At 34.5% G+C, this 87,523-nt stretch carries 83 protein-coding genes, 1 tRNA gene, 1 other RNA gene, 2 pseudogenes and 2 riboswitches (1 of these 89 cut by a window edge); of the genes and pseudogenes, 17 read left to right on the top strand and 70 right to left on the bottom strand.

Annotated features, from left to right (window positions below; all coding sequences use genetic code 11):
* Nucleotides 1–131 precede the first annotated feature (131 nt).
* The 19 genes from recN to spoIIIAA form a co-directional block, all read right to left on the bottom strand.
* On the bottom strand, nt 132–1,820 hold the full coding sequence (recN, locus tag ACTNDN_RS01550) for a DNA repair protein RecN (protein ID WP_031535234.1): 1,689 nt from the start codon (nt 1,818–1,820) through the stop codon (nt 132–134).
* A 16-nt stretch (nt 1,821–1,836) separates the two neighbouring features.
* On the bottom strand, nt 1,837–2,286 hold the full coding sequence (ahrC, locus tag ACTNDN_RS01545) for a transcriptional regulator AhrC/ArgR (protein WP_031535236.1): 450 nt from the start codon (nt 2,284–2,286) through the stop codon (nt 1,837–1,839).
* A 284-nt stretch (nt 2,287–2,570) separates the two neighbouring features.
* Nucleotides 2,571–3,401 (bottom strand): TlyA family RNA methyltransferase, encoded by an 831-nt coding sequence (locus tag ACTNDN_RS01540; RefSeq protein WP_031535238.1) that lies wholly within the window; start codon nt 3,399–3,401, stop codon nt 2,571–2,573.
* A 7-nt stretch (nt 3,402–3,408) separates the two neighbouring features.
* Nucleotides 3,409–5,301 (bottom strand): 1-deoxy-D-xylulose-5-phosphate synthase, encoded by a 1,893-nt coding sequence (gene dxs, locus ACTNDN_RS01535; protein ID WP_031535240.1) that lies wholly within the window; start codon nt 5,299–5,301, stop codon nt 3,409–3,411.
* A 422-nt stretch (nt 5,302–5,723) separates the two neighbouring features.
* The gene (locus ACTNDN_RS01530) at nt 5,724–6,617 is read right to left on the bottom strand and encodes a polyprenyl synthetase family protein (RefSeq protein WP_031535242.1); all 894 of its coding nucleotides are present in this window, start codon (nt 6,615–6,617) and stop codon (nt 5,724–5,726) included.
* Between the two features lie 3 nt (nt 6,618–6,620).
* Nucleotides 6,621–6,860 carry an exodeoxyribonuclease VII small subunit gene (gene xseB, locus ACTNDN_RS01525; protein WP_031535244.1) on the bottom strand — a complete coding sequence of 80 codons (240 nt, stop codon included), beginning with the start codon at nt 6,858–6,860 and terminating at the stop codon, nt 6,621–6,623.
* A gap of 3 nt (nt 6,861–6,863) precedes the next feature.
* On the bottom strand, nt 6,864–8,210 hold the full coding sequence (gene xseA / locus ACTNDN_RS01520) for an exodeoxyribonuclease VII large subunit (protein ID WP_251629780.1): 1,347 nt from the start codon (nt 8,208–8,210) through the stop codon (nt 6,864–6,866).
* Nucleotides 8,211–8,397: 187 nt separating this feature from the next.
* Entirely contained in the window at nt 8,398–8,793 is a 396-nt protein-coding gene (gene nusB / locus ACTNDN_RS01515) for a transcription antitermination factor NusB (protein WP_031535248.1), read from the bottom strand.
* 274 nt (nt 8,794–9,067) lie between these two features.
* Nucleotides 9,068–9,475, bottom strand: coding sequence for an Asp23/Gls24 family envelope stress response protein (locus ACTNDN_RS01510; protein WP_031535250.1), 408 nt, complete (start codon nt 9,473–9,475; stop codon nt 9,068–9,070).
* 15 nt (nt 9,476–9,490) lie between these two features.
* Nucleotides 9,491–10,849: an acetyl-CoA carboxylase biotin carboxylase subunit gene (accC, locus tag ACTNDN_RS01505; protein WP_031535252.1), complete on the bottom strand. Its 1,359-nt coding sequence runs from the start codon at nt 10,847–10,849 to the stop codon at nt 9,491–9,493.
* A gap of 18 nt (nt 10,850–10,867) precedes the next feature.
* Nucleotides 10,868–11,338, bottom strand: coding sequence for an acetyl-CoA carboxylase biotin carboxyl carrier protein (gene accB, locus ACTNDN_RS01500; protein WP_031535254.1), 471 nt, complete (start codon nt 11,336–11,338; stop codon nt 10,868–10,870).
* A gap of 484 nt (nt 11,339–11,822) precedes the next feature.
* Nucleotides 11,823–12,383, bottom strand: a complete 561-nt coding sequence (locus ACTNDN_RS01495) for a SpoIIIAH-like family protein (RefSeq protein ID WP_235248086.1) — start codon at nt 12,381–12,383, stop codon at nt 11,823–11,825.
* Nucleotides 12,384–12,396: 13 nt separating this feature from the next.
* Entirely contained in the window at nt 12,397–13,050 is a 654-nt protein-coding gene (gene spoIIIAG / locus ACTNDN_RS01490; protein WP_251629785.1) for a stage III sporulation protein AG, read from the bottom strand.
* Nucleotides 13,043–13,675 (bottom strand): stage III sporulation protein AF, encoded by a 633-nt coding sequence (gene spoIIIAF, locus ACTNDN_RS01485; RefSeq protein WP_031535260.1) that lies wholly within the window; start codon nt 13,673–13,675, stop codon nt 13,043–13,045. Before spoIIIAF ends, spoIIIAG begins: the two co-directional genes overlap by 8 nt.
* 15 nt (nt 13,676–13,690) lie before the next feature.
* Nucleotides 13,691–14,923 (bottom strand): stage III sporulation protein AE, encoded by a 1,233-nt coding sequence (gene spoIIIAE, locus ACTNDN_RS01480; protein WP_051640901.1) that lies wholly within the window; start codon nt 14,921–14,923, stop codon nt 13,691–13,693.
* Between the two features lie 31 nt (nt 14,924–14,954).
* Nucleotides 14,955–15,350, bottom strand: a complete 396-nt coding sequence (gene spoIIIAD / locus ACTNDN_RS01475; RefSeq protein WP_031535265.1) for a stage III sporulation protein AD — start codon at nt 15,348–15,350, stop codon at nt 14,955–14,957.
* 8 nt (nt 15,351–15,358) lie between these two features.
* Nucleotides 15,359–15,565 carry a stage III sporulation protein AC gene (spoIIIAC, locus tag ACTNDN_RS01470; protein WP_016204918.1) on the bottom strand — a complete coding sequence of 69 codons (207 nt, stop codon included), beginning with the start codon at nt 15,563–15,565 and terminating at the stop codon, nt 15,359–15,361.
* A gap of 19 nt (nt 15,566–15,584) precedes the next feature.
* On the bottom strand, nt 15,585–16,100 hold the full coding sequence (gene spoIIIAB / locus ACTNDN_RS01465) for a stage III sporulation protein SpoIIIAB (protein ID WP_031535267.1): 516 nt from the start codon (nt 16,098–16,100) through the stop codon (nt 15,585–15,587).
* Nucleotides 16,101–17,027 carry a stage III sporulation protein AA gene (spoIIIAA, locus tag ACTNDN_RS01460; RefSeq protein ID WP_031535269.1) on the bottom strand — a complete coding sequence of 309 codons (927 nt, stop codon included), beginning with the start codon at nt 17,025–17,027 and terminating at the stop codon, nt 16,101–16,103.
* Nucleotides 17,028–17,350: 323 nt separating this feature from the next.
* Between spoIIIAA and ACTNDN_RS01455 the strand changes: the two genes are divergently transcribed.
* On the top strand, nt 17,351–18,742 hold the full coding sequence (locus ACTNDN_RS01455) for an alkaline phosphatase (protein ID WP_349204660.1): 1,392 nt from the start codon (nt 17,351–17,353) through the stop codon (nt 18,740–18,742).
* Nucleotides 18,743–18,803: 61 nt separating this feature from the next.
* Nucleotides 18,804–19,520 carry a LysM peptidoglycan-binding domain-containing protein gene (locus tag ACTNDN_RS01450; RefSeq protein WP_349204662.1) on the top strand — a complete coding sequence of 239 codons (717 nt, stop codon included), beginning with the start codon at nt 18,804–18,806 and terminating at the stop codon, nt 19,518–19,520.
* 284 nt (nt 19,521–19,804) lie between these two features.
* Here ACTNDN_RS01450 and ssrS read toward each other — a convergent pair.
* From ssrS to ACTNDN_RS01430, 4 genes are all read right to left on the bottom strand, one after another.
* Nucleotides 19,805–19,996: non-coding RNA, 6S RNA (gene ssrS, locus ACTNDN_RS01445), on the bottom strand.
* Between the two features lie 66 nt (nt 19,997–20,062).
* On the bottom strand, nt 20,063–20,620 hold the full coding sequence (efp, locus tag ACTNDN_RS01440; protein ID WP_031535275.1) for an elongation factor P: 558 nt from the start codon (nt 20,618–20,620) through the stop codon (nt 20,063–20,065).
* Between the two features lie 12 nt (nt 20,621–20,632).
* Nucleotides 20,633–21,694, bottom strand: a complete 1,062-nt coding sequence (locus ACTNDN_RS01435) for a M24 family metallopeptidase (protein WP_031535276.1) — start codon at nt 21,692–21,694, stop codon at nt 20,633–20,635.
* A gap of 245 nt (nt 21,695–21,939) precedes the next feature.
* A complete protein-coding gene (locus ACTNDN_RS01430; protein WP_031535277.1) occupies nt 21,940–22,470 on the bottom strand; it encodes a YqhR family membrane protein in 531 nt (176 codons plus the stop codon).
* Between the two features lie 224 nt (nt 22,471–22,694).
* Between ACTNDN_RS01430 and ACTNDN_RS01425 the strand changes: the two genes are divergently transcribed.
* Nucleotides 22,695–23,639 (top strand): DUF1385 domain-containing protein, encoded by a 945-nt coding sequence (locus ACTNDN_RS01425; protein WP_031535278.1) that lies wholly within the window; start codon nt 22,695–22,697, stop codon nt 23,637–23,639.
* 165 nt (nt 23,640–23,804) lie between these two features.
* Complete coding sequence (locus ACTNDN_RS01420; RefSeq protein ID WP_031535279.1) at nt 23,805–24,188, top strand: SA1362 family protein; 384 nt, start codon at nt 23,805–23,807, stop codon at nt 24,186–24,188.
* A 59-nt stretch (nt 24,189–24,247) separates the two neighbouring features.
* Here ACTNDN_RS01420 and ACTNDN_RS01415 read toward each other — a convergent pair whose 3' ends face one another.
* Nucleotides 24,248–25,132 carry a patatin-like phospholipase family protein gene (locus tag ACTNDN_RS01415; protein WP_031535280.1) on the bottom strand — a complete coding sequence of 295 codons (885 nt, stop codon included), beginning with the start codon at nt 25,130–25,132 and terminating at the stop codon, nt 24,248–24,250.
* Between the two features lie 327 nt (nt 25,133–25,459).
* Between ACTNDN_RS01415 and ACTNDN_RS01410 the strand changes: the two genes are divergently transcribed.
* Entirely contained in the window at nt 25,460–25,687 is a 228-nt protein-coding gene (locus ACTNDN_RS01410; protein ID WP_441130556.1) for a spore coat protein, read from the top strand.
* A 184-nt stretch (nt 25,688–25,871) separates the two neighbouring features.
* Here the strand turns inward: ACTNDN_RS01410 and ACTNDN_RS01405 are convergent.
* From ACTNDN_RS01405 to ACTNDN_RS01390, 4 genes and pseudogenes are all read right to left on the bottom strand, one after another.
* A pseudogene (locus ACTNDN_RS01405) lies at nt 25,872–27,047 on the bottom strand (hypothetical protein); the annotation flags it as partial.
* 171 nt (nt 27,048–27,218) lie between these two features.
* A complete protein-coding gene (ltrA, locus tag ACTNDN_RS01400; protein WP_231512498.1) occupies nt 27,219–29,006 on the bottom strand; it encodes a group II intron reverse transcriptase/maturase in 1,788 nt (595 codons plus the stop codon).
* 759 nt (nt 29,007–29,765) lie between these two features.
* Nucleotides 29,766–31,139, bottom strand: a pseudogene (locus tag ACTNDN_RS01395) (vitamin B12-dependent ribonucleotide reductase); the annotation flags it as partial.
* Nucleotides 31,140–31,631: 492 nt separating this feature from the next.
* On the bottom strand, nt 31,632–32,468 hold the full coding sequence (locus ACTNDN_RS01390; protein ID WP_031535292.1) for a lipoate--protein ligase family protein: 837 nt from the start codon (nt 32,466–32,468) through the stop codon (nt 31,632–31,634).
* 207 nt (nt 32,469–32,675) lie between these two features.
* Here ACTNDN_RS01390 and ACTNDN_RS01385 point away from each other — a divergent pair, with 207 nt between their 5' ends.
* Complete coding sequence (locus tag ACTNDN_RS01385) at nt 32,676–33,053, top strand: rhodanese-like domain-containing protein (protein ID WP_031535294.1); 378 nt, start codon at nt 32,676–32,678, stop codon at nt 33,051–33,053.
* A 74-nt stretch (nt 33,054–33,127) separates the two neighbouring features.
* Here ACTNDN_RS01385 and gcvPB read toward each other — a convergent pair whose 3' ends face one another.
* The 3 genes from gcvPB to gcvT are packed head-to-tail and all read right to left on the bottom strand — an operon-like array spanning nt 33,128 to nt 37,096.
* On the bottom strand, nt 33,128–34,603 hold the full coding sequence (gcvPB, locus tag ACTNDN_RS01380; protein ID WP_251629797.1) for an aminomethyl-transferring glycine dehydrogenase subunit GcvPB: 1,476 nt from the start codon (nt 34,601–34,603) through the stop codon (nt 33,128–33,130).
* The gene (gcvPA, locus tag ACTNDN_RS01375; protein WP_251629799.1) at nt 34,596–35,942 is read right to left on the bottom strand and encodes an aminomethyl-transferring glycine dehydrogenase subunit GcvPA; all 1,347 of its coding nucleotides are present in this window, start codon (nt 35,940–35,942) and stop codon (nt 34,596–34,598) included. The genes gcvPB and gcvPA overlap by 8 nt, the downstream gene beginning before the upstream one ends.
* Nucleotides 35,943–35,995: 53 nt before the next feature.
* Nucleotides 35,996–37,096, bottom strand: a complete 1,101-nt coding sequence (gene gcvT / locus ACTNDN_RS01370) for a glycine cleavage system aminomethyltransferase GcvT (RefSeq protein ID WP_251629801.1) — start codon at nt 37,094–37,096, stop codon at nt 35,996–35,998.
* Nucleotides 37,097–37,199: 103 nt separating this feature from the next.
* Nucleotides 37,200–37,280: riboswitch (glycine riboswitch) on the bottom strand.
* A gap of 3 nt (nt 37,281–37,283) precedes the next feature.
* Nucleotides 37,284–37,375, bottom strand: a riboswitch (glycine riboswitch).
* Nucleotides 37,376–37,809: 434 nt separating this feature from the next.
* On the opposite strand from gcvT, the gene ACTNDN_RS01365 reads away from it, so the two are divergent.
* Nucleotides 37,810–39,522, top strand: coding sequence for a DEAD/DEAH box helicase (locus tag ACTNDN_RS01365; RefSeq protein WP_031535303.1), 1,713 nt, complete (start codon nt 37,810–37,812; stop codon nt 39,520–39,522).
* Nucleotides 39,491–40,297: a YqhG family protein gene (locus ACTNDN_RS01360; protein WP_031535306.1), complete on the top strand. Its 807-nt coding sequence runs from the start codon at nt 39,491–39,493 to the stop codon at nt 40,295–40,297. The genes ACTNDN_RS01365 and ACTNDN_RS01360 overlap by 32 nt, the downstream gene beginning before the upstream one ends.
* Before the next feature lie 65 nt (nt 40,298–40,362).
* On the opposite strand, the gene ACTNDN_RS01355 is transcribed toward ACTNDN_RS01360, so the two are convergent.
* From ACTNDN_RS01355 to comGA, 8 genes are read right to left on the bottom strand one after another with little or no spacing between them, the layout of a single operon-like run.
* Nucleotides 40,363–40,551: a YqzE family protein gene (locus ACTNDN_RS01355; RefSeq protein ID WP_031535307.1), complete on the bottom strand. Its 189-nt coding sequence runs from the start codon at nt 40,549–40,551 to the stop codon at nt 40,363–40,365.
* 54 nt (nt 40,552–40,605) lie between these two features.
* Nucleotides 40,606–40,980, bottom strand: a complete 375-nt coding sequence (comGG, locus tag ACTNDN_RS01350) for a competence type IV pilus minor pilin ComGG (RefSeq protein ID WP_031535309.1) — start codon at nt 40,978–40,980, stop codon at nt 40,606–40,608.
* On the bottom strand, nt 40,977–41,453 hold the full coding sequence (gene comGF, locus ACTNDN_RS01345) for a competence type IV pilus minor pilin ComGF (RefSeq protein ID WP_441130552.1): 477 nt from the start codon (nt 41,451–41,453) through the stop codon (nt 40,977–40,979). Before comGF ends, comGG begins: the two co-directional genes overlap by 4 nt.
* Nucleotides 41,432–41,755, bottom strand: coding sequence for a hypothetical protein (locus tag ACTNDN_RS01340; RefSeq protein WP_441130551.1), 324 nt, complete (start codon nt 41,753–41,755; stop codon nt 41,432–41,434). The genes comGF and ACTNDN_RS01340 overlap by 22 nt, the downstream gene beginning before the upstream one ends.
* Nucleotides 41,739–42,176: a competence type IV pilus minor pilin ComGD gene (gene comGD / locus ACTNDN_RS01335; protein WP_441130549.1), complete on the bottom strand. Its 438-nt coding sequence runs from the start codon at nt 42,174–42,176 to the stop codon at nt 41,739–41,741. The genes ACTNDN_RS01340 and comGD overlap by 17 nt, the downstream gene beginning before the upstream one ends.
* Nucleotides 42,173–42,487, bottom strand: coding sequence for a competence type IV pilus major pilin ComGC (gene comGC, locus ACTNDN_RS01330; protein ID WP_031535316.1), 315 nt, complete (start codon nt 42,485–42,487; stop codon nt 42,173–42,175). Before comGC ends, comGD begins: the two co-directional genes overlap by 4 nt.
* Nucleotides 42,488–42,499: 12 nt before the next feature.
* Nucleotides 42,500–43,552, bottom strand: coding sequence for a competence type IV pilus assembly protein ComGB (gene comGB, locus ACTNDN_RS01325; protein WP_441130547.1), 1,053 nt, complete (start codon nt 43,550–43,552; stop codon nt 42,500–42,502).
* Nucleotides 43,521–44,588: a competence type IV pilus ATPase ComGA gene (gene comGA, locus ACTNDN_RS01320; protein WP_031535321.1), complete on the bottom strand. Its 1,068-nt coding sequence runs from the start codon at nt 44,586–44,588 to the stop codon at nt 43,521–43,523. Before comGA ends, comGB begins: the two co-directional genes overlap by 32 nt.
* A 446-nt stretch (nt 44,589–45,034) precedes the next feature.
* Between comGA and ACTNDN_RS01315 the strand changes: the two genes are divergently transcribed.
* Nucleotides 45,035–45,106 (top strand) — tRNA-Gln (locus ACTNDN_RS01315).
* 260 nt (nt 45,107–45,366) lie between these two features.
* Here ACTNDN_RS01315 and ACTNDN_RS01310 read toward each other — a convergent pair.
* The gene (locus tag ACTNDN_RS01310; protein ID WP_441130545.1) at nt 45,367–46,308 is read right to left on the bottom strand and encodes a cation diffusion facilitator family transporter; all 942 of its coding nucleotides are present in this window, start codon (nt 46,306–46,308) and stop codon (nt 45,367–45,369) included.
* 603 nt (nt 46,309–46,911) lie between these two features.
* Between ACTNDN_RS01310 and ACTNDN_RS01305 the strand changes: the two genes are divergently transcribed.
* On the top strand, nt 46,912–47,610 hold the full coding sequence (locus ACTNDN_RS01305) for a helix-turn-helix transcriptional regulator (RefSeq protein ID WP_441130543.1): 699 nt from the start codon (nt 46,912–46,914) through the stop codon (nt 47,608–47,610).
* Nucleotides 47,611–47,874: 264 nt separating this feature from the next.
* Here ACTNDN_RS01305 and ACTNDN_RS01300 read toward each other — a convergent pair whose 3' ends face one another.
* From ACTNDN_RS01300 to ACTNDN_RS01285, 4 genes are read right to left on the bottom strand one after another with little or no spacing between them, the layout of a single operon-like run.
* Nucleotides 47,875–51,864 carry a leucine-rich repeat protein gene (locus ACTNDN_RS01300; protein ID WP_441130542.1) on the bottom strand — a complete coding sequence of 1,330 codons (3,990 nt, stop codon included), beginning with the start codon at nt 51,862–51,864 and terminating at the stop codon, nt 47,875–47,877.
* Nucleotides 51,812–52,552: a S8 family serine peptidase gene (locus ACTNDN_RS01295; protein WP_441130540.1), complete on the bottom strand. Its 741-nt coding sequence runs from the start codon at nt 52,550–52,552 to the stop codon at nt 51,812–51,814. The genes ACTNDN_RS01300 and ACTNDN_RS01295 overlap by 53 nt, the downstream gene beginning before the upstream one ends.
* Nucleotides 52,553–52,578: 26 nt before the next feature.
* Entirely contained in the window at nt 52,579–52,953 is a 375-nt protein-coding gene (locus ACTNDN_RS01290; protein ID WP_441130538.1) for a protease inhibitor I9 family protein, read from the bottom strand.
* Nucleotides 52,953–53,300 (bottom strand): hypothetical protein, encoded by a 348-nt coding sequence (locus tag ACTNDN_RS01285; RefSeq protein ID WP_441130536.1) that lies wholly within the window; start codon nt 53,298–53,300, stop codon nt 52,953–52,955. Before ACTNDN_RS01285 ends, ACTNDN_RS01290 begins: the two co-directional genes overlap by 1 nt.
* Before the next feature lie 205 nt (nt 53,301–53,505).
* Between ACTNDN_RS01285 and ACTNDN_RS01280 the strand changes: the two genes are divergently transcribed.
* Complete coding sequence (locus ACTNDN_RS01280; RefSeq protein WP_031535332.1) at nt 53,506–54,582, top strand: ArsR/SmtB family transcription factor; 1,077 nt, start codon at nt 53,506–53,508, stop codon at nt 54,580–54,582.
* A 331-nt stretch (nt 54,583–54,913) separates the two neighbouring features.
* On the opposite strand, the gene ACTNDN_RS01275 is transcribed toward ACTNDN_RS01280, so the two are convergent.
* The 7 genes from ACTNDN_RS01275 to ACTNDN_RS01245 form a co-directional block, all read right to left on the bottom strand.
* On the bottom strand, nt 54,914–55,549 hold the full coding sequence (locus ACTNDN_RS01275; protein ID WP_031535334.1) for an MBL fold metallo-hydrolase: 636 nt from the start codon (nt 55,547–55,549) through the stop codon (nt 54,914–54,916).
* A gap of 11 nt (nt 55,550–55,560) precedes the next feature.
* Nucleotides 55,561–55,878, bottom strand: coding sequence for an MTH1187 family thiamine-binding protein (locus ACTNDN_RS01270; RefSeq protein WP_031535336.1), 318 nt, complete (start codon nt 55,876–55,878; stop codon nt 55,561–55,563).
* Between the two features lie 102 nt (nt 55,879–55,980).
* Entirely contained in the window at nt 55,981–57,108 is a 1,128-nt protein-coding gene (locus ACTNDN_RS01265; RefSeq protein ID WP_031535339.1) for a hypothetical protein, read from the bottom strand.
* 236 nt (nt 57,109–57,344) lie between these two features.
* Nucleotides 57,345–58,532 (bottom strand): M14 family metallopeptidase, encoded by a 1,188-nt coding sequence (locus tag ACTNDN_RS01260; RefSeq protein WP_031535341.1) that lies wholly within the window; start codon nt 58,530–58,532, stop codon nt 57,345–57,347.
* Between the two features lie 222 nt (nt 58,533–58,754).
* Nucleotides 58,755–60,644 carry an LTA synthase family protein gene (locus ACTNDN_RS01255; RefSeq protein ID WP_048717685.1) on the bottom strand — a complete coding sequence of 630 codons (1,890 nt, stop codon included), beginning with the start codon at nt 60,642–60,644 and terminating at the stop codon, nt 58,755–58,757.
* 312 nt (nt 60,645–60,956) lie between these two features.
* The gene (locus tag ACTNDN_RS01250; RefSeq protein WP_031535344.1) at nt 60,957–61,919 is read right to left on the bottom strand and encodes an ROK family glucokinase; all 963 of its coding nucleotides are present in this window, start codon (nt 61,917–61,919) and stop codon (nt 60,957–60,959) included.
* Nucleotides 61,920–61,921: 2 nt separating this feature from the next.
* Complete coding sequence (locus ACTNDN_RS01245; protein ID WP_031535346.1) at nt 61,922–62,134, bottom strand: YqgQ family protein; 213 nt, start codon at nt 62,132–62,134, stop codon at nt 61,922–61,924.
* Between the two features lie 301 nt (nt 62,135–62,435).
* Here ACTNDN_RS01245 and ACTNDN_RS01240 point away from each other — a divergent pair, with 301 nt between their 5' ends.
* Nucleotides 62,436–63,308 (top strand): hypothetical protein, encoded by an 873-nt coding sequence (locus ACTNDN_RS01240; RefSeq protein ID WP_031535348.1) that lies wholly within the window; start codon nt 62,436–62,438, stop codon nt 63,306–63,308.
* On the opposite strand, the gene ACTNDN_RS01235 is transcribed toward ACTNDN_RS01240, so the two are convergent.
* The 8 genes from ACTNDN_RS01235 to ACTNDN_RS01200 all read right to left on the bottom strand — a co-directional run bounded on the left by ACTNDN_RS01235 (nt 63,298) and on the right by ACTNDN_RS01200 (nt 70,901).
* A complete protein-coding gene (locus ACTNDN_RS01235) occupies nt 63,298–64,815 on the bottom strand; it encodes a rhomboid family protein (protein ID WP_031535350.1) in 1,518 nt (505 codons plus the stop codon). The two genes, ACTNDN_RS01240 and ACTNDN_RS01235, sit on opposite strands and share 11 nt — an antisense overlap.
* Nucleotides 64,816–65,166: 351 nt before the next feature.
* Nucleotides 65,167–65,367 carry a hypothetical protein gene (locus ACTNDN_RS01230; RefSeq protein WP_031535352.1) on the bottom strand — a complete coding sequence of 67 codons (201 nt, stop codon included), beginning with the start codon at nt 65,365–65,367 and terminating at the stop codon, nt 65,167–65,169.
* Nucleotides 65,368–65,469: 102 nt separating this feature from the next.
* Nucleotides 65,470–66,252 carry a DUF92 domain-containing protein gene (locus ACTNDN_RS01225; protein WP_031535354.1) on the bottom strand — a complete coding sequence of 261 codons (783 nt, stop codon included), beginning with the start codon at nt 66,250–66,252 and terminating at the stop codon, nt 65,470–65,472.
* On the bottom strand, nt 66,245–66,814 hold the full coding sequence (locus tag ACTNDN_RS01220; protein ID WP_031535356.1) for a 5-formyltetrahydrofolate cyclo-ligase: 570 nt from the start codon (nt 66,812–66,814) through the stop codon (nt 66,245–66,247). Before ACTNDN_RS01220 ends, ACTNDN_RS01225 begins: the two co-directional genes overlap by 8 nt.
* Before the next feature lie 69 nt (nt 66,815–66,883).
* Nucleotides 66,884–67,033, bottom strand: a complete 150-nt coding sequence (gene rpmG, locus ACTNDN_RS01215; protein ID WP_016204868.1) for a 50S ribosomal protein L33 — start codon at nt 67,031–67,033, stop codon at nt 66,884–66,886.
* A 67-nt stretch (nt 67,034–67,100) separates the two neighbouring features.
* Nucleotides 67,101–67,727, bottom strand: coding sequence for a hypothetical protein (locus ACTNDN_RS01210; protein ID WP_048717683.1), 627 nt, complete (start codon nt 67,725–67,727; stop codon nt 67,101–67,103).
* Between the two features lie 25 nt (nt 67,728–67,752).
* Nucleotides 67,753–70,206, bottom strand: a complete 2,454-nt coding sequence (locus ACTNDN_RS01205; RefSeq protein ID WP_048717682.1) for a glycosyltransferase — start codon at nt 70,204–70,206, stop codon at nt 67,753–67,755.
* A complete protein-coding gene (locus ACTNDN_RS01200) occupies nt 70,203–70,901 on the bottom strand; it encodes a DUF4912 domain-containing protein (protein ID WP_031535362.1) in 699 nt (232 codons plus the stop codon). The genes ACTNDN_RS01205 and ACTNDN_RS01200 overlap by 4 nt, the downstream gene beginning before the upstream one ends.
* Before the next feature lie 147 nt (nt 70,902–71,048).
* On the opposite strand from ACTNDN_RS01200, the gene ACTNDN_RS01195 reads away from it, so the two are divergent.
* From ACTNDN_RS01195 to ACTNDN_RS01185, 3 genes are all read left to right on the top strand, one after another.
* Complete coding sequence (locus tag ACTNDN_RS01195; protein WP_155986733.1) at nt 71,049–71,198, top strand: hypothetical protein; 150 nt, start codon at nt 71,049–71,051, stop codon at nt 71,196–71,198.
* 271 nt (nt 71,199–71,469) lie between these two features.
* Nucleotides 71,470–71,859 (top strand): hypothetical protein, encoded by a 390-nt coding sequence (locus ACTNDN_RS01190; RefSeq protein WP_031535364.1) that lies wholly within the window; start codon nt 71,470–71,472, stop codon nt 71,857–71,859.
* 4 nt (nt 71,860–71,863) lie between these two features.
* Entirely contained in the window at nt 71,864–72,352 is a 489-nt protein-coding gene (locus ACTNDN_RS01185; protein ID WP_031535366.1) for an endolytic transglycosylase MltG, read from the top strand.
* A 157-nt stretch (nt 72,353–72,509) separates the two neighbouring features.
* On the opposite strand, the gene phoU is transcribed toward ACTNDN_RS01185, so the two are convergent.
* The 9 genes from phoU to ACTNDN_RS01140 all read right to left on the bottom strand — a co-directional run bounded on the left by phoU (nt 72,510) and on the right by ACTNDN_RS01140 (nt 83,764).
* Nucleotides 72,510–73,163 carry a phosphate signaling complex protein PhoU gene (gene phoU, locus ACTNDN_RS01180; RefSeq protein ID WP_031535368.1) on the bottom strand — a complete coding sequence of 218 codons (654 nt, stop codon included), beginning with the start codon at nt 73,161–73,163 and terminating at the stop codon, nt 72,510–72,512.
* Nucleotides 73,164–73,201: 38 nt separating this feature from the next.
* A complete protein-coding gene (pstB, locus tag ACTNDN_RS01175; protein ID WP_031535370.1) occupies nt 73,202–74,023 on the bottom strand; it encodes a phosphate ABC transporter ATP-binding protein PstB in 822 nt (273 codons plus the stop codon).
* A 20-nt stretch (nt 74,024–74,043) separates the two neighbouring features.
* The gene (gene pstA / locus ACTNDN_RS01170) at nt 74,044–74,922 is read right to left on the bottom strand and encodes a phosphate ABC transporter permease PstA (RefSeq protein WP_031535372.1); all 879 of its coding nucleotides are present in this window, start codon (nt 74,920–74,922) and stop codon (nt 74,044–74,046) included.
* Between the two features lies 1 nt (nt 74,923).
* On the bottom strand, nt 74,924–75,874 hold the full coding sequence (gene pstC / locus ACTNDN_RS01165; protein ID WP_031535374.1) for a phosphate ABC transporter permease subunit PstC: 951 nt from the start codon (nt 75,872–75,874) through the stop codon (nt 74,924–74,926).
* Between the two features lie 71 nt (nt 75,875–75,945).
* Nucleotides 75,946–76,899, bottom strand: coding sequence for a PstS family phosphate ABC transporter substrate-binding protein (locus ACTNDN_RS01160; protein WP_441130527.1), 954 nt, complete (start codon nt 76,897–76,899; stop codon nt 75,946–75,948).
* A 235-nt stretch (nt 76,900–77,134) separates the two neighbouring features.
* Nucleotides 77,135–79,240 carry a peptidoglycan D,D-transpeptidase FtsI family protein gene (locus ACTNDN_RS01155; protein ID WP_441130525.1) on the bottom strand — a complete coding sequence of 702 codons (2,106 nt, stop codon included), beginning with the start codon at nt 79,238–79,240 and terminating at the stop codon, nt 77,135–77,137.
* Between the two features lie 246 nt (nt 79,241–79,486).
* Complete coding sequence (locus tag ACTNDN_RS01150) at nt 79,487–81,592, bottom strand: peptidoglycan D,D-transpeptidase FtsI family protein (protein WP_441130523.1); 2,106 nt, start codon at nt 81,590–81,592, stop codon at nt 79,487–79,489.
* Nucleotides 81,593–81,763: 171 nt separating this feature from the next.
* Nucleotides 81,764–82,981 carry an MFS transporter gene (locus ACTNDN_RS01145; protein ID WP_441130521.1) on the bottom strand — a complete coding sequence of 406 codons (1,218 nt, stop codon included), beginning with the start codon at nt 82,979–82,981 and terminating at the stop codon, nt 81,764–81,766.
* Nucleotides 82,982–83,155: 174 nt separating this feature from the next.
* Entirely contained in the window at nt 83,156–83,764 is a 609-nt protein-coding gene (locus ACTNDN_RS01140) for a superoxide dismutase (protein WP_031535384.1), read from the bottom strand.
* 572 nt (nt 83,765–84,336) lie between these two features.
* On the opposite strand from ACTNDN_RS01140, the gene ACTNDN_RS01135 reads away from it, so the two are divergent.
* Entirely contained in the window at nt 84,337–85,032 is a 696-nt protein-coding gene (locus tag ACTNDN_RS01135; RefSeq protein WP_251627520.1) for a Crp/Fnr family transcriptional regulator, read from the top strand.
* Between the two features lie 48 nt (nt 85,033–85,080).
* On the opposite strand, the gene ACTNDN_RS01130 is transcribed toward ACTNDN_RS01135, so the two are convergent.
* A complete protein-coding gene (locus ACTNDN_RS01130; protein ID WP_251627518.1) occupies nt 85,081–85,560 on the bottom strand; it encodes a DUF456 domain-containing protein in 480 nt (159 codons plus the stop codon).
* A gap of 145 nt (nt 85,561–85,705) precedes the next feature.
* Here ACTNDN_RS01130 and ACTNDN_RS01125 point away from each other — a divergent pair, with 145 nt between their 5' ends.
* Nucleotides 85,706–86,485, top strand: a complete 780-nt coding sequence (locus tag ACTNDN_RS01125; RefSeq protein WP_251627516.1) for a DUF1189 domain-containing protein — start codon at nt 85,706–85,708, stop codon at nt 86,483–86,485.
* A gap of 59 nt (nt 86,486–86,544) precedes the next feature.
* Here ACTNDN_RS01125 and ACTNDN_RS01120 read toward each other — a convergent pair whose 3' ends face one another.
* Nucleotides 86,545–87,523: the 3' portion of a methyl-accepting chemotaxis protein gene (locus ACTNDN_RS01120; RefSeq protein WP_251627514.1), read on the bottom strand. 710 nt of this gene lie beyond the right edge of the window; only the last 979 of its 1,689 coding nucleotides appear in the window; its start codon lies beyond the right edge, outside the window; it ends in the stop codon at nt 86,545–86,547.

Below are 87,523 nucleotides of genomic sequence, written 5' to 3'. Positions count from 1 at the left end.
CTTTATCCTACCATGAAAGGAGGTTTTTTTGTTACCTCGCTATAAGCTCTCCGGAACCCCCGGCATAGCCAGGGGTTTTCGAAACCATCAATAAAATAAAACCTCTGCACATATACAGAGGTTTTACGTGTCTATACTTTATTCTTAGCTTTTTGCGCTAATTTTAACAGTTCTTTTGCATGTTTTTTTGTTAATTCGGTAATTTCTGCTCCAGAAATCATTCGTCCTATCTCTTTTATCTTATCTTGCTGAACCAATGGGGTAACAGATGTAGAGGTTCTACCGTCTTCTATTTTTTTCGCAATAAATAAATGAGTATCTGCCATTGCAGCTACTTGAGGCAAGTGGGAAATGCATAATACTTGCGAATCGACTGAAACATGATGAATTTTTTCGGCAATCGCTTGAGCTACTCTTCCACTTACACCAGTATCTACTTCATCAAATATTATAGAAGTGACGCCTTGATGCTTAGAGAAAATGCTCTTTAGTGCAAGCATCATTCTCGATAGCTCTCCACCAGAAACGATTTTCGATAATGGCTTAAGAGGTTCACCAGGATTTGTGGAAATATAAAATTCTACCTCATCTATTCCTTTTTTCGTGACATTATTTTCATTAGCATTTATTCTTACTTCAAAAACTGTTTTTTCCATGTATAGCTCTTTTAGTTCTTGATGAATACTATTTGTTAGACGCTCTGCCGCTTTTCTTCTTAAAACATGCAGTTCCTTTGCTTCTACTAATAAATCTTTTTTTAGGGAAGCTAATTCGCGCTCTAATAAATCAATATGTGTCTCTTTATTTTGTATGGTTTCTAGTTCTTCTTCAATTTTAGCAGCATATTCTAAAATCTCCGATACCGTTTTGCCATATTTCCGCTTTAATGTATTAATTTCATTTAACCTTGCTTCAATTTCATTTAATCTTTCTGGGTCATATTCTAAATAATCTAAAGCACCCCGCATCTGTCTTGCAATATCTTCTAAAATATAATAACTATTGGAAACAGATTCAGCCATATCTTTATATTCAGTATCTAAGCTTGCAGCTTCCTCCATATTTCCCATTACTTCCCCAAGCCAATCCAAGCCCTTTTGTTCCCCTCTAAGAGCTGTATAGCCTGTTTGAATGCTATCATATATTTTTTCAAAATTACTTAACTTCTTTTTTTCTTCCAACAATTCTTCATCTTCATTTAATTTCAAATGAGCACTTTCAATTTCATTAAACTGAAATTGCAGTAAATCAAGCCTTTGTGCCATTTGCTGCTCATTTTCTGTTAAGTTCATTAATTTTTTTTGCGTTTGTGTATAAGAACGATAAATTTCTTCATATTCTTCCAAAACAGGAGCCAATTCTCCCATTGCAAAAGTATCCAATAATTGTAAATGTTTCGTTTCGTCCATTAATTCCTGATGTTCATGCTGTCCATGTATATCAATCAGTGTGGACCCTATTTCTCGTAAAACAGAAATCGTAATTAGTTTTCCATTTATTCGACAAACACTTTTACCAGATAGCGCAATATCTCTTCTTAATACAATTGTACCTTCATCTATATCTATTCCAAATTCATTCATTTTTCGAAAACATGGATGACCATCTTCTATATAAAATAATCCTTCAATTTCTGCCTTCTCTTCTCCATGTCGAACAAATTCGGCAGAACCACGGCCACCAACTAACAAATTAATTGCATCAATGATAATGGATTTCCCTGCACCTGTCTCACCAGTTAGTACAGTAAGTCCTTTATTATAGGAAATGGATAGACTATCTATGATTGCAAAATTTTTAATCGATAATTCACTTAGCAATTAATGTCCCCCCAAATTAAAGCATATCAAGAAAACGATCGCTAATTCTCTTGCCTTCTTCAGCAGAGCGGCAAATGATTAGACATGTATCATCTCCACATATTGTACCTAGTATTTCATCCCAATCTAAATTATCAATTAATGCACCAATGGCCTGTGCATTCCCAGGCAAAGATTTTAGAACGAGCAAATTTTCTGCTGAATCGATTTTAACAAAGGAGTCCATCAGCATTCTTTTTAATTTCTGCAATGGATTAAATCGTTGGTCAGCAGGAAGGCTATATTTATATCTACCATCTTGAAGGGGCACTTTAACTAAATGTAATTCTTTAATATCCCTTGAAACAGTAGCTTGTGTTACATTATAGCCGGCACTTTTCAATTCATCTACTAATTCATCTTGCGTTTCTATATCATTATTTGTAATAATTTCTCTTATTTTTATATGCCTTTGACCCTTATTCATATTTTCCATCCTTTATAGTGGTTATCATTTCATTATGTATAATGTTTATTGCTCTTTATATAAAAGTATTTGTTTCCTTTTATTCGTTCATTCGATTTTTTTAGACATTTTCCTTCTATCTTATTTTACCGTGTTTGTTCGCCTTTTTACAAGAACAAAGAATAAAACAACATTACTTTTGTATCTTCTATTGTACAGCAAAAAGGGTTAGCCAACATAAGAGATCTTCTACTAGCATTATTGTACTAGTTCTCTTCATGTAGTCAAACCCTTCTACCATTTGCTTATTTATCGGTTTCTTTATTTGCCTTCAATTCAGCGTGTGCCGCTTCCACAGTCTCTTTTATTTGATAAAAATGCTCATGTTTCTCCTCGCGTTCATCCCAATGAAGATGAAGCAAAAATTCAATGTTGCCATCACCGCCAGTTATAGGAGAAAAGGACAGATTTTTTATGATATATCCTTCTTTTTTCGAAAAATCGATTATTTTTTCTAAAACAGACTCATGGACTTTTCGATCTCTGACAATTCCTTTTTTCCCAACTTGTTCTCTTCCCGCTTCAAATTGCGGCTTCACTAAAGCAATGACATCACTGCCTGAAACTAATAATGTTTTTAACACAGGCAATATTAGCTTTAAAGAAATAAATGAAACATCAATAGAAGCAATATTCGGCATTTCTCCTACTAAATCAGCAGGAGTTACGTAACGGAAATTCGTTCTTTCCATAACAATTACACGCTCATCCTGTCTTAGCTTCCACGCTAATTGGTTATAGCCTACATCTAAGGCATACGATTGCTTTGCTCCGTTTTGCAAAGCACAATCAGTAAATCCTCCTGTAGAAGAGCCGATATCAAGCAATACTTTATCTTTCATGTTGACATCAAATACTTTGAGTGCCTTTTCCAACTTTAAGCCGCCTCTTGAAACATACTGCAGCGTCTTTCCTTTTACTGTCAGCTTAGCATCGGCATTTATTTTTTCACCTGGTTTATCCAGTCTATTTTCCTCACAATAAACAATCCCTGCCATCACAGCACGTTTTGCCTTTTCCCTTGTTTCAAATAAACCTTGTTCCACTAATAATACATCTATTCTTTCTTTCTTCATGAATGCTCTAAGCCCTCTTTTGTTTATTTCTTGCAATCGCTAAAAGTCTATTTACTACTTCTTCTTTTGTTAAATTAATTTCTTCTAATAAAGAATGGACATCACCATGTTCAATAAATTGGTCAGGAATTCCCATACGATCGATTACATTTGCGCCATAGCCATGATCGTGTGCATATTCTAAACAATAACTTCCAAATCCACCTTGCAGAATTGCTTCTTCTAATGTCAATATTGGAATTTGTTTTTTTAATAAATCCGTTAACATTGCTTCATCTAATGGTTTGATAAATCGCGCATTGACGACTTTCACGTGTATGCCTTGGGCTTCCAGCTGATTTGCTGCCTCCATTGCCATTTCAATGGTTGTTCCAAAAGTAAGGATTGCTGCGTCAGATCCCTCTCTTAACACTTCCCATGTACCGATTGGAATCGTTTTTAATGCAGAATCTAGCTCTACCCCAATTCCATTTCCGCGAGGGAAACGCATTGCAATTGGTCCATCATTATACTTGATTGCCGTATTTACCATATGCTGCCCTTCATTTTCGTCTTTCGGCATCATTAAAACTAAGTTTGGCATATGACGTAAAAATGCAATATCATAAATCCCTTGATGCGTTTCTCCGTCTGCACCGACTAAGCCTGCACGGTCAATTCCGATAAACACATTTAAATTTTGACGGCACACATCATGAAGCATTTGATCGTATGCACGTTGTAAAAATGTAGAATAAATCGCTAAAAATGGCTTCATTTTTTGTGTTGCCAGTCCAGCTGCTAATGTAACAGCATGCTGTTCTGCTATTCCAACATCAAGCATTCGATTTGGGAATTCTTTTGCAAATGATTCTAATTTTGAACCAACTGGCATCGCAGGTGTAACAGCAACGATTCGTTCATCTGTTCGCGCCAATTTCAAAACAGTATCACTTACTAGTTTACTCCAGGCAGGTGCCGTAATAGTCGGCTTTACAAAATCTCCTGTCTCAATCTTATATGGACCTGTTCCGTGCCATGTGCCAATTTTATCTTTTTCAGCAGGAGAGAATCCTTTCCCTTTTTTCGTAATTACATGTAATAATACTGGTCCAGAAGTTTTCTTTGCATAATTTAATTGTTCAAATAAGTCTTCGAAATCATGTCCATCAACTGGCCCTAAATAAGTAAAGCCTAACTCTTCAAAAAACACACCAGACACTAATAAATACTTTAAACTATCTTTAATTCTTTCAGCAGTAGCTGCCATCTTACCACCGACTGCAGGAATTTTCTTTAAAAGCATTTCTAATTCATCTTTAACCCATTGATACTTGCCAGCAGTTCTTAATCTTCCCAATACTTGATGAAGGGCACCGACATTTGGGGCAATCGACATTTCGTTATCATTAAGAATCACAATCATATTTTTCTTTTCATCACCGATATGATTAAGTGCTTCAAGGGCCATTCCACCTGTTAAGGCTCCATCCCCAATAATCGGAATAATATAAGAGTCTTCCTTTTTCAAATCGCGAGCTACTGCCATTCCCATTGCTGCCGATAAAGATGTGGAGCTATGGCCTGTTTCCCATACATCATGCTCACTTTCATTCATTTTTGGAAAACCGCTCATCCCCTTGTATTGTCTAAGGGTATCAAAATCTTTTGCTCGACCAGTTAAAATTTTGTGTACATAGGATTGATGCCCTACATCCCATAGCATTTTATCCTTTGGACTATCAAAGCATTTATGAAGTGCTAGTGTTAATTCGACTACTCCTAAATTTGGACCAATATGGCCACCAGTTAGAGAAAGTTGATTAATTAAAAAGTGACGGATATCTTCGCTAAGGCTCTTGAGCTCCTCATTGGATAATCCTTTTAAAAATGCTGGATTTTCAATTGACATTAAATCCATTAGGTAACAACTCACTTTCGTTCAGTTATAACCAATAGTCAATATTTCTTAAATGACTATATTGGTATATCTTCCTTCCATTTAACCATTTTCATTTCTTTTTCGCCAAAGATTGTATTTTATATTAGAATACCTTATTTTATAAAAAAAACCTAATTTATTCTTATTATTAAATATGTATTATACCATTCATTCCCCCATAATAGTAGTAATTCTACATAGTTAAATGAATGAAATGAAGCGCTAAAAAGAAGGATGCCTCCAAATGGAACACTCCTCTTGCACAAATATAGAGGTTTATACTTCTATAAAATGCATAAGTGTTGTCAAATATGCTGGAGACACCCTGGTCATCTGATTCTCTATTCTTATTTTCCTATATAGTTCCGAAAAAGCCTTTAAATGTTTTAAGGAAGATATAATTAATTATTTCTATAGGCAATTAAATCTGTAATCTTTTCTAAGATTGCACTATCTATAGGCAAGCTTTCAAGAAGACCTTTTGCTTGTCTGATATGCAAATCTAATTCACTTTTCGCTCCATCCATTGTGAGTATTTTTGGATAGGTACTCTTGTGATTACCCATATCACTTCCAATTGGCTTTCCAATAAGCTCTTCATCACCCTCTAAATCTAATATATCGTCTCGAATTTGGAAGGCTAAACCTAAATGATAAGCAAATTGCTTTAGCTGCTTTATTTCAGTGTTATTAGCACCTGCTAATTTTGCACCAATTATTATGCTAACCTCTAGTAGCTTTCCTGTTTTATGTAGGTGGATTTGCTCAAGCTCTTGTTGATTTAAGGTTTTATTTTCCCCTTCAATATCCGCAACTTGTCCACCCACCATGCCTTCTGCACCAGCTGCTTCTGCTAAAAGACCGATTGTCGCGAGTATCGTTTCTGCAGGAATATTTTGTTGCTTCATATTCGCCATTATTTGAAAGCTGTAGGTAAGTAGGGCATCTCCTGCCAAAATTGCAATTGCCTCCCCGTATACTTTATGATTTGTTGGTAGACCTCTTCGTAAATCGTCATCATCCATACTTGGCAAATCATCGTGAATCAAGGAGTAGGTATGTATCATCTCAATTGCTATTGCTGGTAATAACCCGATAAGTGGATCTTTTCCATACGCCTGTATAGTTGCAAACAAAAGTAATGGTCGAATTCTTTTTCCACCCGCGTTTAAGGAATAGAGCATCGAATCTTTTAAGTTAGCTGGTGCTGCTAGCTTTTCTACATTTTTCTTTAATTCCTTTTCCAATATATCCTTATAGTTGCTTGTAAATGCTGACAAAGAGATATTATTCAAGCTTTATTCCTCCTCAGCAATCGAAAACGGTTGTTTTTTTCCATTCTCTAAAACGACTTCCGCTAATTGTTCTTCCACATTTTTCAATTTTTCATGACAATATTTAGAAAGCTCCATTCCTTTTTTATACGTGTTAATTGCCTCTTCTAACGGAACGTCTCCCTCTTCTAGTTTTTCAACGATTCTCTCTAATTCTTCCATCGCTTCTTCAAAAGATGGATTTTTTTCTGAATTGGTTGCCAAAATCTATCTCTCCTTTACCGCAATAATTTCTGCTTCTACCATTCCATCAGCCAGGTTTAACTCAATCTGATCCTTAGGCTTGACTTGTTTAATACTTGCTATTAACTTCCCGTGATGATCGTATGCTACATTATAGCCTCTTTCCATTATTTTCAGCGGACTTAATGCATCCATCTTCCCTATTTTCGAAAGAAAAGCTTGTCTTTTTGCTTGCAGAATAAGCTCCGTATTACGAACTAGATTTTTTTGTAAGCTAGCTAAATCTTGATTGGCCTTCTTGATATAATGATTAGGGTGATTTCTAACAAGCTGCTTTTGTTTTAATTCCTGTTGCATATGTTTCTGTTCAAGAACTCTTTGCACATTACGCGTTAATAATTCTGTCTGTTTATCTAGCTGCTCCATTTTTTGGTCATACAATACCTTTGGATAACGAAATGCATAGGAACGCTGAATTCTATTTAGACGAAGCTTCTGTAACTCAACTTTCTCTTTTATCCCTCTAATCAACCGACTTTGCCTTGTCAAAATACGCTCTACAAGTTCATCTATATGGGGTACAGCAAGCTCAGCTGCTCCAGTTGGAGTCGGCGCACGCATATCAGCAACAAAATCACAAATAGTAAAGTCTGTTTCATGACCGACAGCGGAAATTACTGGAATATTCGAAGTGTAAATGGCTCTGGCAACGATTTCTTCATTAAAAGCCCATAATTCCTCTATGGAACCGCCACCTCTACCTACTATGAGGACATCAATCAATGGAGAATCCTGTTCATTAGCTTGTTGAACAGCCTTTACAATAGAAGGAGCCGCTGTTTCTCCTTGCACTAGTGCTGGATAGATCATTATTTTTGCAATGGGATATCGTCTTTTAATTGTCGTAATAATATCTCTTATTGCAGCACCAGTTGGAGAGGTAATTACACCAATTGTTCTGGGATATTTAGGAATGGCTTTCTTATGATCTGGGCGAAACATGCCTTCTTGTTCCAATTTAGCTCTTAACTGTTCATAAGCCAAATAAAGTTGACCTATTCCGTCTGGCTGCATTTCTGAAACATACATTTGATATTGCCCGCTTGATTCATAAACTGTGATACTTGCTTTAATAAGTACTTTCATCCCATTTTCCGGCTTAAATTTCATTTGCTGATTATTTCGAGCAAACATAACTGCCAAAATCCTCGCCTTTTCATCTTTTAAGGTAAAATACATATGACCACTTGAATGCTGCTTAAAATTTGAGATTTCTCCTTTTACCATAATCTCATGCAAATGAGGATCTGCATCAAATTTCCTTTTTATGTATTTTGTCAATGCATGTACCGTTAAATAACGTGATTCCATTTATAAAAAACTCCTTTTACAGGATGGAAAAAGGGGTGTAGTATCCATACACCACATCCCTTTTCGTTCATGTTTATAGGTTATAGAAGGAAACAATTCAGGATGATATCAAATTTTTTGTTCTAGAAGGAAACAAAATTTGAATTGTCACATATTCATACTATTAATCAAACCATCGTTTCTCTTACTACTCTTGATTAGCTTTAATCTTAGATAATACACCGTTGACAAATCTACCAGATTGATCATCACCATAAAGTTTAGCAATCTCTACAGCCTCATCAATTGCTACATTTACAGGTACATCATCTGCTTGACTATACATAATTTCATACGTAGCAAGACGAAGAACATTACGGTCTACATTTGCGATTCTTTCTAGAGACCAATTTTCTAGGTATTGCTTTATCGTTTCATCAATAGATACTTGATGGCTTAATACACCATCCACTAATTTGGTAAGGTATAAATCTGATTTTTCTCCTTCTAAAACATGTTCTATTGCTGTTTCCTTATCTATATCACTAATATCAATTTGAAATAGTGCCTGTAAGGCCTTTTCTCTGGCAGTTCTTCTTTTCATTATTTATGGCTCCTTTAAAATCCTTCCATAGGTTTTTCAACCTATTTATCTATGCTACATGAATAATAGCATAAATAAAAACAAAACTCTATCTTACATGAAAAAAACCTAGAATTCTGTTCTTATTAACAGGTAATTTTCACAAAAACAAAGGCTGTCCAGGTTATCAGTAATAACTATTAATGAGGAAGTCCCTCAATTAATAGTTATTTTGCTCTTACCTGTTCAGCCTTTGCTATTTAAACGCTATGCTATCGTTCCTTTGCCTGTGTCTTTACATCTCTTGTTGTAATTCAGCTTCTTGTTTTGCTGTTTCAAACTGAACTCCAACAATGTGAATATTAACCTCTTCTGTAACAAGTCCAGTCATATTAATTAATGTCTGACGAATATTATCTTGAATTTGCTGAGCTACTTGTGGAATAGATATACCAAAATTCATCACGCAATATACTTCCACTTTTATTCCTTCTTCACTGAGGTCAACCTTTATACCTTTGTTGTGTAATTTTTTACCAAACTTTTCCACTACTCCAGTTGCAAAATTGCTTCTCATTTGTGCTACACCTTCCACTTCAGAAGCAGCAATACTTGCAATAACCTCAATTACTTCAGGAGCAATTTCTACTTTACCTAATCCATTATACTCTTGGTTCATTTCTAAACTTGTTGTTTCGCTCATTACCTTTTCCTCCTTTTAATCTTCTGATTTCATTAAATCATACATTTCTAAAAACTTTGTGTTGAAGTTGCCTTCCACAAACTTTTCATGATTAAGGAGATTCAAGTGAAAGGGAATCGTGGTATCTACACCTTCGATCACAAACTCACTCAGCGCCCGTTTCATGCGGGAAATAGCTTCCTTTCTAGTTGACCCATATGCAATTACCTTAGCAATCATACTATCATAGTATGGTGGGATCGTATAACCAGGATAAGCAGCTGAATCAACACGTACTCCTAATCCGCCTGGTGGTAAATACATGTTAATCTTCCCTGGTGAAGGCATGAAATTCTTCGCAGGATTTTCTGCATTAATCCGACATTCTATTGCCCAACCAGTAAATGTAACATCCTTTTGTTTGTATTCTAGTGGTTTGCCTGATGCAACTAGTATTTGTTCTTTGATTAAATCAATACCTGTTACCATCTCTGTTACTGGATGCTCTACTTGGATACGCGTATTCATTTCCATGAAATAGAATGCTTGATTTTGATAGTCAAAGATAAATTCTACTGTTCCTGCACCTGTGTAATTAACTGCTGCTGCAGCTTTAACTGCAGCATCTCCCATTTTCTCTCTCATTTCTTCTGTTAAAACTGGAGACGGTGTTTCTTCAAGGAGTTTTTGCAATCGACGCTGAATAGAACAATCTCTTTCTCCTAAATGAATAACATTTCCGTAATTATCTGCAAGTACTTGCAATTCTACATGGCGGAAATCCTCAATGTATTTTTCTAAATACACGCCTGCATTACCAAAGGCTGTTAAAGCTTCTTGTTGGGTAATATTTATTCCTTTAACTAGTTCTTCTTCTGTTTTAGCAACACGGATACCCTTACCACCGCCACCTGCCGTAGCTTTAATAATTACTGGATAACCTATTTCTTTCGCTAAAGTAATTCCTTCTTCTAAATCTTTAATAATACCTTGGGATCCAGGTACGATTGGAACACCAGCCTGACGCATCGTTTCTCTAGCAATATCTTTTGTCCCCATTTTATTAATAGCCTCTGGACTAGGGCCAACAAACGTGATTTTGCAATCTCTGCAAAGTTCAGCGAAATCAGCATTTTCTGCTAAAAATCCGTATCCTGGATGAATAGCATCACATCCAGTCAATGTTGCTACGCTGATTATATTTGTAAAATTCAAATAGCTATCCTTGGAAGCTTTTGGACCAACACAGTATGCTTCATCTGCGATTTGTACATGCAAAGCCTCACTATCTGCTTCTGAATAAATGGCTACAGTTTGAATATCTAATTCTCGACATGCTCTTATTATGCGGACAGCTATTTCGCCTCTATTTGCGATTAACAGTTTTTTTATCATTGACTAAACCCCTCTTTGTTACGCCTTTACTAGGAATAATGGTTCTCCGTACTCTACAAGTTCTCCATCTTTAACGAGGATTTCTACAATCTCCCCATCTACTTCTGCTGTAATCTCATTAAATAGCTTCATCGCTTCTACGATACATACAACAGAGTCTTTCGTCACTTTGTCTCCTACTTTTACAAACGCATCTGCGTCTGGAGAAGCTGATTGATAAAAAGTTCCTACCATTGGAGAAGTAATTTTATGTAAGTTTTCATCGATTGATTTTGCAGGTGTTTCTGCAACTACACTTTCAACTGCAACTTCTTTCGTTGTTGCTTCTTGTTGTTGAATTGATTTTGTAATAACTGGCGCTGAAACTACTGTTTCGCCAACACTCTTCTTGATTTCGACTTTCACACCATCTTGTTCATATAAAAAATTACTAATAGTAGAATCATCTATTAATTTAATTAATTCTTTTACTTCTGAAATATTTAACATATAATTGCACCCCTTAAATCATTCTTTTAGGACTAGATACTAATATCATACGATAAGACCTTATGATAATTCAACAACCATCTTTAAAATATGACTTTTTTGCTACTATTACTTTCATTTTTTTCCTTTTATTATGTGAGTCGAAAGGGGATCTCCTCTCTTTCTACATACTTATCATACCACTATCTTTTTAAAATAACTAATCCAAGGTGCACAATTAAAAGAAAACGCTTACTATTATTATAGAGGTAAAAAGAGCAAAAATTAATTACTGTTAGAAGCTCTATTTTCTTCCTAATTTATTCTATTTCATTCTCTTTTTGAACACCTCTACTTAATTTGCTGACCAGTTACACACCTTATATTCCATTGTCTATTTTCCTGATTGTTTGGACAATCGCCTTACAAAAAAACTGTAGACACTTCCCAAAAAGTATCTACAGTTACGCTAACTATTCATTATCTCTCATTTTCACAAATATTATTATTGTGGATCAATTTTTACTGCAACATTAGCGTTTGGTGCATCCATATTTTTGCGAACAAGCTGAACAATTTCATTCGCTGCTTCTGCGGATAATTCTTCTGCTTTTACGGTTACCTTCACTGTACCATCATCTGAGGTCTGTACAAGCACATCTTCATAATTTTCTGCTTTAATTAGGCTTTCCATAATCTTTTCATTATCTGTAATTTCCTGAAGCTCTTTAATCTTTTCTGTAGCTTCATTTTTTTCTTCTGCTGTTTTATCCTTTGAACCTTGAATGGTTACTAATTCTTCCTTCATCTTGTCACGCTGTTCCATTAAATCAAGTCTCATCTGTTCAAATACTGCTTCAGAGTCAGTTGTTGTAACAGTGCTTTCCCCGTTACTATCAGTAGCTGCTTCCTCTGCATCCTTCGTTGTTGCATTTTCTGTATTCTCATCTTCGCTAGTTGCAAGTTCATTTAATCGAGATTCTGGGGATGTGATATAGTAGACTGACAATACCACAACCAAACTTAACATCGTTAATAACCATACTGTTTGCTTTTTTAATAACATCTATTATTCCCCCTTAGTTTTGTTTAGGCTGTACAGAAACTCTATGGCTTGAAACATCTAACGCTCGAGTAACTGCCTCCACAATCATTGTTTTAACTTTTATATTTTCAGCTCCTTTTGCAACAACGAGTACACCAGCAATTTTAGGCTTCATCGTTTCCACTACAATTGGAACTTGTTTATCCCCATTGGGCACCAATACCACTGTTTCCTCATTCGATGTTTCTTCTACGCTTCTATTTCCTCCTTGTGTATCTTCTTCTTCTGTTTTTTGAATCGTTTGTGAATTATTTTTTTCATATATTTTTTTTTCAGATCCTTCTAAATTCACATAAACAATCGCATCTTTGACACCTGCTATTGCATTTATCGCTTCCTTAATTTGTTCCTTGTATTGTTCTTCATAATCAGAAATAGTTAAATTGCTGCTATCGGCTTTTTGTCCAAATGTTTCTTGAGCATTTTCAGAGGAAGCATCATTACTTAATGCGGAAACTTCTTGGGCGTTATTATTGTCCTTAAAAAACATGTTGCTTAAAAGCATAATGGCTACGCCAAACAATACAACGATGACAAGATAGGTGGCTTTTCCTTTTTTCTTTTCATCCCCGTCATTTGACAGTACATTTTTTAACCAGCTTAATGGCCCTTTGTCCTTGTTATCCATTTTTCTCCTCCTCCCCTCCTTCGTACATAATTACAATTGCATCATCTCGTACTTCCCATTTTTCGGAAAGAAAAGAAACAATACTTTCTGTATCCATTTGTTTCGATTCATTTTTGTCAAGAAGAGGTTGCTGTGTGTCAATTCGAACAGGGCTTACAGCTTCCACAACGTTTTGTGGATCCTTGCTTTCTTTCATATGAATAACCATTTCTGCTAAGTTTTCAGGAAACCCAACATCCTTCTCTTTGTCGATTGATAATTGAATCGAATTGATCTCCATTCCGTAATTTGCTATCAACTCCTCATTTGCATCCTCTTTTAATTGGACAGCCATTTTATTTAATGTATATTCATCAAGTGAGGCTTGTATTTCTCTTTTTTTCAATTCGATCGAATTATTCATATTTTTTTGTTCTGGCTCGCCGATCGCACTGGCAGTGAACACAGCTTCAAAGTCACTCGAAATCAGCTTAAATACAGGTGTCAATATAACAGTTATTAGTAATAATCCAGCGACCATCTTGGCATATTTCTGAAAGGTAGAGTTTGGCAATAGCATGTCCACAACAGTTGCTAGCAAAATAAACAGAATTATATTTGTAACCCACTCTGTAATAAAATTCATCCTTGCCCCTCCTTTCTACCTCACCATCATTGTTATATTACTTGCAACAATGATTACTGTTATACTTAGGAAAAACATAAGGGAAACGATTGCTAATGCTGCAAAGACATAGATAACACTCTTACTTATAACATCTAAGCATTTAATAACAGGTCCTCCGCCAATTGGCTGTAAAAGTGCTGCGGCAAATTTATAAATAAAAGAAATCATTAAAATCTTAATCGCAGGAAAGGCAACAAGTAGAAGGAGAATTACCACTCCTGCTATTCCAACCGTGTTTTTTAACAATAAGGAAGCATTTATAACTGTATCTGTTGCATCTGTAAACATTCGGCCTATAACCGGAATGAAATTTCCCGTTACAAATTTAGCTGTCTTAATCGTAATTCCATCCGTTATTGCTGACGATGCACCTTGGACGGAAATAACACCTAAAAATATAGTCAAGAAAGTTCCTAAGATCCCTATACTGATATTACGTAATAAATTAGCTAATTGTGTAACTTTGTATTGTTCTGATAGACTGCTTACGACGTGAAGTAAAGTTGATAAAAACAATAGAGGAAGCACAATATATTCAATTAACATCCCACTTGTATTCATTAAAAAAAGAATAACGGGATGAAAGAAAGCTGCAGATATGGCTCCGCCTGAAGCTGCCATAAGCCCTAGCAATAAAGGAACTAGTGCTAATATAAAATTTGTCATATTCGATATTGCGTCACTAGCATAAGTAATTGCTACATGAAAGCTATTCAATGCGAGAATAATGATAACCATAAACACGATCGCATAGGCGACAGTACTAATAGAGCTTTTCTCAAACGAATTTTGGAGCATTTGCAGTAAAACACTAAATATAGTAAGCAAGATTAACGATCCTAATAATTTTCCATTTACTATAATTTCATGAAATGCAAATTGTAGCATGCCGTGAAAAAAGCCTTGTAAGTCAAAAGTTTTATTTCCTATCATAAAATCATATAGGCTTCCCTTTTGGCTTTCTGGCAAAAATCCACCATATTCTGTTTTAACCGAATCCCAAAATTCCGTTAATTCATTTAGATCTAATGACTCCAATTGTGATTCAACAAGTTTTGTTGGATCAACTCCTTCTTCATTTGTTTCTTCTAATGCTTCTGACTGTGGTACTTCTTGTGACTCATGAGGTGAGGCTTGTACAATCGGTTGATAGAGAAAAAAGATAGCTGCCATTATTAGTAGTACGACTTTCAACTTTGTTTTCAATTTTTCCACCTCGAAATAAACGGTTTCCTACTTAACTTGGAATCATATTTAAAATTGTTTCTACTAATACAGTCAATATTGGTACCGCCATTGCTAAAATCAAGATTTTTCCTGCTAGTTCAATCTTTGATGCGATAGAACCTTGTCCTGCATCTTTAGTAATTTGCACTGCAAATTCTGCTATATAGGCGATGCCAATAATTTTCAGAATTGTTTCTACGTAAACAGTGTTTACCCTTGCATTTAAAGCAATTCTTTCTACCATTTGGATAATTGCCGCTATTTGGTCAACAAGAAAAAGGAAAATTGCACAGCCAACAAACACAACTAATAAAAAGGCAATATTGGGCTTTTGTTCTTTTACCACCAATGCTAAAAAAGTAGAAATTAATGCAATTCCAACTATTTGAAGAATTTCAATGATGATATCCTCCTTTACCCTTGGAATAAAAATACGGCTTTTATCTTTTGAAACAAATCATTTACAATATTCGCTACCATAAATAGAATGTAAATAAATCCAAATAAGGTAACCCATTGTGCATACTCCTTCTTGCCAACTTGGTCGAGGATTGTGTGTAAAAAAGCTACGACGATTCCTACTCCTGCGATTTTGAATATAATATCGACCTCTAAGCCCATAAAAGTCTCCTCCTAAAAACTACATCAATAAAATGACAATCAGCAGACCGGACAGAAATCCTAAGCTTCTTACCATTTTTTCATATTTCCCTTGTATTTCTCTTGCCTCTTCTTCTTCTCTTTCTAAATGAGTCAGCGTAAGCATTATTTGCTTTTGTTGTGAAAAACGGTCGTGCCTGCCTAATGTTTCACCGAATTGCTTCATGATTTCTAATTCAGTATCTTTCATCGCCGTTTTTTTCCAAATATCATGTAAAGATAAACTCCACGCTTCTTTGACAGTTGTATCTTCTTTGATTAAGCGCTCCGCAAAACTTCCAAAAAAAGAACTTAGTGGATCACTTAATTGTTCTGCTAATCTTCTGGAAGCTTCATGTAAGGGGGTATGTCCATACATAATCTCCGCCTCTAATGATTGAAGTGCTGATTTTAGTGCCCTTATTTGCTTTGGTCTTTGGCTTAATAGTTTTGAAAATTCCATTCCACCCCAACTTGTTGAAGCAAGAATCAAGATAGCGCCAATTATTTTCACCATTTATTTCACCTTCATTTCATCCATTAATAAATGGCCTTGTCCATTTCTTATTGCTGTTACTGTGCCAGGACCCTTCTTTCTATTTAATTCAATATAGCGTTCAAATATGCCCATTTTTATCATCCTAGAAAGCATCGGTCGTTTTTTTACTTCTTCCAAGCTTGATCCATGTGTTGTCATTACTAATTGAATACCAGCATTAACAGCTTCTAGGATTGCTTCTTCATCTTCTTTTCGACCTACCTCATCTACAATCAGAACATCTGGGCTCATGGAACGAATCATCATCATCATTCCTTCCGCTTTTGGACAAGCATCCAGAACATCTATGCGTTGGCCAAACGTCATTTGAGGTATTCCATCCATACACCCTGCAATTTCGGATCGTTCATCCACAATCCCTACTTTCGCTGGCTTACGTAATGAATGCTCCTCTTCAGATGAAATTAATCTAGCTATATCTCTTAATAAGGTCGTTTTCCCGGTCTGCGGGGGTCCAATAATCATCGTATGCCGCCATTTTCCTTTATCATATAAATAGGGAATGTATGGATTAGCTATTCCGATCTTCTCCTTTGCAATACGAATATTGAAAGAAGCTACATCCCGTATTGCCTTTACTTTGCTATCTTGCAAAATAACTCTGCCCGCAAGTCCAACACGATGCCCACCTTGAACAGTGATATAACCTCTTTTCAATTCTTCTTCCATTGTATAAACCGAGTATCGACTTATTTTATTTAGTAATTGGTTCCCATCCTCTTTCGAAACAATAAATGGAAAAAAGATAGAATGTCCATTTATAAATACTTCTAAAGGTCTGCCTATCCGAACTCGAATCTCTTCCATACCTAATCTTTCAGATGGAGGGATTGTGAGTATTTGATTTTCAATAGATTTAGGCAAAAAAGAATAGATAGTATTCACAAAAAATTCCTCCTTTGCTATAAGATTTCTGCTTTTTTTCAGCTTTTCATTGATTTTATTGGTTGTAAATTTGCAAAGTTAATTCTGGCTGCTATTCATTATTCATATACAGAAGAAAACTTCCCTCCACATAACATACATAGGATGACTTATTAAAATGTATGCTCGTCTACCTTTTTTATGTCATTTCCTGTTTGATTCCTTTATTTTTATACATGTAATTTATTTAAGAACCTCGCAAAGATAGGTAAATAGGGATTAAAAAATGCTTTTTTTCAAAAGCTATACAAGATTAAACGTCGAACGCCTAGGAGGATAAAGATTTGAAAAAGCTACTTTTCGTTTTCCTTTCCATTAGTTTAGGGTTCTTCCTTTCTGTTCAACCAGTTGTAGATAAGCCCGCTTTAAGCAAAGAACAAAAGGATAAACCTAAAAATGTTATATTGCTCATAGGAGATGGTATGGGTATCGGGCAAATGGAAATTGCTCGCTTATTGGAGCATGGAGTAAAAGGAAAACTTTTTATGGAAACACTCCCCTACACAGCGATTGTCCATACATCCTCCAGCAATAATCGGGTTACCGACTCTGCAGCCGGGGGAACTGCTCTTGCGATTGGACAGAAAACGAATAATGGGATGATTGGCATTACACCAAATGGAAAAAACGAAGACAGCATTTTAGATATATTTAAAAAGGAGGGAAAAAGAACAGCAATCATTACTACTAATTCGGTAACAGATGCAACACCAGCAAGCTTTACTGCAAGTGTCAATAATAGATGGGCAGACCAAGAGGAAATTGCCAAGCAACAATTAAGCAATAAAGTAGATATCATTATGGGAGGAGGCAAAAAATACTTTACTCGAAAAGATAAAAGAGGGATTGACCTGATTGATGCATACAAAAACTCAGGGTATCGTTATATTTCAACTGCAGATCAATTAGAAAAAACAAATTCGAATAAAATTCTTGGGCTTTTTGGAGATGCTCACTTAAATTTTCAATTAGATCGTGAACTACTCAAAACAACAGAACCAACCTTACAGGAAATGACTAAAAAAACACTCGATATTCTATCAAAAGACGAGAAAGGTTTTTTTGCCATGATTGAAGGAGGTCGTATTGACCACGCCTCCCATGCATCCGATATTACAGGAATATGGAAAGAAACAATTGCCTTCGATGAAGTGGTTAAATACTGTGTGGAGTGGGCTAATAAACAACAAGATACATTAGTTGTTGTTGCCGCTGACCACGAAACGATGGGGGTTTCTGCCACTGAAGCAATGGATATAAATGCACTTAAAAACATTACTGCATCTCCTCATTACATGGCTCAGCAACTAACGAAGAAAAAAACAAGTAATCACTATACGGAAAAAAGTATACGAAAGGTCTTTAAAGACTATGCAGCAATGGATATAACTAATGAAGAGCTTGCCAAATTTCAAACAAACAAATTACCGAAGAAAGAACAAGTCTATCGCGATCAACAAATCGACTGGCAAATTGGAAGTATTATTGCGAACCATTACCACGGCGGTATCCTCCAACCAGAAGTACAACAGCTTAGCACTACAGGGGGGCATACAAGTAATATGATTGTTGTCTTCGCATTTGGAATGGGGGCAGAAGAATTTCATGGGGTGTTAGATAATACCGATATTCCCAAGAAAATTGCCTCCATTATGGGCTATCCTTTTGCTAATTAATATGGTAAACATCCAAACGTAAATAATCACTTCAACATATTCTATCATGAGGTGATTATTTATGTTTTTAAAACCAACTTCTGTGACATATATATCAAATGGATTCCGTTCTACAGGTAAGGACAAGCATTTTGGAATTGACTTTGCACAAAATGGAATTAATGCGATTAGAGCATGTGCTGACGGCAAGGTGACCAAATCCTATTTTTCAACAAGTTACGGAGAATGTATCATGATTCTTCATAACATTTCTGGCCAAGAATATGAAACGGTTTATGCCCACTTAAAAAGTGGTTCTCGGAAAGTAAAGGTCGGAGAATATGTAAAAAAAGGACAAGTTATTGGCATTATGGGTAATACAGGAGATTCAACCGGTCAGCATTTACATTTTGAATTACACATTGGCCGTTGGAATAATAATAAAACGAATGCAGTTAACCCACTTCCTTATTTTGAATCAGATACTGAAGCCATTCCTTCTAGTAACAATGAATATATTGTTAAAAAAGGAGATACATTATATGAAATTAGTAGAAAATATAAAACAACGATTAAAGTTCTTGCAGCTTACAATCAAATAGCAAACCCGAACCTAATTAAAGTAGGACAGAAAATCAAAATACCTTCCACACAAGCTGTTTATTATGTAGTAAAAAAAGGAGATACCGTCAGCCAAATTGCGAAGACTTTTCATACAAGTGTTAGTAAAATAGAGAAATGGAATCAATTGAAGGATGTTAATAAAATATACCCAGGACAGAAACTAAGAGTAGGATAAGCTTTTAGCTATCTTACTCTACTTTCTCCTGTAATAAAAAGAGTAGTGTGTACACAAAGGCAAGGTAAATCTTTATACATATCTTTTCTTTCGAATGGAAATAAAGTTATCTATATGATCAGCTTTCCTCGTCGGCACATAGACATATATTCGAAAACTCAATTAATAAAAAAAAGAGTCGTAACACTTAAAAGCTAAATTAGAGAATGTTTGTCTTTATTGATTAGCTATTTCATTTTGTCAAAATCCCAGAGAAAAAGGAGGTAATCAATTGATTACCTCCTTTTTCAGCCGCATTTGCCGCTTAGATGTATGGAGTTTCAAAACCTGCTCCACCAGGTGGGTGTTCGCAAAAGCTCTCATCATATGTCCTAATGACAAATGGCATTAGGCCTGCTGATCCTTCTTTAATATAGAACTCCCTAATTATCGATAAAGGTTGAAACTTCATACGATAACGTACAACGCAGCTTCTATGGTTTTATCATACATGAATTTCCTTTGGAAAGCAAATGGTAAAATTAGGATGTCACTTTTAAGTATTAAGCACGAGAAACGTAGCTTGCTTCAGCTGTGTTAATAATCAAACGATCCCCTTGATTAACAAAGAAAGGAACTTGAACAGTTAATCCTGTTTCCATCACTGCAGGTTTTGTACCACCAGATGCCGTATCTCCCTTAATTCCAGGTTCTGTTTCAGTAACTTCTAATACAACCGTATTTGGAAGCTCTACACCTAGAGTTTCGGATTGATACATCATAATATGGACTTCCATATTTTCTTTTAAGAATTTTAGTTCGTATTCGATTACAGAAGCAGAAAGCTCAATTTGGTCATAAGATTCTACATCCATAAATACGTGCTGGTCACCATTAGCATATAGATATTGCATTTTGCGATTGTCAATTTGCGCTTTTGCAACTTTTTCGCCAGCTCTAAATGTTTTTTCTTGAACAGCTCCAGTACGTAAATTCTTTAATTTAGAGCGAACAAACGCTGCTCCCTTACCAGGCTTAACGTGTTGGAAATCAAGTACGCGCCAAATTCCACCGTCTACCTCAATTGTTAAACCTGTTTTAAAATCGTTTACTGAAATCATGCAGTAATCCTCCTATAAAATAATCAGTTCCTTAGTTGAATGGGTTAAAGCTTCATTATGATTATTTGTTATTATTGTATCATCTTCAATACGCACTCCACCAAGTCCTGCGATATAAATACCTGGTTCCACTGTTACGACCATACCTGGTTCTAGAGGAGCATTATTTCGGAAGGATAAATTAGGTCCTTCATGAACTTCTAGCCCAATTCCGTGACCTGTAGTATGTCCAAAATATTCCCCATAGCCTTTTTCAGTTATGTAATCACGAGTCAGTGCATCTGCTTGGATACCTGTTATTCCTGGTTTAATGCCTTCCATTCCCTTTAGTTGAGCTTTTAATACGATATCATAAATCTCTTTTAATTTCTCATCTGGGTTACCGATAGCAATGGTTCTCGTAATATCTGATACATAGCCATTATAATAAGCACCGTAATCTAATGTAATAAAATCACCAGCTTCAATTACTTTGTCGGTTGCAACACCATGTGGCAATGCAGATCTTGTCCCTGATGCAACAATTGTATCAAAGGAGGATGAAGTGGCGCCTAATTTTCTCATAAAAAACTCTAATTCATTCGAAACTTCCAATTCTGTTTTCCCTACCTTAATAAAATCAAGGATATGGGTGAAAGCAGCATCAGCAATCTTAGCAGCTTCCTTTAATATCTTAATCTCTTCATTAGTCTTAATCAAGCGTAACTTTTCAATTATACCTGAAACTGGCACTAATTCTCCTTTTACAACAGATTCTAGCTCCTTATATTGAGTAAAGGTTGTATAATCTTGTTCAAAAGCTAGTTTCTTTATTCCCAATTTCTCTGCTTGACTTGCAACCTCTTGAAGAATTGCCCCTTTATGCTGAACAACTTCGAATCCACTGCATTGATTTCCTGCCTGTTCCACATAACGGAAGTCTGTGATAAATAAAGCTTTCTCTCCGCCTATTAATACAGCTCCTGAAGATCCTGTAAAATTACTAACATAACGTCTGTTATATGTACTTGTTATTAAAATACCATCTGCCCCAACTTCTGCTAGTGCTTCTCTTACTCTTTTAAGTTTCTCCATTATAACCCTCTCCCTTATTTGATACACTTGCCTAGAGGTACATGCTTTCTATAGCCTTAACAACTTCTAGATAAGGTAAAAATCTGAATGATGAAAAAAGTACACTCATGAAATTATTTTAACATAAATACTTTTATAATACAGGCAAAATAGCTAGCAAATAAAGATTTTAGACACCCTAACTAGCCAAATAAAAGCCTTGAGTAAGAGGGCATAACCACTTTTCAAGAAATTAAAAAATGATTTTATTGCCCTTCATTACCTGTTAAATTAGTTGACGGCTTTTTTTCCTTCCATTTTTTTAGTTGAATTTCACTTTCTTCATAAGAGATTGTATAACCCACAAATACACCATAAAGGGCATATAAACATGCGGAAAAAATGATTGTATCCCTTTTCAGCTCTAGAAATGGGGCCATGCTTGGAAATATAGGGTTTAAAATGACAAAAACACAAATAAACAATGCAATCCCATATCCAATTCCTATATAGATGGTTTTAAATTTCCTTAGCATCAAATAGTAAGCAAATGCTGCTCCAGTTGAAAAAAAACCTATGAAGACGATACTGATTACCGTTCCAAGCCAGCCATATTTCCAACTGCCAATCGCCCAAGGCTCTAAGAGGATATTAGGGCGTATTTCTGTAAAATGAAAAACATATCCTATGTACCCAATAAGCGACCAGAATATCCCTCCAAACATGCCTGTCCAAATTACTAAGGCGATAAAAGACATCGGTCTTCCTTTTTCATGTGATTGTTGTTGATTATCCATAATGTCCACCTCCAACCCTAGTATGTCCCAATCCTTTTCTTTCCTTGCATGTTTATCTTAGCGTTTGATTAAAAGGTTTATTCACAAAGGATGGGATGTCTTGCTAGTGGTTTTTTGAATTTTTTAGTAATATAGTATTAGGGGATATACAACCATAAAAATCTTACAGATGAAAAAATTACGTTGTTTTCACCTAAATTATCCTGAGGTTGGTGCTGTTATACATGTCAAGTGAACAAAAACCATTATACGGAGGTCAGGCAGTTGTAGAAGGTGTGATGTTTGGTGGAAAACATCATTATGTCACAGCCATAAGACGCAAAGATCAGACTGTTGATTATTTTCATCTTCCTAGAACGTATAATACCAAGCTAGCAAAATTAAAAAAAATACCATTTTTACGAGGTATTATTGCCATTATTGAATCAAGCGGAAATGGAACAAAGCATTTAAATTTTTCAACGGATCGCTATGATGTTGATCCTTCTGAAGATTATAAATTGGAAGAACAAGAGCCTTCTAAAGTATCCATGATTTTAGGAGTAGCAGTTCTTGGTGTACTTTCCTTTTTATTTGGAAAATTCATTTTTACGCTTATTCCGACTTTCCTAGCAGCTATGTTTATGCCGATTATTTCTGGACATGTTGCGCAAATACTATTAGAAAGCTTTTTTAAGCTAATTCTTTTACTTGGATATATTTATTTTGTCTCACTGACTCCTATTATTAAAAGAGTCTTTCAGTATCATGGTGCTGAACATAAAGTTATTAATGCATATGAAAGTGGGAAAGAATTAACAATAGAAAATGTACAGTCGGCTTCAAGGTTACATTATCGCTGTGGATCAAGTTTTATTCTGTTCACGGTAATTGTTGGGTTATTTCTCTATTTATTTTTCTATCCAGACAACCTTTTAGACAGAGTACTTATTCGTATTGCTTTGATTCCAGTCGTGCTTGGAATTTCCTTTGAGGTATTACAGTTTACCAATAAATTAAGAAATGTCCCAGTTTTAAAATATCTTGGATTGCCTGGTCTATGGCTACAATTATTAACAACAAAAGAACCAAGTGATGATCAAGTGGAAGTGGCTATACTTTCCTTCTCCGAATTAAAGAAACGCGAGGAAGAAACGGAAGCACAGGTTTCAAAGACAGTTGTTAAATAATTTATAAAAGAATCTTCCCTATTTATATAGTTTTATTACCGTTTAAAAATCTTTTTTCTGAAAACTTTTTCTTGTGAACAATTTGGCTTTTTTTGAATAAACTTTTCTTAATAATAGTTTAAAAGTTAGAAAAAATGCTCATCATGCTTTTAGGGAGGTGGCTTTTTGAAGAACCGATTTTCAATTATCTTATTTGGGAGTATTTTTCTCCTTGCTTTCATTGGCTTAACTACTAGTTTAATAAAAAATCCTGCTGGATTTTTTCTAAACATTGCTGTCATTGTTGCTGTAGGTGCTATTATTTGGTTCATTTTCCGCCATTTCAATACAACTAGTCCGCAAAAAAGAGAGCAAAGAGCTTTTCTAAAAGCTGCAAAGAAATCAAAAAAACGGCTACAAACAAGAGAAAAGGTACCAGCAGGACAGCAGCAACATTCAACTAAATCCTCTTCCTTAAAAGCCAACAAGCATAAACGTAGTAAAAGCACTGCACATTTAACTGTTATTGAAGGGAAGAAGAGCAAAAAAAAGAATCGGGCTTCTTTATAAAGGGCTCGATTCTTTTTTGCTATATAGATAGAGCCTTTAGGATATAGCCCCATCATGTTTTAATAAGCCCATTTTTCAAAAAATTTCGTAGCACAATCTCTTCCTAACTGTATTAGTTTTACTTGATCTTCTTTTGTAAGTGCAAATTCTGTTGCGAGTACCCCCTCTGTTGGAACAAAGATAATATTTTTCTCATGCTTCCTGGAAATATAGCGGGAATCATGTGCATCTTTCATCGTTTCAAACATTGCTGCAAATAAATCAATAGCATTTTTGATTTTATGCTTTGGATGCTCCCTTATACTATGACTTAATTTAACTCCTAAAACAGGTCTTGTTTTCAGTACATTCTCTTGATCAAATAACCACATTGGGAAATTACTGAGCACTCCCCCATCAACAATCACATTTTTATTTGACTTATTTCCAAGAGTTACTGGCTCAAAAAAATAAGGCAGACTACAACTCATCCTAATCGCTTTTGCAATCGAAAAAGTTTGGGGATTGATTCTGTATTTCGGCAAGTCGTCTGGTAGAATCATTAATACACCATTTGTAATATCTGAAGCAATAAAGCGTAAAGTTTGTGGGGGTATATCTGCAAATGTTTTTAAACCTTTTACGGCCAATTTACTTTCTATCCATTTTTCCAGTTCTTCTCCTTTATATAACCCTAACTTCCAATATAGAAAAAACCATTTTGCAAGTGGAAAAGGAATGAGCAATTGTCGTTCATCTAAAAAGGTACTTAAATCCAAATCCTCCAATAATTCCGCTATTTCTCGACTCGTATACCCTGCAGCAATTAAGGCAGCAACGATTGAACCTGCACTAGTTCCTGCCAACCGAGCAAATTGAAATCCTCGTTGTTCTACAACTTCATATGCTCCCACTAAAGCTAGCCCTTTAATTCCTCCTCCAGAAAAGACCCCGTCTATATACATAAAATTCACTCCTTTTAACAAGCAAATGGGACTTCGAAAGGTTTTTCATTTTTATGGACTCTAGACCTTTATACTCCAATTTAGTATTCGTAATTAGAAAATAGTACAGAAGACAAGTTAAATGTCATTCTTTTATTTATGGTCATCGTATTCACTTTAAAAAGGATGCAGTAAATGCATATTGGGTTTAGGCATTTGTATCAATCAATATAGTGTATAGACACATAAACTAATTCGAAGTAGATAAGTGCAGTATCTTGTTTTGAAGATAAAAAGTAGCGAAGGATGTGCACATTAGCTAAATAATGAAAAAAGAGGAGGATATTTATGCAAAATCAATTCATTTATCCACAAGATATTAGAAGAATACGACCTGGGTTTGGTGGATTTGGCAGACCAGGTTTTGGTAGACCTGGATTCGGTAGACCTGGGTTCGGCTTTGGAGGAGCTGGCTTAGGACTTGGCTTAGGCTTGTTAGGAGGATTTGCAACAGGGGCATTACTTGGTCCAGCATTATATGGAGGATATGGCGTCCCACCGTTTGGGTTTTATTAAAATAATGTAATAGTTAATGGGAGCGATAAGCGAACCACCTATATCACTCTCCTTAATATAGATTAATCCTGCTTTTATATATATTTAAAGAGGCTGACAATTGCTCAGCCTCTTTCTGTAGCTTTATTCATAAAAGTAATAATTTCAAACTGAAGCTCTATTCATTATGACCAATATCTGCGTATTAAAGGCCACATTTTAATTGTGTGTTGCAATTCGTACAAGTATTACATCCACCGATTTCTTCTACTACACCTTTTCGGCATACAGGACAAGTATCGCCGATTTCTGAACCAATTGTTACATTTGTTGATTTTAACTCATTTATCGTATCGACAAGAACTACATGTGGTTCTTGATGCTTTTGTGGTTGTGTTTCTTCAAATGTGTTTTCTTCCGCTTTTAATGTTAGTACTTGACTATCGCGAGAGCCATCCACATAAACGGTTCCGCCTTTTGCACCACCACGATATAATCTTTCATACACTTTTTGAACTTGCTCTACACTATATCCTTTTGGTGCATTTACCGTTTTACTAATAGAGCTATCAATCCATCTTTGAATGATACATTGAACATCAGCATGTGCCTCTGGAGCCAAATCCATTGCAGCAACGAACCAATTTGGAAGATTATTTGGATCTGCTTCTGGATGCGCATCTAAATATTCTTGAACAATATCTGCTTTCACTTCAATAAATTTTCCAAGTCTTCCGCTTCGGAAATAAGAGAAGGAGAAGTAAGGCTCAAGACCAGTTGATACCCCAACCATTGTACCTGTACTGCCTGTAGGTGCTACTGTTAATAAATGAGAGTTACGAATACCATATTGAAGAATGTCTTCTCTAATATCCTCAGGCATTTTTTTCATGAAGCCAGTATGAATAAAGGCATCGCGTAGTTTCGCAACCTCTTCCTCTGATTCCGCTTGTAAGAATGGGAAGCTGCCTTTTTCTTTCGCTAACTCAATAGATGCTCTGTACGCAGTTGTTGCGATGGTTTCAAATACTTTATCTACTAAGACATTTCCCTCTGCACTGCCATATTCTGTTTCACAGTAAATCAGTAGATCATGAAGACCCATAACACCAAGACCGACACGACGTTCTCCAAGCGCTTGCTTTTTATTTTCTTCCAAGAAGTAAGGAGTTGCATCGATTACGTTATCCTGCATTCTAACGCCTATTTCCACTGTTTTCTTAAGCTTTTCAAAATTAACTGTTTTGTTTTCCTTATCTGCCATTTCTGCAAGGTTAACAGCAGCTAGATTACATACACTAAATGGAGCTAATGGCTGCTCTCCACAAGGGTTTGTCGCCACAACTTTTTGACCATAGCTAGTAGCGTTTGTCATTTCATTTGATAGTGATAGGTAAGGCTTTGAAGCAATTCTCCACCTTTTCCCCCACTCCACACCGTACGTGAGATTTTCACCTCATACGGCGTTCTATCTAATCCTACTAAACCAAATTTCAACAAGTTACAAGCTTAATAATTATTTATCGAGTATTGTGCAAGTTTTTGAATGCCTCTAAATCAAGATTGATTCATTCTTACATTTCTTACGTAATGCATTTATCTTCTCAATCAGTTTCGAATTCTGATTGAGTTTCCATTTAACAAGGTATTTATCAATCGTTTCTTTTTCAGTAGCATGAAGTAGTCTATGCATGTCTTCATGGATAATTTTGAGGTTATCATACTTATCCGTTCCACCTAAACTTCTAGGCTTTACATGATGACAGTGAACTTCATGTGCTTCAAGAAAGATACCAAGTATTTCACAACATCCATTCCTCATTGAGTAACGGGAAAGTCTATTGTCTTGATATTCGATTGATTGGTCTTGTATCTTGGATTGCATTAGTATTCTTATGTTATATTCGACAACTGGTTGAAGTTTATTGTGAATTAATTTTCTACCTTCATCAGTGTAGACCGAAAGCTTAGGATTAAATTGTCTAGATTCAGTAAAACTTGTAATCCCATGTATAGGAAAGAGATGAACTCCTAGTACCTTCCATGTTTTGAGGTTACTTGAGTAGTACTGATTATAGACTTTACTTGCATCCGTTGGGTGTGCATATTTCCCTCCAACTTGATGTAGTTTACTCCTAGCATAAGGATGAACCTTGTGTGCTATGTCTTTGAAATCTGATGGAACCATACTCCCGTATTTAAAGTAATTTTGTATCCCCATTACATAAGCATTAAAGAGCCTTATGTTATTAACGGTCGTTTCCTTCCTAATTCTAAGAATTAGTTCCTTCATTTTCCTAATGACATCAGCTTTCTTCTTATCAATCATATTTACCCTAACAAGATGTTTTTGTTTCTTCCTAACAGCCTTAATTTTAAATCCCAAGAAATCCGAGGACTTCTTTTTGAGATTTGTAATTTTAGATTTCTCAGGTGAGATATCTAATTTCAATCTACCCTTCAAGTATCCTGCCACTGCATGAAACCATTTGACTGCATTCTCATGATTATTGGTCATAATTTTGAAGTCATCTGCGTATCGAACTATAAAGCCAATCTTCATATTCGAATTTCGTTTCAACATTAAGTACTTCTTTACATTCTGAGAATACTCATGCTTCGTTTCAAAAGTTTCCCATTGATTACTTACCCACATATCTAAATCATGAAGAACAATGTTAGAGAGTAAAGGTGAGAGTATTCCTCCTTGTGGAGTACCTTTGTTTGGAATTCCAATACCTTTTATCGGTGCTTTGAGCATTTTGCTTATGATTGCTAAAACCCTTCTATCATGAATGCCCAAATTCCACATTTGCTTCATGAGAACCCTATGATTTACATTGTCGAAGAATCCCTTTATGTCGATATCTACTACATAATGTAATTGTGAGATATTAACTAAGAAATTCACCCTAGATAAAGCATGTTTTGTGCTTCGTAATGGTCTGAAACCATAACTGTGATTATAAAACTTAGCTTCACAGATAGGTTCAAGAATTTGTTTAAACATCTGTTGAATTAGCCTATCCAACATTGTTGGTATTCCTAAAGGTCTAAACTTGGTATTATCCATTCCCTTTGGAATCATTACTCTGCGTACTGCTTTAGGTTTGTAATCTTTGAGCGAAGTTCGAATGAGATTTATGAATTCTTGCTTATTCATCACTTTATAGTTGTCAATCACATACTTATCTGTTCCAGCAGTTTTAGAACCTTTATTGGCTTTTATGTTTCTGTAAGCTAGTAGGATGTTTCTTTCATCTATGATTAGGTTAAATAGATTTTTGAAAAGATGTCCTTCCTTACTCTTGGCAAATAATTCATCAAAAAACTCTTGCATACCATAATACTCGTTGTGTCTTAGGCTCATATTCGTTGCAGATCACCTGACTTTCTCAGTGATTCCCTGCATTCTTACCCGATCAACGAATTTCACTTGCTTTGTTTGGTTTAATATATTGAATTAGACTTGGGTCTATCCCTCCACTTATTTTCATAAGCTTCTTCGGTACTGTGACCCTACTTTCACAAGGATAAATGAATTTCAGATTAGAAATCCTTATATCAACCACTCGGATGATAGTCCTTGAATGAGTGTTCCTTGCTTACCACGTTCCAATAATTCCTAGCCATATGATTGAACTTAGGTGCTTGCTCTGAGCCTGAGATTATATAGTGTCCTTGTTCACTATATCGTGTTTCATGACAACGGACTTACTCCACGACAATCTCGGTTAAACTGGTTAACCTTCCACCTTTTCAAGCGGATTTCATTCTAGACCCTTTCATTCGCAAGTTCGTCAGTCAGGTTGCTAATCTGACATTCTCACCATATTCACCTTTTTCGGCTGACCGCCTTATCTTCGACCATGACTCTAAGTGAGTTTTAGGTCAAATTCAGACGACTTTACCTAGCTTCATACACTTCATCACTATCATGATTCCATGCATGTAGGAGTCTCATCATAGTGGTTTCAGCTCAACGTGACGGCTTTCATTCCCACTATCGGAATTATCAGTTGTATTTAACATAACTTTTGTTTGTTAAACCCTCTATTTCATACGTTTAAGCCGCACTTATAAGAGAACGTGTCGCACCATTATCAATGAAGAAGATACCTGGCTCTGCAGAATAAGTTGCACAGATATTAATTAAGTTCCATAATTCCTTCGCTTTTATTTTACGATAAACACGAACTTTATTTCCTTCTGCTTCCCATTCTCTTACATCGCCAACTTTATGCCATTCTTCATTATAATATTGCATTTGCTCCTTATCGTAGCTTTCAACATCAGGGAAACGAAGTGCATATTCTTCATCCTTCTCCACTGCATCCATAAATTCATTTGTTAAGCAGACAGAAATGTTTGCACCTGTTAAAAATTCTGATTGATGAACAGCATAAGTACCGCCGCTTGATAGCTTTTCTTCTGCATCACGGAAAATACCCTCGTTAAAACCACCTTGCCCAGGGATATTTTTATAATTTAGAATCCCTTGATACATAGAACGTTCTTGTTCTGTTAAAGGAGTAAATTTCAATTTATCTTGTGCATATTTTTTAATTGTTTCATCTTGCGTATTTTCAATCAAGAAACGTAAAATACGTGGATTTTGCATTTTCGATATAATGAATTCAATAATATCTGGATGCCAATCAGCTAGCATAATCATTTGAGCACCACGACGAGAACCGCCCTGTTCAACTAAATGTGTTAATTTCGCAATATCATCTAACCAAGAAACAGAACCAGATGATTTACCATTAACTCCTTTTGCTAGTGTATTACGAGGTCTTAGCGTAGATCCATTTGTTCCAACACCGCCTCCACGACTCATGATTTCCATAACCTGCTTACGATGCTCGGAAATACCTTCTCTTGAATCCTGAACAAAAGGCATTACATAACAGTTGAAATACGTAACATCTGTTCCTGCTCCAGCTCCATATAATACACGACCTGCAGGGATAAAGTTCAAATGAACAAGCTCACTGTAAAACTTTTCGAACCATTCTTTTCTTTTCTCTTCTGTCTTTTCTACAGATGCAAGACCAGTAGCGTTTCGTTTTGCAATTTGCTCATAATAAATTTCCAACGGTTTTTCAATTACATCTAAGGAACGAACAATGACACCCGTTTCTCCTTCTTCTCCTTCAAGAACGCCACGGTAATCTTCTTCCACTAATACCTTCGCTGTATTAAGAATATGGTCAATTTCTTGAATGAACCCTAATCCTCTTGCTGGAAACTTCGGATCTTCTTTAATCGTTAATACAACAAAATCGCCAGCTGATAACGTAATTTTCTCTGTATCTTTATACGTATAACGGTCAAGCATGACAAGTCGAGAAACGCCTTTATGAGTTAGTTTCATATCTGGGGTAATTGGATGAACCTCCGGAAATAAAGCAATATCCTTATTCAGCTTTTCTATATCTACCTTCACACCTTGACTTAACATTACTGACATACACACAACCCCTTCATTCATATAAAAAGTAGAGCAGATACTAATAGTTGTTGAAAAATAATCTTTGTATATAAATCTATAATTAGATATCTAGCATTTTTTTATTAATACCCTTAAACTATCACATCAAACACATAAAATCAACATATAGTATTCACCATAAAAATCAATACCCATATATTGTGTATATTTAAAAAATTACCGATTTGTCAAACACCGAAAAAAAGTAGATTTTAAAGAAAAAGAAAGAGATACATAGATAATTAGACATAAAAAAAGAAATTTCGTCCTTTTTCGCACTTGCTTATTGGAATATAGGATAATCCATTGATATTAGCCTGTTTATCTTAATCTTTTCTCTCCAAAAAAATTTTTCGACATGTAAAAATGATACGAAAGCATTGTATTTTTTCGTTTAAGCAACCATTTTTAAAAGCAATTAAAACACGAAATTCTAATAAAAGAATTTCGTGCTCAAAAATTTAGATCTATTTATCGTCTAAAATTCCATTCATCGCTTTCATATTTTTCTTTCGCGATTTTTTCTACATATTCTAATTCTTCATCAGTTAACTGATAATTATCTAACTGAATATCCAACCCTTCTTCAAAGCCTTTTCTAAAAGCTTCTTTCGCCATCTCAATGGAAATGTTTCTCGATGTTAAATCGTTAATAGCTACCGCTTTACTCTTAAAAGCCTTTTGCATTCTTTCCTTGACGCGGTCATTAGGATACTTAAATAGACGGAATAATTTATCCTCGTCTAAGTCTAATAAAATAGAACCATGCTGCAAAATAACACCCTGTTGTCTCGTTTGTGCACTCCCAGCGACCTTTCTTCCCTCAACTACTAATTCATACCAACTAGGCGCATCAAAGCATACTGCGGATCTTGGACTTTTCAAATTATTTTTTTGTTCTTCTGTTTTCGGCACAGAAAAATAGGCATCTAATTCTAAAAAGTGAAACCCTTTTAATATACCTTCCGAAATGACCCGATAAGCTTCTGTTACTGTTTTCGGCATATTAGGATGTTCTTCTGTAACAATCACACTGTATGTCAATTCATGCTCATGCAGAACGCCTCTTCCACCAGTTGGTCTTCTTACAAATCCAAGACCTAATTCTTTAACCGCTTGTAAGTCAATTTCTTTCTCTACCTTCTGAAAATATCCAATAGATAAAGTAGCAGGATTCCAGCCATAAAAACGAATCACCGGCGGAAAAACTCCTTTAGAATGCCATTCTAATAACGCTTCGTCTAATGCCATATTAAAAGAAGGAGAATGATTGCCTGAATCAATAAATCTCCATGTTTCTTTTACCATAACGAACCCTCTTTTTCTATGTATAATTACATTAAATCCCTACTAAGGATATCAAAAAGAAAGCCTATTTAAAAGTAACTTGCATGGAAATAAATTTAATTAAAGAAATGTTATGGATATATTATAAGTATTTACTTTACTACTAGAAGGGTTGATAGATATAATAGAGATAGTGTAAGTAATTGAAAGGAGAAATGAGAATTGACAATGATTTATACTCTTCTCATCGTTTTAGTCGCATTCCTTGTATATTCAGTGGTTATGTGGCTTTATCAACGTCGCATTGTAAAAACTGTAAGCCAGGATGAATTCCGCCAAGGATACAGAAAGGCACAGTTGATTGATGTACGTGAACCAAATGAATATGAGGCTGGTCATGTACTCGGTGCAAGAAATATTCCACTATCACAGCTAAAGATGAGAAAAAGTGAAATTCGTCCTGATAAGCCAGTATATTTATACTGCCAAAATGGGATGAGAAGCGGAAGAGCTGCTCAGTTTCTTTATCGTAAAGGATATAAGGACTTAACCCAATTAGAAGGCGGATTCAAAAAGTGGACAGGAAGAATTAAAGCAAAAAAATAATAATATTCTAACTAGGAATTATTATATAAAAAAAGCTGATGCATACTTAGACATCAGCTTTTTTCATTTACTTCTTATTTCAAATCTGCTATCTTCTTCGTATAACGAAGGACTGGTTTTCTTGCAGCTAAAGTCTCATCTAAACGACCGATTACTGTCGTATGAGGTGCTTCCTGAACAACTTCTGGTGTTTCTTCTGCTTCTTTTGCAATTTGAATCATTGCATCAATAAAACTATCCAATGTCTCCTTTGATTCCGTTTCAGTTGGCTCAATCATTATGCATTCTTCGACATTTAAAGGGAAATAGATTGTTGGTGGATGATAGCCAAAATCAAGCAATCTTTTGGCTATATCTAATGTTCGCACCCCTAATTTCTTTTGTCTTCTACCACTTAAAACAAACTCATGTTTACAATGACGATCAAATGGCAAATCATAAAATTCAGCAAGACGTCTCATCATATAATTTGCATTTAAGACGGCATTTTCTGTTACAGCCTTTAATCCATCTGGTCCCATTGAACGAATATACGTATAGGCACGTACGTTAATACCAAAGTTTCCATAGTATGGTTTCACTCTACCAATTGCTTGTGGTCGATTATAATCTAAGACAAATTCATCTCCTACCTTTGTCAAAACTGGCTTTGGTAGAAAAGGAATTAAATCAGCTTTCACTCCCACAGGTCCAGAACCTGGCCCACCACCACCATGCGGTCCTGTAAATGTTTTATGCAGATTCAAATGGACAACATCAAAGCCCATGTCTCCAGGTCTTGCCTTTGAAAGTACCGCATTTAGATTGGCACCATCATAATATAATTTCCCGCCAGCACTATGAACAATTTCAGCCATTTCTAAAATATTTTCTTCAAAAAGGCCTAGTGTATTGGGGTTTGTCAACATTAATGCCGCTGTATCTGTACCAACTACTCTTTTTAAATCTTCTAAATCTACTAATCCATTTTCATTTGATTTTACTGTCACCGTTTCTAACCCTGCAACTGTTGCAGATGCAGGATTTGTTCCGTGTGCAGAATCAGGAACAATGACTTTTGTTCGCTCTGTATCCCCATTTGCTTCATGAAAAGCTCTAATCAGCATTAACCCAGTCCACTCACCATGTGCCCCTGCAGCCGGCTGTAAAGTAACTTCATCCATGCCGGTGATTTCAACAAGATGCTGTTGCAAGTCATACATAAGCTCTAATGCACCCTGGATAGATGATTCCTCTTGTAATGGATGGATATGAGCAAAGCCATTGAATCTGGCAACATTTTCATTTATTTTCGGATTATATTTCATCGTACATGACCCTAATGGATAAAAGCCGGAATCTAAGCCATGATTTCGTTTTGATAAAGCAGTATAATGACGCATTATATCTAATTCGGATACTTCCGGAAGTTCTGGAGTTTCTTCTCTTATATAATCATTCGGCAAAAGCTCCGACAGATTAACTGTTGGGATATCCATTTCTGGTAAACTATACCCTATTCTTCCTGGTGTACTGCTTTCAAAGATAAGAGGTTGATTTTGATTAGACATGATACTCCTCCATTTCTGCAACAAATTCATCAATTTCAGCTTTGGTACGCAATTCCGTTACGGCAATTAGCATATGGTTTTCTAGTTGTTCAAACTCTCTTCCTAAATCATAGCCACCAATCATTCCTTTTTCTAATAACGCACGGTTAATAGAAGATATGGAAGTATTACATTTAATAAGAAATTCATTAAAGGATGGCCCTTCATAAACAATATCAAAGCCTGCTTCCTTTAGTTTTATTTTAGCGTAATGTGCTTTTTGCATATTGGCAATGGCCATTTCTTTCACACCATGCTTTCCAAGTGCTGTCATCGCAACAGATGCAGCTAATGCATTTAGGGCTTGGTTTGAGCAAATATTAGAAGTGGCTTTATCACGGCGAATATGCTGCTCCCTTGCCTGCAGGGTTAATACAAATCCTCTTTGGCCATTATCATCTATAGTCTGGCCGACTAAGCGCCCAGGAACCTTTCTCATTAACTTAGAAGTTACAGCAAAATAGCCACAGTGCGGTCCTCCAAAGCCCATCGGAATACCAAATGGTTGTGCATCTCCTACTACTATATCAGCTTGGAATTTCCCTGGTGGTGTTAATGCTCCTAAAGCGAGTGGGTTGCTTGATACGACGAATAATGATTTATGCTCATGAATAATTGCTTCTAAATCTTTTAATGGCTCCACTCTTCCAAAAAAGTTTGGGTATTGAATCATCACTGCTGCAACTGTATTATCGATCATCGTCTCTAAAGCATCTAAATCTGTTATGCCTTCCTTATGTGGAACCTCTACAACTTCGATATACTGACCCTTTGCATAGGTTTTAACAACTTCTTTTGCTTCTGGATGAATGGCGCTTGATAAAAGAATCTTTTTTCGTTTCGTCGTCCCTGCACTTAACATCCCTGCCTCTGCTAATGCAGTTGCTCCGTCGTACATAGAAGAGTTAGCTACGTCCATTCCTGTTAGTTCACAAATCATGGTCTGAAACTCAAAAATAGCTTGTAATTCCCCTTGTGAAATTTCCGGTTGATACGGGGTGTAGGCTGTATAAAATTCGGAGCGTGATAGAACATGGTCTACTATAACAGGCGAATAGTGATCATAAACTCCAGCTCCAAGAAAAGATACATTCGCTTTCGCGTCAGCATTTTTTTGGGATAGCTTTGTTAATTCTTTCAATAATGCAGATTCACTTTTTGCAGGCTTGATTTGATAGCTTCCTATAAAACGTACTTTTTCTGGTATATCTGAAAATAATTCATCTACTGAATTTACACCAATTTTTTCAAGCATTTCCTTTTGATCTTGTTCTGTCATCGGTAAATAGCGATGCTTCATTCGTTTTTCCCCCAGTCATTAGCCCATCTTGATTTTAAACATAGCCATAAAAGTTATTTTCTTTTATAAAAAGGCGTCTTGATAACTTTTGCCTTCAAATGCTTTCCTCTTATTTCTACTTCCACCTCTGTACCCAATAAAGCATAATCAACTTGAATTAACGCAAGCCCAATGTTTTTCTTTAAGGTCGGCGACTGAGTACCAGTAGTAACTTCCCCAATACACTTGTCATTTGCAAATACTTTATAGCCATGTCTTGGAATACCTCTGTCTAACATTTCAATTCCAATTAACTTTCTTGATAATCCTCCTTCCTTTTGTTTCTTTAAAGCTTCCTTTCCGAAAAAGTAAGCTTCTTTATTTAATTTAACGGCAAATCCAATTCCAGCTTCTAATGGTGAAATATTTGCCGTTAATTCTTGCCCATATAATGCAAGTGTTGCTTCAAATCGCAAAGTATCCCTTGCACCTAAGCCGCAAGGAAGTACCCCTAATTCCTCACCTAACGATAATATTTCACGCCATAAGTCTTTAGCATCTTCCCTTTGACAATAAATTTCAAAACCATCCTCGCCAGTATATCCAGTGCGGGATAACAGAACCTCTTTGCCTGCTAAATTCACCTTGTTCTGAAAGTGAAAATACTTAATTCCAGCATAATCAACAGAGGGATTTATTTTTTTTAATATCTCTTCTGCTAACGGACCTTGAAGTGCTAATTGAGCAAAATCTTCTGATAAATTAGTTAAGATAACATCTCCAGTAGTATGTTTTTGGAGCCATTCGAAATCTTTCTCGATATTGGATGCATTCACCACTAACAAATAGTGATTGTCTGCAAGTTTATATGTTAATAAATCATCTACCGTTCCACCATTTTCGTAGCACATTGCCGAATATTGTGCAGCACCTATTGTGATTTTTCCGATGTCATTTGTTAGCATTTTTTGAAGAAAAGCTAAGCTACCGCTTCCCTTCACTTCGATTTCGCCCATATGGGAAACATCAAATAACCCTGCTTTTGTACGAACAGCCTCATGCTCCAGCTTTATACCGGAAAATTGTACAGGTAAAGCCCATCCTCCAAAATCGATTGTCTTTCCTCCATACTCTTTGTACACCTCATATAATGGTGTTTGCTTTAATAAAGCCAACGAACAGCACTCCTATCCCCTATGTATTAGACTTTCTCATTTATCCCATTAAAAAACGGCAACAAAAAAAGACAGATAACCCCCTTTTATAAAAAAGTAAGGTCTCTGTCCTTGCACCTGAAAGTTTACCGATCAATCGGCTGTCCCCTTTGGTGGCTTACCTATATGTAAGCACTCTCCAGAGCTGCGTCCAAATAGAGTTCTTTTGCCTGAGAGATTCACAAAATACTTTGCTTGCTCCTTCGGCGCTACGAATGTAGTCTCTCCCCTATTTCTCATCCGCGATTCATAAAATTTTCTTAATTGGTCATACTAAATACTACCTGAAAAAATGTTTTCCCACCTGACAGTTGCCTTCCACTTAAAGCCTTATGAAAATTCGTGAAAGATAGGTGGGAGGTACTTTCCGTATAGTGCGATTGGTTCAACTAACCATCAGGAGTGTTGAAGGAAAACGCCACTGATGAAAGTTTCTCTAATTTTAAAAAGTAAAAACCGATTATTTATTGGTCATTTTGAATTTAATGTTCATGTTCTGTCCAAATATAAATAAATTGTGACAAAATTAAAAACTTTTTTACCCTTTTATCCTAACATCCGAACGAAAAGGTGGCAATATATTTTTTGTTTTACTAGCATTCTTTTTTCAATCCTTTTTATACATACATAACTTTTTAGCTTTACTAAATAAAGTAAGAAAGGACGAATAATATATGACCGTTCAAATCCATTTTGATGATTCATGGAATGATCAGCTACTAAAGCGAATTTCAGATGATGGTCCATGGGCCAATTGGGAATTATATAAACTAGCAGTAGAAGTAGAACAACATAATATCATACCAGACTTCGAGGGTCTAAAAGCCCCTAAGTACTTATCAGAGCTTTCTCCTTTGCCCCACCAACTTGAAGTTGCAAAAAAGGTAATCGAAGATATGAATGGAAAAGCTATTTTGGCAGATGAAGTTGGTCTTGGAAAAACGATTGAAGCAGGATTGATACTAAAAGAATATATGATTCGCGGATTAGTAAAAAAAGTGCTGATTTTAGTTCCTGCCTCTCTTGTCACACAGTGGGCTTATGAATTAAATAGTAAATTCTACATTCCCGCTATGGTTCAGCGCAAAAGCTATGTTTGGGAGCAATGTGACATTGTCGTATCTTCTATTGATACAGCAAAAAGACAGCCACATCGTGATATCATAAACAATCTGGACTATGATTTGGTGATAATTGACGAGGCCCATAAGCTGAAAAATAATAAAACAAAAAACTATGAGTTTGTTCAAAATTTAAAAAAGAAATTTTGTTTACTATTAACAGCTACTCCTATTCAAAATAGAATTAGTGAAATCTTTAATTTAGTATCTTTATTAAAGCCCGGACATCTTGGTAGCGAATCATCCTTCTATGAAAAATATAAAAAAGATGCCCGCTCCATTGATGATGATGAGAATCTAAAAGCTTTGGTCAATAAAGTAATGATCAGAAACAGACGCCATGATACAGGGATTGAATGGACAAAAAGAATTGTTGAAGCTGTCCCAATTGAATTTACAAGAGAAGAAAGAGCATTGTATGAAGGACTAGTAGATTTAAAAACAGAACCCAATCTTTCTAGCAATAGTGAAAATTCCCGCAGTCCTTTTTCGATGATTACATTACAAAGAGAGGCGTGTTCCAGCAGGGAAGCAGTGTATTATACTCTGCAAAACATGGCGAAGAAAGTGGAAAATCCAACACCACAATTCCAACAAAGAATACAAGAACTGGTAAAAAAAGTAGAAGCGATTCAGCAAAATTCAAAGGCAAACAAAGCACTTGAGCTTATTAAGAAGATTAATGATAAAGTAATCATTTTTACTGAATATAGAGCTACGCAACTTTATTTACAATGGTTTTTGAAACAGCACGGTATTACATCCGTTCCATTTCGCGGTGGATTTAAACGAGGCAAAAAGGATTGGATGCGAGATCTCTTCCAAAATCATGCGCAAGTATTAATAGCAACAGAGGCTGGCGGAGAAGGGATTAACCTTCAATTTTGCCACCATATTATTAACTTTGATTTACCATGGAATCCAATGAGACTAGAGCAAAGAATAGGACGAATTCATCGACTTGGTCAAAAAGAAGATGTAAAGATTTATAACTTTGCCGTTAAAGATACTGTGGAAGATCATATTTTAAAATTATTATATGAAAAAATCCATCTTTTCGAAAAAGTAATTGGGGAGCTAGATGATATTTTGACGAAATTGGACTTTGGCAATATGGATGATTATATGGTTGATATTTTCTCCCACTCAAAATCAGAAGGAGAAATGAAAATCAAAATGGATAATTTAACAAGCATGATTGAATTCGCACAAAGTATGAAGGAAGGTGAGCCATATGAAGCAGCAGGAAATTCATCAATTTCTTGAACGATTTTTTGTCGCAAATGATTGTGAGATAGTAGAGAATAAACCTGGTTACCTAACTGTCCAATTAACAATTGAAATGGACAAAGAGTTAATGAATCGACCTTTTTATTGGCATTATCTTGAAAAGACTGGTGGCGTCCCAAACCCCGCCAGTCTAACCCTCATTACTGATCCAAAGCTTGCACCAGAGGATTTGAAGGGCGAACAGATACACTTTGGGTCTCCACGTCTTCATCAACTTTTTGCTTCTGCAAAAAATTTATCAAAGTATATTCGTTTATATGAATATAAAATAGCACAAGGCCAGCAACAAACAGCATTAAAGCCATGGCTTGCTCTTAATGTAAAAATCTCCTATCAATGTGACAGAAAACGGGATGTGTTTCAATCGATTGGTCTGCAGCTAATCAATGGCCAAATAGCAACAGATTTCCAGGCAAAAGTAGAGAAAATGAACCTTTCTGCCAAAATTCCTGATTATGCGTTTACTCTTTCTCCCTTAATCATGCCGAAAAGCGGGATAACAAGAATTGAAAACATGATAAAACAATCTTTATTATTAGAAGATCATACATGGGCAGAAGAAGCGAAGGAAAGGTGGAAAAAGGATTTAGAATTGCTAGAGCATTTTTATGAAGATATGGAAGACATGGAGGAAGAACAAGAAACCTTGGAAACGGAAAAATTAGCTCTACAGGAACAGTACGAACCAAAGATTAATATTTCGATTATTAATGGCGGGCTATTCTATTTAGCTTCAGAAGCTGTCTCCTAAACCATAATCATGAAAAAAGGAGTAGATTTATGCTTTAATAAGCTAAGTCCACTCCTTTTCATAACCTATCTTCTTACATTTCTACGCTTAAAGCTAAACATAATTAAATAAGGTAAAACTCCAAACCACCTCAGCATAAATGGTTCTTTCAGCCCTTTTCTTTCCGCTCTTAACTTTTGCCTTTCTTCTTTAGGCTGATCCATGTACTGGACAAATGTTTGGGTTAAATACTTCACATAATCATTGGTATTCATTTAATCACCTACTCTAGCATTTGTACTAGGATAGCCCTATCGTTTGGTTTTTATTCATTCTATCCATTTCGTCATTTTATTTTGCTCCATATCAAAGTAGCTTACGGCATAAATCGGCTTTATCCCCGCTTGCATATTTAATTGATAATCGATTTTAAAAGTAGTACTCGAATTTTTTTCGATTGTATAAAAAACATTACCATGTAAAAAAGTTTTTGTACCAGCAAGTTCAGGATGTTCTTCTGTAGAAAGTTCATATTCAATTTCTTTTAGGGAAGACAGGAAATAATATTCTTGCATATTGCTATTTCTCACACTTATTTCTATCCCTTTTTTCTTTTCATAAAGACCATATAAAATAAATAAGAAGGAAATAAAAAGAATATACACACAGAGCGATAATGGATAAATAAACCCTTTGTTATTCATTTTCCATTCACATCACTTTCCATGCGGAGATAAGATATTATACTTGCATCTTTTTTCTTATCAAATCGGTTAATTACCTCTATTCTAAAACCATTCTTATCCCTTTTAAACTCTACATTTTTAACACCTTGTAATGCGACTTCATGCCCTGTCGAATCTACCCGCCTTCTTATACTGCTTTCATATTTTTCATAAATAACCACTCTGCTATCCACATAAAGCAGTAATTTGTTGTTGGAAACATCCATATTCTGTGCAATCTTCGCTTCTTTTTTTAATTCTAGGATGAACACTTCCCATTCCATATCCTGTAACTCTATCTCGGAAATTTGACTGTTAACGATATGTTTCAAAGGAATGCTTAGTAAAGAAAGAATAATAGAAAAAATAAAAAAGCAAAGAAGCATTTCCAATAAAATATAACCTTTATTATTCAATATCAACCCTTTTTTCATTCGATGAACACATCGCATATTTCTTTCTTCTTCTGAAATACATTATTATATTGGATACAGACTGTATTATCTATTTTCCAAAGGATTGTGTAGACATTCCCCTCTTTTTCAATAGATGTAATTCCTTTTTCTGCTTCTCCTAATTTAACTTCCATTAAATAGTGATAAAATAGGTCATTTACCATCTTCCCTTCTTCCGAATCTTCCAATTGCTTTAACACATGCACATAAATCGGCATCCAAGTCAAAGCAATAAGAAGCCATATTGTATAGGCCAATAAATATTCCGGTAACATAAAACCTTTACAATTCAGTTGCATAAAATCGCCCTTTGCCAATTAAAATCGTTAATTTATATGGCTGCTCTCCAATTCGGAATTCATACGTCCCAAATTTAGAAACGTTCCCTCTCGTATTGATGGTAAAAGAGATCGTGTTTTCATTTACAAAAACAATATCTTCATTGTAATAACGATCCACAATACTACCCACATATTCATCTCCACGGATGCTGTAACGATTTAAATTCGGATATATTTTTACTTGAAGAAGCGATTGATTTGCGATAGCAAATGCCTGGGCATAATAAAGATCTGCCTCTAATTGAGTAATAAACTGGTTCTCATTAAGTGTAGTTTGCTGGGAGGTGACTACGAACACAGATAAGGAGGAGAGAATCACCAATAATGACATTGCAAAAACCATTTCTATTAGTGTAAATCCTCTTTGATTTTCTATCATGGATTTTCCGTACTAGCAGTAGTAACTACGCCATCTGTAATAATTAATTCCTTGCCATTCGTACATTGCTCTTGCTCTTCTGTAATATAATTATCCTCTTTCAGTGCAGAGATACTCGCAGGATATTCTTTATGCTCCATATAATAGGACTGAACCTCTGCTTGTACCATCTTTGTTAATGCTTCACAACCTGTGTCATTTATCTTTGAATTATGCTTTGTAATATTGGGAATTGTCACAATTAATAATATGGAAATAACCACCAAAACTATCATCATTTCTATTAGTGTAAAACCCTTTTCATTATTCATTTTGTCCTCCTTTCAAAATCCATCTAAAAGCTGAAACATTGGCATTAATACAGATAAGTAAATGGAAACAATTAAAATTCCCACAACGGAATACAGTGTAGGTTGAAGGAGCTTCATTGTTTTTTGTATATTCTCTTCTATTTGCATAAGGCAATGATTGCCATAGTAATAGAATTCTTGATCCAGCTTTCCATTTTCTTGACCATGCTGAATAATTTGAAACAGTTCCTTATCTAAAAAAGTAAATAACATAAAGGCTTGATCAAGACGATCGCCTTTTTTCAACTGCGAAATAGCAAGTATACCTATTCGAGAATACAGCTTTTGTTCTTTGTTTTCTTCAAAAAATTGCAAACATTCATAAATCGAAAAGCCACTAGATAATAGATAACTTAATTGCAAAGATAAAAGGTAGGAAAAATAATGCCTGACAATTTTTCCTATGAATGGGATTCGCGCTAGTAAATTCATTTGAACTATAATATCCAGTTTGCGGAAATATACATAATAAGAGACGTAACAAGCAATAAGAAGAAGTAATAGAAAAGCGAAGAGAGAGGGAATAACCTTACCGATTATTTGGACAAAGAGTAGAAAGAAATTCTTATTTATATTCATCGTTAGAAAAATGGAATTAAACTTAGGAATGAGGATACTTTGAACAAAGAAAAACAGAATAAAAGTAAATAATAGAAGAAAAAGAGGATAAGATAGAATCTTCCTTAATTTTTTGATTGTATCTTGTTTATTCTGAATCATTTTACTTGCATCCTGAAACGCAGTTGCAAATCCTCCATGCTTTTCAGCAAAATACACAAAACTAATAACTTGGCGATCAAAATTTAACCTTACAAGGTTTTCAAAAAACGTATCTCCTCCTTTTAACGAACCATAACAAGCATTTATATCTTCCAATCGATATTCCGGCATGTAATAACGCGAAGATTGAACCGCTTCTGCCATGGAATAGCCCCTATCAAGCAACTCCCCAATACATTTTAAAAATCTAGCTTGCTCTAAATTAGTCCACGCCTTATTTTTTTTCATCATAAATCCATCGTTCATATTCCCCCTCCTTTATATACCCTAATGCTATCCCTTTACAAATGATGTCCCCTAATGTTTTATACTTATAACTCCAATCATCTGTCCTGTTATTAAGAATGTTAGCAATCATCCTTCCAGTTATCATTTCAAATACAGTAGATCTTTTTAATCGATCATCTAAACGGTAACAGAAAGGTGAACAGCCATCATCACAAAATGGACATACCATTTCTACTAGTCTTTGTGCGGTAACAGCAATTAAGGTTTGTTCAATTTCTGTCTCCTTTATGCCAAATTCGAGCAATCGATGAATCGCACCTTTCGCATCCCTAGTATGCATGGTAGTTAATACCAAATGCCCTGTTAAACTCGCTCTTATTGCAATATGAGCAGTTTCCCTGTCTCGGATTTCTCCAACCATGATAATATCGGGATCATGGCGAAGAATCGCTTTTAGTCCTGTTGAATACGTAATACCAGCCTTCTCATTAACCTGAATCTGCAGTACATTTTCTTGGGGCTTTTCAATCGGATCTTCTAAGCTAATAACATTTCTTTGGTAGAGGTGAGCATTTTCATTTAAGAGGGAATAGAGTGTTGTCGTTTTGCCAGATCCAGTCGGACCTGTGAGGATAATTAACCCATGAGCGTGCTTTAATAAAGAGATTAATTTTCGAGAAACATTTGGAAATAAGGAGATATGGTAGATTGGAAGCATATTTTTGTCGTAAAGAAGGCGAATAACTAAACTTTCGTGAGGGGAAGAAGGCAAGGTTGATAAACGTAAGCCAATATGTTGACCATTGATGTTTGTAGAAATAGAGCCATTTTGCGGTTTTCTTCGTTCTCCAATATCCATGGATGCCGTAAACTTAAAATGAGAGATTAACTTGTCACATTCCTCCGCAGTTATTACTAATCTAGTAAGCAAATGATTAGCAATCCGCAATTGAAGGACCGATTCCTTTTGTCTCGGGGTTATGTGAATATCAGTAGCATTTTGCTCCACTGCATCACGAATAATACGATTGGCTAAAGCTTCAATAGATAACACTTTTCATAAAACACCACCTTTTTATTTATTCGTCTTTATATTTCGACATAAAAAAAGAAATTCCTTCATTTTTTATTATTTTTTTTGCATTTATTCAATTAGTTATTTATTAAAAATGCAGATTATTCCTAGACTAATATTTCCGATTAATTTCCATTGTTCTTTTAGGATGTTTTCTAAAGAATTGTTGTTTTTTCAATAGGAAAAAAGAATTAATAGGAAACAATTAGCAGCCGGAATACACGAAGACTCCTGTGGGATTAGCGAGACAGTCTGAGACCCCGGAGGCGAAGCTGAGGAGGCTTAAGCTTAGCCCCACGGAAAGCGAAGTGTATTTCGGCTGCGGGTAATCGCAACAAACTTTACGAAAACAGCCTTCTTTTAAAAAAACTTCTGATTTTGAATAAAAAACACCGAACAAGCCATACTATATATATCAATTATATTGGGCTATAGCCAAGTGGTAAGGCAACGGACTTTGACTCCGTCACTCGTTGGTTCGAATCCAGCTAGCCCAGTAAAGACCCAATTTACATGGGTCTTTTTTTATACATATGAATTCGCTATTATTCTTTGTTAATTTTTTTCCGAAAATGAGAGAAATCATAGAAAAAAATTCCCTTCTAAGCTTAAATAGCAGATATAAGTTGAGATATTAACACCTTTTTAAAAAATTGTTCATTTATATGAAATCTTGCCGTTTATTTTAAACACAGACGTATATACATTTAGTTAAACAAGAGTCAATAAAAAATACCCCAGTCTGTCTTGATTTCTTTTACACATTCATATCATCATGTTGAATCTGTGACTTTTCGATTTGAATAGTTGCATGGTCTATTTTAAACTTATCTTTTATTCGAACAATCGCTTGCTGAAGAATAGCTTGACTGTCTTTTTTATCATCAATTAACATATGGCAGCTTAATGTATCAAGCCCAGAAGTAATGGTCCATATATGCAGATCATGAACATCGATTACTCCTTCTATTTCTTCTAACACCATTTTCACATCTTCTTGGTTTATTGTTTCCGGAGTTCCTTCCATTAATATATGAGTAGAATTTTTTATTACTGCCCAACCGCTTTTTAAAATTAATAAAGCAACTACTACAGATATTATAGGATCTGAAACATACCAATCAAAGAATAACATGAGTATTCCAGCAATAATTGCACCAACGGAACCTAATGCATCACCCAGTATATGTAAGTAAGCACTTCGTAAATTTACATTGTTATGCACATCCCCTTTCTGCATTAATCCCACCGCGCTAACGATATTTGCTAACAATCCAATCGCTGCAATGATCATCATTGTTCCACTAGCAACCGTCGGAGGCTCGGTGAACCGTTTAATAGCTTCCCAAATGATAAAAAAAGCGATAACAAACAATGTGGCGCCATTAAATAGGGCCGCTAAAATTTCAAAACGATAGTATCCATACGTTTTACTAGGCGATGGTTTACGGGACGCAAACCGGATTGCAAGAAAACTTAAGAAAAGAGAACCAGCATCACTTAACATATGACCTGCATCCGATAATAAAGCAAGACTATTTGTAAGAAGTCCTCCAAAAAACTCTAATAGCATAATTCCACAGGTAATTAGTAAAGCCAAAATTAACCCTTTTTTATTACCCTCTCTTGTTGATTCGAAGCCATGGTGATGATGGTGATGTCCATGCTGACTATGATTATGCTCATGAAAATTCCCCATATTTTTTCCTCCTTCTATTTTTTAAAGAAAATTACTTACCTTGCGGATTTATCAAACCAACAGAAAATACTCTTTTCCCTATATTTTGTGGTAAAAAACTAATTTTATGACCAACTGATAAAGGAACCTCTCGTCTATTAAAACGCCAGCTGAAGTTATATCCAAAAGTTCCAGCCTCCACTACTAAAACAGCTCTTGAATATTCTAGATGAAGAGAAGGCTGCATTACAAAAGAAGATAAAGCAGTGCAAAATGAAGAATAGATGATGTTGATTAGCTTCTGTTTTAATTAGAGCAGCTTGCCCTCCATCAATAATGGAAACAGCTATTATCTTCTTATATATGAATATATGCTCATATATTAATTTTATATCTCCTATTAATAAATGTCAATTTTACATTTGAATAATACAATATGTGAACGGAAAAAACATAAAAAAAACATTATAAAGATGGCCAAGCTTCAAATGGTGAATATGTACAATTTATGAACAAAATCTTGTGAAGTTGTGAACATTTTATAAACTTATCGTTTTAACCATGTTTATGGTAGATTGCTATATTATAATAAAGAAAATTAGTTCCCAGGAGGAAACAATTGTTATGGAAAATACACTAAAAGTTACAAATGTATTGTCTGACCCAACTCGTTTCTATATTTATCAATACATTACTAAACGTCATCAAGATGTAACCGTTCAAGAAATAGCAGACGAATTTTCTATCCATCCAAACGTAGCCCGCTTACATTTATCTAAATTAGAAGATGTAAGAATGCTCTATTCTGAAACAAAAAAAACAGGAAAGGGTGGCCGTCCAAGTAGACTATATCGTTTATCAGATGAGGTCATACAATTTAGCTTTCCATTTAGAAATTATCAATTATTAAGCAGTATTTTATTAAGATCCCTTGAAAGCCTCGGTGCAGAAGGAAGTAAAGCACTATATGAAACAGGAAAAACATTTGGCAAAGAGATGATGGAACAAGAAATTGCCCGTTATACAAATAATACCGCAGCATTATCCAATGGGGATAAACTACGGCTTTTACAAAATGCCAGCTTAATGACAGGGCAACTGCCAGCATTAGAATGGAATGATGATGAAACTTCCTTATATTTTGAAATATACAATTGTCCATTTAAAGAAGTTGCAATGGAGCATAAAGATAAAGTATGTACAATGCATCAATCTTTCTTTACTGGTATGTTTGAAGCATTATATAAGGATGTTCAGTTAATCGAAAAACAGAATATTATTTCAGGCTGCGATCAATGTGCCTATAAAACACAAGTTCAATAGGAAAGAAAAGAGAGTTTCCTGTAATTATCTGCAGAAATACAACTTTTATTCAGGTTATCCATTTCTATATAATTGTTACTTATCCTTTTAACGAGTCTACTTATTTAAAAATGAACTATTTATTTTATCTTGCATTAGGATTCCATATTTAATATATGACAGCATGTGGAATACACAAATGTCAATCTATTTGCCACGTAAAGTGTAGCTAAAAAAACTCCTTATTGTTCAAATTGCGAGCAATTAAGGAGTTTTTATATGTTTCTATTTAGCTTGGTTTACTTGTTTTTTTCTTCTAGCAATATAAAGGAATAATATGCTAACAAAAATCAATATAAATCCGATTAACAGATAATTATAAGAATGTGTACCTGTTTCAGGGAGTTGGTGGGTTCCGTTACTTTCTTTTCCACTTCCATTTCCTATTTTAGATACATTCTGACTATTTTTGTTATTTTCTTGATTTACCGTGTTGGTATTATCATTATCTATTCCTTTTCCAGGATTTTCTGAGTCTTGCTCATCCTCTGTTCCATCATCTGGATTTTCCGGGTCTTTTTCATCCTCTGTTCCGTCATCTGGATTTTCTGGGTCTTTTTCATCCTCTGTTCCGTCATCTGGATTTTCTGGGTCTTGTTCATCATCAATTACTTCACTTTGTCCGGAGATAGTAACATTCAGATCGACATATGTTCCAAATTGATCTGCAGCCGAAACTCTTACAACTATTTGACCGTTTCCTTTTGCAGTTATGACTCCCTTTTCGTTTACAGATGCAAATTCGTCACCACTTATTAAGTCATAATTTAAATTCTTGTTGGTTGCAAAGGTAGGATATACTTCTGCCTCAATTTGTGCTGTTCCTTTATCTTCTGTAATTGCGATAGATTTTGTTATTTTAATGCTCGTTACCGGAATAAATACCTCTGGGTCAATATCTCCAATTTGGGCTTCTTCACTAATAATCAAAGTACCTTTACCAGTTATTTTGCCGTTTATTTTCAATGTACCATTAATAGTTAAGGAAGCATCTTTAGCAATCTCTAAAGTTCCATTAATGGTTAAATTACCGTCAATTGTACGATCACCAATTACTGATACTTTTTTACCTTCTGGGATAACAGAAGCATCTGTTGTTGGAATATCCACTTCTCCGTCCCAAATAAGTTCTGGTGTTTGCTTCAGATTATTAAACTTCACTATATCCTCTCTTTGAGAATTTAACGAAACAGTTACGTTCGCTTCTTCATTAAAGGAATTCCAACCATAAGCATTTACACCATTACCTAGACTAACATCCTTTATGCTTGATCCAACCATTGAATTAAACGCATAATCCCCAATATATTCTACACTATTTGGGATAGCCACTTTATCCATGCTATTTAAACCAGAAAATGCATTGCCCCCAATATATTTTAAATTATCTGGGAGATTTAGTTCTTTTAATGATTCTAAATCTGCAAATGCACTAGATTCTATCATTTCTACGGAATTAGGTATTTCTAGCTTCTCCGCTTTCTTATTTCCATAAAATGTGTATGCAGGTATTTTCTTTGTTCCGTTTGCTATATTAATTGATTCATATTTATTTCCAGAAAAAGAAACTGCCTTTAAATGAGTTAACCCATCTGGTATAGTAAGCTCTTTTTCTGTCCATTCACTTGCTAACAATGGATCCCATCCTAAATAGTTTAATCCATATTCTTCAACTAATTGTAGGTTTTCAGGAATATTCATTGTGTCTAATCCGTTAATTTGATCAAACGCTCTTTCACCAATTTTTGTAATTGTATCAGGCAACGTAATTTTCTTAAGATCCTGATTTCCTTGGAAAACATAATCATAAACACTTGTCACTGTATAAGTAATATTATCCCCTTCATTTGTAACTGTTTCAGGAATAACAAGTTCTTGTAGTTTCTTATTATTTTCAAATTGAGTTACTTCAACTGTTGTTGCACTAGTTGGTCTATAAATCAATGAACCTACCATAAATTGTCCACTGACATAGTCAGTAAAGCTTACCCCACCAGACTTTAATGGATTGGTGAATCCACTTCGTCTTAATTCGAAAGCAACTTGATCATTCGCAACATTTACTGCAGCTTCTCTTGAAATTCCTGTAAAGGCATCCTTACCAATTGTCTTGACGTTTTTACCAATTTTCACTTCATTCGCTTTCGTACTTTGAGCAAAAGCGTATGTTCCAATTTCTTTCACAGAGTTTGGAATGACAATTTTTTCAAGACTAGATATGTCAGCAAATGCAAATTTCTCCACTTTAGTTACAGTTTCAGGGATATCTATAGTAGTCAATCCACTTGATTGAAAAGATCCGTACCCAATTGATGTAACAGATGTAGGAAATTCAATTTCTTTAATTGAAGACGCATTAAAAAACATAAATTTAGGAACTGCTGTCATCTTCCCTGGTAGTTTAACTATTTCTAAACTTGCACTATCCGTAAATGCAGCTTCTCCGATATATTTAAGTGTGTCAGGTAAGATAAGTTTTTTCATTGAACTAACAAAACCAAAACTTTGTTCTCCAATACTTTCTAACCCTTCTGGTAAAGTCAATTCTTCAAATGCATCTATAAAGAGAAATGCAAAAGAACCTATTGATTTGATGTTCTTAGGTATATTAATTTTTGTAATACTTGCTCCATTAAAGGCATTGTCATCAATTCTCTCCACACTGTCTGGCATTTTTACATTAGATAGTGCAGATGCATAGAAAAATGCACTTTCCCCAATAACTTTTAATCCCTCGGAAAATTCTATCGAAGTTATGGAATTATTAAAATAAAATGCTTTAGCTCCAATAGAGGTTACTTTATATTTTTTTCCGTTATTTTCTACTTCAGATGGTATATAGACATTTCCTTTGATAGTATCATAGCTAGAGAATAGTTTATCTGGCTCACCTATTAATTGTACTTCGTCATTACTAGTCACTTTATAATAAAAGTTTTCATATTGGAAAGTGTCATTTAAATCTTTACTGATAATAGAATGGTCTGCATCTATTGACATATCGCTATATCCTATTGCATCATCTTCGTCTGGTTGTTCAGGATTTTCTTCATCAGGATCCTCTGTTTCACCTTCCCCTGGCACGTCCGTATCAACGTAAACCTTGATAGAGGAAGTTAGTCCTGTAACGGCAGTTGCAGTAATGGTTACTTCACCTTTAGCTATTCCAGTTACAACACCATCAGCATCAACAGTTGCTATTTTGTCATCAGAGCTTGTCCAAGTTAACGATTTATCAGCTAAATTTTCTGGTTTAACTGTTGCATTCACTTTTTTCGATTCGCCTATTGTCAAATCTAAGTACTTGTCTAATACAATTGCTTGTGGGCCGATATCCACATAATTTGTACTAATGTTATAAGCATAATCGAACCCAAAGATACTTAATCTACCTGGATTTAATGACTGGTTCGCAAGTTCTTCTCCAAGATTTGTTATATCTGCACGAACTGTGCTCGTTTCTCCTTTTTTCTCCACATCGTCTATTCCAAGTTCAAATAAAAGTACATGTCCAGCGACGTCACCAACAAGTATCTGTTGAATATAGTTATCGTCTTGTACATCAAATGTTAGGTATACTTTGCTATCCTCTTTAACAATGTCGACATTTTCTACTGTTGGTGCTTCTGTATCTACAGTAAAAGGAAGCTCGAGCGTTTTTTCTGTATCAGTTCCTGCAATTTTACCACTTACTTCATAAATCAACTCCGTACCACTTGATACTTGCTGTCCTTTTTCATCCTTTCCATTCCAACCTTGCATATTAAGAATCGGTATATATGCACCTTGAGTGGAACTATAGAAGGTTTTACGGGCATCACCATATACATAGGACCAAACATCCTTATCATTTGCATCTTTGATTTTAAAGGATAAATTTTCTGCATTTCTTAATAAGCTTGTTATAGAAGTAAATATTCTTGAATTGTCCCCATTTAATGAAGGAGAAAAAGCAATTTTTTCTTTATCATATTTACCTGTGATAACATTTCTTCCTAAATAATATCCGCTTCCTGCAGCGTTCGAATTAATCATTATCGTTGATGTTTGTGTAGTAGGCTGGATTTTATCATATACTGTATTATCAAAAATGGAAGGATCTGTCCAATTACCATAGTATCCTAAGAATGGAAGAGAAAGTGTTACATGATCGCCTTTTTCATCATATAAGCCTGTGTAACCTTCGCGCTTTTTCTGTAAAAGTGATCGTCCCACGTTGAACTACCGCAATCTTATCTTTAACATCTAACTCACTATAATCCTTTTCTTCCCCAATTCCTGGTACCATTACATAAGCATATTCCTTGTTATCAAGTGTATCCAATACATCATAGGTGTCTCCATCTGTGTTAGAAGCATTTTTATAAGGAATATTTTCGTCTCCTACTTTAAAATACGGAGAATTATAAACAGTATTTTCCACACTTGCTACAGATAAACCTGCTGCAAAAGTTGATGGTGAAGACACAACCGCATTATCTGGATTTGACGCTAATGGCACGTTAGTTCCATATGTATTATTAACTACAGCATTATCATCATTACCAGCAGCCATCAATAAATTAACGCCTGATTCCGATACCCTTGTATACGCTTCTTTTACTGCTTCTTCCCCTATTTTTGTGAAGCCAGCACCTGATCCTAAGCTCATATTAATGGAATCTGCACCTAATGAAACAGAGTCATCTAATGCAGCCAAAATATCATCATCATAGGCTGATCCAGTCCCATCTGAAAACACCTTCATAATCATTAATTGAGCTTCTGGAGCAATACCTTTAATTTTATCACTATTTGCTGCAATAGTTCCTGCTACATGCGTTCCATGGTCTATATCACCAATGACATTCGGGTCTTTATCTGCATAATCATATCCAAAAGGAACCTTTTGACTTGCAAACACATCATCTGACGATAAATCTCCAGCATTTAAACTAACGGAAGATATAAGTGACGAAATATCATTTTTGAATATTTTGAATTTTGTGGGTCTTTTTGAAATGCTTCATGATTTGTATCTAGTCCCGTATCAAGAATAGCTACAATCGTTTTCTCTCCTTCATATCCAAGCGCTTGCGCTTGATCTGCCCCAATCATTACACTACTATTTTTCATCTGTATATCATTATTTGCTTCAGCTGGAAGTTCATATTTCACAGCCTCAAAAATTCTTTTTACACCAGATATTTTCTCTATTTTTTCAATGTTTTCCCGTTTTGTCTCTAACGAAAAACCGTTCATAACTACTGTGTATCGATAGTTATCTTTAAAACTAGCATCTACCTTTTCAGAGATCTTTTTCATTACGGAGTCTTGTTCCCCCATAATATTATTTGAAATTTCTTTCCCTTATTAGAATTAATAAATTCAGATGGTTCTTGTTTACTTTTTGTACTGTAATAGTCTAATACTGGTCCTTCCTCTAATTCTACTATTACACGAACCTTTTCTTGTGGATCATAACCATATTCCTCACTAATATTTTCTTTTTGAGAAATATTTAATTCACCCTCGGCTTTTTCCATAGTTATATAACTAGTATTCTCTTTTGCACTTACATAGTTATTACTAAATGGTGTGATTGTACTAAATAATACAACCAATAGAGTTAGTAGAGTAGTAACTTTTTTGCCACTCTTTAATATACTCATTTCCCCTTCCCCCTAAACTATTTATTTAGAAAATTCAATTACTTTAATATAATATCATGTAGTTAGATATGTTTCAAACTATATTTTAGATAACAATCTAATTTAGTTTGTCTTTTATTATATCGCTGTGATACTATTACATTAAAGTAAGCGTAGTTGTAAGTACCCTTATAAAAAATTGCATAAATAGTAAAGGAGCTACCTAATGGATATATCAATAACATCTAAATATGATGTTTTTACAGAATGTATTTTCTTATTGGAGAGGAGAAATTTACCAGAAGGGGATGAGTTTCCTAAAACAATCTATGATGTTATACAAAAGATATGTGAAAAGTACAATATCCCTTTTGAAGAATTTTCGGATGAAATTTATATTTTAGCAGAAGTAGAAAATTTTATTATGGACAATCTAGAAATCGAAGAAAAAAAACTACTTTTCTATTTTGGCATTGAATCACAATCGGACTATTCACTTGCATGGGCATTATATTATACAATACGTAAACAAATTATTTTTAATGATAATGATTATGAGAATCCCCATGAATTTGATTTAAGAATACAACTTATTGGACTAGTTCTTAATTATAATCTTGAAGGAAAAGAAATTAAAACAGAAAAAGATTTAAATGATTTCTTAAGAGATTATCAGTGTACAATAGAGGATAAATGGTTATGTACTCAAGTATTCTATAATGCTGGTAAATTTCAGAAGGAATTGCTTGAAATATTGGAAGAAGTTTCTGATTTATTTAATCAAAAAGCGAACATTCTGCAATCTTATATTGACGCCTCTGCTATCTTTCTGAAGGAATATTTCTTGAAGAATCCTGAATCTAACATAATGAAACAATATAATTTACAGTTAAACTCAAGAGAATTAATTATCATTCCGAGTGCAATGGGGTTTAATACATTAAAATGGGACCATATGGATACAGATGGTCCGGAATATTTATATGCTGGAATTATGTACCATAAAATTGGCTCACTTATTCAAAAATACAATCACAATGAAGAAACCCTATTAAATCGCCTTAAGCTTTTAAGTGATAAAAGAAGACTAGAAATCTTGAAAGCACTAAAAAACGGTCCCTTGTGCGGACAAGATATTTCTCAATTACTCTCACTTACGCCTGCAACTGTTTCTCATCATATGAATTTCTTAGTAAATGAGGGATTTGTTCGGGTGCAAAAAACCGGTGTGCGAATTGACTATTACTATGTACCAAATGAAATGAATCTCTTCATGAAAAGCCTAAATAATGTTCTGCTATAAGTTTAATTTGGTTCTAATCAAAATTATTAGGCTTTTTTATTAAGATTGATACTATTAAATACTTTAAATTCATAGGAGGTTTTCCCTCCTAATTGTAACACTTTTAAGTTCTTCTATATTTGTAAGGTGAATCCAATAACAAAAAGCCCATCCTACCAATACTTGCTGTTTCAGAATTATTTTTCGCAAAAAAAAGCCACCAAATGGCAGCTGGAATTACTTTAAGAAAGCACCAATAGATTAATGAGAGGATTATTTGCTCTAAATCCCTATATTAACCCATTAAGACTTCTTTCCTCTCTCTTTTCTTCGGTATCACTTACATACTAACTTAAAAGCCGTTAATATACGGATTATGATCCATTTCATGTTCGATTGTTGTTTTTCTCCCATGACCAGACAGTACAATCGTCTCTTCAGGTAAATTTAAAAGCTTCTCGTGAATGCTATTTATTAATGTACGTTGGTTACCACCAATTAAATCAGTTCGTCCAATACTTTCATAGAAAAGAGCATCGCCAACAAATGCCCAATTCTCTTTTTTAAAATAAAATGTGACACTTCCTGGAGAATGCCCTGGTGTCTCCATCACTTGAAAGGTAAAATCTCCAATTGTCATCTTAGGATTCTCATCCAAGAAGTGCTCTGCTGGTCTGGTAACTACAGGATTGGGAAGTCTAAATGCCTCACTCCCATTTAATTTCGGATCAATCAACCACTCTTCTTCTTTGCTATGTACATAAACGGGAATGCTATAATCTGTTCTAACTTCCTCCACTGCACCAATATGATCAAAATGTGCATGGGTTAAAAGAATTGCAATAGGGGATAATTCTAACTCCTGAATCATCTTATTCAATTTTACTCCATTTGCACCTGGATCTATTACTAAACAATCCTTCTTTTCATTCCATACTAAATAACAATTGGTCTGGATTGGCCCTAAAGGAATTTGCTTATACTCCACAAAATCCCCTCCTATTTATTCTCTAATTGACTTACTACCCGTTCCACTTTCTCTTCCATTTTTCTAGTGATGTCTCTTCTGTCATCAATTCTGATGTTTGTGCAAACACGCACAAGACCTTTTTCAAATGGAACTTCATGCATTGCCTGAATCACTTCAAATAATGTTGGAAGTTCTCCTTCAATAATCGTGTTCATTGGTGTTAATTGGAAGCGAATTTGGCCTTTTTCCTCATAGTTCATTAAAACTTTTTGAATGTCTGCTACATACGCACTTACACTTGGAGTTTGTGTGCCAACTGGTATAACTGTTACATCAACGATTGCCATAATTTATTATTCTCCTTTCTCTTCTATCAGCCAATGGATTTCATCTATTATTATTCGATTTGAGTTCATTCCTATGATGGCATATTTTTATACCAACTTCAACTATTGAGCAATATTGGACGTAAACAATGGTGTAATATCTCCAGTCTCCATATTCAGCATATTTTCAAGATAATAGCCATAAAGACAGTACTTTCCATCGCTTGAAATTTGAATTGGCTGATCTTCTAAATCTTTATCGGCAAATAACTTTTTACTCAGACCTGTTTCCATATCTACTTCAATAAGTTCAAAACCCTCCTGATACGTTTCTGCATTGCCATTTCTTTCGGGAGTAAAGGTAAGAAAGCTATTTTTATAAATGGTATAGTTCGGAACTAACCAATTTGCAAATTTTGATAATCGAGGAACAGAAATACTCCCTTGCTTCTTAATATTTGCATCATAAAAAGTATAAACTGCCTCTTCTTCTTCTTCCCCCTTACTTGATATAGTAAGTAGAAATTCATTTTTCTGGTCAACAAAGTAAATATTAGCCAAATCTATTTCGTTTTCTTCTTCCGTTTCCAAATTAAATATTTTCAGCGGGGCATATAATGACGGATTGCTTTGATCCCAGTCAAGATACATTACCTTTTCCTTCGTTAACCATTGTGGAAAAGGAGTAGAGACAGGAAAATCACTTAATACATTTTCCTGAATATCCAATGTGAATACTTTACTTTCCCATTCCTTGGTTAAAGTTGTAATGAGCAATTCATTTTCATTATGAGAATTCCATGAAAAGTCTGTTTCATAGCTTTGTAGCTTTCTAGAAAGTATTTCATTTCCTTTATAATCAATTATATGAATTTCTCCTTCTTCCTCAGAAAGAGCCGTATAAATTAACAGTTGATTTTCATTTAAAAGAACATTAGATAATTCTTCTTCCGACTTATATAGAGGGATATGCTTTCCTGTATAAATATTATAAGCATAAATTTCATATACCCCTTCATAGATAGAAGAATAACAAATCGTATCTTTCTTTATCCAGCCATATACTTGCTCAAATTCTCCTTCAATTGGACTTATAGGAGGAAGCATCGCGTTGTTATCAACATCATTGTCCTTCGCTTCATTTTCACTGGCTGAATCATCATGTCTAGGAGCACAGCTAGACAGAATTAGTGTGAAAAAAGTGAAGAGAAGAACTATTCCTAGCGTGTTTCTCTTACCTAATGAAAACATTTTTCACACCCCTATAATACTATTCAAGTTTTGTTCACTCTATAGAATAGTAACACAAAAAAGCCGACTTTTTTCGGCTTTTTTCAAATCCACTTGTAGATTTTTTATTAAAAGTAATATTTCCAATCAAATATAGGTCATTTGTTACAACTATATAGTTATTTAATATCTCTTAAAAATGGAATACTTCTCTTTTTTCAATTTGCCTAAACTTTTCTATAGAATGATGTGTAGCCCTACATATATAAGGAAGCCAAGAAAAGTCCAGTTGTTTCATGATAAATTTCATTAAATTGAGAGAGAGGGAGTGGATTTATCCCTTTTCCTAACTCAATTGTGAATCCCGGCTTTCTTAATTCTTGAATAAACCAATCTTTATATCCTGCATGACTATCTACATTTTGGATCGCTTTATATCCACTCACTCTCGAAAATTCTTCTGCAATTGCTCTCGATTCTTCTGGTTCCATTCCTTCATATCCCCAATACAATTCTTTTCCCTGTGTATGTAAAGCTACTAATCGATCAAATTTTTCTTTTTCAACTAAATTTGCCATCACCTGAGACTCTGGTTCTGACAAAGGGCTATCTCCAGGATAGTCTCTTGGAGCAGGCGCTTTCGGTTCTTTTCGTTCCTTTTCTATTTCCCAATTAGATGGAAATTGATTATTTAAATCTACACCACGGATATTTGCTTTCCAGCCAGTAAAATCGCTGCTACCTGCATTTATGGAAATGATTTTTTCTTTTTCTTTCTCTAAAGGACCGTTTAAAACCAAATCAACTCCGTCAGGATTAACCATTGGTACAAGTGATAAATCAGTACCCTGATACAGTGGCATTGTTCGAACATTGCGCATAGTAGTTCCGTTTGTTAATGATAATAAAAAGTCATTTAAAAACGTCATTAAAATTCCTGTCGTAATCCATTCATTTGCATGGAAGGAAGCATTTATATGAACCTTTTTCTTTCCCTTTCCTATTCTGATTTCATCGAGATTTTTTCCTAATACACTTTTTCCTATTGTTTCCTTTTTAATGAATGGGAAGGCCTTTATTAAACGATTCATATCTGACTGTAGGGATGTATAGTCATACTTTTTCTTTCCCTGCACAAATCGTCCCACAATACGGTTTGGGATTAAAATCTCCTCTCCGACTTTAAGTTTATTAGGATTTAATTGTTGATTTAATAATAATATGCTATCAACCGAAATATTTCTTGCTCCTGCAATTTTCCACAGAGTATCCCCTTGCTTTATTTGATGGACTTGTGATTCAAATCCAGGAATTTGGATAGTTTCAGAAACTGCTAATTTATTTGGATTTACGCTAGGATTACTATCTAAAATAAGATTTAGGGGAACCATAAATAGTTGACTATAGTACCAAAGTGTATCTCCTGGTCTCAATTTAATCTCCATATGATCACTCCTCTCTCTATTTATATATATGAATCCCTGATAAAAAACATGCTTAGCAGCGATATAGCAATTGCATATTATAATTTTTTTATGAAGGTGCTGTTTTCTTACATAATTTGACCTATAAGCAGCACTAACGGATTTAATCATTTAAAATATATAAAAAAGCTTCATGACTAATATAGTCACAAAGCAGTTTATTGCTAATCTATTAACTAAACATCAATTAGTATCTTCCCTTACATCAAGCATTCCGTTTTCTTTATCATAAAAACGTAGTAGGTCTCCATAAATAATGCTATCAGAATACTGTAATTCTAAATTAGCCTGTTCTATATAGGGTTCACATGCATTACCGTCAGCTACTTCTCCTGTCGCGCGCTCATAACAAACCTCTTTAGTATATACATACTCTTCTGTAATAAAGCTACCATCTCTTAAAACAACAAATTGATTGTTTTTTTCTGAGAATAGATCTGAACCAAATTGGATATCATTTTTCGTTTCAATACCAAGCAAATGTAGAAGAGTAGGCTTGATATCCATTTGCCCCGAAACAGTTGAGAGTGTTTTCCCCTTCATCCCTGGAATATGGATAACAAAAGGAACTCTTTGTAATTGCGTACTGACAAAAGGAGTAACTTCTTCCCCTAATAATTCAGCCATTGCTTTATTATGATTTTCAGAAATTCCATTATGATCTCCATACAAGATGATAATACTATTTTCATAGAGACCTTCCTCTTTTAATCTCTCGATAAAAATTTTCAACGCTTCATCCTGATATCGAACAGTCGGTATAAAGTTATTTAACGTTCTACTTCCAGTTGTTAAAGGTTCAATTAATTTATCCTCTTCTTCCAGTTCAAAAGGAAAATGATTTGTCAACGTGATAAATTTACTGTAGAACGGCTCTGGCATTTCTTTTAAATGAGCAATCGATTGTTCAAAAAAGTCAATATCCTTCAATCCCCAACCAACAGAATTGTCCTCGTTTACCTCGTAATCATTAATTTCATAAAATCGGTCATATCCCAAGCTTTGGTACATAATATCCCGATTCCAGAAACTTTTATTATTTGCATGAAGGGAAGCTGTAAAATAACCATTTTCTTTCAAAATTTCTGGTGATGCTTGAAATTCATTTCCAGAATGGGTAAAGAAAACGGCCCCTCTGCTTAATGGATACAAGGAATTTTCGACAATAAACTCAGAATCTGATGTTTTACCTTGTCCAGTTTGGTGATAAAAATTATCAAAATAAAAGCTTTCTTTAATAAAATCATTTAAAAATGGGGTGATTTCTTCCCCATCCACTTCCCGGTTTACAGTAAAAGCCTGTGTGGATTCTAAGCTTACCATTATTACATTTTTCCCCTTAGCTATTCCAAACATATCCTTATTTGGTTCTGTATAATTCGCCTGATTGTAATTAACCATATCTGTTAACTCACTACCATCCGCAAAAGCTCTTTGCGCAGTAGTCTTTGTTTGAAGAAAAACATCATAAAGTTGGTAATTATACGTCCCAATATTTTTCACTAATAGCTCTCTGTCAAATGTCCTAGTTAGTAATTGCGTTCTCTGAGTTTCAGCTAAGCTTAAATTGAAAAAAGCTAAGCTTATCGTAAATAAATAGAAAATACTTTGCTGCATCCTAGTATATTTAGGAATTTTTAAGAATGCTGGCTTCTTTTTCATAATAAGCGCAAGTAGAATAATATCTACAAAGAAAAGAATATCTGTGAGATGAACCAGCTCTCTAACACTACTTCCTAAATCACTCATATTACTCGTCTGAAATAAGAGTGGCAGGGTTAAAAAATCGGTATATACACGGTAAAAGACAACATTTGCATATAATACAATCGAAAGTGTCAAACTGGAGATGAGCACATATCTTTTTTGATTTTTCTCCGAAAGAAACATGGAAATACCCAAAATAAATAACAGGGAGCTTAATGGATTAATAATTAATATAAATTGTTGAATCGAATTTTCAATTTTGATATCAAAGCTAGTCATATATGCAATATTCGTTTTAATCCACAATAAAACTGTTGCAACCGCTATAAGTGATAGCTTTGACCATTCAAATTTATTCTTAAACAATGATGTATCCTCCTTACTATTGATCAAACAAAATCTCGACATAATCACTTTACACATTTTACAATAATTTTATTATATAAAGACAATCTTTATGAAATTTTAATCTAATTTTCATCTTTGCGTATTAATATAGTATATTACACTTTTTTAGACGTGCAACTAAAAGAAAAGTTTCAAAAACTTTTGCTTTTTTTAAAGTGTCCTTTTTATGAATATTCCATCTATTAATCTAGTAAAAAATCTTCTCCCGATTCAGAAGAAGATTTTGTGAAATATTTGATTTAAAATATGTCTGATACTCTCATCATTTGATTAATTTTTTGCAAGCCACGCAGCACCAATTACTCCCGCTGTATTCCCCAATGTCGCAACATCAATTACAGTTGATTCTGCTACACTTTTAAAAGAGAACTTCAAGAAGTTTTCTTTTACTGGATTTAATAGCACATCACCAGCTTTTGAAACGCCACCACCGATGACAATTTTCTCTGGATTTAAAGTATTAGCAATATTAGCTAGTACCAATCCTAAATGGAAAGCTACGAATTGGACAATTTCATTAGCTAATTCGTCCCCTTTTTTCGCTGCATCAAATACATCCTTTGCCGTAATAGCGCCGTCTTGATCTAACACAGAATGAAGTACACTCAACGTATGTCTTTCAGCCAATCTTTCTTTTGTCAATCGAACTATTCCAGTTGCAGAAGCAATCGTTTCTAAACAGCCTGTTTTTCCACAATTACAAGGAGCTCCGTTTTCTACAATAGCCGTCAAATGACCTATTTCACCAGCAGCCCCCTTCACTCCTTGCACAATATCACCGTTTATAATAACTCCGCCACCAACACCTGTGCCAAGAGTAACACAAACTAAATCTTTGGATCCTTCTCCAGCACCTTTCCACATCTCACCTAGTGCTGCACAATTGGCATCATTGTCAATTGTTACCGGCAAACCTAAATCTGCTTCAAGGCGCGCTTTTAATGGGAAGTTATCTGGCCAACCTAAGTTCACTGTATTGAAAATAACACCTGTTTTATAATCAAATGGTCCAGGTGCGCCCATCCCAGCACCTAAAACATCTTCCTTCGAGTGTCCTAATTCTTGCAATTTAGCATCGATAGATTTAGCAATGTCGGATGTAATATTTTTTCCATCTTCCGAATTATCTGTTGGGATTTCCCAATGATCGATTAAATCTCCCTTTAATGATAAAAAAGCGATTTTTACCGTTGTTCCACCTAAGTCAATTCCTGCTACCCATTTTTCCTGCATCATTAATTCCCCCTATTTTTCTGTTCCGATAATAGCTGTATTTCTTGATTAAGTAATCGCATAGCAGAGTCAAAATCTTGCTCTTTAATTAATTGAGATTGATACAATTCTTTTATTTCAGATTTCATTAATTGTAAATCGCCTACACGATCGCCAACATAAATAATCGTTCCATATTTTTTTAAAAACTGTTGCACATCATAAATGGTTTCCATGGTACCCCTCGATTTCATACATATTCGACTCACTGCAAAGGTTTGCATAAAGTGATAAATTAATCGTTTTCAAATTAAGTATATCGGAAATGAATCGTTTCCTCAACAGCAGATTCATTTCTCCCATTAGAATAGTAATAAGCAAGATAATGACTTTTACGCGAAATATTTTTATACCAAATTAAAGCCTAAACTACTCCATTTATCATATTTCTCTTCTTTTCTCATATATTAAAAAAAGTACCTCTAAGACAGGCTTTTAAAGTAAAATGATTTCCCATTAGATGGAGCGGTGAAAAAAATGAAAAAAGATTTTATTCGATTAAGTCTCTCTCTTATTATCCTTGTTGCTATTTTTTATATTTTTCAGCAAAAGCAAATTGCAAAGGAAAGTATAACTTATTTTCCAATTGATCCTACTGTTACTTTCCCAAAAGCAAATACTACCCTTACATTTCATAAAAAAAGATTCGATGAGTATAGCATTCTCTGGAAAAGCAATTCTTCTATTAACAAGCGAGCGTATTTACGTCAAGATATGAGCTTACTTTATGGAAATGGGAAGCTGATAAGCACGATGGGAGAATGGCGACAAAATACATTAGAACTTTCAGAAGAAAAGACCGTTGTGGAAAGAGAAAGCAACTATTTACAAGCAATTACTTTTCATTATGCTGAAATACATGATGCCAATGAAAGAATTTTCAGTTCTCAAAAAATTTCAGCAGACAATTTATATATCATTAATTCGAAGTTTGAGAGTGCACCACTATCTTTTCATTCTCCAAATAACTTAGTCGAAAAAGATTGGGCAAGAACATTAGATAAACAAGCATTAGATTATATTGAATACTCTTATCGCCAAGTATTAAAGAAATTTCATATTTCAGCTGAACAATATGATACAAAACTTTTACTCACAGAATTAAGTAAATTTAACGATACACCACTCCCAGATTTTTCAAAGGAACAAAGTGCAAAAATTCTTGGACAATTGACTGAAGGTCTTTATAAAAACTATTTCCTGGGAATTATGAAAGAAGACGGAACCATTGCTGATCCCATCGGCAGTTCTATCCCGGTGATATTAATTAATGACAATCATCTTCTTATCTTATTTACAACAAAGGACGGTGAAGCGATTGTTTTAAGACAGCAAATTTCTACTCTTTAATTTTATCCCATAATAAAAGATATTTTGGATTGTTTTCATCCAATTCTAAAGCTTTTTGTAAATATTCTCTTGCTTCTTCTAGATTCTTATCATAAAGACTGACAACTGCTAAATTATAATACGCTTCATGAAACTGTGGATTTAAATGGATTGTTTTTTGCAGATTTTTTTCAGCTGCTGCAAATTCCTTTTTCTTAAGCTGGATATAAGAAAGTAAAAAATAATAGTTCTCATTATTTTTAGTTTCAATTGTTACTAAAACATCTTCTGCATCATCATATTTTTCATCATTTACATAATTGTTGACCATAATAAATGCAGATTTGTCCCGATTTTGTGAAACCCCTGAACTCGATGAATAGGCAATGCCAATACCTATTAGCAATAGAGTAATAAGTAGCGCCCCAAGCTGGACTTTCCAGCTTTTTTTCTTTGGAAAATGGACGATAGCTGTTGCTAGAAAACCACCTACTAATCCACCAATATGTCCCGCATTATCGATTCCTTGTATAGTAAAGCCAAATATAAGATTAATAATGATAATAATAATGACATTCCAACCCATCACTCGAAAAAACAGCTTTGGAAATTGCCAGGCAAAATAAAGAAGTGCACCGAAGCATCCAAAAATCGCGCCACTTGCGCCAGCTGATAAAGATGGACTTATTAAATAACTTGCAAACACCCCACTAAATCCAGCAAAAAGATAAATGATGAAAAATCTACCATTCCCAAAAATTCTTTCTATTAATGGACCAACATAATAGAGAGCAAATGAATTCATGGCTAAGTGCAAAAAACCAATATGTAAAAAAATAGGTGTTATTAAACGCCACCATTCCCCCATAGCGATTAAATAATTTACTTTCGCTCCCCATTGAACCAATGTTTCGCTATTGTTACTTCCTCCGCCCCCTTCCATTAGAAGAAATATTATTACTTGAACGACAATAAATAAATAGGAAATAAACGGTTTGCCAAAGTTAAGTAACTGCCTTTCTTCTTTTTCATTTTGTTTTATTAGCTCAAGGATATTTTCTTTATAGCGCTCCATTTGATCGTCGCGTTCTTCTGATGTACCTGGTATGTCATTTAAGTTTGTTATTTTTCCGCCTGCTATTTCCCACTCGTCTACTGACCGATCAAGAAGAATAGTATTAATTTGCACTTTTTTATCAGGACTATTAAACAAGTGATTTACTAAATGGTCATAAGCATCTACAGGAGGAAAGGCAGTTATATACACGCTCTCTACCTTAAGTGAGCGTTTACGCAATGTGCGTCTTATCCTCTCTGCATTTAATGCTGTTCTTTCCATATCCCTACTTAACCAATTACTCCAATCAAGATCCATTTGGAACAACCGAATAATCGGTGTGTTTCCTCTGTTCTTTTTGCTCTCCAGCCAAATTTCTTGTTGATTTTCTGCTAGATAGATTACTTTATAACGGCATTCCACTATTAAAAAATAGACTATTCTCCAATACTTGTACGGTTCAATCACCATCTGTTTTCTCCCTACTCTCCAAACGCTGAAAGCTATATCTTCTCTATTTCATTTGTCCATTCATTAAATAAGACATTTTCTCTTTTTAGGAAATCACCTTTCCCTTTACAATACTATAAATGGTTGTTTTTTTCCTTTTTTTATCGCTTGAACGTCACAAAAATATTAATTCTTTCATTATGTAGAAATATGTAAATAACTTTAATAGAAGCAAATGCTTCACCATATCTTTTTCATATAAGATTGGTTGCTAAGGGGAGCCATTCTAAAAATTATACCCAATCAAGAATAAAAGGAAACAGATGAACTAAATACCCTGTGAATTATGTTTTCACAAGGTATTTAGAGAGATTATTGATAGATTGTATCTTTAGAACGACCAAAAACGGAATTCATCATCGTTCTTTTTACACTAGGAATATTCATCAATATCCTTACTGCATACTTCCGAATAAATGGATTTCTCAAAATAGTATTTATGACACGATACCGTTTCTGAAATAAATAATATCCACCTAAAGCAATTAGTAAAATGGAGAATACTCGTGACATTTTTCCATCCCTCCTAATGATTAGTTTGGTGAATATATTATTTTTTATCCGCATAGAGTAGTGAAAATATTCTCGTTTTTTATCGCTTGTAAAATAAAATGATCAATGATTATAAATGAAAAAAAGATAGCTCAATGCCGCAAGAAAACCTGATAGAACATTCACCATATCATTGTTAAAAAGGGGGAAGCCTTTCTTCTTTACTACAGTCTGATGACATACCATTCTTGTTTCCACCATTTGACCACAAATTGGACATTGATACTCAACCTGTATAAATGCCCCTAAAAGGGTATCCAATACATTCCCTAGAAAACCAAAAAGAAAAACGAGAAAAAATCCCCACAGCTGAAGAGGAAATAATAATGTAGCTATAATAGCAATTAAAAATGAACCTGCTAATCCTGCCAATGTCCCTAATATGCTAACAGCTCCTGATGTTCCTGTTTCCGTCTCCTTAAAGGTTCGAATAGATAATGGTCTTCTTTTACTTAATGATCCAATTTCGGAAGCCCAAGTGTCTGAATTAGCAGCTGCAAGCAAAATAGCGAAAACCGTAATCCAAACAGACTCTTCTGTAATAAAATAAATAATACCTACAATAGCAGCAAATCCTCCATTTGCCATTACTTGTAGCCAATCTCTCCTAGAACCTTTTTGTGTTTTTTTCTCCATTGATTTTTTTGTTTTACTTTTGTACGTAGAAAGCATGCTAGAAGACACAAAAAAAGCTCCTAAAATAATTAGTCCCTTATAGCCAAAACCTAAAGCAATTCCACTGCCGACAAAAAAAGCTGCAATTGCACCGCTTTTTGTTAAAGACCTCCGTTTGTATGCGTAATAGGAGACAAATAAAATTACTAAAGAATACATTATACTACTCATTTGTACATAATATCCCTTCATTCGTGATTATTTTCTGTACAGCTAAATCATGTTTCTGAAGTGGTATTCTTTCTTTTACCTGCATAGAAAATGCTAAGGAAATGGTTTCACCTTTATAGCTTTCTAAAAATCGGTCGTAATATCCTCCTCCAAAACCTATTCTGTATCCATTCCTCGAAAAGGCTAATCCTGGAACAAGGAGTAAATCGATTTCTTCTGGATTTGTTCGTTCTGTTTTTTCCATTATAGGTTCAAATAAATTGCTGTAAACCGATTCAAGCTGATTGAAACTCTCTAATTTACGAAAAAGCATTTGTCTAGTTTCAGGAATACACTTCGGCACACTTACCTCCTTTCCTAATTGCCAACACATACGAATGATTTGATATGTATCAACCTCTGGAAATTTGGAAATGGTAATTCCTATATGAGAAGCAGAAGAAAAGGAAGTATTGTTATATAGTTGAAGAGCTATCTGATAAGACATATGCTCATAATGGGGTTTACTGATTGCTTGTAGTTGTTTGATCATATTTGTTCGGAACTGTTTCTTTTCCAGCATATTATGTATACACCATCCTTACCATTTGTTTTTTAATATGAAAAAACAGAAGGGAGATATCCCTTCTGCTTATTTTGTTTCACGGTGAACGGTAGTACGTTTTTCTCTTGAGCAATATTTTTTTAGCTCAAGACGATCTGGATTATTTCGTTTATTTTTTTTAGAAATGTAGTTACGATCACCACATTCAGTGCAAGCTAACGTAATGTTTACACGCATGTTTATTTCCCTCCAAACTATAGGTTGCTAGTTCGTGCATACGACTTTTATATGATAACATCTTTTGTTAGGAAATGCTAGTACTTGTTTTCATTAGAATGTGATTCAGCTCTAAAACCTCTTTTTTTTCAGTACCAGTAATAGACCAAGCTCGGCTGATTCCAGTTGATTGAGGCATAATCTCCATGCTTAAGGAAAAAATGCTTACACTTGATCCTTTTGCCAATGGCTGATATTTAAGTATCCCCTTTTGATTATTCGTCCAAATATGCTCAGTGTGTACATTCCAAATAGGTTGTACCGTTCTCTGTTCAATACGGTTTGTATTATATTCTCCGTTTACCAAATAGAGCTGGTCATCAATAGAATGATAGATGACATTTTCCGTCGGAGAAACGAAAGAAAGATGCTCTTGGTATGCTTTTGGAAAATAATTTAACACTAAAATCTTTAATGTCTTCGCTTGTTGAGAATGATTTCTCACATAAATCTCGTTATATTGAATTTTAGAATGCTTGTGTATTTGCTTTACATGTACAGATATCGAATGTTCTGGTATCAATTTCTCATAGCCATTTTGAATCCAGTAAGTTTTTCCTTCAATCCAAATTCCAGGGGTAGTAGTTATTTTTTTCATAAGTAGCTTTCTTTGAGCACTTTGATAATCTTTTTGTAAATTAGCCTCAATCTTCACTCTACTTTCACCTACTCTACTATTTTTAATTAGATATGGATTCGTTTACCTTTGTATTTACTAGTAGTTCATCGAAAACTCTTTTTGTTTCTTCCCCAATTCGATTCCAGCTGAATAGTTGGCTTACTAATTTTTGACCATTTTTGCCAATCGTTTTGCCTTCTGTTGGATTTTCCAATAAATACTCGATATTTTCAACTAAGTTATCTGCATTATTTGGTTCCATAAATAAACCTGTTTCTCCATTCTTTATAATACCTTTTAAGCCACCAGTATGGGAAACAATCGTGGGAACTGCAAATATAAGGGACTCTAATGCTACAATTCCAAATGGTTCATACGAACTCGGAATCACAACGATATTAGCGTGAGCATAAAATGCATTTTTTTGTTCTCCGTGCAAATATCCTATTAATTGAACACATTCCGATAATCCATTTCTCTCGATAAATCTTTGATATTCTTCGTACATTGGCCCTACTCCAGCAATAACAAAATATAAATCTGATCGCTTTTTATGCAATTTTCTCGCTGCTTCCAATAAAGTACCAAAGCCCTTTTCTTTTACCATTCTGCCCATCGCAAAAATAATTTTTTTATTTTTGTCTAAATGAAGGGATTCGACAGATGGAAAGGAAGCATTTTCAATTTGCATAGATTCTATTCCATTTGGAATAATGTTAATTTTTGATTGCTCTACTTCAAAAATGGACATTACCTCATCCTGCATATATTCACTGCAAACAATTAAAGAATCCGCTGCATGAATTAGTTGTCTTTCTTTCCCATGAATAAATTTTTGCATTTCCGTATAAATGCCACCATTTCTTCCATGTTCTGTCGCATGAATGGTTGCTATTAATGGAATATTTAATTGGTCCTTTAACGAAATTGCAGCAGCCCCTACAAGCCAATCATGTGCCTGAATTAGATCAAATGTCGTTTTCTTTCCTAACTCTATCGCTTTATCCCACATGGCAAGATTTAGTCCGCCGATCCAATGGATAAAATTTTGCTCTATACTATAAATTGGTTTAACACGATAAACGAATAAACCATTTTTTTCTTCTACATCTTCTGCCTTTTTCTGCATATCTTGGGCTGTAATAAGATGTACTTCATATCCATTTTTTATTAAACTGTTCGTTAAACCAACCACATGAGTACCAAGACCGCCGACTATATTCGGGGGATATTCCCATGATAAAATAAGTGCCTTCTTCTTATTTGATGGAATTATTTCATTTATTTTCGGGTTATTCATTTGTATGGTAGTATTTAATATTGGATGCACCTTTTCTCTCAAAGACATCCATTCCTTATCAATCGGTCCTTTCATAAATATACTTAATTGATTTGCTGCTTCCAGATAGGATGAAGCTTCTTCAGCCGTCCAATTATCTTGGTAGAGCAAAGCGCTTAACAATAGCCATTCTTTTTCCAACTGTTTCTGAACACTTTTCGCTTCATTTGATAACAGAACTTGTCTCCATTGATGTAGTTCTTTTTCTACAAAAGCCAAAGAAGCATATATATCACTTTGATTCTTGATTTGGCTTTCTCTATGTTGATCCAAAAAAGAAGAACAAAGATGTACATGATCCATCCCTTGACTAAATTGATTCAAATATGTTTCAGGAGTAATATGAACCATATAGCCTTCATCACATAAATAACGAATACTTTTATTTAATTCCTCTCCTATTTTTACATAGCTCTCTAAATCAATAGGTAGTGATAATATTGACTCATTCGTGTAATGATTATACGATTCAAGTACCTCCATAATCGCTTTATCCCACATTTGCTTTTGGGGATTTTTTTCTTGAAAAATCTGATATAAACTTTCTTCAACAGGAAAAAAAACAACATGATGGGGAGATTCAACAGCTAATCCTACATCGCTTGGCAATGGATCACTATGATTTATAGTTGCACTGTTTAGATAACTATATGTCAATTTCTCTTTTTGCAAATATAAATCTAATCCAGGCGAGAAATATCCTTCAGGAAACCAAAAGCCTTTTGGACGGTACTCTATATAGTCATCAATAATCGATAAACCCATTTCCATTTGCAATTGAACACCTGTACTAGTTGAAGCATTCGAAACTTGTGAAAAGGAAGCAGGGCTTGCAAGGAGTTCTATTCTATTATCTTGAATGAGTGATTTCATTATCTTTAATAAATTTTTATCTTTTTGTTGCCAATATGTTAGTAATTCAACGTTGCAGTTCTCTTTTTCTAAAAATTCTGTCATTTCTTCCCGAAATGACTGCAAATCTAATATTTCCATATATATTGGTGGTACAACAAGCTGAATGATATATGGAGAATTATTTTTTTCAGTAAGGAAAAGAAAGTTAATATATTGAATTGTGTGTTCATAAAATTCCCTTTTTTTATTCTTATCTTCCGAAAAATAATTCATAAAAGGAATGTTATTTATAACAATCAATTGAAAATACGAACCATTCATTTCTTTTTCACATCCTCTTGCTCTTCTAATTCATAATAGCTATAGGTACTTACATGCTCAATCCAATTCGGTATAGGATTGTCCCCTTTTTCCCAATTTTGTATCTCTTTTTCCATAGTACCAACTTGATCTTGTGAGATTCTCGGAGTATGTAATGGATTAGACTGTAATATCGGTAAAAAGGATTGGTAAACATCCAAGACTCCTATTTCAAAACAAAGGCTTCTGTTTGGAGACAAGTCTTGTAATATTATCGATTCCTGTCCATTCTCGACCGGAAGAAGGCGATAGCTATGTGCATTTCTTCCATTATAAATAATACTTGTTATATCATTAATCTTCACTGCCAAAGAGCAGGTTTCTGGGTCAATATCATAATAAGTAGAGATTAGCTGCCATTTCCCTTCAGGTATTCGCCAAAATACTAATGCAGTATTTTCACTTGTTAACCAAGCTTCCATGCCATTTTTCTTGGTTAATAAATCAACGCTTGTCCAAAAATGTTCTGAGACAAAGGGAATCTTTGGCTCTGTTTTTGTGGTTATTTGTTTCTCTTCTTCTTGTTCATTCTTCTCTTTTTCTTTCACGTACTTTTTCCATTGGTATTGAACTTTACCTACAGTTGAATTTAGTTCCATGGCAATTTTACGGAAAGAAAGCCCTTTACGTCTTAAACTTACAATTTGTTCAATCAATAGAAATAGCACCTCTTTCTAGATTTTTGATTTCCCTCTTTCTGACAATCTTGGGTGTATGTATCGCAAATTACTAGTATATGTCTACAAGATACTTTTTAGTTCCTATTTATACTATTATGTTACCACTGAATGGGGGATGCCACAATGAACAGATTTTGTCGGATTGCGCTTAAACTTATGTACGTTCATCTTGAAGGTGCAAAAAAATTTTTCTACCTTGTATCTGCTTCCTCTAGTAACCGAAATTCGACATATGCCTGCTTAAATGCAAGTAGTATTACGACATATTCCTAAATGTTTCGCAAAAAAATCGAGTATTGTCTCCCGGTTGAGAAAAATGGCTGATGAATATTTTTTGTTATCTTATAGCAATTTTCATTCATTCCTTCCATAAGTTACTTTGATTAAATAGGAATTATTGATTGATAATGATAAAATATCTTAGACTGGACTGTTTTACTGCAAAGATAAAGATGATTTCTTTTTTCCTATTGAACAACAATCTTTTAGAAAACAGCTTTTTTTAAATAGTCTAATACTATTAATTTGTGACATGAGGTGAATTATGTTAATTGTAACGCTAGTATTATTAGGGATTTCTTTATTGCTTCTTCTACTATCTTTTTTTCTTCGTGATCCTATAAAAGACTTACGCGAGGAAATAGATCAGCTATCGATTCAGCAAGTACAGGAACTATATAAAATGAAAAAGAAATTAAAAGTGTTAGAAGAGGAATTAATGATTGGTGAGGAAGATTTTTCTTTTAAATCTCCTTCTTCTGTAAAAGAAATAAAGCCAATCCAAAATGAAAATACTCCATCTATTCATGCCATCATTAAAAACCAAGTTTGGACACTTGCAGCAAGTGGAGTTCCAATTGATCAGATTGCCAATCAATCATCCCTATCCATTTCTCAAGTTCAACATATTATTAACGAACGGGAAGGACAATAATGAAATGAAGAAACAAAGTTTACGTTCATTCGCTATAGGAATGCTCCTTTCAGCTAGTGTGATCGGTAGTTATTATTTCTATATGGAAAAAAACACTCACCAAGATGAAAACTTCCTAAACACAAATGATGCGACTACATACCTTAAAAAACAGGGTTTTATCGTTTTAAGTAATGTAGAATATGAGGAACTGAACAAAAGCATAGAGGAAAATAAACAAGAACAAGCAAAGTCTGATACAGAGGCAAATAATAAACAAGAGGAAGCTGAAAAAGAAGCACAAGAGACATATTCCTATACGCTAAAAGTTAAAAGCGGTATGAGTATTTCCACAATTGCTGAATTATTATATAAAAATAAGATCGTTAAAGATCAAGAAGAATTCGAAACATACTTAATCGATAACGATTACCACACAAAAATTCAAGTTGGCAGCTTTCGTTTAACGAGTGAGATGAGTCATAAGAAAATCGCTGTGACTCTTACTAAGTAAATAGCGCTTCTTTAGGATGGTATAAAAGCATTCTTGTCAGGACGAAAAAAACCAAACAATCAGACAATAGTTTCTAAGATTGTTTGGTTTTTTATATTAGTTTTTTAAATGACGTTTATAGTAAAAATTTGTTGTTTATGCCTGTTGCCTTATTTTTTTACCAATCGTATTGTCTGCCTTTAACTAAATAAAAAATATTTTCAGCTATATTAGTAGTGTGGTCGGCTGCTCTTTCTAAATAGCGACAAACAAATGTTAGTTGAGAAATTTGATGTAAATATTCAGGTTTATTTTTACTGATTTCAAACAGCTCCATAAACGCTTGTTTGTTTAAACTATCTACCTCATCATCCATCTCAGCAATTTTCCGAGCTAACCTTGTGTCCTCTTCATTATATGCATTTAAAGATAACCGTAACATTTCATTCGTGATTTCCAGCATTTTTTTGACATGTACCATCGGTTTTACTAAATCCTGATTACCTATTCTAATAGTAGCCTTTGCTATATTCACTGCAAAATCTGCAATTCTTTCGATATCTGTCGCAATCTTTATTCCAACAATAATTCTTCTTAAATCAATAGCAACAGGTGCCTGTTTTGCAATAAGAAGAATTGCAAAATCATTTATTTCTTCATACAACCTATCTGCCTTTGCATCATCATCAATTATTTCTAGAGCCATCTCGATGTTTTGTGTCTCAAGTGCAGCTAGTGATCTTTGGAGAGCTTGAATAGAAAATTCTCCAAGCTCTGTCAATTTTCCTTGTAGTTCCTTAAGCCCTGCTTCAAACTTCTCTCTAACTGGCATGATAAGAGTCTCCTTTTTCGGGTGTTGAACTGAATTTATTATCCAAATCTTCCTGTAATATAATCTTCGGTTCTTTTATCCTTTGGATTTGAGAATATTTTATCTGTTACATCAAACTCAACAACTTCTCCATTTAAGAAGAAAGCTGTTTTATCAGAGATACGAGCAGCTTGCTGCATATTATGTGTAACAATAATGATGCTATAATTTACCTTTAGTTCTTGAACTAGCTCTTCTACTTTTAATGTCGAAATTGGATCAAGTGCAGAGGTTGGCTCATCCATAAGAATAACATCTGGTTCTATAGCTAGACATCTAGCAATACATAGACGCTGCTGCTGTCCGCCAGATAGTCCATATGCATTCTGATTTAATCTATCTTTTACTTCATCCCAAATTGCTGCACCTCTTAGACTTTTTTCCACAATTTCATTTAATATTTTCTTATCACGAATGCCATGAATTTTAGGACCGTATGCCACATTTTCATAAATTGACTTTGGAAATGGATTCGGTTTTTGAAAGACCATTCCTACTTTTGTTCTTAATTCTTCCACTCCATAGTCTTTGTCAAAAATATTTCTACCACGGTAATTAATTTCACCAGATGTTTTTACACCTGGCACTAATTCAATCATACGATTTAATGTTTTTATATATGTCGATTTCCCACATCCAGATGGCCCAATAATAGAAGTTACTTCATTTTCAATAATATCTAAATCTATATTTTTCAGCGCATGGTTATCCCCGTACCATAAATTAAGCTGATTTGTTTTATAAACAGAATTTTTTACCTTACCATCTAAATCATTACTTTCTACTGCTTTCTTCACTTTATCTACAAAGACTGTACTCATTTGAAGTTCCCCCTATACGTTTAATAACGCTTTTGAAATTTATTTCTAATCAATACTGCAATAGAGTTCATTAAGATTAATAGCACTAAAAGAACAATTATTCCTGCTGCTGCAAGACTCTGAAATTCTTCTTGTGGTCTTCCCGTCCAGTTATAAATTTGCATTGGTAATACTGTAAACATATCAAAAACTGTTCTCGGCAAGAATGCAAGGAATAAAGGAAGACCCAATACAACTAATGGTGCTGTTTCTCCTATTGCACGTGAAAGTGCCAATATCCCACCTGTTAAAATGCCAGGGATAGCTGCCGGCATTACCACTCTAACGATTGTCTGCCATTTTGTTGCACCCATACCGAGAGATGCTTCTCTTAATTCACTAGGTACAGATCGGATTGCCTCTTGAGCAGCTACAATAATAATTGGCAGAACCAATAAGCTCATTGTTAAACCTGCAGCAAGCACACTTGTTCCAAGTGACATGGCACGAACAAATAAGGTTAGTCCTAATAAACCAAAGACAATTGATGGTACACCAGCAAGGTTTGATATATTGATTTGGATAAAATTCGTAAACTTATTTTTATTCGCATATTCTTCTAAATATATTGCAGTCCCCACTCCAATCAAAAGGGAGACAGGTGCAACTACTGCCATAAGCCACACAGTTCCTATTAAAGCAGTATAAACCCCTGCATTTTCAGGTTTACGGGATGGCAAGCTTGTTAAAAATTGAAAATCCAAATAGCCAATTCCTTGAGTCAATACTCGATAAAAAAGGATAGCGAGAATAACTAAACCAAATAAAGTCGCGCTAAAAAATAATCCTCTCATTATGACATTTTTCATTAATCTCGGTTTCATTTTTTTTATAACATTTGAATGATTTATCAACTTCATCTTAATATTCCTCCCTAAAACGACGAGAAATGTATTGGGCAAGCAGGTTCATTAAGAAGGTAAACAGAAATAGTGTAAATCCAACTGCATAAATACTGTAATAGATTGTTGTCCCATATCCTGCATCTCCTTGGCTAACTTGAACAATATAGGCTGTCATAGTTTGAATTGATTCTGTTACATTGAAGCTAAGATTAGGTGTACTTCCACCAGCAACTGCTACAATCATTGTTTCTCCAATTGCTCTTGATAACGCTAAAACAATAGAAGAAACGATACCAGAAACGGCAGCTGGCAAGACAACCTTAATTGCTACTTCAAATTTTGTAGAACCCATCGCTAAAGCCCCTTCACGCATTGATCGTGGAACTGCACTCATGGCATCTTCTGATAAAGAAGCAATCATAGGTGTAATCATAATGCCGATCACAATTCCTGGACTTAATGCATTGAACATTTCTAAAGAAGGAATAATTGATCTAAGCAATGGTGTTATAAAGGTTAAAGCGAAAAACCCATAAACAATCGTAGGAATACCTGCTAGCACTTCTAAGATTGGCTTAATTATTCTTCTTGTTCTATCACTCGCGTACTCACTTAAAAAAATGGCCGATGCCAGCCCTATAGGCACAGCAACAATACCTGCAATAATGGTTACTTTTAATGTCCCAGAGACAAGTGGCATAATTCCAAATGTTCCTGGTTCGGAAAATGGATACCATGATTTACTTGTTAAAAATTCTTTCATATTCACTCTTTCAAAAAAAGTGAATGTTTCAATGAGTAATGTAAATAAAATACCAAGCGTTGTTAAAATCGATAATATAGCAGTAATTAATAATACTTTAGGCATTATTTTCTCTAGCATTTTACTTAAATTATTTTTTTGTTTTTTTTCTGCAATTAATTCCTGAATAGATGGTGTATTTCTGTTTACTTCTTGTTTCATCATGTTTTTCAAGCCCCCCTTAAATCCAAACACCAAGATGGAAAGCCAAGTACAAAGCTTTCCATCAAAACTTATTACTTCAGTCCTTTAATTAACTCTAAATCTTTTTCATATTCTTCATCTGGTAATTTTACATAGCCTACATCTTCTGAAAGCACTGCTGCATTTTCAATCATAAATTCAACGAAATCAGCTACTTCTTCTTTTTCTACAGATTCATTTTTCACATAAGTGAATAATGGTCTTGATAATGGAGAGTATTCTCCGCTTTCAACTGTTTCATTTGTTGGTTCAACTGGACCGTTACCACCGTCAATCGGTACTACTTTTAAGTTATCTTTGTTTTCTGCATAATAAGCATATCCAAAGTATCCAATTGCGTTTTTATCCCCTGTTACACCTTGTACTAAAATATTATCGTCTTCTGATAATGTCGCTGCTTTAACTATTGGTTGTTCTTCTAGAATTACTTCATCAAAGTAATCGAATGTTCCAGAATCTGTTCCTGGTGAATAGAATTTGATTTCTTCCTCTGGCCATCCTTCACGTATATCAGACCATTTTTTCGTTGTGCCATCTTCTAGCCAAATTTTCTTTAATTCATCTACTGTTAAATGGTCTACCCACGTATTGTCTTTATTCACTACAACGGAGAGTCCATCATATGCTAATCGTAATTCAGTATAATCAATTCCTTTTGCTTCTAATTCTGTTTTCTCTTCCTCTTTAATTGGGCGAGATGCATTACTAAAATCAGTCTCACCTGCGATAAACGCTTTAAAGCCTCCACCTGTACCAGATGATGCAACAGAAACTTTTACATTTGGTTGCTCTGCTTGATATTCTTCAACGATTGCTTCCATAATTGGATAAACAGTTGATGAACCGTCTAATTTAATTTGTCCTGATAATTGTTCACCAGCATCATTATCATTTGATGAATTAGCATCATTATTTCCGCCACATGCTGCTAATGCTAACATTGTTCCAATCATTGCTGTTAATCCTACTGTTTTAAGGCTCTTCATTTTTCTCTTTACCCCCTAAGGATGGTTGTTTTGTCTTACAAGTTAACTATAAGTCTTTAGTATTAATTTGGTTTTAACTGTTTGTAAATCAATGTAAACGCTATGTAAATTTAGGGGGTTCCTTATATTTTTTAGAAATTGCTTAACAATTGGGTCTACCATTATTAAAAGGCTTTTTCTTTAACAAAATGCAAAAAAGGGCAAAACTAATGGAAAATAGTTTGCCCTTTTTCTATTATTCTTTTTCTTCTTTTTCCTCGTCTTTTTGTCTTTCTTTTTTCAAATCGAAATATGCATCCAATACACGTTCACCGATTTTTTTATTTGCCCCATTATCAACACTTCCTTGGTATGCCCATGGAACCATTACTGCCATCGCAACTTCTGGATTATCAGAAGGAGCATAGCTAATTAAGCTTAAATTCATGACTTGAGGAGGTATTTCCCCATAATCACTTCTTGATGGTCCATCATAAAACGCCTCCGCAGTACCTGTTTTTGCTGCAGGAGAATAATCTTTTCCACCTAAGTTAGAATAAGCGGTACCCTTTGGAGTTTGAGCTACCATCTCAAATCCTTGCTGAACTCGTTCAATCCATTCTGGTTTAACATCTACTGTATTTAATACCTTTGGTTTTACGGTTTCTACAACTGGTCCTAGTGTGCTATCATCTGCTACAGGTTCACGAATTTCTTTTACAATATGTGGTTCCATCCTTTTCCCGCCATTCGCGATTGTGGAAACATATTGCGCGAGCTGCATATTTGAATACGTATCATATTGCCCAATCGATAAATCTAGTAGGAAACCTGGCAATGTATCTTGTCCTTTAAACCCAACTTGTTCGTTTGGCAAATCAATTCCGGTGCGAATTCCTAATCCGTACTGCGCAAACTCGTTTCTAACTAATGAAAAGTCGCTCAGCTGTACAGATAACGGTTGACCATATACATAATTTGCACCAGCCATCTTCATTACTGTACGGAACATATAAACGTTAGAAGAGCGTTGCAATGCAGTCAGGTCATTAATTGGTCCCATTGTTGTCCAAGATTTCTTAATTGTGTTTCCGATTTTTACAGGTGTATCATTCCACACTGTTCCAGGAGAAATTGCTCCCGTTTTATACCCCGTTAATACAGTTGCACCTTTTACAACAGATCCTACGTTGTACGTGGTTGTAATATTACCAAGTGCATCATCTTGAACTTCCAATTTTCCTGTTTTTTCATTTTTTTCTAGTCGTTTTCCGGCCATGGACAGAACATCTCCTGTATTTGGATCCATTAAAACCACATAAGCCCTATCAAGCAATTTTGTTCCAGAAAATGTCTTGGCTGTTTTTAATTCTTCCTCGATTATTTTTTCTACTTCTAATTGAAGTTCCATATCAATGGAGAGAACTAGATCATTTCCTCGTTTTCCTTCTGATATGACCTCGGTACTTACGATATTGCCATTTTTATCTGTTTTATTGCGAATTTTCTCTTTTTGTCCTTTTAGAACATCTTCGTATTGGAGTTCTAAGTAACTTGTTCCTACTCGATCATTTCGGCTGTATCCTCGTGAAAGATAATAATCTAATTTCTCTGCCGGTAATCCTTTCTCTGCGGAACTAACACTCCCTAAAACAGATTTTAACGTATCACCGAATGCATACGATCTTTCCCAGTCAGTTGTTGTATCTACACCAGGTAAGGATTCTAAATTCTCGCTTACTACTGCAAACTCTTTGTCACTGACGTCTTTATTTTTCACCATTTGCGGTGTTAGTTTGTAGCCACTAATAAATTCGCGATAGATTGCTAAAACCTCTAAATCATGATTAGAAAGTGTTTTTAAATCCTCCTCCGTAATTCGATCCAGCTGCAATTGATATACTTCTGTATTATATTCGTCTTGATCTGGATACTTCTCTGCTAAAGCTTTTTTTTCTGTATCAGACACCTTCTTACTTGCCTTCTCTTCATTTTTTATGATCCAGTAATCCTTTTTTTCACGTTCTGTTACCTTTTTTGTATCTTTAATAATATACTGGGAAAGCAACTCAGCTGTTTCGAGCATTACTTCTTGCTTTGCACCTGAATTCGTATATGTAATCGCTTTTTGTGCAACATTATCCACAATTACTTTTCCAGTAGTATCATACATTTTCCCACGGGGCACAGAGGTATTTACTGTAACATCTTCTGTTTTCTCTAGCTCTCTTTTATAATCCTCTCCGTAAACAATCTGCACAAAACCTAGTCGCAGAATTAAGGCGGAGAATAATAAAAACACTAAAAAGAAAATAATATTAAGACGTACAGGTATCGTTTTTTTCTTTTTCTTTTTTCCCACCGTATAATCACACTTTCCTTGAATATTCTTTTTCTATTGTAATAGAAAACAGGAGATTATTCTATTAATAACTAATTGGAATAATATGCTAGAATCGACTAAGTTGTGCTATTTGCATTTTTCCTACTATCTTATTTATTAATATGAGAGAAAAAACGCCTATGTATCCACGTTTCTTTCATCCAAAAAACACCAAAAAGACTATCTATAACAAACAGATAGTCTTTTTATCGTAAGTCTATTAATCTAGTCTTTTTCTTTCTTTAATTCAAAGTATTTATCCATTACACGTTTTCCGATTGTTAAGTTCGGCGAAGGACCATTATTTGTTGTATAAACCCATGGAACCATTACTGCCATTGCTACTTCTGGATTATCGGACGGGGCATATGTTATTAAACTTACATTCATAACTTGTGGTGGTTCTTCTTGCTTATTTAATGGATCATAATAAAAAGCTTCTGCGGTCCCAGTCTTTCCAGCTGGACTATAAGAAGCACCTGCAAAGACACTTCCTGTCCCTCCTGGCTGCATTACCATTCGGAAGCCTTTTTGAATTTGCTCCATCCAACCAGGTTCCAAATCTAACTTATTTAATACCTTGGGTTGAATTTCCTGAACAATCGGTCCTAATTGCCCCTCTTCGATGGATGTCTCTCTTATTTCTTTCACTAAGTGTGGCTGAATACGATAACCACCATTTGCGATTGTTGAAATGTATTGTGCTAATTGCATATTTGTATAGGTATCATATTGTCCAATGGATAAGAACATTAAATTTGCTGGCTGATTTGGATCAATTGCTCCTTTAAAACCAGCCATTTCATTTGGCAAATCAATTCCTGTTCGCACACCTAATCCAAATTCAGAAAAAGAATTTCTTATCTTTGGGTATGCATCCAAATCAATGTTTAATGGCTGCATATAAGCATATTTTCCCTTTCCTATCATAATAGCCGTTTTAGCCATAAAAACATTGGATGATTGCTTTAAAGCAATTAAGTCATTAATATTCCCCATTGTCTTCCAGGATTTAAAAGGGTTAGAACCCTTAATTTGCATCGTTGAATCATTAATATATGTCGTACCAGGACTTAGAACCCCTTCTTTATAGCCTGTGATTACCATAGCACCTTTTACGACTGAACCCACGTTATAGGAAGTTGTAATATTCCCTAACGCAAAATCATTAACAATTTGTTTTCCTGAATCATCATCTGTTCCTAATTGTTTACCAGCCATTGTTAATATTTCCCCTGTATGAGGGTCCATTAATACAACAAATGCTCGATCTAAATACTTGGTACCAGCATAACCGTATTTCGTTTTTTTTAATTCTTCCTCAATGATTTTCTCAACTTCTAGCTGCAAATCCATATCGATGGTTAATACTAAATCATTTCCTGCAGATCCATTCGATAAAATTTCCGAGCCTACAATGTCATCTGTTTTATCTTTAATATATTTAACCTTTTTCTTTTGCCCTTTTAAAACATCTTCATATTGCTTTTCTAGATAGCTTAGTCCAACTCGATCGTTCATGCTGTATCCTTTAGCTAAATAGCTGTCTTTTTCTTCAGCTGGGACTCCTCTTTGAGACGTGCTCACATTTCCCAAGACAGTTTTTAAAGTGGAGCCAAATTCATACTCTCTATCCCAATCTCGAAGGGTGTCTACTCCAGGTAATCTTTCTAAGTTTTCACTAATAATGGCAATTTCTTTATCGGTAACCCCTTCATTTTTTACAATATGGGGAGTATAAAAATAACCGCTTTGAAACTCTCGATATATCGCTAATGTTTCCATATCTAAATCGGTTAGTTTGTTTAAATCTGTTTCAGATATGCGACTACGCAATAGCTCATCATACGCTTTTTGATATTCCTTTTTGTCGTCTTTATACTTTGACGCAAGCTGTTTCTGATCTTCTTCTGATATCTTTGTCTTTGCTTCATCTGGATTGATTAAAATCCAATAGTCTTTCTTGTCTCTTTCTGAAATCTTTTTAAGGTCTTTATCGCTGTCCATTTTAATAATTTTTGCTAATTCTTCAGCCGTATCCCGCATTTCTTCTGCTGTATACTTATTCCAATTAGTATATGTAATGGCATTCTTGCCTACATTGCTTACAATACTTTTACCTGTTCTGTCATACATTTCTCCCCTTGGAACAGAAGTGCTAATTACGACATCCTCTTTCTTTTCTACTTCATTTTTATAATCGTCTCCATACACAATCTGTACAAATCCTAATCTTAAAATAAGTGCTGAAAACAATAAAAATACCATAAAGAATATAAGGTTAACTCTTAAAGGTATTGGATTTCTCTTTTTTTTCTTTTTTTCTCCCACTTTTAAAACCCCACCATTTCCTCCAAAACTTTCCTATTTTCTATTTTAAAGGAAGATTACAGAAATTTCTATATGATTACAGGATTTTTAAAGGAATTCTCTCTTTCTCATTCACCTTTTCACACGAAGAAGAAGATCTGTTAACTCTATAACAGATCTTCTTTTACATAGTTAAGCTGTCTTCCATCTGATTCTTCTAGTAAAAAAATAAATCACCGAGTGTCCACTTCCTAGGATAAACAACAAGACAGGGATTACTTTATTTGGATTGAACATGCTTACACCAATTATAAAAATGAGAACGGATAAAAGCCTTCCTAGATTGAGAAACAATTCTCTTACGACTATATATTCAATTCTCATTTCTCCTGCCTTCCATCCTTTTCCGATTACGTCAAAAGTTAAACTAGTGTAAGGAACAAGGATTAATGGATAAGCGATGGCTATAGTACTCGCATAAATCAATAATTTCGTGTAAGAAAAATCAAAAACGATAATAAACATCGAAAGGAATAGCATGATCCCTCCAACTAAAATGGATTTATTCCGATTCTCATTTTTGATTGTCCTCGAAACAATATAATAGGCAACAAAAGAAATTCCCGAATTGATTAACCCAAATTTACCCAAAGCCAACTCACTGTCTGTCGCTATATAAACATAGACAGTTATCATAAACGCAAAGACGCCTTCTCGTAAGCCTTGAAAAAAATGAGCATTCGTTATAAGTTTCCAGTTATAATTATTTTTTCGCTCTTCCAAAATTCTTTTAAAATAATATTTGCCTTCTGCCGGCCTTCTTTTGAGAAAAAAACTAGAAATAACCGCTAGAAGAAAGAGTGCAAGAGACATTCCAAAAACAATCATATAACCTGTTGACTTTGTTAGCTGTGAGATAATATATCCCGCAATCATCGGTCCAATCATCCCAGCAACAGAATTTAATAGTCCTAAGAAGCCATTAAAGAAATCTCTAGTTTCAGGTTCGGTAACTTCAAATGTCAAAACATTGTACGCTAGCCAATAGAATCCGTTGCCAATACCAAGTATTGCCCCTAACACTAGGAGAAATGTAGATGCTTTGTCTCCAATTAATAGTACTGTCAAATAGAAAATGGTAAGGAAGGCAACACCAATTCGAAATACAATGACACGATCAATTTTCTTTGCCCATCTGCCAGCAAGTGTAAAGGTAAGTAATTGCAGCAAGATAATAGCAAGGTTATACAATCCTAAATCTCTAAATTCTCCTGACTGCTTCCATAAGAATACGTTAACGAAAGTATTAGAAAGTGCTACACTTAATGCGTACAATCCACCGGTGAGCAACAATATTTTTAAATCTTTTGTAAGCTCTACATCACCTAAAATTTTTCCTATTTTCATCATAGAAACTCCCCTTTGTTCTAGAGTAGTTTCTAACAAAATGAATATCGTTATGCATTATATATAAAAACTAACAATTATGAAAATAAGCTATAATTACTATCTTTTCAATACTAAGACAAAATAAGACAAAAAAAAACTGTGAGCATAATGCCCACAGGTTTTGCTAACCTATTATTATTTAGCAGCTGAATAACGTTTAGCTACTTCATCCCAGTTAATTACATTAAAGAATGCACTAATGTACTCAGGACGACGGTTTTGGTAATTTAAGTAGTATGCATGCTCCCAAACGTCTAATCCTAAAACAGGTGTCTTACCTTCCATTAAAGGATTGTCTTGGTTTGGTGTGCTTGTTACTTCTAACTCACCGTTGTTCACAACTAGCCAAGCCCAACCTGAACCAAAACGAGTTGTAGCAGCTTTTGAGAATTCTTCTTTGAAGTTTTCAAAGCTACCAAATTTGCTGTCAATAGCAGCAGCTAAATCACCAGTTGGTTGACCGCCACCGTTTGGAGAAATTACTTCCCAGAATAAGGAATGGTTTGCGTGACCGCCACCATTGTTACGAACTGCAGTACGAGCAGCTTCTGGCACTGCATCAAGATTAGATACAAGTTCTTCCACTGTTTTAGAAAGTAATTCGCCATTTCCTTCTAGTGCGTTGTTTAAATTTGTTACATAAGTATTATGATGTTTCGTATGATGAATGTTCATCGTTTCTTTATCAATGTGAGGTTCTAATGCATCATAAGCGTAAGGTAATTGTGGTAATGAATAAGCCATGTCTAATTCCTCCTAATATTATATGTATTATTTTCTTCCTTATATTGTTTTGTCCTATTTCGACAATTTATATAAGAGAAGCTCTTTAACAATACATTATCAAATAAAGAACTTACTTTCAATCTATTTGCTTGAAAAGATTCCCTCTTTAAAATACCCATCTAAAATTACTTTTAAACAGGCAAATGCCTAGTTGTTTATAGGACGGATTGTTCTTGTCTCCTTATTCTTAAATTTGATGAAACCACTTTCACTTTATTAGTTAGAAAATAACAATCATCACTTTATATTTCTACTTAAAAATAAAGTTTTTAATTTCCACCATCCTCTAGTGATTAACATCACTCCAGTATTTATACTAATTTGTTTATTACCGCTTCTATTAGAACTCAACTTGAAATAAGTTCGATAAATTGTCATTTTTGTGTTTCTTCCTTACGAATCAACGTTTTAGAGTAGAATAGAATTCACACCATTCACACGATAACCATTTTATTCCAAATCAAGATTGACAAATATTTCACAATGTTTTTTAATCAAGAAAAGAGGAACTTTTTAAGGAGTGCTTTCTTATGAATGAAGTACAACTATCATTATATAGTTTATTGATACAACATTTCTTTGAGACTGACAAAATAGAACATATAAAAAAGGGAACTTTATTATTTCAAGAAAAAGACCCTGTTCAAAAAATTTATATTTTATTAAATGGAACTATTTCTCTTGGGAGAGTCCATGAGAAAGGAAAAGAATTCGTCATTAAGATACTCCATGATGAGGAATTGCTGTTAGAATACCAATTATTTAAACATTCCCCAAAGTATTATTTTTTTGCCAAAAGTCTTACAGATTGTGATGTTCTTGCGATTAACCGCAGTGAATTTGAAGATTTAGCTTTAAAAGATCCAATGCTCCTTATTTCTGTTACTAGTTGGTTAAGCACGGGATATCTAAAAGCACATATGAAATGCCAAGATCTTATAATGAATGGAAAAAAGGGCGGCCTATACAGCATATTAATCAGGCTATGTCATTCATTTGGAATAAAAAATAAAGAAGGGATCTTGATTGATATTCCCATCACACATCAAGAATTAGCGAATTTAACGTTCGGGACAAGAGAAGTTATTCAACGCATATTAAAAGATTTAAGAGAAAGAGAAGTCATTGACTACAGCAACCAGAAAATTACTGTAAAAAATCTCGCCTATTTAAAAAGAGCAGTCGATTGTCAAAACTGTCCTGTGGATATTTGCGGACTTAATTAATAATAGAAGAAAAGGTAAAAGCTTACCCTTACCTTTTCTTCCATTAATTTATATTTTCAAAAAGAAATACACAATCATTATCCCCTGAATAATACCTTTCGTAACTATACTGCTGAGAAAGCCTATTAGTGAGCCTACTCCTATTTTAAGCGCATTTTTCCAATCGGTCCTACTAACGATAAGCTCTGCTAGTACGGCTCCTAGAAATGGACCTAGTAGGATGCCAATTACAGGAATGACAAAAGGTCCAACAAGCAATCCTATTGTACTTCCCCAAATCCCAGCCTTTGTACCGCCAAACTTCTTTACACCGATCCAGTTAGATACAGAATCAGCAAAGAATAATAAGACAACAAACATCCCTTGGATAATCCAAAAAAGGACACTAAGTTCTTCAAACGAAAAGAAGACACCATATAATAGATACCCTGCTAAAATAAATAGTACACTTGGGATGATTGGATAAATCAATCCAGCAAAAGCAATAATGAATAAAATACTGATAATAATCCAATAAATAATATCCATTACATCCCCCTTTCCTTCTAATTAGTATAGGTATATCCTTTTAAAACTTTTACCATACTTTTTTATGCAAATCAAATGCTGAGACTTGTATCTATTAGCATGAAAAAGATACAATAGGAATGAAACTTTTGAAGGATGTGTCAGAATGAATATTTTTAAGCAGTTTTATCGAAGCCTCTATTCTCCAAAAGATATAGCAAGCTTCCGTTTTCAAGGCATAGGAAAAACCATTATTTATTTGTTGCTTTTGACTATTATTGCAGCTATACCTAATTTGTATTATTTAAGTAAGGGAATCAATGAAGCAATACATACGTTTAGTATAACAATGGAAGAAGAAGTACCTTCTTTTACAATAAGCGATAATACTTTAAATACCAAAAATCAAAATGAACCAACTATCATTGAAAAGCCTGATTTAACAATCATTCTAGATGCTTCTGGAACCTATGACCATACAAAAATTAGTACTTATGGAAATACTGTAGCGCTTTTAAAAAATGAATTTGTAATCGTAACAGCAGGGCAGGCGCAGAGTTTTGAATATTCCTCATTTGGAAATATCACCCTTACAAAGGAAGAGCTAATTGATTTTATTCAAACAATGGATTCTTTAGCATATGTTTTTATCATCATTTTAGTTGTAATCTATATCTTATTTATGCTAATTTATAAAGTTCTTCAAACAATCGTACTTGCTATGTTTGGAAACTTTTTCTCGAAAATTTTCGGCAGAGCATTAACATATGCACAATGCTGGAAAATCACCGTATATAGTACAACCATTCCCGTTATTTTCTTTACTATTATGGACTGTTTACAAACCATTGTTCCAAGTGGCTATCTATTAAATTGGTTCATTAGTTTATTCCTTGTTTGTTTAGCAATTAAAGAGGTCAAGCCGGAAAAACCACTACAACCATAAAGCAGTAAAAAAGCAAAAACCTTACACATTGGTTTTTGCTTTTTTACTTCTTAAGAGATTTACTTTTCTTCCATCTTTATATTTTCCTCTAGTTTTGCCACTAACATCGATAGTCTAGAACTTATCTCAGCATTAACCTTGATACTATCCTGCTGTATTTCACCTATTTTTTTCATCTCATCTGAGCTTGCGAGTGTTTGTTGACTAATGGAAGTAACATGTAGCGTGCTATACTCCATCTTAGGAAAAAATGCCTGTAGCTCATTTAATAAATGGTGATTATCTTTTAGCCCTTCACTTACTAAAGAAATTCCCTTCAATAGTTGATTAAAAGAGACAGTCGCTTTTTGCACTAAGTCATCACTTTTCGTAAAATTGTTTTGTATATCTTTTAAATCACTTGATGACTTTTGAATGATTTGATCCATATCAAGTGTAAACTTTCTTATATCCTCTGCTGATTTAGAAGACAAAACAGCTAATTTCTTCACTTCATTTGCTACCACAGCAAATCCCTTTCCCTGGATACCAGCTCGAGCTGCTTCAAGTGTAGCATTTAAAGCTAATAGCTTGGTTTGTTCTGCAAGTTCTTTAATATCTTCGACAACCTTTTTTATTGATAAAGCATGGTTATTAAGTAAATCATTATTACGATAAATGACGGTTACTTTATCTTGTAGCATATGTTGACTTGCAAATAAATTATTTATATTCTCTTCGCCTAGTATGGCAGAATCATTCATTTCGTCTGTATGTTCCTTAATTTTTTGACTACTTTGGTCGATTTGATCGCTTAAGCCTTTCATTTCTTGGAAAACGGTTATATTATGCTCTGAACTAATTGCCGTTTGCTCAGCGCCATTTTTCACCGTAACAATCATTTCCGAAAGCGCCTCTCCACTTTCTATCATTTGCATTGCCTCTGTTTGTAAAATATCATTTGTTTTGGATAAATGATCACTAGTTGCATTCATTTCCGATAGTACAAGCTTTAATCTTTGTATTAATAAATTATAGCTGTTAATTAACGAGTTGATT

Origin of the sequence: Niallia sp. HCP3S3_B10 (assembly GCF_052064465.1) — a bacterium.
In the GTDB taxonomy this organism is placed as follows: Bacteria; Bacillota; Bacilli; order Bacillales; family Cytobacillaceae; genus Niallia; species Niallia hominis.
Note: the sequence above shows the minus strand (reverse complement) of the source record. Positions and strands in the feature narration are given on the sequence as shown.

Bases quoted from the DNA above. Each gene is read 5' to 3' on its own strand.
- ACTNDN_RS01355 (WP_031535307.1), bottom strand. From the start codon at position 40,551: ATGAATACCAATGATTATGTGAAGTATTTAACCCAAACATTTGTCCAG.
- rpmG (WP_016204868.1), bottom strand. From the start codon at position 67,033: ATGCGTGTAAACATTACGTTAGCTTGCACTGAATGTGGTGATCGTAAC.
- ahrC (WP_031535236.1), bottom strand. From the start codon at position 2,286: ATGAATAAGGGTCAAAGGCATATAAAAATAAGAGAAATTATTACAAAT.
- ACTNDN_RS01340 (WP_441130551.1), bottom strand. From the start codon at position 41,755: ATGCAACTGAATTGTAAAGGTTTTATGTTACCGGAATATTTATTGGCC.
- ltrA (WP_231512498.1), bottom strand. From the start codon at position 29,006: ATGCAAGAGTTTTTTGATGAATTATTTGCCAAGAGTAAGGAAGGACAT.
- spoIIIAG (WP_251629785.1), bottom strand. From the start codon at position 13,050: ATGGATAACAAGGACAAAGGGCCATTAAGCTGGTTAAAAAATGTACTG.
- accB (WP_031535254.1), bottom strand. From the start codon at position 11,338: ATGTTAAATATTTCAGAAGTAAAAGAATTAATTAAATTAATAGATGAT.
- ACTNDN_RS01425 (WP_031535278.1), top strand. From the start codon at position 22,695: ATGTCAAGTGAACAAAAACCATTATACGGAGGTCAGGCAGTTGTAGAA.
- ACTNDN_RS01140 (WP_031535384.1), bottom strand. From the start codon at position 83,764: ATGGCTTATTCATTACCACAATTACCTTACGCTTATGATGCATTAGAA.
- comGG (WP_031535309.1), bottom strand. From the start codon at position 40,980: ATGAATAACAAAGGGTTTATTTATCCATTATCGCTCTGTGTGTATATT.
- ACTNDN_RS01185 (WP_031535366.1), top strand. From the start codon at position 71,864: ATGAAGAAACAAAGTTTACGTTCATTCGCTATAGGAATGCTCCTTTCA.
- efp (WP_031535275.1), bottom strand. From the start codon at position 20,620: ATGATTTCAGTAAACGATTTTAAAACAGGTTTAACAATTGAGGTAGAC.
- gcvPB (WP_251629797.1), bottom strand. From the start codon at position 34,603: ATGTCTAATCAAAATCAACCTCTTATCTTTGAAAGCAGTACACCAGGA.
- ACTNDN_RS01285 (WP_441130536.1), bottom strand. From the start codon at position 53,300: ATGAGTATATTAAAGAGTGGCAAAAAAGTTACTACTCTACTAACTCTA.
- pstB (WP_031535370.1), bottom strand. From the start codon at position 74,023: ATGAGTACAGTCTTTGTAGATAAAGTGAAGAAAGCAGTAGAAAGTAAT.
- ACTNDN_RS01245 (WP_031535346.1), bottom strand. From the start codon at position 62,134: ATGGAAACCATTTATGATGTGCAACAGTTTTTAAAAAAATATGGAACG.
- ACTNDN_RS01270 (WP_031535336.1), bottom strand. From the start codon at position 55,878: ATGGCAATCGTTGATGTAACAGTTATACCAGTTGGCACACAAACTCCA.
- nusB (WP_031535248.1), bottom strand. From the start codon at position 8,793: ATGAAAAGAAGAACTGCCAGAGAAAAGGCCTTACAGGCACTATTTCAA.
- gcvPA (WP_251629799.1), bottom strand. From the start codon at position 35,942: ATGAAGCATCGCTATTTACCGATGACAGAACAAGATCAAAAGGAAATG.
- ACTNDN_RS01390 (WP_031535292.1), bottom strand. From the start codon at position 32,468: ATGGTAAAAGAAACATGGAGATTTATTGATTCAGGCAATCATTCTCCT.
- ACTNDN_RS01225 (WP_031535354.1), bottom strand. From the start codon at position 66,252: ATGAGTAGTATAATGTATTCTTTAGTAATTTTATTTGTCTCCTATTAC.
- ACTNDN_RS01410 (WP_441130556.1), top strand. From the start codon at position 25,460: ATGCAAAATCAATTCATTTATCCACAAGATATTAGAAGAATACGACCT.
- ACTNDN_RS01130 (WP_251627518.1), bottom strand. From the start codon at position 85,560: ATGGATATTATTTATTGGATTATTATCAGTATTTTATTCATTATTGCT.
- ACTNDN_RS01235 (WP_031535350.1), bottom strand. From the start codon at position 64,815: ATGGTGATTGAACCGTACAAGTATTGGAGAATAGTCTATTTTTTAATA.
- dxs (WP_031535240.1), bottom strand. From the start codon at position 5,301: ATGGATTTAATGTCAATTGAAAATCCAGCATTTTTAAAAGGATTATCC.
- ACTNDN_RS01220 (WP_031535356.1), bottom strand. From the start codon at position 66,814: ATGCTGGAAAAGAAACAGTTCCGAACAAATATGATCAAACAACTACAA.
- comGB (WP_441130547.1), bottom strand. From the start codon at position 43,552: ATGAACGATGGATTTATGATGAAAAAAAATAAGGCGTGGACTAATTTA.
- ACTNDN_RS01260 (WP_031535341.1), bottom strand. From the start codon at position 58,532: ATGGAGATTAAATTGAGACCAGGAGATACACTTTGGTACTATAGTCAA.
- ACTNDN_RS01265 (WP_031535339.1), bottom strand. From the start codon at position 57,108: ATGTTTTCATTAGGTAAGAGAAACACGCTAGGAATAGTTCTTCTCTTC.
- ACTNDN_RS01495 (WP_235248086.1), bottom strand. From the start codon at position 12,383: ATGTTATTAAAAAAGCAAACAGTATGGTTATTAACGATGTTAAGTTTG.
- ACTNDN_RS01190 (WP_031535364.1), top strand. From the start codon at position 71,470: ATGTTAATTGTAACGCTAGTATTATTAGGGATTTCTTTATTGCTTCTT.
- ACTNDN_RS01415 (WP_031535280.1), bottom strand. From the start codon at position 25,132: ATGTATATAGACGGGGTCTTTTCTGGAGGAGGAATTAAAGGGCTAGCT.
- ACTNDN_RS01305 (WP_441130543.1), top strand. From the start codon at position 46,912: ATGGAAAATACACTAAAAGTTACAAATGTATTGTCTGACCCAACTCGT.
- ACTNDN_RS01510 (WP_031535250.1), bottom strand. From the start codon at position 9,475: ATGAGCGAAACAACAAGTTTAGAAATGAACCAAGAGTATAATGGATTA.
- pstA (WP_031535372.1), bottom strand. From the start codon at position 74,922: ATGAAGTTGATAAATCATTCAAATGTTATAAAAAAAATGAAACCGAGA.
- ACTNDN_RS01230 (WP_031535352.1), bottom strand. From the start codon at position 65,367: ATGTCACGAGTATTCTCCATTTTACTAATTGCTTTAGGTGGATATTAT.
- ACTNDN_RS01360 (WP_031535306.1), top strand. From the start codon at position 39,491: ATGAAGCAGCAGGAAATTCATCAATTTCTTGAACGATTTTTTGTCGCA.
- ACTNDN_RS01385 (WP_031535294.1), top strand. From the start codon at position 32,676: ATGATTTATACTCTTCTCATCGTTTTAGTCGCATTCCTTGTATATTCA.
- xseA (WP_251629780.1), bottom strand. From the start codon at position 8,210: ATGGAATCACGTTATTTAACGGTACATGCATTGACAAAATACATAAAA.
- comGF (WP_441130552.1), bottom strand. From the start codon at position 41,453: ATGCGATGTGTTCATCGAATGAAAAAAGGGTTGATATTGAATAATAAA.
- ACTNDN_RS01135 (WP_251627520.1), top strand. From the start codon at position 84,337: ATGAATGAAGTACAACTATCATTATATAGTTTATTGATACAACATTTC.
- ACTNDN_RS01430 (WP_031535277.1), bottom strand. From the start codon at position 22,470: ATGGATAATCAACAACAATCACATGAAAAAGGAAGACCGATGTCTTTT.
- ACTNDN_RS01540 (WP_031535238.1), bottom strand. From the start codon at position 3,401: ATGAAGAAAGAAAGAATAGATGTATTATTAGTGGAACAAGGTTTATTT.
- ACTNDN_RS01205 (WP_048717682.1), bottom strand. From the start codon at position 70,206: ATGAATGGTTCGTATTTTCAATTGATTGTTATAAATAACATTCCTTTT.
- ACTNDN_RS01160 (WP_441130527.1), bottom strand. From the start codon at position 76,899: ATGAAGAGCCTTAAAACAGTAGGATTAACAGCAATGATTGGAACAATG.
- ACTNDN_RS01450 (WP_349204662.1), top strand. From the start codon at position 18,804: ATGTTTTTAAAACCAACTTCTGTGACATATATATCAAATGGATTCCGT.
- ACTNDN_RS01145 (WP_441130521.1), bottom strand. From the start codon at position 82,981: ATGATGAAAATAGGAAAAATTTTAGGTGATGTAGAGCTTACAAAAGAT.
- ACTNDN_RS01240 (WP_031535348.1), top strand. From the start codon at position 62,436: ATGAAAAAAGATTTTATTCGATTAAGTCTCTCTCTTATTATCCTTGTT.
- ACTNDN_RS01310 (WP_441130545.1), bottom strand. From the start codon at position 46,308: ATGGGGAATTTTCATGAGCATAATCATAGTCAGCATGGACATCACCAT.
- ACTNDN_RS01435 (WP_031535276.1), bottom strand. From the start codon at position 21,694: ATGGAGAAACTTAAAAGAGTAAGAGAAGCACTAGCAGAAGTTGGGGCA.
- phoU (WP_031535368.1), bottom strand. From the start codon at position 73,163: ATGCCAGTTAGAGAGAAGTTTGAAGCAGGGCTTAAGGAACTACAAGGA.
- spoIIIAC (WP_016204918.1), bottom strand. From the start codon at position 15,565: ATGGGCTTAGAGGTCGATATTATATTCAAAATCGCAGGAGTAGGAATC.
- ACTNDN_RS01280 (WP_031535332.1), top strand. From the start codon at position 53,506: ATGGATATATCAATAACATCTAAATATGATGTTTTTACAGAATGTATT.
- ACTNDN_RS01365 (WP_031535303.1), top strand. From the start codon at position 37,810: ATGACCGTTCAAATCCATTTTGATGATTCATGGAATGATCAGCTACTA.
- spoIIIAF (WP_031535260.1), bottom strand. From the start codon at position 13,675: ATGAATTTTATTACAGAGTGGGTTACAAATATAATTCTGTTTATTTTG.
- accC (WP_031535252.1), bottom strand. From the start codon at position 10,849: ATGATAAAAAAACTGTTAATCGCAAATAGAGGCGAAATAGCTGTCCGC.
- pstC (WP_031535374.1), bottom strand. From the start codon at position 75,874: ATGATGAAACAAGAAGTAAACAGAAATACACCATCTATTCAGGAATTA.
- comGC (WP_031535316.1), bottom strand. From the start codon at position 42,487: ATGAATAATGAAAAGGGTTTTACACTAATAGAAATGATGATAGTTTTG.
- comGD (WP_441130549.1), bottom strand. From the start codon at position 42,176: ATGATAGAAAATCAAAGAGGATTTACACTAATAGAAATGGTTTTTGCA.
- ACTNDN_RS01290 (WP_441130538.1), bottom strand. From the start codon at position 52,953: ATGAAAAAGATCTCTGAAAAGGTAGATGCTAGTTTTAAAGATAACTAT.
- ACTNDN_RS01250 (WP_031535344.1), bottom strand. From the start codon at position 61,919: ATGCAGGAAAAATGGGTAGCAGGAATTGACTTAGGTGGAACAACGGTA.
- ACTNDN_RS01195 (WP_155986733.1), top strand. From the start codon at position 71,049: ATGAACAGATTTTGTCGGATTGCGCTTAAACTTATGTACGTTCATCTT.
- ACTNDN_RS01125 (WP_251627516.1), top strand. From the start codon at position 85,706: ATGAATATTTTTAAGCAGTTTTATCGAAGCCTCTATTCTCCAAAAGAT.
- spoIIIAB (WP_031535267.1), bottom strand. From the start codon at position 16,100: ATGGTGAAAATAATTGGCGCTATCTTGATTCTTGCTTCAACAAGTTGG.